Source organism: Streptococcus sp. W151 (genome assembly GCF_053010205.1).
In genome coordinates this window covers 1-115,343 of the sequence record NZ_JBRKNT010000002.1, presented here as the reverse complement: position 1 = coordinate 115,343, position 115,343 = coordinate 1, and the positions used below count along the sequence as shown (strand labels likewise).

Genomic DNA, 115,343 nt, shown 5'->3' with positions numbered 1-115,343 from the left:
CTTTATTTTGTAAATCTTGATACATGGTCAAAACCTCTACATTTTTAGCAACTTGATATAATCCAGCCCCCAGTTCTCCACAGCATCTAAGACAACTTTGAATTTCTGCCCTATTTCGGTTAAGCTGTACTCAACTCGTGGGGGAACTTCCGCATAGACCTTTCGTTGAATAATCTTATCCTTTTCTAATTGACGGAGATGACGTGTCAAAATAGTTTGAGTAATCCCAGGCAATAATCTTTGCAATTCTTTAAATCGTTTAGTACCCGTACTCAACTGATAAATGATTACCAGTGCCCATTTCCCTGTTAAAACCCTCTGCGTTGTCGCAAATGGACAAACACCATACTCACTTACTTTATTTGGCATAAAATATCTTCTTTCTATTTTTTTAAAAAAATTTATCTTTTAGTATCAACAATAGTACTACTTTTGATACCAGCTATCGAAAAAGTGTCTACTTGTTTTTTCGATTGTAACTGTTAAAATTATATCATAAAAAAGAAATGGGGAATAGATATGTCAACAAACTTAGAAATTTTCAATACTTATAACCAAGCTTTAATTGCTGGTGATTTTCCTGGTGTCTTTGAAACGATGGCAGACGATATTGTCTGGCATCAACCTGGTACTCATAGTATATCTGGTACAGTTGTTGGTAAGGACCAACTAGGATCTCACCTAGCTACATTTGCTGAGAAAACTAATGGAAGCTTTAAGGTGATAACAAATTGGGTTTCTGATAATAAGGATTTTGTCGCAGCTAATGTTACTTTTCTTGGAACACGGGCTGATGGTACTGAACTCAATATGAACGGGATTGACCTCTTCCGTATTGAAGACGGGAAAATCAAAGAAGTTTGGCTCTTCTCTTCAGATCAAGCTGAAGAAGATAGCTTTTGGGGATAAGCAAAACAGATTGGAAAAATCCAATCTGTTTTTGCTTATACTCCTAACTCTGCACTGTAGGCAATGATTTGATCCACAGTGTCTGAAAGGAATTGGATCGTATCGCGAAGTGGTTTGTCGGTTGAGATATCTGCTCCGATAATCATGGCTGACTCAAGTGGGGTCTTGCTACCGCCTGATTTAAGGAGATCTAGCCAATCTTTGGCTCCGTTTTCGGAGTCCTTCAAATGTAGGTAACCGGCTGTTGAGATAACTAATCCAGCTGAGTAGGTGTAGCTGTAAAGTCCCATGTAGTAGTGGCTTTGGCGCATCCAGGTCAAAGCTGCATCGTTATCGATTTCAACAGCATCTCCCCAGAACTCGGTCAAGACTTCCTTCATGATGCTGTTGAGCTTGCTAGCGCCGAAGGTTCCACCTTCTTCAATCAGCGTGTAGACCTTGCGTTGGAAGGCTGCTTCTAGCAAGTGGGTGATGAAGTTGTGGAAGTAGGTATCTGTCAAGCGGTGAGCTAGGGCAAAACGTTTTTGACGAGGATCGTCAAACTGGTGTTCCAAGTAGTCGCTAAGGAGGAGTTCATTAAAGGTAGAAGGAGCTTCCACATAGTAGGTCGACATGTGGGCGTTGAAGTAGCTTTGGTTGTTATCTGAAAAGATGAATTGACCAGAGTGTCCAATCTCGTGGATCAGGGTATAAACATCGCTCATCCGTCCTGTCCAGCTCATGAGGACATAAGGATGGACACGGTAAGGATCGGCTGCATAACCACCGGAATCCTTGCCTTCATTGGCCGCAAAGTCGACCCAACGTTCGGTTTGGTAGCGGGCAATTTCGCGAGAATATTCTTCGCCAAGAGGTGCCACGGATTTCATGACCAAATCATAAGCATCATCAATGGTAACATCTGGATTGAGCGCACTGTCCAAGTCCAACTTCCAATCAGCAAAGGTCATTTTTTCAAGGCCGTTGACCTTGGCCACGTGTTTGAGGAATTTTTGAGCGACCGGAGCGAAGTCCTTCATGATCAGGTCAATCTGACGGTCAAACATGGCACGATCCACTTCCTGCTCAGCCAAGAGATAGTCAAAGACAGAGTCGTAGCCACGCATATCTGCGATCAGCTTTTCAGACTTGACTTGGGCTAGATAGGTAGCGGCAGCAGTGTTTTGGTGTTTGCGCAATCCTTCTGAGAAAGAACGAAAGGCTTTTTCACGGATTTCCGCATTCTCATGGTTTTGGTAGAAGTTTTCATAGGTGACAAAGCTATTCCTGTAGACTTTTCCGTCCACTTCAAAATCAGCCATTTCAAAGTCACCTGCCCGCATCTTGGTGTAAATGTCTTGCGGTCCGTAGAAGACTTCACCGAGGTTGGTCAAAGTCTTTTCCACATCAGCTCCCAAGTAGTGAGCTTTTTTGATTTTAGCCTGACGAATGGCAAAAGTGAGGTGAGGGAGTTGACCCAGGCGCTCGAGGACCTCTTCGTCTGCTTCTACCAAAGCATCATCAAAGAAAGAGAGTTCGACGCTGGCCCAAGTTTCGAAATCCATCCCTGCTTGAGCAATTTCCGCAAAGGCTTCATCGCCAAAGTCTGTCGTTTGAGGCATAAAGCTGTAGTTACCAATGTGGCTGAGTTGGATCTGAATTTGTTCAAAGATGGTAAAGGCAGCTTCAAAATCTTCAAAAGTGTGGAGCTTGCCCTTGTAGTTGCGGACAAATTCATTGATTTCTTCGCGTGTTTTTTCAATGGCACGTAAGAAGTCTTCCTGGTCTTGGTAGAGGGCTGTGAGATCCCAGAGTTCGTTCTCAGGAAATTCAGAACGTTTTTTTAATTCCATAGTGTTCTCCTTTTTGATCAAATAACTATACTAAGTATAGCAGAAAAAGAGGTAGAAACATAGAGGGAGAGAGGAAATGCTTGTGTAATAATCTTGAAAAGAGCTGGAAAAATCGACCATTTTTGATATACTAGGATAGATATGAGGAGGTTTTTATGAAAAAGGTTATGATTTCACTACTGGCGGGTGTGTCTGTTCTATCTCTAGTGGCTTGCTCGCCCAAACGCTACGAACGCCAAAGTAAACCAAAGACAGCAACGTCATCAGCTGTTAAAAAAGAAAAGAAGGATACAGGTCAGAAGTATTTTCAAGAGGTTTTGGAGCGGTATGCTAAGTATGATACAGCTCTTAAAAATGGGGATAAAACAGGCCTCTTTGAGGAATTAAGCAAATTACAATCGGGTTCAGAAGAAAATATCTATCTGGATGCCTTGGAACGCTTGGGAACTCCCGTAACTTTCCAATACGCTTTTACAGACTTGAACCAAGATGGTATGGATGAGCTCTTGGTGTCTAATCAATACACTGGAAATAAACAGTATGTTTCTGCTATCTATTATCTCAAGGGTCAAAAAGCTGAATTGCTCCATACAGCTTATACAGCTGCGGTGGGTGGCTATCGCTCAAGTTTAGATGTTTTTGACAATGGGCAAATCGTCTATGCTACTTGGCAATCTGTGAATCCAGAAATGGAATTGAGCCTTTATTCGCTAGGAAAAGGGGAGGCTAAGGAAGAAAAGAAAGCGACCATTCAAATTGGGGGAAATCAAACGGCGGAGCAAGCTCTTGGGATTTCAGCCAAGAAGTTGGATCTCAGTAAGCTAGATTGGAAAAATTTTGATGGTACAGGGGATTCCAAATCAACAGCTAAAGCAGGAAAGCAGAAAACAGCTTCTTTCCAAGTCCAAGTTAACGTAGCGGATCTTCGCATCCGACAAGAACCCTCGACATCCGCTCCATCTGCAGGGATGATCGCAAAAGGAACTCACACCATTACGGAAACCGTAGAGGCAGATGGACATACCTGGGGCAAACTGGAATCTGGACAAGGCTGGATCGCCCTTGAATTCACAACGCGTGTGAGTGGAAATACCGAATCAGCTCCTGCTCCTGCCAATACAAAGACTGGAATGAATTTAGAAGAAATTAAAGCGGGAAATTTCTCAAGTGTAGCAGGAGTATGGAAAAATAAGCACGGAACTAGTATTGAGTTTGATGCGCAAGGAATCGTTAAGGTCGATGGTAGTGCTCTGAATGGTGTTCAATTTTCTGACTTTTACTTCAAAGAAGGCAATTTACACGGGCTTAGTCGGATGCCTGGAGCAACGAACGAAACGCCAATTCTTTTCATTCCTTCAAGAGAAGGTGGAAGTGAATCCATATACTGGAGTAAGAGTGATGTGACGAATGGCAACGACTTGTACTACCGTGTGGACTAAGAAAATAAGGAGACAAACATGAAAAAAATTGGAGCCTATTTACTAGCTACTGTACTATTGCTTTCCCTAGCAGCCTGTGCTCCGAAACGCTATGAGCGTAAGCACAGTCCGGTAGAGTCTTCATCAGTTAAACAGTCATCTGACAAGGCCAAAGAAAAAGAGCAGTCGGAAGAAGCTAAGTCGGATGAAAATGACAAAGAGGCCATTGGGACCTTGTCAAAAGCGGACCAAGCGGATATCTATTCGATCATTGAAAACAGTGCGTCTTTGACCTATTCACTTCAGGTGCAGCCGACTCGTTTGCTGGAGTTGAACAATGACCACAGTGCAGTTGAAGGCTACCCGCAAGACATGTTCATTGATTACTACAATACCTACACGCCGGGAACCTATAATTTACAAGATATCATTGATAAATTGAATGCAGAAGAAACATCGGACTCCATCCGCAGTCTTTCACAAGACAAGCTGATCCAACTAACAAAAGAAAAGAAAGACGGCTGGATCTATTCGACAAAAGACAAGGCCTTCTACGAAATTGTTCCTGGTGGTCGTGGGGGAGCGATGCCACCGATGGAGATTCCTTCACCTGATGAATGGGTGATTAATGAAGATTCGGTTGAAGTGACCACATCGATCCAAGGGACTTCTGAACCATACAGACGCTTTGTCTTGAAACGAAACAATAAGGACTATAAGGGTGGAACGCATAAAACACGCTTTTATGTCGACAGCACTGAATTCGTCAAATCGTAAAAATAAATGGAGACTATACCTAGCTCTAAAATTTTTATATAGAACTTACGGAAGATTCGCAGAAAAAGGCCCTTAAAGCCTTTTTCTTTTGGGCTTGAATATGTTAAAATAAAAGGTATACGTGCTTGGATACAAAGATGAGGATATAACATACAGATGGGTTGTTGAAAACAATGCTATCATGTGTAATTGAATACGCCTACAACTCTGTGGAAAAAGATAAATCCTCCTAGGAGCGGTCGCTCCGTCGTTGGATTTCCTATTTTCCTTTGAGTTGTTTAACGGCTTAGTATCTTGGTAGTTGAACACGGGCTAAATCCCTAGTGAAAAAGATAGATTTCCTTGTGTGCGTGGCACACTGCGTCAATCTCCTATTTTCATACGGGATTCTTCACGCCCTTTGTATCCTGATTTTTGTAGGCAAGTCGTATAATTTTATCAATCCAAAGGGGATTAAAATGACAAAACATGTGTTTCAAACGACTTTTGCGGGTCGTGAGTTAATCGTAGAGACTGGTCAAGTTGCCAAGCAAGCAAATGGCGCGGTTGTCGTGCGTTATGGGGAGTCAACTGTCTTGACGGCAGCTGTCATGTCTAAGAAAATGGCAACTGGGGATTTCTTCCCACTCCAAGTCAACTACGAAGAAAAAATGTATGCGGCTGGGAAGTTTCCTGGTGGCTTTATGAAACGGGAAGGACGTCCTTCAACGGATGCGACTTTGACAGCGCGTTTGATTGACCGTCCAATCCGTCCGATGTTTGCGGAAGGTTTCCGTAACGAAGTGCAAGTGATCAATACGGTTCTTTCTTACGATGAAAACGCATCTGCACCAATGGCAGCCATGTTTGGTTCATCATTGGCCTTGTCTATCTCAGATATTCCATTTGACGGACCAATCGCTGGGGTACAAGTAGGTTATGTCGATGGTGAGATTATCATCAATCCAACGCAAGAACAAGCTGAGCGCTCGCTTCTCGAATTGACAGTAGCAGGTACTAAGCACGCTATCAACATGGTAGAGTCTGGTGCTAAAGAATTGTCAGAAGAAATCATGTTGGAAGCTCTTTTGAAAGGGCATGAAGCTGTCAAAGAATTGATTGCCTTCCAAGAAGAAATCGTTGCAGCAGTCGGTAAAGAAAAAGCAGAAGTTGAATTGCTTCATGTAGATGAGGAATTGCAAGCTGAAATCGTTGCAGCCTACAACAGTGACCTTCAAAAAGCAGTCCAAGTAGAAGAAAAATTGGCTCGTGAAGCTGCAACTCAAGCAGTCAAAGACCAAGTCACAGCAGTTTACGAAGAAAAATATGCAGACCACGAAGAATTTGACCGGATCATGCGGGATGTGGCTGAAATTTTGGAACAAATGGAACACGCAGAAGTGCGCCGTTTGATCACAGAAGACAAGGTTCGTCCTGATGGACGTAAGGTCGATGAAATCCGTCCTTTGGATGCGGTTGTTGACTTCGTGCCTCGCGTGCACGGTTCAGGTCTCTTTACGCGTGGACAAACACAGGCCCTTTCTATCTTGACTTTGGCGCCAATGGGTGAAACGCAAATCATCGATGGCTTGGATCCAGAGTACAAGAAACGCTTTATGCACCACTATAACTTCCCTCAATACTCTGTTGGTGAAACAGGTCGTTACGGTGCGCCTGGTCGCCGTGAGATTGGTCACGGTGCTCTTGGTGAGCGTGCTCTTGCACAAGTCTTGCCAAGCTTGGAAGAATTCCCATATGCGATCCGCTTGGTAGCAGAAGTATTGGAATCAAACGGTTCTTCTTCTCAAGCCTCTATCTGTGCGGGAACGCTTGCCCTTATGGCTGGTGGTGTGCCAATCAAGGCGCCAGTAGCAGGGATTGCTATGGGTCTCATTTCTGATGGAAATAACTATACCGTATTGACAGATATCCAAGGTTTGGAAGATCACTTTGGAGACATGGACTTCAAGGTTGCAGGTACGCGTGACGGGATTACAGCCCTTCAAATGGATATCAAGATCCAAGGGATTACTGCAGAAATCTTGACGGAAGCTCTTGCTCAAGCCAAGAAAGCCCGTTTTGAAATCCTTGATGTGATCGAAGCAACTATTCCAGAAGTGCGTCCAGAATTGGCTCCAACTGCTCCGAAAATTGATACCATCAAGATTGATGTCGACAAGATTAAGATTGTCATCGGTAAGGGTGGAGAAACCATCGATAAGATCATCGCTGAAACAGGCGTTAAGATTGACATCGACGAAGAAGGTAACGTATCTATCTACTCTAGCGACCAAGATGCCATTAACCGTGCCAAAGAGATCATTGCTGGTTTGGTTCGTGAAGCGAAAGTGGATGAAGTCTACCATGCCAAAGTGGTTCGGATCGAGAAATTTGGTGCTTTTGTCAACCTCTTTGACAAGACGGATGCCCTCGTTCATATCTCTGAAATGGCTTGGACGCGCACCAACCGTGTCGAAGACTTGGTAGCCATCGGTGATGAAGTTGATGTGAAGATTATCAAGATTGATGAAAAAGGTCGTGTCGATGCTTCGATGAAGGCTCTTCTTCCTCGTCCGCCAAAACCAGAAAACAGCGAAGAAAACGGTGAAAAGACTCATCGCCATAGCGATCGTCCTCGTCACCACAACAAAGACCACAAACCTAAAAAAGACTTTACCATTACACAAAAAGATTCAGAATAATCATTAGAAAAGGAGGAGCACGGTATGGGATGGTGGCGTGAAACCATCGATATTGTAAAAGAAAATGACCCAGCAGCGCGTACCTCGCTGGAGGTCCTTTTGACCTATCCGGGCGTCAAAGCACTGGCAGCTCACCGTGTTTCCCACTTTTTGTGGAACCATGGCTTTAAGCTCTTGGCGCGGATGCATAGTCAGTTTTGGCGTTTTTGGACCCAGATTGAAATCCATCCAGGTGCGACCATTGCTTCCGGTGTCTTTATAGACCATGGAGCGGGCCTCGTTATCGGGGAGACAGCTATTGTTGAAAAAGGCGTTATGCTCTACCACGGGGTGACCCTTGGGGGAACAGGGAAGGATGTCGGTAAACGCCATCCGACGGTTCGTGAAGGAGCCTTGGTCTCCGCTCATGCTCAGGTCATCGGTCCGATTGAGATTGGGGCCAAGGCCAAAGTAGGAGCGGGAGCGGTCGTGGTCTCCGATGTACCGAGTGATGTGACCGTTGTCGGAGTCCCTGCTAAAATTGTTCGTGTTCACGGTAAGAAGGATGAGCCAATCATTCACCAAGAAGAAGAAAAACGCGAATACTATGTGAATAAGATGGAGCATGCTAAGGAAGCCAGTCATCGGTCTTCGAGCTTGTAAGGAGATTGCTACGTGATTCAAGCAACCAATACATTGAATGACCACCAACTACTGGAAGCAAAGGCCCTTATTGCCATCTGTCAGAAGTATGACGGAACTTTTCGGGATCCTTATCTCTCCAATATGCTCAATTTTGATCCCGATATGCCCGCCTTTTTCCTTTATTATGAAAAAGGTGAACTGGTTGGCCTATTAACGGTTTATGCAGATGACCCAGATGTGGATGTGACGATACTGGTTCACCCCAATCATCGTCGTCAAGGCATTGCGCGGGCTTTGTATAGAAGTTTTGAGAAAGAAACGGCATCTTATCCCATTGAGTCTGTGACTTTTCAGACAGAGCGTGTTTTTCTAGAGCGCCATCCTGAGTTTGTCAACAACTGGGGACTGGTCGAGGATGAAGAGACAGAAACCTGGTTAGGTAAGGATAGAAGACCTTATCCGTTGGCAACTGTTTCCAATCTGGACGTTTTGTTAGCAGATCGTTCGTATCAGGATCAAATTAGTCAGTTGAAATTTCAGGCATTTTCAGAGGAACATGAATCTAAAGAAGTTGTGGATAGATATGTCGCCAAAGCTCTGAAGGATCCAGAAAGTCGCCTATATATTTTATTAAAAAACGGTCAGGTTATTGGAACTTGTACAGTTGATTTATCGAGTAATACGAATTACCTCTATGGTTTAGCAATAGCCGAACTTGAACGTGGAAAAGGTTATGGGAGCTACCTGGCAAAATCCCTTGTCAACCAACTCATTGAGCAAAATGATAAGGCCTTTCAGATTGCCGTGGAAGACAGCAATGTAGGTGCCAAACGTTTGTATGAAAAGATTGGCTTTGTCAAACAGACTCAGGTGGTTTATTTGAAGCCAAAAGAGTAGAAACAGAAAGGAAATGAAGCGTGTTAAAAATTTATGATACCATGTCTCGTGATTTGCGAGAATTTGTCCCCATCGAGGAAGGGAAGGTCCGCATGTATGTCTGTGGGCCAACGGTTTACAACTATATCCACGTTGGGAATGCCCGTTCAACGGTAGCCTTTGACACGATTCGTCGCTACTTTGAGTATCGTGGCTACGAAGTTGCCTATATTTCCAACTTTACCGATGTGGATGATAAGATCATCAACCGTGCCAAGGAAGAAGGTATTACGCCTCAGGAAGTGGCGGATAAGTACATTGCGGCCTTTCGTGAAGATGTGACGGCTTTGGGGGTCAAGCCTGCAACCCGTCACCCTCGTGTGGTTGAGTTTATGGATGACATCATTCGCTTTGTTACCGACTTGATCGAAAAAGGCTATGCCTATGAGAGCCAAGGCGATGTCTATTTCCGTGTGGAAAAATCCCACAACTATGCCAAATTGGCCAATAAAACTTTGGAAGACCTAGAGCTAGGAGCTTCTGGTCGGACAGATGAGGAAACAGCTCGCAAGGAAAATCCAGTCGATTTTGCCCTCTGGAAAGCTGCGAAGCCGGGTGAAGTTTCTTGGGAAAGCCCTTGGGGACCTGGTCGTCCTGGCTGGCACATTGAGTGTTCGGTCATGTCAACTGGGATTTTAGGCGATACCATTGATATTCACGGTGGTGGAGCTGACCTTGAGTTTCCGCACCATACCAATGAAATTGCCCAGTCAGAGGCTAAAACTGGTCAAACCTTTGCCAACTACTGGATGCACAATGGCTTTGTCAATATTGACAATGTCAAGATGTCCAAGTCCTTGGGCAACTTTATCACTGTGCATGATGCCCTCAAGACCATTGATGGCCAAGTGCTTCGCTTCTTCTTTGCAACCCAGCACTACCGCAAGCCGATTAACTTCACAGAAAAAGCGGTGCGCGATGCGGAGACCAACCTCAAGTATTTGAAAAATACCTATGAGCAACCGTTCACAGGAGAAGTGGATTCAGCAGACTTACAAAACTTTGTGGACAAGTTTATTGCGGCCATGGATGAAGATATCAATGCCGCAAACGGAATCACCGTTGTCTTTGAATTGGCCAAATGGATCAACTCAGGTCACTACAACCAAGACGTCAAGGATGCCTTGGCAAAGATGTTAGAAGTCTTTGGAGTGGTCTTTGTTGAAGAAGTTTTGGATGCGGATATTGAAGCCTTGATCGCTGAACGTCAGGAAGCGCGGGCTAAGAAAGATTTTGCGCGAGCAGATGCCATTCGCGATGAATTGGCTGCGCAAGGAATCAAGCTCTTGGATACAAAAGAAGGTGTAAGGTGGACACGTGATTGATGTCAATCTAATCAATGGGATCGCCCTTGCCTTTGAAGGGGATGCGGTCTATTCCATGTATATTCGCAGGCACCTAATTTTTCAAGGGATGACCAAGCCCAATAAGCTTCACCAGACTGCAACCCGCTACGTCTCTGCTAGAGCTCAGGCTAGCTTGATCGAAAGCATGCTGGAGCAAGAAATTCTGACAGAAAAAGAGTTGGAGATCTACAAGCGCGGTCGCAATACCAATAGCCATACCAAGGCCAAAAATGCGGATGTCGTGACTTATCGTATGTCGACAGGCTTTGAAGCCGTTATGGGCTATCTTCATATGACGGGTGAACTTGCTCGTTTAGAAGAATTGATCAACTGGTGCATCCAGCAAGTAGAAGAAGGAAGAAAGCAGTGAAAAATATCAGAGAGTGGTTTCCTCATGCAGAGGTGGCGGATCAAGCCCATCCACCAGCTGGTTATGTAGCGATACCCCTTCAGGCTCATCAATGGCTGCTACTGAAGGAAGAAGAGTTAACCGAGCGAGAAAAACAATTGATTTCCTGGTTGGGTGGTGAAGAAGAGGTTGCCCCCAATCCTTGGTACCAATACCTGATCGATGGAAAGGGAGAAGCCCCTCAGGTCATCAAAAAAATGCAGCTCGTCTATTGCCACCTCTCGCACTCAACAGCGGAAGGGATGGCTTCTTGGTTAGAGATGATGCAGACACTCTTGCCCAACTTCCGAGCAACCTTGCAACTGAGTGGACAAGATTATGTGCTCATTCTGGACCAAGACCAGTCTTTGCCTGTGGCCGATATCTTAAAAGATACCGTCTCTGCTATGGAATATGACTTCAATATTCGTTTATCTATCCTGGTCGGGCAAGTATGGACCGAGTCAAAAGAAGGGAAAGTGGCTCCGGTTATCCGAGCAGAACAGGCAGTTTTTCGAGCTTGGATCCGAGAAGGGCATCAAGGCGTCTATCGCTTTTCTCAACTCTATCTGTGGGGAATCGAGCAGGCAGGCCTGGATCTTACCCCGATCAAAGAAAGCTTGCATCAGTTGATTGAAAGTCAAGATCAATTGCAAGACATCATTGTCTCTCTTTGGGAAAATGGGGCAGTTGTGACCAAGGCGGCCCAGCAACTCTATCTCCATCGCAATTCGCTCCAATACAAGATTGATAAGTGGGAAGAGCTAACGGGTCTCCAGTTGAAAAATCTGACAGATCTGGCTCTTTGCTACCATTTAGTCTTGCAAGATGTCATTTAAACGGAATCAATCGAGAGTTTTGTGCAACTTGCACAAAACTCTTTTTCTTTTTTGTGAGACTTGCCATAGATTTGTAAAACGTTTTCATTTACAATAGAACTATAAAAATCAAAGGAGTACCATCATGGTAGAATTAAATCTTAAAAATATTTACAAAAAATATCCAAACAGCGAACACTACTCAGTTGAAGACTTCAACTTGGACATCAAAGACAAAGAGTTTATCGTTTTCGTAGGTCCTTCAGGATGTGGTAAATCAACGACTCTTCGTATGATCGCTGGTCTTGAAGATATCACAGAAGGTGAATGTTCCATCGATGGTACTGTTGTAAATAACGTAGCGCCTAAAGACCGTGACATCGCCATGGTATTCCAAAACTACGCTCTTTACCCACACATGACTGTGTACGATAACATGGCCTTTGGTTTGAAATTGCGTAAATACAGCAAGGAAGATATCGACAAACGTGTACAAGAAGCAGCTGAAATCCTTGGCTTGAAAGAATTCTTGGATCGTAAACCAGCTGACCTTTCTGGTGGTCAACGTCAACGTGTGGCCATGGGACGTGCCATTGTCCGTGATGCAAAAGTATTCTTGATGGACGAACCTTTGTCAAACTTGGATGCCAAATTGCGTGTATCGATGCGTGCTGAAATCGCGAAAATTCACCGTCGTATCGGAGCTACAACGATCTATGTAACTCACGACCAAACAGAAGCGATGACACTTGCTGACCGTATCGTTATCATGTCAGCTACTAAAAACCCTGCTGGTACTGGTACTATCGGACGTGTTGAACAAATCGGTACTCCTCAAGAAGTATACAAAAACCCAGTGAACAAATTCGTAGCAGGATTCATCGGAAGCCCAGCTATGAACTTCATCAACGTAAAATTGGAAGGTGGACACATCGTTGCTAATGGATTGAATTTGAAAGTTCCAGAAGGTGCTTTGAAAGTTCTTCGTGAAAAAGGCTATGATGGTAAAGAATTGATCTTTGGTATTCGTCCAGAAGACGTGAATACAGAAGCTGCATTCCTTGAAACTTTCCCAGAATCAGTTGTGAAAGCTACGATCTCTGTGTCTGAGTTGCTTGGTTCTGAATCTCACTTGTACTGCCAAGTTGGTGATAACGAATTCATCGCTAAGGTGGATGCGCGTGACTACCTTGGAACTGGTGCAACCATCGAACTTGGATTTGACTTGAACAAAGCTCACTTCTTCGACAAAGAAACTGAAAAAACAGTATACTAATACCTACTGACACTATAGAGACTGAGACGATTTGTCTCGGTCTCTTTCATTTTAAGGAGACAAAATATGGAAAAAGACTGGTGGAAGGGGAAAGTTGCTTATCAGATCTACCCAAAAAGCTTTAAGGATAGCAATGGCGATGGTGTTGGGGATTTGAAAGGCATCACGGAGAAACTCGATTACCTTCAAGACTTAGGGATTGATATTCTCTGGCTATCTCCTGTTTACAAGAGCCCTTTTATTGACCAGGGATATGATATTTCAGACTATTATGCCATTGATCCCCTCTTTGGGACCATGGAAGATATGGAAGAGTTGATTGCAGAAGGTAAGAAGCGGGGCATTTCCATCATTATGGACTTGGTGGTCAACCATTGCTCCAGTCATCACGAGTGGTTCCAAAAGGCTTTAGCGGATCCTGATGGCCCCTATGCGGACTACTTTTACTTCATCGAAAGCGACAAGGAACCCAACAACTGGGAAAGTTACTTTGGGGGCAGTGTCTGGGAACCGGTTCCTGGCACTAACAAATACTATCTGCATTCTTTCCACAAGGATCAGCCAGACCTCAATTGGCAAAATCCTGCCCTTCGCGAAGAAATTTACACCATGATCAACTGGTGGTTGGACAAGGGGATTGCGGGCTTTCGGATCGATGCCATTATCAATATTAAAAAGGATCTAGAATGGCGTTCGCTTCCGTCTGATCGCGAAAATGGCTTGGTCCCAGTACCGGAGTCTCTAGTGAATGCCCAATCGATTGAACCTTTCTTGCAAGAGTTAAAGGAGCGGACCTTTACCAAGTACAATGCCTTCACAGTAGGGGAAGTGTTCAATGAAACCGACGAAGAGTTGCATTTCTTTATCGGAAAAGATGGCGTTTTCTCATCGATCTTTGATTTCAAACAAACCATGCTGGGTCAAGAAGGAAAAGGCTGGTTTGACCATGCTCTTCCAACTGCAGATGAACTCAAGGAAAGTATTTTCCAAGCGCATGAGCGCGCAGATAGTATTGGGGTCCTCTCAACCATCATTGAAAACCATGATGAGCCTCGTGGCGTGTCCCACTATATCGCGGAAGGTCCTGTAAACGACACCAGTAAAAAAGCCCTGGGGACTATTCAGGTTTTGCGCAAGGGAATTCCGTTTATCTATCAAGGCCAAGAAATTGGAATGGAAAACCAAGTCTTTGAATCAGTGGAGGACTTTGATGATATCGCGACCATCAATGGCTACCACGTTGCTAAAGAAGCTGGTTTGAGTGAGGAAGAAGTCTTAGCAGTGATTGCCAACTACAGCCGAGACAATGCGCGGACACCGATGCAGTGGACAAGAGAGCCAGGCCTGGGCTTTAGCGATGGACCAGCCTGGCTGATCAGTCCTAAACCAGATTATTCCATTAATGTGGAAGACCAGGAAAAAGATCCAGATTCTATTTTGAATTATTACCGTCAGCTGACGGCCTTGTATCGCCATCCCCTCTATGGAAATACCATTCGGTTTGGAGATATGATTCCAGCTTATCGGGACCGTGAGAATATCATCGCCTTCGAACGCCGTGGGGACAAGCGCCTCTTGGTAATCAGCAATTTCCAAAATCGCCAGGCCACTTTGGAGTTGCCAGCTCCGATTAAAACGCTCGTTTTAAATAATACTGCTGGGTTGTTCCAAGAAGGAGACCAGGTATTAGAATTGGCCCCTTACCAAAGCATCGTGCTGGAATTGGTGGAATAAGGAGAAACTTTGCATCAGTGTTAGACTTTAATGTAGAATAGTATTTTCATTAAATATTCTGGAGAAATTTATATAAGTTTTCTATACTTTAGAATCAGTCAAGTATAAACTGAAACTTTCCGCCGTGAGAAAAGTGCTTGAAACATTATTGTTTCAAGCACTCGGGAGTTTTGGAACATTAGGTCCAAAACTAAGTCATGGAACTTCGAAGAAGTTCGCTGACGTCCGTACTTACCTAAGGAAAGTTTTGAAAGATATTTTATCTCCAAAAAGAACCTTCGTTTCTGCGAAGGTTCTTTTCATGTCATCCAAGTCTAAAGCTGAATCTTATTCAACTTCTTTCTTTTTCAAGAGGAGGAAGCCTCCGCTAATGGCTAACAAGAAGCTTGAAAGAATGAAGTGCGCCCTTGTGTCTTCTCCAGTTTGTGGCAATTGTGTCTTGGATGGACTTTCTTGGAAGCTTTGTCCCACTTGGTAAGTCAAGGCTTGCACACTTTCTCCATTTTCAGTTGTCGTTTCTTTTTGTGGAAGGAGAACTTTAGGAGTATCCTTCTTGGTCAAGATTGGCTGTGGAGTGGTTGTTTGGTTATGAATTGGAACCACCACTTGGTCTGGTTCTTTAGCTGGAACGTAATCCATCAAGCTAGCCAACTTGCTGCCAAAGATCGCGTTGGTTACCCAGCGGAAGAAGTGGACAGGGTGTTGGCGATTGGTTGGATTTCCGGCATATACAAAGAGTGGTTGGCCCAGAAGTTCTCCAGAGATGGCCATGACCTTATTGGCTAGGACTTCATTTTTTGGCCACCAGCCAGCAATGTAGTAGTCGCTTGAAGCGATGCTCATCAAGGTCTTGAAGTTGCTTGGAACTTTTTCAATCCAGTTTCCTGAGTTGGAGTAGAAGAGGGTATTCTTCTTGTATCCGCTGGTCAATGGATCCTGATCATCGATGATCGCTTTCATCAAGCCTTCGTAGTCGCTACCGCCTTTTAGTTTTTCAGCGTCAAATCCTGCAAGAACTCCCAATTTTTCCAGTTTTTGCATGGCTTCCCCGCCGATGACGAGAGTTGGTTTCTTGCCAAAGATGGAAGCGTCAAAGCGGTTGCTTTCCAAAATAACAACATCCGCTTCTTCTGGAGTATTGACGATTTGGAAACCTAATTTTTCAAGGACTAGACTGGTATGAGCAGGCGCATCAACTCCAGCCCAATTATAGTGGTAGTTTGGAGAGTAGACCTTCATCGGTTTCAAGGTTGGCCCGCTTGGTACCTTGTAGAGGGCATCACCATAGATGGCATAGTTTGGTAGGAGCGAAGCAAAGGTATCGCGGTCAACGATGTAGCCATCATCTGTTAGGTAGACAGATTTTCCTTGGGAAATGGCCTGGTTGATAGCTTTAACAGCACTGGCTGAGGTATTTGCGATCACATAGTAAGGAGCTTTTGGATCGATCTCAGAAGTACGAGTCGCACGGGTAGTGGTGACTTCGCCTAATTTTCCATTGAAAAGACCATCCGCAAAGACAGGTTCGGACTTGAACCCTCTCATATCAGGGAAGTTAACCAGCAACTCTGCGTACATCGCAGCCCAGGCAGATTCGTTGGAGCCCTTATAGAGAATATGGTTGGCATAGCCGCGTTTGGCTTGGGCCATGTCAATGACCAAGTCCCCTTTTTTGTAGCTGCCTGTATCTTCTTTGAGCTCTTTGACGAGAACACCATTGCGTTTGAAGTAGTCGATCATATTGAAAGCTTCTTGGGCATCGTTGTCTTTGTCGAGGCTCATTGGGATGACGTAGTAGTCTGGGAAGAATTTTGGACGACCGTTTTTCACACGTCCAACGATTTCCCCATTTGGGCCGACCAGTTCATTTTCAGCTTTTGGATCTTCCGTTTTATTGAGACCACGCAGGTAGAAGTTGAGCCGCATCTCAAGGAGTTTGTCTGGATCTTGGTTGAGGAAGTCAATGCCGCCGAGGACAGCATTGCGTCCAGCCTTATAGGATTCTTGGTTGGATTCTGGTATTTCAATGGTGTGGCCCAAGATGCCGTGATAGACAGCATAGACACCTGTATAACCTGAGAAGGAATCATCCCAGCCATCTCCCCAATCCAGTTTTGGAATGATGTAGCTGTCGTATTTGGAATTGGCAACTCCAGCCCGTCCCATATGATGGGCATTTTCCAGCATGAGGTTGGACATGAGGTCGTATTCAAAGTTCGGATCATGTGGAGGTGTTGCAGGTTCGATTAAGAATTCTTTTACAAAACCGTGTAAGTCGTAGAGAGCGATCGGATTCCACTTGTTGATCATTTGGATGACGGTGCGGACTTCAGGGTTGGTTTGGTAGCTGGCATCCCGGTTTGGATCGAGCCCGTTTGCTAGGGCCCGCAGGTTGAGAGCATCTCCATCTGGGTTTTCCGTGAAGTCAAACAAGAAGATGAATTTATTGAGCAAGGTTGGAATATCTAGCGTGACAGTTTTAGCATTTCCAGCTTCATCTGTGGTGTTAAAGGTCACCTTTTCCTTGGTCGCAAAGGTATTGAAGAGGCCTGTGATGATGTCGATCCCTGGCTGTTCATCCGCGTGGGTGTTGTGGACTAAGACAGGTAATTTGTAATCCAAGGTCTTGTCCTTCAGTGCAGCCAGCATTTCGCTTGGTTTGGTCAAAGCTGTAGGATTGGTGCTAGACAGGTAGTGATCGATGCTGGCTTGGTCCTTACTCACAATTCCCATCTTCATGTCCCGTCCTTGGGCGCTCTTACCAAGGGTTTCTAACTGCACCAAACGATCGGGTTTCGCTTCTTCCTTGGATTTTTCGATAGCAGCGAGCATCTCTTCATGTGTATGGTAGTCTTGGTAAGGTCGAAAAACAAGAGTTTTATTGATGGTCACACCCAAGTCTGCATTGGTTCCGACCAGCTCATGATTGCCGATGTAGTTGCGGTAAGTCCGGCGGATATTATTTGGGCTCCGAAGACTAAGATCTTCACCAAAGAGATCTTTCACTTCCATATGGAGATCCAAATCATTGCCGTTTGCAGTCTCTGTGATAGTAAGGAATGGATCCTTGCTCAGGGTTCCAGTCTCCATATCCCAGGTTTTCCACTCAGAGAGAGGCTTGTTGTCCAAGGTCCAGTTGATCTTGCCAGCAGCTTGAGCTTTTTCTTGGACTTTGTCATCAATCGTGCTCTTTTCAGAGAGATAAATGGTGCTATCAGCCAATCGTGTCGCTTGGTCAGCGGTCGTTGCAGCACGGTTGGTGCTTGGACTAGCGGCTTGAGCAACTTCTGTAGTAGAAGCCACATCAGAAGTCGCTGCTGCTTCTGCAGAAGTGGCAGGGGCTGCGGTGTCTCCTTTTTCAGCTGTAGCAGGACTGGCAGTCTCAGCTGTCACAGCTTGCTCAGTAGCGGGTGCCGCTTCAAGGACCGTACTTGGTTCTGTTTGAGGCGCTTCTAAGCTATCGGCTGATACTTGACCATGACCGATGACAGAAAGCAAGACAGCAGCTGAGAGGCTGAGCGTCGTAGTGTACAAATGTTTCTTATATGAAGACTTCATATAGAAGACCCTCCTTAAAAAGTTATTTTCCTGTTCCAGTATACCATTTTAGGAAAGCGTTTTCAACAGTTCCCGCAATAAAGAAGCCTTTGCATTTGGCAAGGGCTTCTTTATCTATTCTGTCTCCTGATGAAATTGTTGGTAAAAATCAACCTTGACCTGAATGAAGGTTTCTAAATCTCTTAACAATTGGAGCAAGGTGGCGCGTGTTTCGAATTCTTCCCGGGTCTTGGGAAGAGGCCGTTCGCGGAAGATCGCCAAATACTGAGTAATATCATCTAGAAGATCTTGGGCAGGATTTTCCTGACTTAACTGTTGCGCAGTCTTCTTAAAAAGTTGAGCCAGGATCATACTTTCACTCGCTGCTAACTGACAGCGGTTGACGTTTTCTGCCATATCCCGCAGGATCTCGTTTTGACGCTTGCGCATTTCGAAGTAGTGAATGTGGTAGTTGGTTTGATGAAAAAGGTGGTTGGAATGATCCAGATAGACGAGATTTAAAGCGTCCTTTAGGATACCATCTAACTCCTTGATCAAGCGGGCATCGTTACGACCATCCCCTTTACCAAGTAATTCCGCAAAACGACCAAGAATCTTCTTTAGTTGGTCTTCGACAACATCATGGTAGTGATCGATCGCTACCTGGTTCGAGGGCATATAGAGATTGGCCAGTAAGGCAAAGCTGGTCCCAATTAAAAAGAGGGCAAGTTCATTGAGCAAGAGCCCCCAGGAAGTAGACTGCTCAATCAAGAGATGGGTGACGAGGACCGTACTAGGGGTGATGCCGATCTGCCAACCCAATAGAAAGGCACATGGAACATAGAGAGCGATAAAGACGCCCAGTGCCCAAAGGTTGAATCCAAAAAAGGAAAAAGCGAGACTTCCGATCGCAAGGGCTAGCAAGGTCGACATAAAGCGCTGATAGGCTTGTTTGATGGTACTGCGCCGTGTATCAGAGATGCTCAAGATGGCAATGACGCCAGCTGAGATGGCATAGGTCAAGCCCAGAGCATAAGCAAGGGCAGCTGCCAAACAGGTGGCTAAGGTGAGCTTGATGGTTCGTTGAAAAAGAGGCATGGCTTCCTTTCTATTTTGCTGGTTTCGACGAGATAGATTCCAATTCATTATATCATGAATTGGCCTCATCCTCCTTTCTTATGGTATACTAGTTCTATGGAAAATAACGATATCGTATACGGTGTCCACGCAGTCACCGAGGCATTACAAGCCAATACAGGCAATAAATTATATATTCAAGAAGATCTCCGAGGGAAAAATGTCGATAAGATCAAGGCCTTAGCAGCTGAAAAGAAGGTGTCGATTTCTTGGACGCCAAAGAAAACCCTGCAGGAAATGACAGAAGGAGCTGTTCACCAAGGCTTCGTTCTTCGTGTGGCAGCCTTTGCTTACACAGACTTGGCAGCGATTCTGAAACAGACAGCCCAAGAAGAGAACCCGCTGTTGTTGATTCTCGATGGCTTAACAGATCCGCACAATCTTGGGTCCATCTTGCGGACAGCTGATGCGACCAATGTCTCAGGGGTCATCATTCCTAAGCACCGGGCAGTCGGGGTAACTCCGGTGGTTTCAAAAACTTCTACCGGAGCAGTGGAACATATTCCTATTGCGCGTGTGACCAATCTCAGTCAAACTCTAGACAAATTAAAGGAAGAGGGCTTCTGGATCTTTGGAACCGACATGAACGGCACGCCATCTCATCAGTGGAATACGGCTGGTAAATTAGCCTTGATCATTGGCAATGAAGGAAAAGGGATCTTAACCAATATCAAAAAGCAAGTCGATGAGATGATCACCATTCCCATGAATGGCCATGTTCAAAGCCTCAATGCCAGTGTGGCAGCAGCCATCCTCATGTATGAGGTCTTTCGCAACCGACTATAAACTTAGAAAGGCAATGATATGAAACGAAAAATCTTATTGGTTGACGGCTATAATATGATTGCCTTTTGGCAGGAAACTCGCCAGCTCTTTCAAAAAAGTGAGCTCGATGCGGCGCGCAACATCCTCCTGCAAAAACTGAGCCATTATGCTAGCTTTGAAGGGATCGAAGTCATCTGTGTCTTTGATGCCCAGTACATGCCAGGAGTGCGGCAGACCTATGAAGAGTTCAATGTTCAGGTGGTCTTTACGGGTGAAGATGAGACGGCAGATGATTATATCGAGCGCTTGGCGGCAGAGCTCAATACGCCCCTCCACCAAGTATCGGTAGCGACCAGTGACTTAAATGAACAATGGACTGTCTTTGCTCAAGGAGCCCTTCGGGTATCCGCGAGAGAGTTAGAAAAACGGGTCGCAGTCGTCAAAGGAAACCTCAATCAGGCGCAGCGAGTGGTCAACGATCAAAAACCACCCATGCGACCGCTCGATCACCAAGTATTGCGACAATTACAAGAAATGATGGGAGACAAGTAATGACATTTGCCATTTTAACAGATTCGACCGCAGATTTGGACCAAAACTGGGCCAAGGAACAACAGGTGACCATCCTTGGTTTGACCATTGAGTTAGATGGGACGGTTTACCAGACAGTAGGCGAAGATCAATTGACTAGCCCTGAGCTGTTAGAAGCCATGAAAAATGGGGCCAAACCGACAACTAGTCAGGTCAATGTGGGCCAATTCCAGGAGACCTTTAAGCACTTTGCAAAAGAAGGAAGACCCCTGCTTTATGTGGCTTTTTCATCGGTTTTATCAGGGACCTATCAGAGTGCAGTCATGGCACGAGACCTTGTTTTAGAAGACTACCCGGAAGCAGTGATCGAGATTGTCGATCCTAAGGCTGCGGGAATTGGAGAGGGCTACCTAGTCATGCGGGCAGTAGCTGCGCGTGATGCAGGACACTCATTAGCAGAAGCCAAAGAAGAGATCATGGCGCTGGCTCCAAAACTGCGGACCTATTTCCTCGTCGATGATCTCTACCACCTCATGCGTGGCGGTCGCCTCTCAAAGAGTGCGGCGATCATGGGAAGTCTAGCCAGCATCAAGCCCATTCTCTGGATAGATTCAGAAGGAAAATTAGTCCCTATTAGCAAGGTTCGGGGACGCAAAAAAGCCGTCCGAGAATTATTGGAGCTGATCAAAGCCGATATCGGTGAAAGCACAGCCCTGGTCTCTTATACAAACGATCTAGAAGGAGCCCAAGCGTTGAAGGCAGAAATGCTTGCGCTTGATGGCATTGATGAAGTTCTTGTGATGCCCCTTGGGCCAGTCATTTCTGCCCACGTCGGCCCAAATTCCTTGATCGGATTTGTCATAGGAAAAGAAAATCGCAAATAATTTTCCAAATCGGTTGACTTTTATCTTAGAATTTTGATACAATAGTAGGCGGTATTGTTTACCCCATTTGTAAGGCCCCGGAACCTTTCAAATAACTCGCGGACCGGAACATCCGCCCTGTAAACAAAAACGACATTCATATAGGAGAAATCATGAACAAAACTACATTCATGGCTAAACCAGGCCAAGTAGAACGTAAATGGTACGTTGTTGACGCAACTGATGTACCTCTTGGACGCCTTTCAGCAGTTGTTGCTAGCGTGCTTCGCGGAAAAAACAAACCAACATTCACACCACACACTGATACAGGTGACTTCGTAATCGTTATCAATGCTGAAAAAGTTAAATTGACTGGTAAAAAAGCAACTGATAAGATCTACTACACTCACTCAAACCACCCAGGTGGATTGAAATCAATCTCTGCTGGTGAACTTCGTTCTAAAAATGCAGTACGTTTGATCGAGAAATCAGTTAAAGGTATGCTTCCACACAATACTCTTGGTCGCGCTCAAGGTATGAAATTGAAAGTATTCGTTGGAGCTGAGCACACTCACGCTGCACAACAACCAGAAGTTCTTGATATTTCAGGACTTATCTAAGGAAAGGAACAATAAAGTATGTCACAAGCACAATATGCAGGTACTGGACGTCGTAAAAACGCTGTTGCACGCGTTCGCCTTGTTCCAGGAACTGGTAAAATCACTGTTAACAAAAAAGATGTTGAAGAGTACATCCCACACGCTGACCTTCGTCTTGTAATCAACCAACCATTCGCAGTTACTTCAACTGCAGGTTCATACGACGTTTTCGTTAACGTTGTAGGTGGTGGATACGCTGGTCAAGCAGGAGCTATCCGTCACGGTATCGCTCGTGCCCTTCTTCAAGTAGACCCAGACTTCCGCGATTCATTGAAACGCGCAGGACTTCTTACACGTGACTCACGTAAAGTTGAACGTAAGAAACCAGGTCTTAAGAAAGCTCGTAAAGCTTCACAATTTAGTAAACGTTAATTCGAAAGAATTACTATACTTACAAAGAGCACCTTTCGGGGTGCTCTTTTTTATACTTTCTTACTAAATTGGTGCAATTGACACAGTTGTTGCGACTTTAGTCGCTTACAAATGTGGCTGCAATTTGACGAAGTCAATTGCCTCAAAACGTTAATCAACACGATACTATCAACGTTTACAGACATTCAAGAATTTTCTCTTGGATGTCTTTTTTTTGTTCAAAAAACTAAAGTTCACCCCAAAATTCACCCCAAGTTCACACTATTGCTTTTTGAGACTTCTAAAGGCTATTTCTCCTGATGTTTGATTTACTATTTCAGTAGTATTGACATAAGTCTTTGGCTTGGCTATGAGCAACAGTATAACAATTGTTATTTATCGTCCCACTTACATTTATTATATAAACAAAATGTTTTTAAAATATATATTGAAAATAATGTAATAGTCTGTTAGACTTAAAACAAAAAGTATAGAGAGTTTAAAGAGTCGTTATGAACAATTATTTTGATTTAATATATGATATACAACCTAAAGAAGACGAAAAAATTCTTTATGTTCTTGATACAAATTACTTATCATATGCTATGCAATTAGTAAATTCTTGGAATGATTTTTTTAAAGCAATGGAGAAAGTTCAAGATAGATTATATATCCCATTTGTGGTATATATTGAAATAATTGATAACATAAAAATTCATATTTCCTCAACTGAAAAAAGACTACTAGAGATTAAATCAGCATTTGATGCTATCATTAACTTAAAACAAATATTTGATATTGATAAAAAGGAATTAAACAAATATTTATATAAAAAGGTATTATCTAAAAATAGTAATAACCTAGATTCAGATATTAATTTTAAGTCTGTCGCAAAAGATCAGATAGATTCTATTATCGATAGAATTTGTAATTCTTTATTGAATCAAGTTGATTCTTTAAATAAACAACTAGAAACTCTTGCTAAGGCTGAAAAGATTGATATTTCTAAATATAACATAGAAGAATATAAAAATAGTATCCCTCAACGATTGCAGAAATTAAATAATATTTTTACACGAGAAAATGTTGTTGGTAAAGAATATACCAAGAAAGAGCTAGAAGAGCTAAATTCTATAATAAATGAAAGATTTGAAAACAGTATTCCACCAGGATATAAGGATTCAGTTAAAGATAGTAAGGGTAATCCCTATAGAATATTTGGTTCTCTAATATTTAAAAAATCTCACGGCGATCCTATGTTTTGGCTGGATATTATGAAATTTGTAAAAGATTCTGATTACGATAGGGTAGTGATTGTATCAGATGATACCAAGACAGATTGGAGTGAAAAAAAAGGAGATAGTAAGCTTAGAAAAGAATTAATAATTGAATTTGCAAAAGAGACTGGTAAAAAAGTTTCAAGAAAAAAATGTATAGATTTTGTTGAAGATATTTTAAGTCTAACTGATTCTGAACGGGATAATATCGAAGAAGAAATCACTGATTTTGTTAATTATGAAGGAGTATATGAACCAGGATATGGTTTAATTGAAAATGAGAAAGCATTTGATGATACTATAATTGTAAGAGCTAAACCATCGAACTTTAAAAAAATATTTTTGGAAGAAAAGTGTTGGTATTCCGTATCAATTGATGAGAGTAGAATACCGTATTTAAAATATATTGCTGTATATCAAACATTCCCAAAATCACAGATTACACATTATGCTAAAATCAAGAAGATAATTAGTTCTCCTTATGATAGCGATAAAAAAATGATAATTTTCGAATACGATCCAATATCTCTACCTGAACCAATTCCATTAGGTGATGATAAAAATGCAATGCAAAACAATAGATACACACACTTTTCAAATTTATTTAATTCTCCAAATATCGATGCTATGTTATATTGTGATTTCGAATTCTATAAATCATCTCAAATATTTAACCTTGAAAATAATGATATATTAAAAAATTCTGGATCATTAGAAGAGTGATTAATTTTTATTAAGCAAGTTTTTTCGTAATATTTATGGATTATTCTTTCTACAGTTTATACTTAAATTTCTATTTATTTAGAAATGCCTTAAAGTATTGATATCATAGATTTTTTTATCAAAATATCTAACTTCAATAGATAATTTTGAATTATTTTGCTATCCTAGTATATAATTAAGAAACTAAAAGGAACAATATAAAAAGGGGCGCGTAGCCTCTTTTTCCTTGCATTTTAAAATCCAGATTTTTAATGATAGTAAAAGCTTAAAGAATATTAAATTAAGTCTTGCATTTTCCTCATTTTAGACTCCGATCTTTCAGGGGAATAAGTCTTTTTCGGAAGAAAGTCCTAAATAATCGCTTAAAAATAGGATAAAGAATTGAATAGGTTATATTATAAAATCTATCTCTACCGTAAATATAAATTTTTCGTAAAGTTAAATACAACTTATATAGTAACCGTATATCATCATAAAATATGCACTGAATCGCATAGAGATAATCAATTTTTTGGGTTTAGATACTGTAAAATGTCTTGCATGATACTAAAATAATGAATTAAAAATAGTTGACAACTAGAAGAAAAACGCTTACAATATCATTGTGCTGTGACTTCCATTGTTGGCGAACTAGAGTCGCCCAGAAGGAGGAAAGACCATGAAAATGGATAACAAAACCCTTGCTCGTCTTGAGCTAGCAGCAGAAGTCCTTTTAGCACTAAAAGAAATTGTTATCAAGTATATTGAAATCAATAATAAAAGGCTAGAAGGTTAGCATACAGTTTTACTGTATGCTTTTTGTTTAAAATTTATAGATAAGAATTGAGAGAAAATGATTTTAGATAGATACAAAGCTATTATAAAAAAACACACCAATGATTTTAAAGAACTATTCGAGCGTAAAGTTTTTGAGGGTAATTTTAAAAGATTTGTAAATGATAGGCCTGGATATCGTTCAGATTTTCCTATATTAAATATTGCTTCGGATAATTTTTATATTTATCAAAAATATGAAAGAACACTTCAATCAGATATTCGAAACTATTTAATAAATCCTATTTTAGAGGAATTATTGAATGAGAGAGGTTATGAAATTGAGAGTCAGCTAGAAAGTATGAGAAATTGTATAGATTTCAGAAATTCTGATATAGAGGATTATAATCTTTTTACGTTTCAATTTATTATTGAGAAGGAAAATAGTAGAATTGGTGTTCGATATACTGAATTATATGATTACGATGATGTTGTTAGAGAGTTAATAAAAGATTTTCGAATTGATAAAGTTATTATTTTACATTTTTCAAAGGATGTGAATATTGCATCAAATTTATATTCCAAAATAATAGATATATCTCATTATTCAATTAAAAATTTTTTAGATGAGTTCATCAATGAAAATATATATCAATATTTTTTAACAACTTTAACAAAAGCGATAGATGATATGCAAGAGTTAATCGGTTTTGATGTGATTCCTAGATTAAGTATGTCTAATCTAGCTAAAGTTAGACTTGATTTAAGAGAGAATTTACAAAATGTCAATTTAAAAGCACTAAGTTATAATTCCCCAAAAAAATTTAACAATCTAGAAAAGTGTGATTTAGATATAATTAACTCAAATTTAAAGAAGGGTAAAGCTGAAGTATTATTAGGAAAATCAGATTTCGCTATCTCTTATCTAACTTCTGAGTATTTGTACAAAGTGCTAGTTGATAATTGTAACTTTGATTATACTTCTGTTGTAGCAGGATATCTAAAAACAATTGAACAGTTCCTTTATCAAATTTTATTATCTCAATTAGATATTGATAAAAGAAATCAATGGATCAAAAGAGGGAAAAAGTATATTTATAGGGGGAAAAAAAAGATATATGCTAATAAAGAAGACATAAGAGAGAATCCAAATAATAGTGGTAATTATCAAATTTTGGTTACTAGTCATAATCTTAAATTTATGGATGTTAGTTTAGGTTCGCTAATTTGGTATATAACCGATAATGAAGATTGTTTGGAAATAAGTGAGCAGGGAAGAAATTTGTTAAACAGACTTTTGCTAGATTACAAAGATTCTGTTCGCAATGGGTATTTTCATAAACACAATCTAGAAGATATTGAGGAAGTGAAGCGTATTAGAAATAACACTTTATATCTTCTTTGCTTTTTAATTGGAAGTTTAAAAGATTTTGATATTACTAAATTTGGTTTTTTAGATTTTTCTTATACTCAATTCTATATATCGATTTTTAAATATCCAAAGTGTCTTCCTTTATTAATCCAGGAAACACCAACTAGTCAACCGCAGTTGATGAGAATGGTTTATAATCAAGAGCCCGAAATTTATAATGAGTATGGCCAAATCCAGCAAGATATCTATTTTGCCAAAATAGATAATGCTAAAATTTTGTATGAATCAGTTGATGATGTTCCCAAGAATGATCTAGTGATTTTTAATACTAATAATGTCCCTTATCGTGTAGAATATAATAGTAGTATTATAGTTTCTAGCCCTTTTAATATAATTGAAATTTATAAAAAGAGTGATTAGATTAGGAAATATATTGTATAGTTCTTACAGCTATGTATTGAATTAACTGAAATTTTATTAATTCTATTACGTTTTTCTTTTTTAAGAAAATATATGAATTCTAAAAATTACATTCTGATATAGAAATTTAAACAAAAAGCTATCCTTCTAACTGTAATGAATTACAGTTAGAAGGATAGCTTTTTATTATTTGGTAATATTTAAAATCCAAATCTTTCCATTATCTATTTTTTTTTATTAAATCCATTGAGAACAAATGGGATCAGCGCACCAATTATGGTACCTGCAATAGCAGCAGACTTAGAGGATACAATTAATTTAGAAGCCTGAGAGATTTCATCAAAATCTAGATTTTCTTCTTCGGCTTTAGACAATACTTCTAATAACATTTCAGCACGTTTAGCTCTATCAGAGTCGGTTGACTTTAGTTTTTCAATTTCAAAATCAACCACTGTTCGTATTGCAATGTAATGTAGTTTGGTTAGTTTGCTATTCTTTGTTTCTAAATTACTAATGGTCTGTTTAGTGACTCCAATAAGATCACCTAAATCTGCACTTGTCCAATTTAAGATTTCTCTGATAGACTTTAAATTGTCTTGCAGTATTTGTCTTGTTCTCTCGTTTGAGGGATATTTTTCTTTTTTCATTTCACGGCACCTACAATTCTGTATTTACATTATAACAGAAATTTGGGCTATAAAAAAGCATTGTTTATGTCAAAAATATAATTTAAATAAAAAATAATTGACAAACTAAAATTAATGGACTATAATATCGGTATTCTTAAGAAAGTGAGGAATAAAGTAATGATTAGCTTGTTAAAAATAAAGTGAGTCATATGTTTGTTCTAGATTCTGTGTCAGAAGCATGACCAGAAGTGTTTTGAGGTAGTGTATACCCTGCCGTTCCATTATAGGAGGAAAGTCATAATGAATTTACAAGTAATGCTTAATATTGCGTTGATTATTGGAATGATCTATTTTGTTGTTAGAAGATATATTATTGCATCAAAATTTACAGATTATATGATTAAGAATGGCGGGGAAGAAATTGAATTTATAAAAGAGAACAACTTGAGTTTCTCTGAATGTGTAAAATTGCTTAATAAAAAACATAAAATTGGGATAGTCAATGCATTTTCTGTTGTAAACTGTTTAAGAGAAAAGTAAACACACTAATAAAGGAGAAAATTATTATGGACGCAATTGTTAAGAAATTAGCAGGTTTTGGTTTGCCAGCTGTAGTCTTGTTAATAGCAATGAGTACAACAGGTCTAGCAGGTGCGGCAGCATTAACTACAGCATTGGCTGCTCTTGGACCATTTGGCATGTTGGGTGGAATTGCTTTATTAGGATTTTTAGGTTTAGTTGCAGATTCAATTGCTGGATACGGTTATGAAGAAGTAGCAAAGCGCGTAGTTAAAGAACAATTAAAAACTACGTCTAAATCTGAAATGATTAAAAATATTAGAAAACAACCAATTACAAAAGCAATGAAATTAAAAATTATTGACTTTGTTGAACATATAGATGATTAATTTGAAATAAGAGTTAATATTATGTTAAAATTATACGAGTGTAGAGAGTGTGGCGAACAGTTTACAAAAAATGAAATTGATTGGGAAGGTAGCGATGAGAGGGATGAGGCTTATTACTGTCATGACTGTTCAAGGTTTCTAGAACAATGTGGTATTGACGCAATGGATCCTGATGGTTTTGGGTATGACGAATATGGGAACTGGGATTCGGAACGACTAGGTTTATAAATAGTTATGTTATTTGTTTTTTAAACGATTTAATAATACTACTTAAATATACAACGATCTAGTTATTGCCTTCGAAAAGAGAGGTTGAAATTATGATAGAAGCTTATCTCAAAATTCACAGGAATGTATTACCAGTTTCTGGAACTAAAAAAGAAGTGTTTTCTAAAAGTCTAAAAATTGCAAGTAAATATGGAGATATAATAGCTAGTGATGAATTATTTGGAATTATTTATCTTAAAACAAAGCTAAATTTACGATCTCTACATTTCCCAAAGAAAATTAAACTATCATTTGCTTGCATTGAAGATCAAGATATAACCATAATAAAGTTTGATGATGTCTTTGATGTTACGAATCTGTGGCTTATGGAGGCTTTTGGAAAGGAATTTTCAAAACAATAACAATCTGTTGGCTGTAAAGGTAGGGGCTTTGTAACTATACTGGAATTTCTCTAAAGTTTCAATATCTATTCTTTTCAATTTTATGTGAGTAACAATTCTCTTAAATATTTTTGTGAAATTTTTTCAATTAGTATGAAAATAACACTTTTCAAGCTAGACTAGGAAAAAGCTCGTAAAGCATCACAATTTAGTAAACGTTAATTCGAAAGAATTACTGTACTTACAAAGAGCACCTTTCGGGGTGTTCTTTTTTATGCTTCCATACTAAATTGGTGCAATTGACACAGTTGTTGCGACTTTAGTCGCTTACAAATGTGGCTGCAAGCTGATAAAGTCAGTTGCCTCAAAACGTTAATCAATACGATTATATCAACGTTTACAGACATTCAAGAATTTTCTCTTGGATGTCTTTTTTTGTTTAAAAAACTAAAGTTCACCCCAAAATTCACCTTATTTTCACCTTATTGTTTTAGTGATTTTAAGGCAAATTTACCAACTGCCATAGGAACGACAACAGAAGTAGTTGTGGACTATTTTTGTGAATGTTCAAATTAATCATTAGAAAATTGTTGGCAGTTGAGAGCTCTAAGTAAATCATTTTGATACAATTTATGGTCGCACATAGATAGAATGTCACAAAAGAAAGTGCGGCTCGTTAAAAATTTCATTTTTTCAGAGATCGGTCTCTTTTTACATGATTTACCTATTAATATGAGTAAATGTTAAGGATAAGTGTTCTTTTTATTTTTTGGCGAATGCCGGCCTTTTTGCCACAAATGAATATCAACATCTTTCGAATGGAATAGTTGACAACTGTTTTTAAGAATTATACTATTGAATTGAATAGATAAGGAGTTGATTTGATGCAAGAGACAATGATTGATTACAAACAAAATATTTACCAAGAGCTATCTCGCTTAACAAAGGGGATAGGAAGTGAGAAGCGTCTTGATATTTTAAATATATTATCTCAGGGACCAAAGACAGTTGAGGGAATTGCGCATGCGACGGGGCTCTCTGTTGCCAATACTTCGCGCCACCTTCAGATTTTAAAAGAAAGTCACTTGGTGGTGACGAGTCGAAATGGTAATTTTATCCGTTATAGCTTGGCTTCTGAAAAGGTTGTCCAGTTAGTCCTTCTGTTATTCGCCGTCGGTGAAGAACAGTTAGCAGAAGTCAGAGCGATTGAGTCAGACTATGATGAGGCAGCTGGTGTTCCTCAGATTGAGCTCGCTAATGCAATTGAATTAGCAGCAAAGACAGATGCTCTCCTACTTGATTTAAGGCCTGTTGAGGAGTATGAGGCAGGGCACTTGCCAAAAGCTCTTAATTTACCAATCGATGAGTTTGATCAAAAAAAAGCTCAGCTTCCAAAAGAGAAGACCATCATTGTTTATTGTCGCGGGCGCCAATGTGGTTATGCTAACCTAGCAGCACAGGATTTACAGAATTTGGGCTACAGTATCTATAGTCTCAATCGCAGTTTTGCTGATTGGAAGTGGGGTGCATCCTCTCGTTCAGAACTTGAGAGTGGGGACAAAAATCGGTAATTCGTTAGAATTCGATTTCGTCGTCCCACCTCCGCACAGTTGAGTAGGGCTGTAAAAGCTGATGAAATCAGTCTAGTAGAGCCCACTCAACCACTGCGTCTTGCTCGACAATCCAAAAACAATTGAGAGGCTAGGACTTTTGTCCCAGCCTCTTTTCTTATAACCGGAGACTTGTGAGCAAAATCTTTGCAAAATAGATTTAGTGTGTTATAATTCAATTATTCAATAAAAAAGTTGAATTCTTTTTTACCTAACCTATTCAATAATTTTATTGAATTGCATCTTTGAAATACTTCTTATTTAGTATCTCAAAGAAACTAAGTGATACAAATTGGATTTTTAGAAGGGCTAAGTTAACCTTTTTGAAATTCATTCTTTTATTCTTATGCTATTCAATTATATGATTGAATAGAAGCGATTTATTTTAGATAGGAGTTTTTTATGACGACACAACTAACAACCGAAACATTTGCGAAATCTATCCAAAATGGGGTAAGTTTTATCGATTTTGGGGCGCAGTGGTGCCCACCTTGTCGGATGATGGAGCCGGTAGTGGAAGAACTTTCACAGGACTTTGACGGCAAAGTAACGATTGCTCAGGTGGATGTGGACCAATCACAAGATCTGGCCAATCTCTTTGGCATTCGTTCTATCCCAACAATGGTGATTTTTAAAGATGGCAAACCCGTTGATGCTCTTGTTGGTGTTCATCCTAAACAAACATTGATGGAAAAAATCCAAGCACAGTTATCATGAGGTGATTTATGTATGATGCAATTATTGTAGGTTCAGGACCTGCAGGGTACACAGCTGGCATTTATTTAAGTCGAGCTGGTTTGAAAAATCGATTGATCACAGGCTATTCTGAGGGTGGTCAATTAACCACCACAACCCTCGTAGAAAATTATCCAGGTTTTGAAAACGGGATTGATGGCAATAAATTAGTCCAAACAATGCGCCGCCAAGCAGAACAGTTTGGCACCGAAATGACCTTTGGATTTGTTCAAAAAATTGAAGGCGAATCGTCTCCTTTCAAGGTATATCTGGATAATGGTGAAATCATTGATACCAAGGCCGTTATTGTCGCAACAGGCTCTAGTGCTAAATACCTAGGGATTGAAGGCGAAGAAGAGGCCATCGGAAAAGGTGTCAGCGCTTGTGCGACCTGTGATGCTTTCTTCTATAAAGAGCGTGAAATCCTTGTAGTTGGCGGGGGTGATGTCGCTATGGAAGAAGCCCTCTATTTGACACGCTTTGCATCGAAAGTGACTGTTGTCCACCGCCGCAATGAGTTACGCGCATCTGATATTATGGCCAAACGGGCTAAGGCAAATGATAAAATTCATTGGATGTTAAATTACACGCCTGTCAAAGTTACATCTAATCTGATGGGAATGACTGGTTTGGATGTTCGTAATAATGAAACAGGTGATATTGAGCACATTCAGGCTGACGGTCTCTTTGTGGCCATTGGTCATCAACCAAACACCGCTTTTCTTGATGGAAAATTAGCATTGGATGAAAAAGGCTATATTCAAACACAGGCAGGAACAGCAAAGACCTCTGTTGCAGGTATTTTTGCAGCTGGTGATGTGCAAGATCCAAAATACCAACAAGCCATTACTGCAGCAGGCAGCGGTGCCATTGCTGCCCTAGATACATTGGCCTATATTGATAACCTATGATGAAATCAATCACGTCTAGTATCGAATTAGAAGAACTGTTAGCCGAACATCAAAATCTAGCTCTTCTTGTTTCAGGAAATCAATGCAGTCTATCGTCTCTTGGGCAAAAAGAACTCATAGACATGGCTGAACGAGAGCATTTGGTGCTTTACCAAGCAGATATTTTTCAAGTGCCCCGTCTCATTTCTTTATTTGGCATTCAGCCTACCCTGACGACTTTATTAATCTTTAAAAAGGGTCAATTGGTGGATAAGAAAGAGGTTTAAATGGCAAGACAAGCTTTGATATAAAGGAAAAAGAAGGCCTACCTGGTTCAAGAATACTCACGCTGTTTGGCATGCGGCCGCTCGCATTCGGCCTACAGCAAGTTTAAATTTTGTCGGATTTGTTTACGCCAGCAAGCTTACCAAGGTGTCATTCTTGGGTTGGAAAAAGCTTCTTGGTAGTGGAAAGAAAGAAAGGAAGAAAGAAATATGGAAATTAGTTACTGGTCAGATATTGCCTGTCCATTTTGTTACATTGGTGCTAGTCGGATGAAGCGTGCTATGGCAGCTGTTGGTTTAAACCCGGAAGATTTGACAATGAAAGCTTACCAGCTAAATCCCAATGCGCCTTTAGAAACAAGTGAAACCATGCTCACAGAGTTTGCTTCCAGTCACGGTATGACCACTGAGCAAGCTAAAGCTCAGTTTGCGCACATGGAAAGCATGGGAAATGAAGAAGGGCTTCATATTGATATAGCGGGGATTATCCCAACCAACACCTTTTCAGCTCACCGTCTTATTAAATGGTCGCAGAAGTATTTAGATAAAAAAGATCATCAAAATTTCATTACAGCCTTGTACCATCTTTACTTTGAAGAACATGCCAATATTGCGGATCATTCTGTGTTACTAGATGTTATCAGTGAGTTCGCTCTACCACAAGAAGAGGCAGCGCAGGTACTTGCTGGAGATGCGTTTGCTGACGAGGTCAAACGCGATATCTTAGAAGCACATCAATCAGGCGTTCAAGGTGCACCTTTCTTTGTTCTGAACAATAAGTATGGCATTTCAGGTGCTCAGCCTTATGAATACATGTTAGCAGTATTAAAACAAATTCAAGCAGAGGAAGGAGCACAATAACATGATAGATACCCCTTTTCAACTATTAGACAGCAATTCAGAAGAGACAGGTTTAGTTTGTGGGATTGATGGCTGCAGCATAGCGCCCTCAACACAACCGTTAGAAACTCCCTCTCAGCCATTAGAAAAAAGCAGTCATTAGGAGGACAGAATGGAAAAACAAAGAGTAGAAGCCTTGTCAGATGCTATATTGGCCATTATTGTCACAATTATGGCCTTGGAGTTACAGTTACCTAATGAATTGACCGTAGCAGGACTTAGAAGCATGCTACCCATGCTTTTTATCTACATTACTAGTTTTTTGCAAATCATGGCAGTCTGGCTATATTATCATGAACTCTACAAATTAGTAGATCATGTCAGCTTTCGTTTATTTGGAGCCAATAGTTTTTGGCTTTTAACAGCTAGTTTTGTTCCCTTAGCGACTCGAGGGATTGGACAGCATTCCGCTAATTTTGCCTTTCTCCTGTTTTACCTCATCGTTCTTGCCCTTTGGGATGTAGCTTGGATAATCATGACAGCAATGGTGATCAAGACGAGTCAAAGACCGTTATCAGCTGAAGAAAAAAAGATACCTTATCGGTGGGCACTATTATATGGATTGCAGCTAGTGACCATATTATTAGTTGGTTATCTTTTTCCAAATCTCATTCCTTTTGCCCCGCTACTGATGATTATTAATGTTATCTATGGTTTTTTAAGCAACAAATCTTGAAAAAGACTAAAAATAATGGCTAACTAGCATCGGTTATAAAAACCAGGCTTGAAAATGGCCCGTAAAGTATCACAATTTAGTAAACGTTCTTCGAAAGAATGACGTTACTTGCAAAGAGCACCTTTCGGGGTGTTCTTTTTTGTCAAAATCTTATAGATTGATAATTAAGAATCTTGGTGAAGGGTATCAGGTAAATGAAAAGATCAATCGATAATTCCTTATTTCTCTTTATGTTCGTTTAATATCTACAATGTAAAAAACTCTAGCTATCAGGTAGTTGATAGTTAGAGTTTTTTCTATTCATATGATTTAATGAGATTAAATAAGGCCTCTACTTCTGATGACGGTGTAGCTGATTTGAGATAAGCATAATAAACTGTAAATGTGATCTGATCCTCCGGTATTAGAGGGATTTTTATTAAATCATCATCTTCATCAGAAAGTGCGATATCAGCCAGTAAACTAAGGCCAATCCCTTTCTTTAAAAGTTCTTTAAGAATGACAATATCATCAGTCTTAAAGAATATTTCTGCCTTGTTTTGATGCTTTTGATTAAGCAGTTCAAAAGCTTTCAGGTGAACAAAGTGTTCGTCTAAAAGTATAAAGGGTTGATCTACGAAATCTTCAAAAGCGAGGGAAGGAGCAGTAGCAAGAGGATGGTTCTTAGATAAAACGACATACAGTTCTTTATGAAAGAGTTCATGTGTCTCTATTGAAGGATGATTGAGTGGTTCAATCAAACCGAGTAGACTTGCATCAAGGTCTCCCGTGAGGAGAAGGTTTAATAACTCCACGGAGCCACCGCGGATAGGGCGTACCTTTTTTAAAAAATCGAATTTTTCTTTTTGATTTAAGGCAGCAAAGAGATACTGAATGATAATAGGAGGGAATCCTACAGTAGAGTAATGGGCCAAAGACCGATTTATTTCTTTGTGAGCAGAACTGACCTCAGGTAAGATTAGTTTTGTGTGTTTTAGAAGGATTTCTCCTTGAGTAGTCAGTTTGAAGGATCGGTGTGAGGGATCGTGGTGAATCAACTCACAATTAAAAGCCTCCTCTAAGCGCTTGATGGCATAAGAAATAGATGGTTGGCTGACCTTATGTTGTTTTGCTACTTCCGTATAGGATTGAAGCTGGCAGAGGTCATAAAAATATTGTAAATCTTTTAAATTCATATAGGGCTCACTTTCATTAGTTGGAGAAAGAAAATAAGTAGAAATCACCAGATAAATAAATTTTATCCGTATCCTATGATTTGACTATACGAGTATTCGCCGGTTAAAATCTAAGTGAGTCAGGGATATCAGAGGTTATCTAAGATACTTTCGAAAATGCTTAACATTTTTTCTCGTTTTTCAACAGGGAGCTGTTTAACCTTCATGTTGATTCTTTTGAGAGAAAGATTGTCAGTCTTATCAGAGGTTGATTCAAGGCTATCAAAATTGAAAAATTCCTCTGGGGTCATCTCTAGGGCGTCAATCACTTTTTCAAGACTGTGAATGGTCAGATTCACGTTTTGGTTTTCGAGTTGGTTGATATACTTAAGCCCGAGTCCCGCTTGTTCCGAAAGTTCTTCCTGGCTCATTTTGTTTTGTGTTCGAAAATATTTCACTTTTTGGGAAATATATTGTTGTAAATAGTTTTTAGTTGTCATATAAATAGAATACAAGTTTTGTATGACAAAAAAACATCTCAAAAAGTACAAAGTACTATATAGCGAACCTAGAGGATGCTTATTTTGATTAGGATTGCTAATTTCTATGATTATTTTGCTATACTCGAAACTTTTAGGAAAGAGTAATTGTCGAGGATTTGATGAGTTCAGAAATTTATAAAACAACTTAAAGTATCATCAATAATAGTGTTTTAAGTATAAAAGAGCTTATTAGAAAATTGTTCTCGTAAACTCATTATAACATATGCGTACACGATTGTATTTTATATACAACAAAGTTCTGCAAACGATTCATTTTAATGGTATAATATAAGTAAAAAGGAGGTTGCACTATGACTGCACATGATATTTTAAACAATCCTTTCCTTAATAAAGGAACTGCCTTTACCTTGGAGGAGCGAAAGGAACTTGGACTTATTGGTTTACTGCCACCGTATGTCCAAACAATCGAAGAACAAGCGGCACAAACCTATGCACAAATGCAAACAAAGGTCAATGATCTGGAAAAACGTTTGTTCTTAATGGAAATCTTTAATACAAACCGGACTCTTTTCTATTACCTCTTTGCTCAACATTTGGAAGAATTCAATCCAATTGTATATGACCCAACCATTGCAGATACCATTGAAGGCTATAGTGACCTCTTTGTAGATCCACAATATGCGGGATATCTTGATATCAACCATCCTGAAAATATTGAAGCCACTTTGAAAAATGCTGCTGAGGATCGCGAGATTCGTCTCATTGTTGTAACAGATGCAGAAGGAATCCTTGGAATCGGTGACTGGGGAACAAATGGTGTCGATATTTCTGTTGGGAAATTGATGGTCTATACGGGTGCTGCAGGAATTGATCCTTCTATGGTCCTTCCTTTAGTCATTGATGCAGGGACTAACCGTGAAGAACTTCGTAACAATCCTAATTACTTAGGAAATCGCCACGAACGTGTTCGCGGAGATCGATACTACGACTTCATTGACCAATTTGTTCAAACAGCAGAACGTCTCTTTCCTAAACTCTACCTTCACTGGGAAGATTTCGGTCGCTTGAATGCTGCCAATATTCTTGAAAAATACCGGAAACAAATTCCGACTTTTAATGATGATATTCAAGGTACAGGAATCGTTACCTTAGGTGGTATCTTTGGTTCATTGGATATTAGTGGTGAAAAATTAACCGATCAAGTTTATCTCTGCTATGGTGGTGGTACTGCGGGTGCAGGAATTGCCTCTCGTGTTCTTCGTGAAATGGTGAGTGAAGGTCTTTCCGAAGAAGAAGCTTATAAACGTTTCTTTATGGTTGATAAACAAGGTCTTCTCTTTGATGACATGGATGACCTAACCCCTGAACAAAAACCGTTTGCTAAGAAACGTGCTGACTTTAGTAACGCAGACAAGTTGACTGACCTGCTTGAAGTAGTGAAGACTGTGAAGCCAACCATTCTTGTAGGAACTTCAACTCAACCTAATACCTTCACTAAAGAAATAGTAGAGGCTATGTGTGAAAATACAGAGCGTCCGATGATCTTCCCTTTGTCAAATCCAACCAAACTAGCAGAAGCGAGTGCCAAAGATTTGATTGAATGGTCAGATGGCAAAGCTTTTGTCGCAACAGGAATTCCTGCTGATACGGTTTCTTATAAAGGTGTCGACTATGTGATTGGTCAAGCCAATAATGCCTTGATTTACCCAGGTCTTGGTCTAGGTATGCTGGCTTCTGAAGCAAGTCTTTTGACGGATGAAATGATTGGAGCAGCGGCTCATTCATTGAGTGGTATTGTCAATCCAGGTCAACCAGGAGCTCCTGTCTTGCCACCATTCAAGTATGTAGCAGATGTTTCTATTAAAGTAGCAGAAGCAGTCGCTAAAAAAGCACAAGAGCAAGGTCTTGCGCATGCTAAGGAAACAGATATGGCCAAAGCAGTTCGTGATTTGAAGTGGTATCCAGAGTATAAATAATTCACTGCTGCTGCCTATCCTTCGCTAGCGACAGATTTTTATGGGCTGTGGACGTAAGTAATTTAGAAAGGATACCTATGTCACTCTTTTTAACCTCGATTACGAGTATCATTCCGATTATCGCTATCATTGTTTTGGGGTATATTCTTCAGGTGAAGGGATGGTTTGGAGATGACTTTGGACCTAACCTGTCTCGTTTGATCATGAATGTAGCCTTGCCAGCGTCAATCTTTGTGTCGGTAATGAAATACCTAACACTAGATAAACTAATCAGTCTTTCTGGAGGTCTCCTTTATACATTTGTGGCCTTTATCTTGGGCTATATCGTAGCTTATATTGCAGTTATGGTTTTCAAGGTTCGTCCAGGACGGCGAGGAACCATGATTAATACCTTTGCGAATGCCAACACTATTTTTATTGGTTTACCTTTAAACGTTGCTCTTTTTGGGAATCAGGCTCTTCCTTATTTCTTAATTTACTATATCACCAACACGATTTCCACCTGGACATTGGGCGTGTATTTGATGACGAGTGACAGTAAATCGGGCCAAAGCAAGAAGACAAGTAAATTTGACTGGAAGAAATTGCTACCAGCTCCGCTTGTAGGTTTTCTTGTGGCTCTGCTATTTTTGATTCTTCGAATCTTTATTCCAGATTTCGCAACCAATACCTTAACCTATGTTGGAAATATCGTCACTCCTCTATCTCTGATTTATATTGGTATCGTTCTTGCAAAGGCAGGCTTGAAAACTATTACTTTTGATAAAGATACAATTGTCACTTTAGTTGGACGCTTTATCCTAGCTCCTCTAATCATGCTTCTTGTATTGAAGTTCTTTGCACCAAATATGGCAACAGTAGAATTTAAGACCTTTATGATTCAGTCCGCTACACCAGCTCTAGCTGTTCTCCCTATCCTTGCTAATCAGGGAAAAGGAGATGTGGAATTCTCTACGAATGTGGTGACTCTAAGTACGGTTCTATTTATTGTTGTTATTCCAATATTACAAACTTTGCTAGGATAAGAAGGAAGAGGATAGGATTGAAAGTTTTGCGTTAAGAAATTTCCCTATTTTAGATACATAAATTCTTATTTATTGAAATCAAAATCAGAAGAAACTCTTCGGATGTTTCCTATCAAGCGCTTTTGAGCTGTCCTAAAAGTCAGACTGTTCAAACCAGGCTTGAAAAAGGCTCGTAAAGCATCACAATTTAGTAAACGTTAATTCGTTACTGGAAAGCAGAACACAAACGAAAACACTTTGCAGTTTGCAAGGTGTTTTTTTCTATGAGAACTGGCGGTGCGCAATTAGGATAGCTCTAGCGACTTTAGTCGCATAGAGATATGCTATGCACAGTTGCCCCAAGAAAACAAGCGAAGCGATGTTTGATTGGATGGCAACCACTGCACTCAAAACGTTCATTCGAAAGAATTACTATACTTACAAAGAGCGCCTTTCGGGGTGTTTTTTTGTATTTTCATACTAAATTGCGGCAATTGACACAGTTGTTGTGGCTTTAGCCACGTACAAATACGGCTACATCTTGACAAAGTCAGTTGACTCAAAATCTTAATCAATACGAAACTATCGACGTTTACAGATATTCAAGAGAACTCTCTTGGATGTCTTTTTTGTTTCAAAAATACAAAGTTCACCCCAAAATTCACCTTATACCTTTTGTGATGTTAAGCCTTCATATTGTCACTGTTTAGAGAAATGCTCTAAGCAATTTTGAATCAGAATGAGCAATTTGACTTAAATTATTTACAAAATGACAAAAATCATGATATTTTTGACTAATATCATTGTCAAAAATAAAAAGATATGTTACAATGTAATCAAGTTAAAGAAATAAGAACTTAAATAGGGAGGAACTATGTGTGCAACGTTAATACTATCTTATTTAATAGTAAAGGAGGAAAGATCAAATTCTACCATTTTTAGGCTATCTAAGCCAAGTGGTTGAATTTGATAGACAATGGTAAATATGAAGCTAAAAAATCGTTTAAAAGAGCTTCGCGCTCGTGATGGTTTAAACCAAACCGAGCTTGCAAAGCTAGCAGGTATATCGAGGCAGACTATTAGTTTGCTAGAGCGTGATGAGTATACCCCCTCTATTATTATTGCCTTGAAAATCTCTCAGATATTTCATGAGCCAGTAGAGTCGGTATTTCGCTTAGAGGAGGAAGAATCATGAACAAATATAGAGTAATTTATTATCTTTGTATCATTGCCTTTGTAGCAAATGTTTCGATGATGATCGGGACCTTGCTGGGATGGTTTCACATTTTAGACAGTAATTATTTTTTCTGGAGTAGCTTGATTTTTAGTTTAGTATTTGAGCGGATAGAAAAGAAAGTAAAAGAAAGAGAAAAAGTATAAAAGGAGTAAGATTATGAAAGAGTTTTTGGCAGAATTTCAAGTGGATACCGAACACAAAGAAATTGCAGGGGTTTGTGCGGGTATCGCTAATTATTTCAAGGTAGATCCCCTGATGGTTCGTGCATTAGTTGTTTTGCTTTTTCTATCTTCGATAGAAATTAGTCTTCTCACAGTGATAAGTTATGCTCTTTTAGCTGGCTGGATGGGAAGTGAATCTCTGGAAGAGGTCATCAAAAAATCAGGGTACAAGATCCTATTTTTCTATATAGTTGCCATTCTCCTGAATAGCTTTGGTGATCAAGTGTTAACAGCTAGCTTTGGATTTGGTCATGCTCTGGTTCAAGGGCTACTTGGTTTATTTTAGAAAGAAGATGGAAAATGAAAAAGAAACATTTATTACTATTGTTAGGAAGTTTATTGTTGGGTGGTTTAATTGGAATGTTTGGTGCTGCCTTCACAAATCTTCATTTAAACATTTCTCAAGAGCAAGTACAGTTTGTTTTGACGACCTTCTTTTTCTGTCTGGGAATACTATCGACCATAGTAGCTCTTTATTTTATTATGAATAGTAGGAAAGCTTATGATAGCTACCTAGCAGAAGAAGATGATGAATTAAATGAGCTGGCTTATATCAAGATGTATCGCTCTCTAGATTATGGGACAGTTGCTTACAATGTTTTGCAAGTTAGTATGTTTTTCAGTTTGGTTACCGTGTTACCTAGTCATGATCTTCCGTTATCAGTTTTTCTCTTAGCGGTATTAACCATTCTTGTTGGAAGTTTCTGCGTCAAAACAACGAGCAAAATTCGTAATTACCAGATCTCTATTTTAGCCACACCAAAAGAGGTATTAGACTATCTAGAAACGTATGATGAGGGAGAGAAACAGGCGGAAATGGCAGAGGCTTATTTAATCTTGTTCAAACTCAATCAGCTAATCTTACCATCGGTCTATATCATCTTATTTGCCTTATCCATCATTCTTGGTGAAGTGCAGTTAGTTGGTGTCCTTATAACGGCTCTAATCCATCTCTATATTAATATTGCACAATTAAGAAAAACAAAACGATACTTTAAATAGCGTGGATTTATATGAATGGTGTCGAAAATGGAGGTGAGGATGTTGAAAGGGATGAGTCAATCAACATTTATTCTGTTTCAAGATAAAGCGAAAACATAAAAAACTGAAAAGATCGTAAAGCAGCACCATTTAGTAAACCTTTCTTTAAAAGAAAGACAATCGTTATAAGAGAGTGGGACAGAAATCGGTAATTCGTTAGAATTCGATTTCGTCGTCTCACCTCCGCACAGCTGAGTAGGGCTGTAAAAGCTTATGAAATCAGCGTAGTAGAGCCCACTCAACCACTGCGTCTTGCTTGACAATCCAAAAACAATAAAGAGGCTAGGACTTTTGTCCCAGCCTCTTTTTTCTATACCTAAGATGAATGAAAAACAAAAAACACCCTATCTTCCCTAGTCAAATAGGACTGTAGAAAATAGGGTGGTTTTAGAACTTTAAGGATTATTTATCGTCTTTGTGAAGGATATTCTTCACGCCCTTGATAGCTCCTTCAACAGCTTCTTTTGCATCTTCAGCAACTTCTTTAGCTTTTGATGCAACTTTTTCAGCAACGCCTTCAGCTTCTGTTTTTGTGTCGCCGGTTACTTTGCTGAGACCTTCCTTAACAGAACCTTTAACTTGGTTTAATTTATCTTCTAATGACATAGCGCCACCTCCGTTAAGTAAATAGTTTTTAATCTGAATTGAAGACAGTTCATTTAAAAAATTAAAACTATTTAGTTCAGATCAATATAAGTATATGCTTTCTGAAATGGAAAGTCAAATAATCGTTACGGTATTCTAATAATAGGGATGAGGTCTGAATAATGATCGACTAATAGGTCACGATATTCAGGCTTTCCAGCAAAGATTTGAAACGAAAGAAGCCAAAAAGTTTTCTGTCTCCAATAAAATAAATGGTATAATGGTCGTGAATGGATACATCGTAACGCTATTTTTTGAAAAAGAGAAGAGAAACATGAAAAGAATCCTCAAAACCTACCCCGTTGTCAGTACTTTGTCTTTAACTTGTTTGTTGCTCGGCCTGTTGACTTCCTTTTATGGGGATGCTATGTATGACCTGTTGGCCTTTCATTCGAAGCCGGCCTATGCTTGGCAGTATGTCAGTGGGAACTTGATGCATGGCAGTAAAGGAGCCCCTGTCTGGTTTTTATGGGTCCATTTGATTTTAAATGGGCTCATGATTCTACCTTTTGGCGGACTACTGGAAAGGAAGAGAGGCTCCAGACAAGTCTTGATCGTTTTTGTGACGGCGACAGCTCTCTCTTCCAGCGTTTTTCATCTTTTAACGCAAGGGCAGGACATTCAGGCAACAGGGATCTCTGCTGTAGGCTATGCCTTTGTAACCGGGGGAGTCTTGCTCCTGCCAAATATGTGGAAAGAGTATTCACTCTCCGTAAAACTGTTTTATCTATTCTTAGTTTTTCTATCTGGCCTCATGCTCTTACCGGCTATCACCGGCTGGATCTCGACTTGGCTGCACCTTTCAGGGATTGCCAGTTATCTATTGGTCTTTTTCGGAAGTAAAAGTCTGAAGAAGGCTCCTACCAATGAAGCTGGCTCTTAAGCGAGATTTTCATCTTCCTTCCTTGACTCTTCCCTCACTGCGCCGTATAATACTCTATATCAATGAAAAATCACCTTTTGTCATTGCGCAAAGGGTGATTTTATAACGAAAAAAAGGAGACACAATGGGCTATATCTCTACTATTAAGACGGCTGTTCAGCTCTTTCCTTTCCTGGCCTTTTTGCTGACCTTGCCCTACATGATTTTGAATTATCGAAAATATGGCTCGGTCAATAAATTGCGGGTACTGATTTTCTATTCATTTATGCTTTACTTGATGACGGTCTATCTGCTGGTGATCTTGCCCCTGCCGGATCCGAGTAAGATTCATACCAGCTACTCGGAAATGATCAATCTCCATCCCTTTGCTTTTGTGGTGGATTTTTTCAAGGAGAGTCCCTTTGATCTAGCGCAGACTGGTACTTGGATTCAAGCCCTTAAGCATCCGACTTTTTATGTGCCCGCCTTTAATGTCCTGATGTTGATTCCTTTTGGGATGTATCTACGCTATTATTTCAAGTGTGGTTTTAAGAAGACGATTTTCCTGACGGCCCTCTTTAGTCTTTTTTTGGAGCTGACCCAGTTGTCAGGTCTCTACTTTCTATATCCGGGCCCCTACCGCCTAGCAGATGTCGATGATATCATTCAAAATACCACCGGTGGTGGAGTGGGCTACCTGTTCGGTTGGTTTCTGGTTTGGTTACTGCCAACACGAGATGAAATAGATCAGCATTCTTTCCGAGTGGGGACGAGAGTATCTGGCTTTCGGATTGGACTTGCTTTTTTGATCGACTTTGTGATGGTATCGATTCTCTACGCATTGATTGGGCGTTTAGGGATGATTCCTTATGTAGCGGTTTTGGCTCTTTACTTTAGCTTGCTTCCTTTGTGGCGGGGCAAAACCTTGGGAATGGCTTTGCTGAAATTCCGCCTGCATTTTGAAAAGCAAAAATGGCTTCGCACCATCTGGCGGGGGATCCTAGTAGTTGTCTATTTCTATCTGATTCCTCAGGGATTGTTCTATTTGATTTCGTTCTTGAACAGCGATTTGACAGATAATTCCCTCTTAACCCTATCCATGATTTTATTGCTCTTCTTTGCACTTTTATTGTATTTGATTCTGACTCTTGCCATCGTCTTACTTAATCGTCGTTTTCCGTTTGACCGTTTAGCTGGAGTTGAGTATGAGAGTACGGTGCGCGTGAAGAAAGAGATCTTAAAGGATTGAACTGAATAGTTGATAGAGAGGTTGGATCTAGATCCAGCCTTTTTTTAGACACGCGGAAAATATCCGAACGTTCCCAGTTGAGAAGGGCGATTTTAAGGGGAATGTGCTACAATGGAAGCAAATAGATAGAATGGAGCAGTGAAATGAAAGCAATTATTACAGTCGTTGGAAAAGACCAAAAAGGAATCGTAGCCGGTGTCGCAACGAAAGTGGCAGAATTAGGACTCAATATCGACGATATCTCTCAAACTGTATTGGATGAATACTTTACCATGATGGCGGTCGTATCATCGGATGAGAAAAAGGATTTCACGCAGCTTCGTTCAGAGTTGGAAGAATTCGGTCAGTCTCTTCATGTCAAAATCAATATCCAAAGCGCAGCGATTTTTGATGCCATGCACAATTTGTAAGATAGGGGTTGAGAATTTATGGACATTAGACAGGTAACAGAAACCATTGCCATGATTGAGGAGCAGAACTTCGATGTTCGGACCATCACCATGGGGATTTCCCTTCTAGATTGTATTGATCCAGATATTGATAAGGCGGCAGAAAAGGTCTACCAGAAGATTGTGACAAAGGCCAAGGACTTAGTAGCTGTTGGGGATGAGATTGCGGCAGAACTTGGTATTCCTATTGTCAACAAGCGGGTTTCGGTCACTCCGATTTCCATTATCGGAGCAGCAACCAATGCGACAGATTATGTGCCCTTTGCCAAGGCGTTGGATTGTGCGGCTAAAGAGGTCGGAATTAACTTTATCGGTGGCTTCTCAGCCCTGGTTCAAAAAGGATACCAAAAAGGGGATGAAATCCTCATCAACTCCATTCCTCGAGCTCTTGCAGAGACCGATTTTGTCTGCTCTTCAGTCAATATTGGATCGACCAAGACGGGGATCAATATGACCGCTGTCCGAGATATGGGCCGTATCATTAAAGAAGCTTCCCAAGCAGATCCAATGGGGCCTGGTAAGCTCGTAGTTTTTGCAAATGCAGTAGAAGATAATCCCTTTATGGCGGGTGCCTTCCACGGTGTCGGTGAAGCGGATGTTGTCATCAACGTTGGGGTTTCAGGACCTGGTGTTGTCCAACGGGCCATTGAAAAAGTTCCAGGTGCAAGCTTTGATGTCTTGGCTGAAACAGTTAAGAAGACAGCCTTCAAGATTACTCGTGTCGGGCAACTGGTTGGTCAAATGGCTAGTGAACGTCTCGGTGTTGAGTTTGGAATTGTAGACTTGTCTCTCGCGCCAACACCGGCTGTTGGGGATTCGGTTGCCCGTGTCCTTGAAGCTATGGGGCTTGAAGTAGTCGGAACCCACGGGACTACTGCAGCGCTCGCTCTGCTCAATGACCAAGTGAAAAAAGGCGGCATCATGGCTTGTAACCAAGTCGGTGGGTTGTCAGGTGCCTTCATTCCAGTCTCAGAAGATGAAGGGATGATTGCGGCAGTTCAATCGGGTCATATCAACTTGGAAAAATTGGAAGCCATGACGGCTATCTGTTCCGTCGGTCTGGATATGATTGCCATTCCATCTGATACTCCAGCTACGACCATTGCGGCTATGATTGCCGATGAAGCAGCTATCGGGGTAATCAACCAAAAGACAACAGCGGTTCGCATCATTCCTTATGGAAAAGAAGGCGATATGTTAGAGCTTGGAGGGCTTCTTGGGTCTGCTCCGGTAATGAAGGTCAACAAAGCTTCGTCAGCTGATTTCATTGCCCGTGGTGGTCAAATTCCGGCTCCGGTTCATAGCTTTAAAAACTAAGAGAAATCTAGTATAATAGTAGAAAATAGAAAAGTCTGTGATGATGAAACTCCAGACTTTTTTCTTGCAAAAGGAGACAAGATGGCTAAAACAAGATTATTTGTGATTCGTCATGGGAAAACCATGTTTAATACCATTGGCCGTGCTCAAGGCTGGTCTGATACACCCTTGACAGCAGAAGGAGAAAAAGGCATTGAGGCTCTAGGGATCGGCTTGCGTGAGTCTGGTTTGGACTTTACCCGAGCCTATTCCAGTGATTCAGGTCGTGCCATTCAGACCATGGGGATCATACTTGATCAATTGGGTTTAAAAGAAAAAATTCCTTATCGCTTTGACAAGCGGATTCGCGAGTGGTGTTTCGGAAGCTTTGATGGAGCCTACGGTGGTGAGCTCTTTCATGGTGTCGTGCCGCGCGTGCTGGATGTAGAAGACTATAAGACCTTGACCTTGGAAGACTTGGCCAATGGCATCTGCCAAGTGGACACAGCGAATTGGGCTGAACCTTGGGAAGTTTTGAAAGGCCGAATCATAGAAGGTTTTGAAGCTATTGCCAAAGAAGTAGAAGAAAATGGAGGAGGCAATGCCTTGGTGGTCAGCCATAGTTGGACCATTCAGACCTTGGTCTGCCTAATTGAAGGAAAACCAAATCTCAATCTGCCTCTTTCAAATGGTAGTGTTACCCTTGTAGAATATGAAGATGGCACATTGACGGTTAAGGTGTTTGGAGATAGCAGTTACCGTGAAGTCGGTGAAAGCTTGCAAGAATCCTAGTCCGTCGTAAAAGGCTGACCTTTTGGTCATAGCCTTTTCTTTCTCTCAAAACTTGTAAGAGCTTTCTTACTTTCTTTTTACAAAAAATGATATAATGAAAGAGATACATACGGAGGTAGTACAATGACAAAAACCAGATTATATATTGCTCGTCATGGAAAAACCATGTTTAATACCATTGGGCGAGCACAGGGCTGGTCAGACACTCCGCTGACAGAAGCAGGAGAGCGTGGGATTAGAGAATTAGGGCTTGGCCTTAAGGAAGCAGGTCTTTCTTTTAAAGAGGCTGTTTCGAGTGATTCTGGACGCACCATTCAAACCATGGGGATTATTCTTCAAGAACTCGGTCTGACAGGTCAGATTCCTTATCGCTATGATAAACGCATTCGTGAATGGTGTTTTGGTAGCTTCGACGGTGCCTATGATGGCGAGCTCTTTATGGGGGTTTTACCCCGTGTCTTTAAGGTCGAGGATTTTCATCGGTTGAGCTTGATGGAGTTGGCAGAAGGAATCGTTGAAGTGGATACCACGGGTTGGGCTGAATCCTGGAGCGCCTTGAGTGGCCGAATCTTAGAAGGATTTGAAGCTATTGCAAAAGAGGTAGAAGCAGCTGGTGGTGGCAATGCGATTGTTGTCAGCCACGGCATGACCATTACGACCTTGATTTATCTCATCGATCCGAAAGCTGTTGAAGAATTGGTCTTGGACAACGGAAGTGTAACGGTTTTGGCCTATGAGGATGGCGCCTTTCATATTGAAAAGATTGGAGATATGTCCTATCGTAAGGTTGGAGCAAAACTCTTAGAGGATGGCCATGACAAATAAGTATAGACGCGCAAGAAAAAAACGTAAGAAACGGTGGCCCTACCTATTGAGTTTCTTTCTTCTTGTGGTACTAGGATCAGGAATTGGTGCTTACTTGGCTAAACCAAGCTTGTTTTCAGGGCTTCAGTTTTGGAAGGCAAAAAAAACAGCTGTAACGACTCCCTCTTCTTTTAAGAAAAAGAAAGAAAAATCAGATTTACCAGCTGTTTCGACAAAAGACTGGCAATTGATCTTGGTCAATCGTGACAATGTGAAGCCAGAGTTGAACCCACAATTGACAGATGTGGATGCTATCAAAGTGGATAGTCGGATTGTAGAGCCAACTCGTCAATTTCTAGAGGCGGCTCGAAAAATTGCCCCAGAAGAAACCTTGATATCGGGTTATCGAAGCGTGGCGGAACAAACAGAGCTCTATAATGAGCGTGTTGCGCAATTAGAGGCCAGTGGTCTTTCACACGAAGAAGCTGAAAAGCAGGTGCAGACCCAGGTGCAGGTCCCTGGTGCTAGTGAACACCAGACGGGGCTTGCGATCGATATGAGTGTCGAAGCTGGTCAAAGTGATGAGTTGGGCTTGCAGCTGGCTGCCATCGCACCGCAATATGGCTTTGTCCTTCGCTACCCAGATGGGAAGAGCAACATCACGGGTGTGAATTTTGAGAATTGGCATTTCCGTTATGTTGGCGTAGAAAACGCCCAGTATATGGCCAAACATCAGCTAGTATTGGAAGAATATATTCAACTATTGAAAAAGGCTGGAAAATAGTAGGAGATTCACTTCTCTAGGTCTTCAGAATGATTTTTAGCACTCTTGAAAAAAGAGTGCTAATTTTTTGGATTTTTCTCTTGACTTTCTTTTGGATGGGTGTATAATAGAATCATGGTTTAGCACTTGAGTGTATAGAGTGCTAAATACGAAAGAGAGGTGAGGTCATGGTTACAGAACGTCAAAATGAGATTCTAAATCTTGTCGTCGATATCTTTACCAAGACCCACGAACCAGTCGGTTCAAAAGCACTGCAAGATGTCATTCAATCCAGTAGTGCGACGATCCGAAACGACATGGCTGCCCTCGAAAAACAAGGCTTACTAGAAAAGGCTCACACTTCGAGTGGCCGAATGCCTAGCCGGGCTGGTTTTCAATATTTTGTTCAGAACTCGCTTGATCTAGAGTTGATTGATGAACAAGATGTCTACCAGGTGGTGAAAGCCTTTGATTTCGAAGCCTTTAAGTTAGACGATATCTTGGATGCTACGGCTAAGTTACTAGCCCAGATGACGGGCTACACCGCAGTCATTCAGGATGTGGAACCGACGCGGCAGCGCTTGACTGGTTTTGAGATTGTTCCCTTATCCAACCACGATGCTTTAGCGGTTCTGACCTTGGATGAATCAAAGCCTGTCACTGTACAATTTGCGATTCCAAAGAATTTCTTAACCAGTGATTTGGAAATTTTCCATCAGCTAGTTCAAGAACGTTTCATTGGAAATACAGTCTTGGATATCCATTACCGCCTGCGGACGGAGATCCCACAGATTGTCCAGCGCTATTTTAAGACGACAGACAATGTCTTGGATCTGTTTGATTACGTCTTCTCGCAACTGTTTCAAGAACTGGTCTTTGTAGAAGGAAAGGTTTCATCCTTAACCTACGCCGATCTCCAGACTTATCAGTTCTTAGATAACCCCCAACACGTAGCTCTCGAGTTGCGAGGGGGAATGCCAGAAGACCAAATGACCCAGATCCTGGTTGCAGAATCCCAAGAGAAGGCCTTGAAAAATGTGACGGTAATTAGTCACAAATTCCTAGTTCCTTATCGTGGGATGGCCCTCATGCATGTGATTGGTCCCGTAGAGATGGATTATAGGCGTGTGATTAGCCTGGTCAATGTCATCGGCCGAGTGCTGGTCATGAAGTTAACGGATTACTACCGTTACCTCAACAGCAACCATTATGAAGTAAATTAAGACCAAATGAAAGGGGTGTATGCCTTGACAGAAGATATCAAAAAAGAAGACGTGAAAGAAGAGGAAGTTGCCCAAACAACTGAAGAAGTTGTAGAGGAAACCAACCAACCTTCTGAATTAGAAGAAGCACAAGCGCGTGCCGAGGAATTTGAAAACAAATACCTTCGTGCTCATGCAGAAATGCAAAACATTCAGCGCCGTGCTAACGAAGAACGTCAACAATTACAAAAATACCGTAGCCAAGATTTGGCAAAAGCGATCTTACCATCACTGGACAACCTCGAACGTGCCCTTGCCGTCGAAGGATTGACAGATGATGTGAAGAAGGGCTTGGAAATGGTCCAAGAAAGTTTGGTACATGCTCTGAAAGAAGAAGGAATCGAAGAAATTCCAGCAGATGGAGCCTTTGACCATAACTACCACATGGCCATCCAAACCTTACCTGCAGATGACGAGCATCCAGCAGACACCATCGCACAAGTCTTCCAAAAAGGCTACAAACTCCATGAACGCATCCTACGCCCAGCCATGGTAGTAGTGTTCAACTAGGCGAGAAAACTTAAAAACCTTGTCCGAAACGACACTAAACTATGAAAGAAAGATAAGAAGCAAGCCGGAGGCTTGCAAGGAAGATATTTCCCGCCGTGGTGAAAGTTTCAGTAGCTTGTGCTACTGAAACAGGGGGATTTTTGAGACAATAGGCTCAAAAATAAGTGATGAAATCCCGAAGGGAGTTGCTCACGTCCCCACCACTTAAGGGAAATATCAAAAAAGAAGAAAAAATCAACAAGGAGAAAAACATATGTCTAAAATTATTGGTATTGACTTAGGTACAACAAACTCAGCAGTTGCAGTTCTTGAAGGAACTGAATCAAAAATCATCGCAAACCCAGAAGGAAACCGCACGACTCCATCTGTTGTGTCATTCAAAAACGGTGAAATCATCGTTGGTGACGCTGCAAAACGTCAAGCAGTCACAAACCCAGATACCATCATCTCTATCAAATCTAAGATGGGTACTTCTGAAAAAGTTTCTGCTAACGGTAAAGAATACACCCCACAAGAAATCTCAGCTATGATTCTTCAATACTTGAAGGGCTACGCTGAAGATTACCTTGGTGAAAAAGTAACCAAAGCTGTTATTACAGTTCCGGCTTACTTCAACGATGCACAACGTCAAGCAACTAAAGACGCTGGTAAAATCGCTGGTCTTGAAGTAGAACGTATCGTCAACGAACCAACAGCAGCAGCCCTTGCATATGGTTTGGACAAGACTGATAAAGAAGAAAAAATCTTGGTATTCGACCTTGGTGGTGGTACATTCGACGTATCCATCCTCGAACTCGGAGATGGTGTGTTCGATGTATTGGCAACTGCAGGGGATAACAAACTCGGTGGTGACGACTTTGACCAAAAAATCATCGACCATATGGTTGAAGAATTCAAGAAAGAAAATGGTATCGACTTGTCAACAGACAAGATGGCTCTTCAACGTTTGAAAGACGCAGCTGAAAAAGCGAAGAAAGACCTTTCTGGTGTCACTTCAACTCAAATCAGCTTGCCATTCATCACTGCAGGGGCTGCTGGACCTCTTCACTTGGAAATGACCTTGACTCGTGCGAAATTTGACGATTTGACTCGTGACCTTGTAGAACGTACGAAAACTCCAGTTCGTCAAGCCCTTTCAGATGCAGGTTTGAGCTTGTCAGATATCGACGAAGTCATCCTTGTCGGTGGTTCAACTCGTATTCCTGCCGTTGTAGAAGCTGTTAAAGCTGAAACTGGTAAAGAACCAAACAAATCAGTGAACCCTGATGAAGTAGTTGCCATGGGTGCTGCCATCCAAGGTGGTGTGATCACTGGTGATGTCAAAGACGTTGTCCTTCTTGACGTAACACCATTGTCACTTGGTATTGAAACAATGGGTGGTGTCTTCACAAAACTCATCGACCGCAATACAACGATTCCAACATCTAAATCACAAGTCTTCTCAACTGCAGCAGACAACCAACCAGCCGTTGATATCCACGTTCTTCAAGGGGAACGCCCAATGGCAGCGGACAACAAGACTCTTGGACGTTTCCAATTGACAGATATCCCAGCTGCACCTCGTGGTATTCCACAAATCGAAGTAACATTTGACATCGATAAGAACGGTATCGTATCTGTTAAAGCCAAAGATCTTGGAACTCAAAAAGAACAAACAATCGTTATCCAATCGAACTCAGGTTTGACAGACGAAGAAATCGACCGCATGATGAAAGATGCAGAAGCAAACGCTGAAGCAGATAAGAAACGTAAAGAAGAAGTAGACCTTCGTAACGAAGTAGACCAAGCTATCTTTGCGACTGAAAAGACAATCAAAGAAACTGAAGGCAAAGGCTTCGATGCAGAACGTGATGCTGCACAAGCTGCCCTTGATGATCTTAAGAAAGCTCAAGAAGACAACAACTTGGACGAAATGAAAGCAAAACTTGAAGCCTTGAACGAAAAAGCTCAAGGACTTGCGGTTAAACTTTACGAACAAGCTGCAGCAGCGCAACAAGCCCAAGCAGGAGCAGAAGGCGCACAAGCAACAGGAAACGCAGGCGATGACGTCGTAGACGGAGAGTTTACGGAGAAATAAAATAGTCCAGTGGACTATTTTATCCCGAGCTTGAAAATCGGGGAGCGAGGTAGTTAAGAATGACTAAACACTAAAGTGATTGTCCTTCTACGGTGCTTTGCTTAAATGTTAATAATGATAAGAAGAAATCCAGAGGTTGCAACCCAGCCTCTGTTTTTCGGTAAAATAGAGGATGCTGCGTATGAAAAAAGTACTTTGTATCATTTATCCTAATTTTTCTCTTTATGAGATAACTGCTTTAACGAGTACTTTAGCTCTGTCTTTTGATATTACGATTGATTATGCCGCTTCAGATTATTCGATGGTGGTTTCTGAGGATGGCTTGCCCTGTCAACCAACGAAAGCATTAGATCAAATCCGTATAGAAGAGTATTCTTGCGTGATTTTGCCAGGAATGGTTAACATTGGACCTGCTCTACAGGATGAAAAATTGATTTCGTTTTTGAGGGACCTTGGTGAGCAAGATATCCTAATTGCAGCCATTTCTTCAGCCCCCCTTTTATTGGCCAAAGCAGGTCTATTGAAGGACACTAAATTTACAGGTGGAATTTGGCAAAACTTCTTTGATTATTTTGAATTTCTTCCACGTGAAAATTTCCAACCTAAAGTGGTTGTGCAGGATAAACAAATCATTACGGCGATAGGCTTTGCGCATCAAGAGTTTGCAAGGAAAGTGATTCTAAGTCTAGGGTTGGCAGAGAATACGGACAACTATTTTAAAGAACAGAACGAGTACGCTGAAGAGGAATTGTTATTTACTCTATCAGACCAAGAGTTTGATCAAGTGAAGCAGAGTATAGAAAACACCCTCTAAAGTTTTACATGAAAATTATAGAAAGGAACAAAGAGTGTTCTCAACTGAACACGGGCTACGGACGGTGCCAAAAAGATAGTTTTTTCTAGGACGCAAGCGTCCGTCGTCAAAACTCCTATTTTGGCTGTGTCCGTTTGACGCCCTTTGTATCTTGAATTATGAACAATACTGAATTTTATGACCGTTTGGGCGTTTCAAAGAATGCATCTCAAGATGAGATCAAGAAAGCCTATCGGAAATTATCTAAAAAATATCACCCAGATATCAACAAGGAGCCTGGTGCTGAGGAAAAGTACAAGGAAGTTCAAGAAGCTTATGAGACTTTGAGTGACGAGCAAAAACGGGCTGCTTATGACCAATACGGTGCTACGGGGGCTAATGGTGGCTTCGGTGGCGGAGCAGGTGGATTTGGTGGCTTTGATGGTGCTGGATTTGGTGGCTTTGAAGACATCTTCTCTAGCTTCTTTGGAGGAGGTGCAAGTCGTAATCCAAATGCTCCTCGTCAAGGGGATGACCTCCAATATCGCGTCAATCTCAAGTTTGAAGAAGCGATTTTTGGTGCTGAAAAAGAAGTTAAGTACCATCGTGAAGCAAGCTGTCATACCTGTCATGGTTCAGGAGCTAAGCCAGGGACTAGTCCGGTAACCTGTGGACGCTGTCATGGTTCCGGGGTTATCAATGTAGATACGCAAACTCCTCTTGGAATGATGCGCCGTCAAGTGACCTGTGATGTCTGTCATGGCCGTGGTCAAGAAATCAAAGATCCATGTACGACTTGTCGTGGAACAGGTCATGAAAAACAAGCCCATAGCGTGAATGTCAAGATTCCTGCAGGAGTTGAAACAGGTCAACAAATCCGCTTAGCGGGTCAAGGAGAAGCTGGCTTTAACGGTGGACCTTATGGAGACTTGTATGTGGTTGTCAATGTGGAACCAAGCGATCGCTTCGAACGAGATGGCTCAACCATCTACTACAAGTTAGACTTGAACTTTGTCCAAGCAGCTCTTGGAGATACGGTCCATGTGCCAACCGTTCATGGAGATGTCGATTTGGTGATTCCTGAAGGAACCCAAACCGGTAAAAAATTCCGTCTTCGCGGAAAAGGTGCTCCAAGCTTACGTGGTGGTGCCATGGGAGATCAATATGTGTCTGTCAATGTTGTCACCCCAACTGGTTTAAATGACAAGCAAAAAGAAGCCCTTCAAGCCTTTGCGGAAGCAAGTGATTTGAAGGTCAACCCAAAGAAAAAAGGCTTCTTTGATAAGGTCAAAGATGCTTTAGATGACTTATAAGAATAAACGAGTTTCCTTTTGACTAAGGAGCTCGTTTTATTTTGGATCGAATCCAAGAACTTCCTCTCCTAATTAAAGAATAATGAGAACCCTCATTGAATTTATTAAGATATCGTGCTAAATTTAAGAAAACGATTACAAAGACAATTTAGGAGGTCCTGATGAAATCACATCAACCACGTTATGCTATTCGTAAGTACGCAGTAGGAGCGGCTTCGGTGCTCATAGGATTTTTTGCTAGCGCTCAGGTTGTAGCTGCTGATACACCAACGACTACTGACAGTCCTGCAACGACAGTACCAACTCAGCCAAGCGAGGGTGAGTCGACTACTTCCCTAAACGAGGAAGCTTCTCAGCCAGTAGTAGAAAAACCGACTGCTCCTGCTCCAATCGTCGATCAAAGTCAACCGACACTGCCTGATCGAGAATTGCGGGTGTCAGATCTTGACCGTTTGATTCGCGAAGAGGCAAGTTCTGTCACAGAGTCCGATGTTGCAGCTCAACCAGCGACGGAAACGCCTGCCAAAGATCCTGATCAGGAAGAAAAATTAGCCAAGAAAAAGATTGTTTCGATCGATGCTGGTCGCAAGTACTTCTCACCAGACCAGATCAAGGAAATCATTGATGAAGCTAGTAAGACTGGCTATACAGACTTGCATCTCCTAGTTGGAAATGACGGCTTGCGCTTTGTTTTGAATGACATGTCCTTGAAAGTGGGGGAGACTTCTTATTCTAGCCAAGCCGTGACAGATGCGGTTGAAAAAGGGACGAAGGCTTATTACGATGATCCGAACGGAACAGCCTTGACCCAGGCTCAAATGGATGATATTTTGGCCTACGCCAAATCGAAGAAAGTAGGCGTCATCCCAACCATAAATAGTCCAGGTCACATGGATGCGATTCTGACAGCCATGGAACAATTGGGGATCGAAAACCCTCACTTTAATTATTTTGGTACAAAGAAATCAGCTCGGACCGTTGATTTGGACAACCAAAAAGCCTTAGACTTTACCAAGGCTTTGGTAGACAAGTATGCGGCTTATTTCAGCGGCAAGACCGAAATCTTTAACATCGGTTTGGATGAGTATGCTAATGATGCCACAGATGCCCATGGTTGGCAGGTTCTCCAAGCCAGCAAGCATTGGCCGGGTGAAGGGTACCCAGAAAAAGGCTATGAAAAATTCATCCAATATGCCAATGATCTAGCGGCTATTGTGAAAAAACATAAGATGAAACCAATGGCCTTTAATGACGGAATCTACTACAATGGTGATACTTCCTATGGCACTTTTGACAAGGATATCATTGTATCTTACTGGACAGGTGGTTGGAACGGCTATGATGTCGCTTCTTCAAAACTTTTGTCTGAACTAGGTCATCAGATTCTTAATACCAACGATGCTTGGTATTATGTGATTGGACGGGACAAGGCTGGATCTGGTTGGTACAATCTTGATCAAGGTCTCGAAGGAATTTCCAAGTCAGCAATTGATGTCGTTCAAAAAAATGATGGGGCTAAGGTTCCCTTCATTGGTGGCATGGTAGCTGCCTGGGCAGATACGCCATCTGCAACCTACAAAAAAGACCTTCTATTTAAGCTCATGCATGCCTTCGCGGACAAGAATGCGGACTACTTTGTAGCAGATCCTGAAGTCGTCGAAAAAACTCTTTCAGAAGCTCTAACTGATTTGGACCACTATACACCAGAATCTCTAGTAGCCTTTGCGGCAGCTAAAAAAGCTTTAGAAGGGGTAGGGGCAGACACGACTCGAGCAGAGGCCAAAACCTTGATCGATCATTTCAAAGCAGCTCAAGATGCTTTGGTATACACAGAAAGCTATGCGAAAGAAGTTGCAGCAAAAGAAGCAGCAGAAAAACTTGCCATGAAGAAGGTCATCTCGATTGATGCAGGCCGCAAATACTTCTCGCTGGATCAGTTGAAACGGATCGTCGATAAGGCCAGTGAGCTAGGTTATTCTGACTTGCACCTCCTGGTCGGAAATGATGGTATGCGCTTCGTACTCGATGATATGACTGTGGAAGCCAATGGTAAAACCTATGCTAGTGACGATGTGAAAAAGGCCATTTTAGAAGGTACCAAGGCCTATTACGATGATCCAAATGGGCAAGCCTTGACCCAAGCAGAAATGGATGAGCTCCATGCTTATGCTACTGCTAAAGGAATCGGCTTGATTGCAGCAGTCAATAGTCCTGGACACATGGATGCCTTGTTAGTGGCCATGGAAAAATTGGGTATTGAAAACTCACAAGCTAGCTTTGATACGGTTTCAAAAACAACCATGGATTTGACCAATGAGGCAGCAGTCAACTTTACCAAAGCCTTGATTGGCAAGTACATGGACTACTTCAAAGACAAGTCTAAGATCTTTAACTATGGAACAGATGAATATGCCAACGATGCTACCAGTGCGCAAGGCTGGTACTACCTCAAGTGGTATGACCTCTATGGTAAGTTTGCGGACTATGCCAATAGTCTTGCAGCTATGGCGCGTGAAAAAGGCTTGCAGCCAATGGCCTTTAACGATGGCTTCTATTATGGAGATGAAGATGATGTTGCCTTTGACAAGGATGTCTTGATTTCATACTGGTCTAAAGGATGGTGGGGCTATAACCTCGCGTCACCGCAGTATTTAGCAGATAAGGGGTATAAATTCCTCAATACCAACGGAGACTGGTACTATGTTTTGGGCCACAAGGGAGATCAAAGTTATCCGCTCGAAAAAGCTATCCAAAATACAGAAACCATTCCGTTTGAACAGTTAGCTTCAACTAAATATCCTGATGTCAAGATACCGACATCCGGAAGTATGTTGGGAATCTGGGCTGATGAACCTGCCAATGAATACAAGGAAGAGGAAGTCTTCCAGGTCATGGAAGCTTTTGCCAACCACAACAAGGACTATTTCAAGGCGGATTTCTCTGCTCTTAGAAAAGCAATTGCTACGGTGCCAACAGATCTAGCCATTTACACACCAGAATCTCGAGCAGCACTTGAGAAAGTTTTAGATAGCTTGAATTGGAATATGAGTCGTGCTCATCAAGATCAGGTGGATCAAGAAGTGGCCGCTCTGACCAAAGCCCTTGTGGGGCTCAAGCCAATCACGCAAGTGGGTAGCTTAGCTGAAAATGACGTCAAAGCCCTAGTGGAAGACAAACCAAGTCTTGAAATCGTGGAGAAAGAACTTGATTTTGGCCTTGTGGAACGCACCAAACCAGATCTCGCTAAAGGAGAACACAGAGTGATCCAGGCTGGAGTTAAAGGGCAAGGCTTTGAGTATGTAGAGGTTTCGGCACTTGATCAAAGTCGAAAAGTGATCGCTACAGAAGTTGCAACAGAGCCGGTTGCAGAAATTGTTGAAGTCGGTACCAAAGAGGTTGTGACTCCAGCAAGCCCTTCTGTAGAAGCACCAGTGAAATCAGACTTACTCGTGAACAAAATGCTTCCAGATCATTCAACACATCAAGTGATCTCGAAGGATCAACCAGTAGCATCAGTAAATACCCCGACGCCAATTCCAGCAGCTGTGGAAGAAGCGGTTCGTCCAGAAACAGTAAACTCTGACAAGCAACTTCCAGAAACAGGAGTAGAATCTGCTCTTGGACTCGCTTTACTAGGAGCAATCTTAGGAGCAGCAGGAATGGACTTGAAAAATAAAAAAAGAGACTGAGATCTAGTTGATTTGTAACAGATTGAAGTTAGGAGGCGGGATGTTCATCATTCTGCTTCTTTTTTGCTTGCAAAACTGTACCCGGACAGTTTTCTTTTTTCACTCTTGTATCCCCTTTTATATCCTGCTAAAATAAAACCATGACACGATACAAAGCAACCATTTCATATGACGGGACCTTATTTGCAGGGTTTCAACGCCAACCGCATGCCCGCAGTGTGCAAGAAGAAATCGAGAAGACCTTGACGCGTCTCAATCAAGGAAGCCCTGTCACCGTTCATGGAGCGGGTCGGACGGATGCAGGTGTCCACGCTCTTGGGCAGGTGATTCATTTTGATCTCCCTCAAGCGCGGGACGAGGAGAAGCTTCGCTTTGCCCTTGATACCCAAAGCCCAGAGGATATTGATTTTATCCGGGTGGAGCAAGTAGCAGATGACTTTCACTCACGCTACAAGAAGCACAGCAAAACCTATGAATTCATCGTGGATTATGGTCGTCCCAAGAACCCCATGATGCGCCACTATGCGACCCACTACCCCTATCCTTTGGATGTGGAAAAGATGCAAGTAGCCATCCAAAAGTTGGAGGGAACCCATGATTTCACCGGTTTCACCGCTTCAGGAACCAGTGTGGATGACAAGGTTCGTACAATTACAGAGGCTCGCTTGGTCGAGGATGCGGCAAATCATCGCCTGCTCTTTACCTTTTCGGGCAATGGCTTTCTCTACAAGCAAATCCGCAATATGGTGGGAACCTTGTTGAAGATCGGAAATGATCGGATGCCGATCGAGCAGATCGATCTGATTTTGAAAAAGAAGGACCGCAATCTAGCAGGTCCAACAGCAGCGCCAAATGGCTTATATTTAAAGGAGATACGTTATGAGTAATGAATTAATTCTCGCAATTTCAGGAAATGATATTTTTAGTGGGGGAGGTCTTCACGCAGACCTTGCAACTTATACGACTAACAAACAGCATGGCTTTGTGGCGGTAACTTGTTTAACAGCTATGACCGAGCATGGTTTTGAAGTGATTCCAGTGGATCCAACGACCTTTGCTCAGCAGCTCAACTCTCTCAAAGATGTTCCTTTCTCTGCTATTAAACTCGGTCTCTTGCCAAATGTTGAAGTGGCAGACCTAGCTTTGGACTATGTCAAAGCTCATGCAGATATCCCAGTAGTGCTCGACCCTGTCTTGGTCTGCAAGGAAAGCCATGATGTGGAAGTTTCAGCTCTTCGAGACGAATTGATCAAGTTCTTCCCTTATGTGACCATCATCACACCAAACTTACCAGAAGCTGAGATCTTGACCCAAAGCAAGATTCAATCGCTCGATGATATGAAGGAGGTGGCGCGCAAGCTCCATGGATTGGGTGCGGCGAATGTCGTGGTCAAAGGGGGTAATCGTCTCAATAAAGAAAAGGCCATCGATGTCTTTTATGACGGACAAGATTTTACAATCTTTGAAGAGCCAGTCCTAGAAAAGAACAATACAGGAGCTGGTTGTACCTTTGCGTCTAGCATTTCCAGCCAGTTGGTGAAAGGGAAATCACCGCTTGAAGCTGTTAAAGCCTCTAAAGACTTTGTCTTCCAAGCGATTCAACATTCAGACCAGTATGGAGTAGTACAATATGACATCTAATCGAACTCAACTCATTGCCCGCCTCTCTATCTTATGTGCCTTGACAGTTGTACTTGGCTACTATACCAAACTCCCAACTCCCACAGGGATTGTCACCCTGTTAGATCTTGGAGTGTATTTTACAGCCTTCTATTTTGGACGCAAGGAAGGTGCGATTGTAGGTGGTGTCGGAGCCTTCCTACTCGATCTCCTTTCAGGCTATCCTCAGTGGATGTTCTTTAGCCTTCTCTTTCACGGGGGACAAGGCTATTTCGCTGGCTTCAAGGGGAAAGCCCGTTACCTAGGTTTGCTTCTTGCGACAGTCGTCATGGTAGGCGGTTACGCACTAGCTTCTGCTCTCTTTTTAGGCAATGGCTGGGGAGCTGCTATCTCGGACATTCCAAATAACCTCGCTCAGAATTTTGTCGGAATGGCTTTAGGCTATGTGGTCTATTATGCCTTCCAAAAGAAAGGAAACTAATTCATGGATTTGGAGCAACTGAAGAAGGATACAAAAGAAATCCTGGTAGATGTTTTGGCAAAAAGCCGTCTCCATCAGGGACAGATTCTAGTTCTCGGGATGTCTTCAAGTGAAGTTGCAGGAGGGCAAATTGGAAAGGCCTCGAACATCGACATTGCTGAAGCTATTGTCCAGACCTTGCTAGATGAGTTGAATCCAAGAGGGATTTATCTAGCGGTACAAGGATGTGAGCACCTCAATCGCGCCCTGGTGGTCGAGCGGGAATTGGCAGACAAGAAGGATCTAGAAATTGTCAATGTCCTTCCAAGTCTCCATGCAGGGGGAGCTGGACAACTCGCTGCTTTCAAGTACTTTAAAGATCCTGTCGAAGTGGAATTTATCACAGCCCAAGCGGGCTTAGACATCGGAGATACCTCAGTAGGGATGCACGTCAAACACGTGCAAGTCCCAATTCGCCCTGTCTTACGTGAACTAGGGGAAGCCCATGTCACAGCCCTCGCTAGTCGGCCAAAATTGATCGGTGGTGCCCGTGCTCTCTACCTAGATGATCCTATCCGAAAAACATAAATAGAACTAGCTTTTAGGGGCTAGTTTTTTTGGATGAAAAGAGAGGCAAAAACGTTTTAAAACTTGCAATTTCAAAGTTTTGTGGTAAAATTATAAGGAATGACTATATTATTTTAAGGAGAGACAGAATGTCTGTATCATTTGAAAACAAAGAAACTAACCACGGTGTATTGACTTTCACAATCAGCCAAGAGCAAATCAAACCTGCTTTGGACCGTGTGTTTGAGTCTGTTAAGAAAACCTTGAACGTACCTGGATTCCGTAAAGGTCATATTCCACGTCCAATCTTCAACCAACGTTTTGGTGAAGAAGCTCTTTACCAAGATGCTTTGAACGATCTTCTTCCAGCAGCATACGAAGCAGCTGTTAAAGAAGCTGGAATCGAAGTTGTAGCACAACCTACTTTTGATGTTGTATCTATGGAAAAAGGTCAAGACTGGACATTGACAGCAGCTGTTGTAACAAAACCTGAAGTAAAATTGGGTGCTTACAAAGACCTTGAAGTATCAGTAGAAGTTTCTAAAGAAGTAACAGACGCTGATGTGGATGCTCGTATCGAACGCGAACGCAACAACTTGGCTGAATTAGTTGTTAAAGAAGGTGCTGCAGCAGAAGGTGACACAGTTGTGATCGACTTCGTAGGTTCTATCGACGGTGTTGAATTCGACGGTGGTAAAGGTGACAACTTCTCACTTGGACTTGGTTCAGGTCAATTCATCCCAGGTTTCGAAGACCAATTGGTTGGACACTCTGCTGGTGAAACAGTTGACGTGATCGTAACATTCCCAGAAGACTACCAAGCAGCTGATCTTGCAGGTAAAGAAGCGAAATTCGTGACAACTATCCACGAAGTGAAAGCAAAAGAAGTACCAGCTCTTGACGATGAATTGGCAAAAGACATCGACGAAGAAGTTGAAACTCTTGCTGAATTGAAAGAAAAATACCGCAAAGAATTGGCAGAAGCAAAAGAAGAAGCATACAACGATGCAGTAGAAGCAGCAGCGATCGATCTTGCAGTTGAAAATGCTGAAATCGTTGAACTTCCAGAAGAAATGATCCACGAAGAAGTACACCGTTCTATCAACGAATTCCTTGGAAATATGCAACGTCAAGGAATCTCACCTGAAATGTACTTCCAAATTACTGGAACAACTCAAGATGATCTTCACAAACAATATGAAGCAGAAGCTGAAAGCCGCACGAAGACAAACCTCGTGGTTGAAGCAGTAGCCAAAGCAGAAGGTTTCGAAGCAACTGAAGAAGAAATCAACGCTGAAATCGAACAATTGGCAGCAGATTACAACATGCCAGTTGAACAAGTTCGCAACCTTCTTTCACCAGAAATGTTGAAACATGACATCACAGTGAAGAAAGCCGTGAACGTGATCACAAGCACAGCAAAAGTAAAATAATTGAGAATAAAAAGAAGAGCTATGAGGCTCTTCTTTTTCTGATTTCATGGAGAATCCTGGAATTTTCCTTTGACGAAAGGGGAAATTTATCGTACAATAGAGTGTAACGATAAAATGCGTGATAGATTTAGTGACGAGAAGTTTTCAATCTATCATCGAGGATAGGAAGAGGTTTAAGACCCGATCCTTCTCCATTTAGGAAATGAAACATAAGGAGATTTACCCTTGGAATTAGAAGTATTTGCTGGACAAGAAAAAAGTGAACTTTCTATGATTGAAGTGGCGCGTGCGATTTTGGAATTACGCGGACGTGACCATGAAATGTACTTTAGCGATCTTGTAAATGAAATTCAAAATTACCTTGAAAAATCAAACAGCGAGATCCGTGAAGCTCTTCCATTGTTCTACACAGAATTGAATGTCGATGGAAGCTTTATCCCACTTGGAGATAACAAATGGGGTCTTCGTTCATGGTATGCCATCGATGAAGTTGACGAGGAAATTATCGCTCTTGAAGAAACAGACGAAGATGAAACTCCTAAGAAACGCAAGAAAAAACGTGTCAATGCCTTCATGGATGGAGACGAAGATGCGATCGACTACAACGACGACGATCCAGAAGACGAAGAAGTTTACGAAGCAGATCCAGCTCTTTCATATGATGAAGAAAATCCAGATGATGAAAAGAGTGAAGTCGAAGCTTACGATGCTGAAATCAATGAAATCGTACCAGATGATTTGGGTGAAGAAGTTGAATTGAGCGAAGAAGACGACGAAGAAGAGGATTCTGAAGACGAGGAAGAAGAATAAGTCATATGAAACAAGGAAATTGTTCCTTGTTTTTTTATTGAAGACGAAGTTTTCCCAGAAACTTTCCTTAGGTGAGTACGGACGTCAGCGAACTTCTACGAAGTTCCATGACTAATTATTGAGCCTTAAGTCTCAATAATTCCGAGTGCCTGAAGCTATGAAGTTTCAGGCACTTTTCTCACGGCGGAAAGTTTCAGAATATCCTTTGATTTTTCAAAAGTAGAGGATGGTTTGCAAGTAATTTATTGACTTATATGTCAATAAAAATAGTTTATCTATCTTCTGAAAAAAACCAATTGTTCCTTGTTTCTTTTTATATGCATTGAAAAAAGTGGCGAAATGGAGTATGATAAACGTGTAAGGATTCCCAAATAGGAGGTATTCAGATGGACTTTCATTTAGATCAAAGTTTAGTAGCTCTTGGTATTGATACGGTTGTGGTCGGAATTGCTAGAAATGTGGATCCCCAAGCAGTCCTGCCCCCTTCTTTTCTTGAAAAGAAGCAAGCAGTTGAACAATGGGCGCTCCAGTGTCAGACAGAAGAAGTAGCGGCATCCCCTGTCATCAAAGGCTATACAGACCTCTTGCAAAAAGTAGGGCGTAGCATCAAGAAAAATCCACCAACAGTCCTTGCTCTTATCCGAAACATCCAGCATCGTGGTGCTCTGCCTCAGATCAATAGCATCATCGATATCTATAATGTCGAATCTCTGAAGTCTTTTCTCGCGATCGGAGGACATGACCTAGATAAGATTGAGGGGCCGATTGAATTTACAGTGAGTCAAAGAGAAGATCTCTTCTTCCCCATCCTTTCTAGCGAAAAGCATGTAGCACCGACAGATCCCGTTTATAGAGATCAAAAAGGAGTTCTGGCTTGGTTGGATGTACGCGATAGTGACCATTACAAATTTGAGGAGACTACACAAAACGCCCTCTTTGTCATTCAAGGAAATACTGAGACATCAGTCGAGATGCGTTTAGAAGCACTGGAGCGAATCCATAAGGACCTTGCTCTTTGTATGCCCCAGCTTCAATTTGAGAAATTTCTCGTCACACAAAATGGAGTGGAAAAGTCTCGTAAACAGTGAAAACCATTTTCATAAAATTTTCAATTTGACAAAGTAGACCATTTGCGGTAAGATATTGTTCGGGCACCTCATTTTGAGGTCGGAGCTCCCTAGCGATTAGGGGGCTATTTTTGTTTTTTCTGCAAAGAGGAATGGCCTCTACAACATTAGAAGAAGAGGAAAGCACATGTCAACAAAATATATTTTTGTAACGGGTGGTGTCGTATCATCCATCGGGAAAGGGATTGTCGCAGCAAGTCTTGGTCGCTTGCTTAAAAATCGTGGATTGAAAGTGACGATCCAAAAATTTGACCCTTATATCAATATCGACCCAGGGACGATGAGTCCTTACCAACACGGGGAAGTATTTGTCACAGACGATGGTGCAGAGACAGACTTGGACCTTGGTCACTATGAACGCTTCATCGATATCAACCTGAATAAGTACTCAAATGTGACGACAGGGAAAATTTATAGTGAGGTCCTTCGTAAGGAACGTCGTGGAGAATACTTGGGAGCAACTGTACAGGTCATTCCTCATATCACAGATGCCTTGAAAGAGAAAATCAAACGGGCAGCGACGACGACGGATTCAGATGTCATCATCACAGAAGTCGGGGGAACAGTTGGAGACATTGAGTCCCTTCCATTCCTTGAAGCTCTTCGTCAAATGAAGGCAGATGTCGGTGCTGAAAATGTTATGTATATCCACACCACCCTTCTTCCTTACTTGAAGGCTGCGGGAGAAATGAAAACCAAGCCGACCCAACACTCTGTGAAAGAATTGCGTGGTCTTGGGATTCAACCAAATATGTTGGTCATCCGTACAGAAAAACCAGTTGGTCAAGGAATTAAAAACAAGTTGGCTCAATTCTGTGATGTCGCACCAGAAGCTGTCATTGAGTCACTTGATGTGGAACATTTGTACCAAATCCCATTGAACTTGCAAGCACAAAATATGGACCAAATCGTTTGTGACCATTTGAAATTGAATGTTCCTGCAGCAGATATGACAGAATGGTCTGCAATGGTCGATAAGGTCATGAACCTCAAGAAGCAGGTCAAGATTTCCTTAGTTGGAAAATACGTGGAATTGCAAGATGCCTATATTTCTGTCGTTGAGGCCTTGAAGCACTCAGGTTATGCGAATGATGCTGAAGTTAAGATTAATTGGGTCAATGCCAATGATGTGACAGCCGAAAATGTGGCAGAACTCCTTGGAGATGCTGATGGAATCATCGTCCCAGGTGGTTTTGGTCAACGAGGAACAGAAGGAAAAATTCAAGCCATCAAGTATGCGCGTGAACAGGACGTCCCAATGTTGGGTGTCTGCTTGGGTATGCAGTTAACCTGTATCGAATTTGCCCGTCACGTTTTAGGCTTGGAAGGAGCTAATTCATCCGAATTGGATCCAGAAACCAAGTATCCGATTATCGATATCATGCGGGACCAAATCGATGTGGAAGATATGGGAGGAACGCTCCGTCTCGGTCTTTACCCATCTAAACTCAAACGAGGATCAAAAGCAGCAGCTGCCTATGACAATCAAGAAGTGGTACAACGTCGCCACCGTCACCGTTATGAGTTTAACAATGCTTTCCGTGAACAGTTCGAAGAAGCAGGTTTTGTCTTCTCAGGCGTTTCACCAGACAACCGTTTGGTCGAAATCGTTGAAATCCCAGAAAACAAATTCTTTGTCGCTTGCCAATACCACCCAGAATTGTCAAGCCGTCCAAACCGCCCAGAAGGACTTTACACAGCCTTTATCACAGCGGCAGTTGAAAACCACGATAGCAAATAAAAATCAAGTGAGCAGGTCTTTCGACCTGCTCACTTTTTGTGAAAAAATGACAAACTCTGAAAAAAGTTTGAAAAAAATCTTGACAAAAAAGTCGTTGATTGATATACTAGTAAAGTACTCAATCGCGGGGATGGCGGAATTGGCAGACGCGCAGGACTAAGGATCCTGTGACCGCTTTAGGTCGTGAGGGTTCAAGTCCCTCTCTCCGCATCGGATCAAGATAGCTTCGGCTATCTTTTTTTGTTTTCAAATCTCTTTGTGGTAGAATAGGTGTGAGATGAGGTGAGAACATGAAGAAAAAGGATCTGGTTTTGGCCGATGGCCTCTTTGCACTATTGGGAAGTGCCATTAATTTTTTCGGTCTTATCCTGATTTTAGCGATGGCGATAGGCGCATACAAGGATACTTTTAGATATTTTATTGCCTTAAACATATGGAATGTTTTCATTTTTTTAGTGGCGATTGCTTCTAAGTATCTGCTCAGAGATGAAAAAAGGCTGAAAAGATGGATTCCCAATCTCTTTTTGATAGCGGGCTTTATTCTCTTTCTTGCCTCAATCCTTGCTGTGTGTGAGAATATTCCCTTTCTTGAGGGATTGCTAAACGGACTTCTTGGAAAAATGTTTACCGACAGTCAGTTATTTGCTGCTTATTTCTATTCTCAATGGGTCGCAGGAGGACTCCTTGTGATTTGCGGGATTGGCTTTCTAGTTTCATTAAAAAATTTTAAAGAGAAGGATTGAAAGGGGGCTTGAGCTCCCTTTTTTTGCTTTTTGAAAAGGATGAAAGTCATAGTAGGGAGAGGGTTCCTCCTCATTTATCGTAAGAAAGCGCTTAAAGCCACAGGAAAAACTAGCAATTTCATCTAAAAAGTGATAAAATAAACAATGTAAGTGGGATTAACCCCACAAAAATTTATAGGAGGCCTATAACAAATGGCAATCGTTTCAGCAGAAAAATTTGTCCAAGCAGCTCGTGACAATGGTTATGCAGTTGGTGGATTTAACACAAACAACCTTGAGTGGACTCAAGCTATCTTGCGTGCAGCAGAAGCTAAGAAAGCTCCAGTACTTATCCAAACTTCTATGGGTGCTGCTAAATACATGGGTGGTTACAAAGTATGTAAAGCCCTTATTGAAAACCTTGTAGAATCAATGGGTATCACTGTACCAGTTGCTATTCACCTTGACCATGGTCACTACGAAGATGCTCTTGAATGTATCGAAGCTGGTTACACTTCAATCATGTTTGACGGTTCACACCTTCCAGTTGAAGAAAACCTTAAATTGGCGAAAGATGTCGTTGAAAAAGCTCATGCTAAAGGTATCTCAGTAGAAGCTGAAGTTGGTACTATCGGTGGTGAAGAAGACGGTATCATCGGTGACGGTGAATTGGCACCAATCGAAGACGCTAAAGCAATGGTTGCTACAGGAATCGACTTCTTGGCTGCAGGTATCGGTAACATCCACGGTCCTTACCCAGCAAACTGGAAAGGTCTTCACCTTGACCACTTGCAAAAATTGACTGAAGCTGTTCCAGGATTCCCAATCGTATTGCACGGTGGATCAGGTATCCCTGATGATCAAATCCAAGCAGCTATCAAACTTGGTGTTGCGAAAGTTAACGTGAACACTGAATGCCAAATCGCATTTGCAAATGCTACTCGTCAATTCGTACGTGAATACGATGCAAACGAAGCAGAATACGACAAGAAGAAACTCTTCGACCCACGTAAATTCTTGAAACCAGGTTTCGAAGCAATTACTGCAGCTGTTGAAGAACGTATCGACGTATTCGGTTCAGAAGGCAAAGCTTAATTAAAAACAGGAAAGCAAGGTCCCATGTGGATCTTGTTTTTTTGTTTGGGAAAAGTTGCTTCCGGGATTTAATTTTTGTACAATATGCCTATGAAAAAATTTAAACAGTTTAGCTGGATCATTTTTGTTGTTCTTATCCTTTTTCTAGGAGGTACATTTGTTTTTCATCAATTTAGTTTACGAAATGAAAGTAAGCTTCTCACACCCATTGGTAAACAAGTTACAGTCAATGGACATCGAATGAATGTCTCTATTAAAGGAGAAGGGCCTCAAACAATCGTTTTTCTTTCAGGTGCTGGTATCGCTTCCCCTGTCCTAGACTTTAAGAATCTATCAGGTTCCCTTTCCAAAAAATACAAGGTTGTTGTCGTGGAGCGAGCAGGGTATGGTTTTAGCCAAGATAGTGATCATTCAAGAGATGTGATGGAGGTCCTTTCTGAGACCCGTCAAGCTTTGGCGCAAGCTCATGTTTCAGGTCCTTATGTGATTGTTTCGCATTCAATGGCTAGTTTAGAGAGTCTTGCTTGGCAAGAGAAATATCCAAATGAAGTGAAGGCTTTGATTGGCCTGGATTGGGCCTTACCAGCGAGTTATGAAGATTTAAAGGATAATCAGGCCGTGCTTACTGTGGCTTATTGGAGCAGTAAGATTGGCTTATTACGCTATTTCCCAGAGTCCTTTTATATAAAAAATCCAACTCTGACTGAAACTGAACGACAACAATATAAATTACTAGCATATAAGCAGTTGATGTCACAAGCCATGCTTCATGAATCCCGTTTGGCAAAGGAAAATGCCAAGAAAGTTCCATCTAGCATTAATCCGAAAATTCCAGCCTTACTCCTGGTTTCTAACGGTGAAGGCACGACCTTTAGCCAATCAGAGTGGCAACGTTATGCAGAGAGATTTGCAAGCGACCAGTCTAATGTTCAAGTCGACTATATGGATGCGCCTCACGACCTCTATCATTATCAAAGCGATGCTATTGTTTCTCGTATTAAAGAATTTTTAGAGAATAATTGAGGGCTTAAAAATCCATTGAGACTGATGATAATAATTGAAAGGTAATGACTTATGAATAATTCTTATATTTTACTTAGACATGCTCATTCAAGATTTTCAAGTGATGATTTTAATAGAACTTTGTCAGAAAAAGGATTTTCATCTCTTAATCAGTTAGATTTTTTGAATTCTTTTAATATTGATTATTATTTTTCTAGTCCTTATAAACGAGCATTTGAAACGATTAATAGCTCGCCAATTCAATTTGATAAAATAGTTCTTGATAATCGGTTACGAGAGCGAAAATTATCCTCAAGATTTATTGAAGATACTGAGTTTGAAAAAACAATTCAATATTTATGGCAAAATCCAGATAAATCTCTTATTGGAGGCGAGTCCAATCGAGAAGCATTAAATAGAATTTTAGATTTATTTGAGGACTTGGAAGAAAGGTATTCAGATAAAACCATTTTACTGAGTTCTCATGGAAATTTGCTAGGAATCTTAATCAATCATTTTGATTCAAGTTTTGATTATAAAAAATGGGGACAGATGACTTTTCCAGATTGCTTTCTAGTTGACAAAGATAAGAGTGTGAAAAGAATTATGAAAGTTACATCTAGGTAATCATTTAGTTCAATCTATGTGATTTTATTTTCTGTTATTACAAATAGAATAGAAGGGAAAATAGCCATGATATTCGATCAGTCCTTGCAAGCTTACGTCCATGAAGTAGATGATGTTCTTGTGGCTTGGGAAGAAAAACCAAGTGGAAATTTTGAGATGGAAGATCAGTTGCTTGCAGCTAATTACCATAAAAATAGATCTCGTATTCTTGCTTTTATACTGCCTCATTTACAAGAATTTTACGGGTATTTCACAGGTGAAGAAGCTACTGAAAAGTTGGGCAAACCCATAATCGAGCCAGAAAGACAAACCGTTACTTTCTGCGATCAAACTTTTGATGATATTCATATCTTTTCTTTTGACTATCAGGGGCAGGCATTTGAGAGTCTGGAGAATTTTGCCATTGATGGTTAAGGTCAGTTTTCAGTTTTAAAAAGAAGGAGAGAGACTGATGAGTACTGCTGATTTTGTCTTTATTGAGAGTAAAGACCCCATATTCCTAGATTTACAAGCCTTTTGTACTGCTTTGAGAGAAAAATTCCCAGGTATTTTGATCAGAGAAAGGACGAATCCTGAAAAAGCTTACTCGCTTTCTTGGGATTATCAAAGTCCTCAGCTTACTTTGGAAAGTTCACTGAGTAGCAAGAAAAATGTTTTTGTGATTGATTACTTTGATTCAACGAACAGGTTACAAGATTACGCCTCCTATATCATCTGGCTTCGGAAATGGTTTCCACCTGAAGAGAAGGTTTCCTTTTGTGATGAAGGTTATGAGTATGTGTTTGAACTTCCTAGTGATTTATCCCAAAAGGAGTTGGAAAACTACTTACGAACAAGGTTTGATGAGTGAAGAAGAAGTTCAAAAACGAATAATGATATGGAAAAGTTGAAAAGGAGAATCAGATGCTTACTAAAGATGATATGTTAGTTGCTTTACATGATGCAATTACTGAAGACCAAGAATTTGAGTTGGCAGACGAGATTGTAGATGCCATGGAGGCTTACCCTCAACCCTTTGATTTGGTTGCCCCCGTCTTAGACTTTATTTCCGAGCATCCAGAAGTGGATTTTGGTTCTCCAGGTGACTTGGTGCACTTTGTAGAGAGATTTTATCATCAAGGCTATGAGGATTTATTGATGGAGGTTGTTGGTAAAAGACCTACCCCACATAACATTTGGATGCTTCATCGATGTTTTAATGACAATGATCCAAACCTAGTCCCACAGATTCAGGCTTTGGTTGGAGAACTGAAGAAGGATAAGACCCTTGATTCACAAGTAAGAAGCATGATCGAAGACTTGAATTGGTAGAGGAAGGTGATGCAGCATCACCTTTTTATCTTTTCTTAAGGATAAAAATTTTCGATATAAATTAACACTTGTTTCCCCTTATCGATTACATTATAATAGAATGTAATTAAGACTTTTGTGTAAAAATTATATAGAGGATCCCGTTTTAGGATTCAAGAAATGAAATTTGACCATTAAGTAGTTTGAATTAATGGTTCTTTTCTAAAGGGAGAGATATATGGCAATGATAGAAGTGGAACATCTTCAGAAAAATTTTGTGAAGACAGTTAAGGAGCCGGGGTTAAAGGGAGCCTTGCGCTCCTTTATTCATCCTGAAAAGCAGACCTTTGAAGCGGTTAAGGATTTAACTTTTGAAGTTCCAAAAGGGCAGATTTTAGGATTTATCGGGGCAAATGGTGCTGGAAAGTCGACAACCATCAAAATGCTGACAGGAATTTTGAAGCCCACATCTGGCTTTTGTCGGATTAACGGCAAGATTCCGCAGGATAATCGCCAAGATTATGTCAAGGATATTGGAGTCGTTTTCGGACAACGCACCCAGTTATGGTGGGATTTGGCTCTGCAAGAGACCTACACGGTTTTGAAAGAGATCTATGATGTACCGGACTCGCTTTTCCATAAGCGCATGGACTTTTTGAATGAAGTTTTGGATTTGAAGGAATTTATCAAGGATCCTGTGCGGACTCTTTCACTAGGTCAACGGATGCGGGCGGATATTGCGGCTTCCTTGCTTCACAATCCCAAAGTTCTCTTTTTAGATGAACCGACTATTGGTTTGGATGTGTCGGTCAAGGACAACATTCGTCGGGCCATTACCCAGATTAATCAGGAGGAAGAGACAACTATTCTCTTGACTACTCATGATTTGAGTGATATTGAGCAACTCTGTGATCGGATTTTTATGATTGATAAGGGGCAAGAGATTTTTGATGGAACGGTTAGCCAGCTCAAGGAGACCTTTGGAAAGATGAAGACTCTCTCCTTTGACCTGACGCCAGGTCAAAATCATCTAGTCTCTCATTATGAGGGCTTGCCTGATATGTCCATTGATAGACAAGGAAATACTCTCAATATTGAATTCGATAGTTCCCGCTACCAGTCGGCCGATATTATCAAGCAAACCTTATCTGATTTTGAGGTCCGTGATTTGAAGATGGTAGATACGGATATTGAAGATATTATCCGTCGCTTCTATCGAAAGGAGCTCTAAGATGGTCAAATTGTGGAGACGTTATAAACCCTTTATCAATGCAGGGATTCAGGAATTGATTAGCTATCGAGTCAACTTTATTCTTTATCGGATTGGCGATGTCATGGGTGCTTTTGTAGCTTTTTATCTATGGAAGGCTGTCTTTGATTCCTCCCAGGAGCCTTTGATTCAGGGCTTCAGTATGGCGGATATCACCCTCTACATCATCATGAGTTTTGTGACTAATCTTCTGACTAGGTCGGATTCTTCCTTTATGATTGGTGATGAGGTCAAGGATGGTTCCATTATCATGCGCTTGTTGCGACCAGTGCATTTTGCGGCTTCTTACCTCTTTACGGAGCTTGGTTCCAAGTGGTTGATTTTTATCTCTGTTGGACTGCCATTTTTAAGTGTCATTGTTTTGATGAAAATCTTATCTGGGCAAGGGATTGTAGAAGTGCTGGGACTAACTACCCTTTATCTTTTTAGCTTAACGCTGGCCTATCTGATTAACTTTTTCTTTAATATCTGCTTTGGATTTTCAGCCTTTGTATTTAAAAATCTTTGGGGTTCCAACCTACTTAAGACTTCCATAGTGGCCTTTATGTCTGGGAGTTTGATTCCCTTGGCTTTCTTTCCAAAGGTCATTTCAGATATTCTGTCCTTCTTACCTTTCTCATCCTTAATTTACACTCCGGTCATGATTATTGTTGGGAAATACGATGCTAGTCAGATTCTTCAAGCACTTTTGCTTCAGCTTTTCTGGCTTATAGTGATGGTGGGCTTGTCTCAGTTGATTTGGAAACGAGTCCAGTCATTTATCACCATTCAGGGAGGTTAGTATGAAAAAATATCAACGCATGCATCTGATTTTTATCAGACAGTACATCAAGCAAATCATGGAATACAAGGTGGATTTTGTGGTTGGCGTGTTGGGAGTCTTTTTGACTCAAGGCCTGAACCTCTTGTTTCTCAATGTCATCTTTCAACACATCCCCTCGCTAGAAGGGTGGACCTTTCAAGAGATTGCCTTTATCTATGGATTTTCCTTAATTCCAAAGGGACTAGATCATCTCTTTTTTGACAATCTCTGGGCTTTAGGTCAACGACTAGTTCGAAAAGGGGAGTTTGACAAGTATCTGACTCGTCCTATCAATCCTCTCTTTCACATCCTCGTTGAGACCTTTCAGATTGATGCCTTGGGTGAACTTTTGGTCGGTGGAATTTTACTAGCGACAACGGCGACTAGCATTGCTTGGACTCTTCCAAAATTCCTGATTTTTCTAGTTTGTATTCCTTTTGCGACCTTGATTTATACTTCCTTGAAAATTGCTACAGCCAGCATCGCTTTTTGGACCAAGCAGTCAGGTGCCATGATTTACATTTTCTATATGTTTAATGATTTTGCCAAGTATCCTATTTCTATTTACAATTCGCTCCTTCGTTGGTTAATTAGCTTTATTGTACCTTTCGCCTTTACGGCCTACTATCCTGCCAGCTATTTCTTGCAGGACAAGGATGGACTCTTTAATATTGGTGGTTTGATTCTGATTTCCCTTGTTTTCTTTGTTATTTCCCTCAAACTTTGGGACAGGGGATTGGATGCCTACGAAAGTGCTGGTTCGTAAGAGGTAAAGTAAGACTAAAATCAAGAAAGGAACTTATGATGTTTGTAATTAAAGAAGTCAAGGGTGAAGATCAAAAAATGGCAGTTGTCGCTGAGATTTTAAGGGATTTGCCAGAATAGTTTGGAATACCAGAAAGCACGCAAGCCTACATTGAAGGAGCTAAGGATTTACGAGTTTGGGCTGCTTATCAAGAAAGTGATGTAGTAGGGTTTATAAGTTTATCATATTCGAGTGAAGATTGTGCTGAAATTGACTGTCTAGGCGTGAAAAAATCATTCCAAGGTCAAGGAATTGGAAGGGAATTAATTACGACTATAGAAAGAGAAGCAGTCAAACAAGTGGACTACCTACAGGTCAAAACAGTCGCAGAAGGTTCAAATAAAGATTATGACCGAACAAATGTCTTTTATCGCAGTCTTGGTTTTAAAAAATTAGAGATTTTTCCGCAACTATGGGATCCACAGAATCCATGTCAGATTCTGATTAAAAAGATCAACTAAAAGTGCTTGACATCCGCTATCAGAGTGCTATACTAAGAAGGTAGTCGCCGATTTAGCTCAGTTGGTAGAGCAACGCACTCGTAACGCGTAGGTCACAGGTTCGATCCCTGCAATCGGCATAGAAAAAAACTGCTTTGAAGGAGCGAAACGACGAATGATGGTGAATCACATATTCGTTCGGTCTCGTTCCTTTTTTTTACCGCATAGGCGCCATTTTTGACCACTTAGTCAAAAGTCCTTGTTGCCTTAGGGGCTCTCTGCTATCATAGAATCATCAGAGGAAGAAGTACTTCCGAATATTGAAAATGAGGTATATGATGATGAAAAAACTACTTGGACTTGGATTTATTTTGGCTGCTTTTGTGATTGTCACAATGGGAATGGTTGGTTTTCCAAAGCTCGATGTGAACATCTGGCCCCTATTTCCTGTTCTCTTATTTGCATTCTTTACACTTGAAAATCTCTTGAAAAAAGATTACAAGGCAAGTGTTATCTGCGCCTTGATCGCATTTATGATCGCAAATGCGATTTACGATCTCTTGCCGGTCTCAAATGGTCTAGTTATCACAGCAGGTGTGCTCGCTTGCGTGGGTCTTAGTTTTCTTTTACCGGACAAGGAAAGCAATAAATAAAGGAGGGAGGCTGGGATAAAAGTCCTAGCCTCTCAATTGTCTTTGGATTGTCGAGCAAGACGCAGTGGTTGAGTGGGCTCTACTACGCTGATTTCATCAGCTTTTACAGCCCTACTCAACTGTGCGGAGGTGGGACGACGAAATCGAATTCTAACGAATTACCGATTTCTGTCCCACTCTCTCTTTTACTTCTCAAATACGACCTCTTGATGGGGAAAACGTGCCACTTACTGAAAAGCCCTTGTTTTGTTTTCAACAGCTGTTATAATGGTACTATCAAAACGTTGGGAAAGGAGTTTTATGAAAGTTAGAATCGAATTGGATCCATCAATGGATGAGCCTGAGATCTTGATTCGAGCTCCGCGCTTGACCCCGGAGTTGACCCAGCTGCAAGAGAGAATCCTCGAACAAAAGGTTGCTCCTTTGGCCTTCTACAAGGATCGAAGTGAGTATTTTCTGGATGTGGCATCGATCCTCTTTTTTGAGACGGACGGGGAGAAGATTTTTGGACACACCAAGGACGAGGCCTATGAGGTCAAGCAGAAGCTCTATGAGTTGGAGGAGCTGCTTCCCATCGCCTTTTGTCGGATATCCAAATCCACCATTGTCAACGCCAAGCAGATCTATTCTCTAGAAAAGTCTTTTTCAGGAACCAGCACAGTCAATTTCTACCAGACCCATAAGCAGGTTCATGTATCCAGACGCTACTATCAACTCTTAAAAGAACGACTAAATGAAATGAGGTAATATCATGAGAAAAAAATTAATTGGAGTATTCTTAATCCTTTTAGCAGCCTTAATCCTCTTACAAGGCTATTTTGTAAAATGGGACATCAGCATCTGGACCTTGGCTTGGGTTACCTTGCTTGCCGTCCTGTCCCTCTCTAGTTTCTTAAAACGCCATTTTGGTTGGGGCTTCATCTATGGACTTTTAGCTCTCTTTTGTCTCAATGGGCAATACCATTTCCTTCCGGTGTCCAATTCAGTTGTCATCCTCTCCTCAATTCTCGCTGTGATTGGGCTCAACATTTTGTTTAAACCCTCTAAGAAAACAAAAGCCCGCCTAGCTTCCTATTCTGCTGGGTCCATGAGTAAGTCGGATGGCAATGACATCGATGTCACTTTTTCAACAGTGACAAAGTATCTCAATGACCAACACTTTACTCACGGAAGTGCAGATGTGAGTATGGGAGAAGCTTCGGTTTATTTTGACAATTGCCGCATCGAAGGTCCTTCTGCTCAGTTTGTTGTCGATGTTTCCCTTGGAAGTTTGAGTCTCTATGTACCAAGTGATTGGCGTGTCCATGTTCATGTGGATAATTCCCTCTCGGCGATCCAACATCAGGAAAATCCAAGTGCTCTGACAAGCAAGGATTTCTACATTACGGGCGATGTTTCCTTAGGAAATCTAGAAATTATCTATGTAGGAGGGAATTCGTTTTCTTAAGCCAGAAATGAAAAACTTTGTCCAAAAGCTTGCCAAGAGAGATTTTTTTTGGTAATATAGTACGGTATGTGGTGCTAGCACATCCGTTATATTAGATCTAATAGGAGGAAACACAGAAATGGCTAAAGTATGTTATTTCACAGGTCGTAAGACTGTATCAGGTAACAACCGTTCACACGCTATGAACCAAACAAAACGTGCCGTAAAACCAAACCTTCAAAAAGTAACTGTCCTTATCGATGGTAAACCTAAAAAAGTTTGGGCTTCAGCTCGTGCATTGAAATCTGGTAAAGTAGAACGCGTTTAATAAAGAAAAAAGGCTGGGCATAAAGTGTCCAGCCTTCGCTTTTTGATAGGAATAGTAGCATGACGCAGTGGTTGATTGGAACTACTCATGTTTGAAACATTCGTACTTCCTAATCAACTGTGCGGGGGTGGGAAAATTGAAAAGGTTTGGGGAACCTTTTCAACTTTTTTTATTTTACGGAGTTCTTTCCCACTCCCTTTTCTTTTTCTCTAGAGACAGCTGTCACAGCGGGAGAAGAATAGTCCCTACCCTTTTACAGTTGACCTCTTTTATGGTAAAATAGAATATAAAATACTTTTGAGGTAGAAATTATGACAGTAAAAATCAATACAAAGGACGGTCAAATTGAATTGACTGATGAGGTTATCGCAACTGTTGTAGGCGGTGCTGCTACTGAAATCTTCGGTGTGGTTGGAATGGCCAGCAAAAATGCGATCAAAGATAATTTCCAAGCCCTCCTAGGGAAAGAAAACTTCTCTAAAGGTGTTGTTGTCAAAACAACGGAAGCAGGAACTATCGCAGTTGATGTTTACACTGTTTTGAGCTATGGAACAAAAATTAGCGAAGTCTCAAAAAATATTCAAGAACGTGTGAAATTTAGTTTGGAAAATCAACTTGGAATCACTACGGATACTGTGAATGTCTATATTCAAAATATCAAGATTGTGGGAGAATAATCGTGGCTAATATTACTACAAGTTTATTTCAAGAAATGGTTCAAGCGGGGGCTACGCGCTTAAATAAACAAGCGGAATATGTAAACTCTTTGAACGTCTTTCCTGTACCAGACGGGGACACAGGAACCAATATGGGAATGACCATCGAAAATGGGGCCAAAGAAGTATCGGACCGTTCTGCTTCAACTGTTGGTGAAGCAGCGGGGATCTTCGCTAAAGGATTATTGATGGGGGCGCGTGGGAACTCAGGAGTCATCACTTCTCAATTGTTCCGTGGATTTTCTCAAAGTGTTAAAGACAAAGAAGAATTGGATGGAGCAGCACTTGCAGCAGCCTTCCAGTCTGGTGTAGAAGTCGCTTATAAAGCCGTTATGAAGCCGGTTGAAGGTACCATTTTGACGGTTTCTCGTGGGGCAGCCATCGGTGCCAAGAAAAAAGCAGAATCTACCAATGATGCGGTAGAAGTCATGCGTGCAGCTCTTGAAGGTGCTAAAACAGCTCTTGCGAAGACTCCAGATATGTTGCCGGTCTTGAAAGAAGTTGGTGTGGTAGACTCTGGTGGTCAAGGTTTGGTCTTCATCTATGAAGGATTCTTGTCGGCCTTGACAGGAGAATTCATCGCTTCTGAAGAGTTCCAAGCAACACCTGCAACCATGTCAGAAATGATCAATGCAGAACACCACAAGTCAGTCGCTGGTCATGTCGCAACTGAAGACATCAAGTTTGGTTACTGTACAGAAATCATGGTCGCTTTGAAACAAGGTCCAACTTATGTCAAAGACTTCGATTACGATGAATTCCGTAACTATTTGAACAACCTGGGGGATTCCCTATTGGTGGTGAATGACGATGAGATTGTCAAAGTTCACGTCCATACAGAAGATCCAGGTCTTGTCATGCAAGAAGGTCTTAAATACGGAAGCTTGGTGAAAGTGAAAGTTGACAACATGCGCAACCAACACGAAGCGCAAGTTGAAAAAGAAGAGCGTCAAGCTAAACCAGTTGAAGAAAAAGAATATGCGATCATTGCAGTCGTTGCAGGTGAAGGATTGGCTGATATCTTTAAAGCGCAAGGGGTGGATTACATCATCTCTGGTGGTCAAACCATGAACCCATCAACAGAAGACTTTGTTAAAGCTGTTGAAGAGTTGAATGCGCGCAACATCATTATCTTGCCAAACAACAAAAATATCTTGATGGCCGCTCAATCTGCAGCAGAAGTGATTGATCAACCAGCAGCAGTTGTAGAGACAAAGACCATCCCTCAAGGATTGACCAGTCTTCTTGCCTTTGATGAAAGCAAATCGATCGAAGAAAACTACGAACGCATGAGCGCTTCATTGGGCGATGTTGTGTCTGGTAGCGTGACAACAGCGGTTCGCGATACCACTATTGATGGCCTTGAAATTCATGAAAATGACAATCTTGGAATGGTCGATGGTAAGATCGTCGTTTCAAACCCAGATATGATGGAAACCTTGGAAGAAACATTCGCCCATATGTTGGACGAAGATAGTGAAATTGTGACCATCTATGTCGGTGAAGACGGCAGTGAGGAGTTGGCAAACGAATTAGCTCAAGCCCTTGCTGAGAAGTATGAGGATGTAGAAGTGGAAATCCACCAAGGTGGCCAACCAGTCTACCCATACTTGTTTAGTGTAGAATAATTGAACAGAAGGTTCCTTTCGGAACCTTTTTTTGTAGATAGAAAAAGGAGGAGATTCCCAATGAAATCAGAGTGATTTGGAGAATTTGAGACGGAAGTGAAAGCTCCTCAGAAGCTTTCGTAGTGAAGAAAAGGGGACTTTGCAAAAAGTATCAAATTCATCAGTTTTTTATTCAAAATGAAGAGCTTGAAATGAGGGGGAAATGGTTTGAAAAGTGGAGTTTTTAGACAAGAAAGACGCGATATGTTATACTGATAACAGTATGTGAAAGGAGAGTTATAAAAATGAAGAAATTTTTTGTAACCCTTGGGCTAGCCATTTTGGTATTGACTGGTTGTTCGCAATCCCAAACAAAGAAAACAACACCCGCTAGCTCATCTAGCAGTTCCTCTGTTAAAAAAGAAGTAAAAAATGTAGAAAAAATCACAACCTTAGTTGGAGATATCAAGGGAACAAAACACCGTGATATCATCAAATCAAAGGGAGATAAGGTTGAAAACCTTCGTATCGAAGTGACAGCTGATCTCCCCCAACAACTTGGAACTATCGCAGCAGAGAAGTCACCTGAAGAACTCACAGCAGCCATTCAAGCTTTGTTGGAACAAAATGAAGACTACAAGAAGTTAAAAAACGTTCCTGGTTTTAGCTTGGAATATAGTGTTACACCAGAGAAGAAATTGCTCTCAACCAGTGTGATTGACCTCAACCAAATTGATACCAAGTCTCTAGAAGAAATTTCTTACTTCAAAGATGCTGGTCTCAATGACTTGAAGAATATGAAGGCAGATGCCTTGATCAAGGCCCTGAAGTTGCATGGCATGAAAGAAGAAGGCCAGTAAGAAGAGAAAAAGTCGAGTGAAGTCACTTGGCTTTTTTTAGTGACTTTTGTCATGTCAGCCAGTGACAAAATCATCTAGTGGCCGTTATTTTCTTTTCATATAATAAAGTCAGAAAGTAAGAGGAAAGAAAAATGAAACAATGGTTATTTAAGGTGTTTACGTTAACAGTGGTTGGGATGGTCGTCTATTTGATCTTTTCAAAGGATGATAGCCTCTATTACCATTTCCCTTGGGAATTATTTGCTGGGATTGGCATCATGAGCTGGGCGGTTCAAGAAGGATTGAAAATGCTCAAGGCTGTTAATAAGGAAATGGAGCAATGAAAAAAACGGGAGTGACCTTGGTTGTTTTTGTCATCATTCCGGCTGGCCAAGCTTGGTTGAAAGGAGAGTATCATGAGTGTTATTAGAGTTGAGAACTTGAAAAAAAGCATCAAAGGAAAAGTAATTCTAGAAGATATTTCTTTTGCGGTTGAACGAGGGGATTGTTTGGCCTTGATTGGGCCTAACGGAGCAGGGAAGACGACCTTGATGAATTGCCTCTTAGGGGATAGGAAGGTGACTTCTGGAATCATTGAAGTAGAAGGGAAGGCTCCTGGTCATCCTCGATTAAAGGCTAGTGTCTCTTATCTCCCTCAAGAGAATGCCGTCGTTCAAAAGTTAACTGTTCAGGAACTGATCAACTTCTTTCGCTCCATTTATCCCAATCCCTTAACGGTCAATGAAATCGATGAGCTATTGCGTTTTAGTCTAGAACAAAAGAAACAATTGGCCAGTAAGCTATCTGGTGGGCAAAAACGTCTCCTATCCTTTGTTCTAACCTTGATTGGTCGTCCGAGTCTTTTGTTTTTGGATGAGCCAACGGCTGGAATGGATACGTCTACTCGTCAACGCTTTTGGGAGATTGTCGGGGATTTAAAGGAACAAGGCGTCACTATTGTCTATTCTTCCCATTACATTGAGGAAGTAGAGCATACAGCTGACCGGATCTTGGTCTTGCACCAGGGACGTTTGCTTCGAGATACGACTCCTCTCGCTATGAGAAGTGAAGAGGTAGAAAAATATTTTACCCTGCCTTTGCGATACCAAGCTCTAGTGGCAGGGATGGACGGAATTGGTCAAGTGACTGTCAAACCTGATGCCCTTCAAGTTGTGACAGGCGATGCCAATCGTTTGTGGAGGCAATTGCAAGAAGAAGGCTGTTCGATCCAAGAGATCGAAGTGACCAATCGAAGTTTATTGGATTCTATTTTTGAAAATACAAAGGAAGTAGGTAGAGAAGATGAAACGCATGAAAGCTCTTGGCGTGGTTGAGTGGCATTTGACCAGACGTCAAGCCATTTATTACTTGTTATCCATTGGGATGCCCACGGCTTTTTATCTCTTCTTTTCAGGGATGTACCAGGACACACCAGGGGCACCCGCTCACTTTATGAGGGATTATCTCCTCTCCATGACGGCTTTTTCCATGATGTCTACGGCTCTATTTTCCTTTCCAACAGTTCTTGAAACTGATCGACTCAATAATTGGCAAAAAGTCTTGCGCCATACTCCCGTATCTATGGTAGAATATTATCTAATAAAGGTTGTCGGTCTCTTTGTCGACTTTCTCCTATCCATTGTAGTTGTCTTTACCGTGGGTCATGTAGTGCGTCATGTGAACATGTCTACACAGGATTGGGTCTTAGCGGCCTTCCTTCTCATCCTAGGAAGCCTGGCTTTTGTAGCTATCGGTCTGGTCTTGACCTTGCTTCCTTCTAGTCAATTGATGTCGGTTGCGGGCAATCTCCTCTATATGGGACTGGCTGTCATGGGTGGACTATGGATGCCGATTAGTGTCTTTCCAGAATGGATGCAAGCTATTGGCAAATGCCTGCCAACCTATCAATTGATGGAACTGATCAAGACCTTTTTAAACAAGGGGCAGGTCAATGGCTTTGCTAGTCTCTATTTAGCTTTGTTTACCCTGGTCTTGTTTGCCCTTGTCATCGTCTATCGTCGTCATTCTGAGGTTCGTGCATGATTGAAAAACTCAAACATATTCACCATATGTTTTACGTAGCCCTAATCTTTATGGTCTTTCCCTTTGCTTCTATTATCTTAGGTCAAATTCCCTGGTGGCATTTCATTTTAGCTCTCTTTTTTATGGTGAGCTATCTAGGGATCCTCATTATTGAAAATAGGACACTGACCTGGATTTTTTGGATTTATTTGTTGGCTTACATAGGAGGAAATACCCTATTTATTGGGACAGGCTTTTGTTGGTTTTACTATTATCTAAGCAATATTTTAGTTTATCGTTTTAGAATCCACAATTTTCGCTCGCCCTTTCTTTGGACGGCCTTTGGATCACAACTGATCCTTTTGGGAGCCTTGTTATTTAATAGGGATATGAGAGAAAATGATTGGCTTTTTGTCCTGATCGTCTCTTTGTTTATCGCGATTATGACCTTTAGTATGGTTCGGATGGAGATGGTGGAAGAATTGAAAGCTGACCATGCCAAGCAAAATGCCCAGATCAATCTCTTACTAGCAGAAAACGAGCGCCATCGGATTGGTCGTGATTTGCATGATAGCCTGGGACATACCTTTGCCATGCTGAGTGTCAAGGCAGACTTAGCTGATCAATTCTTAGCATTGGGTCAGGTTGAGAAGGCGCAGGAGCAGGTCCAAGAGATTCAAACCATTAGTCAAGAGTCCATGCACCAAGTCCGAGAGATTGTAGAGAACTTGAAGCAACGAACCTTGGCAAGAGAGTTAGAAACTGTCAAGCAAATGCTGGAAGTGGCTCAGATTCAAGTGGAGATTCAGAATGAACTCGATACGGCTAGTATCTCGCCAATCTTGGAGTCTACTCTAGCCATGGTGTCTCTGGAATTAGCCACCAATATGATCAAACATGCCAAAGCGACGCAAGCCCTTCTCACTTATCGCTCCACCGAAACAGGGGTAGAAATGGTCGCAGAAGACAATGGCATCGGCTTTGATAAGGTCTCCGATAAGGATCTGCACTCGATTCGCGAACGGATTGCCCTGTTAGGGGGAGAACTGGAGATCAGTCATCAATACAAGCCGACCCGGATAGAAATACGGATCCCCTATCAAGAAAGGAAATAAGATGCGCTTATTAGTTGCAGAAGACCAAAGTATGTTGCGCGATGCCCTTTGTCAGCTCTTGCTTTTACAAGAAGATGTAGAAGAAGTCTTGCAGGCTGGAGATGGGCAAGAAGCCATTCACTTACTCGAAACCCATCCAGTTGATATTGCTATCTTAGATATTGAGATGCCCATCAAAACAGGGCTAGAAGTGTTGGAATGGGCCAAACGTCAACGACCCCAGCTCAAGGTTGTCATTGTTACCACTTTTAAGCGGCCGGGTTACTTTGAGCGTGCCCTTAAAGCTGGAGTAGATGCCTATGTCTTAAAAGAACGTCGCATTACAGATTTGATGGCGACTCTTCATGCAGTTTTAGCAGGGCAAAAAGAATATTCACCAGAATTAATGGAAGGAATCTTGACCCATCCCAATCCTCTAAGCCCTCAGGAGCAAGCGGTCCTAAAAGAAGTTGCTAAAGGGGCTTCTAACCAAGAAATTGCCGATCGCTTATTTCTTTCAAACGGAACCATCCGCAATTACATGTCGGCTATTTTGACTAAGTTGGATGCGGAAAATCGGACGGACGCAGCAAGGATTGCCCAAGAAAAGGGTTGGTTATAAGGAAGAAAAGTTTCTAGGATTTCCTAGAGACTTTTTTTGTGATAGACTTAGAAATTCTAGAGAAACTCTCATTATTCGGATTTGGATAGAAAATTCAGAAAATTTACTATTTTTCCTTGAAATATTTCCCAAAAATGGTATGATAGTAGCATGCTCATTTGAGAAACAAAGTACTGGAAAGGAGAGACATGGAGAAAATTACCTTAGAAACTGCGAAAACCGGTTCAGAACTTGTCCTTGAAACCCTGCGTGATTTGGGAATCGATACGATTTTTGGTTATCCTGGTGGAGCCGTGTTGCCTTTATACGATGCTATCTATAGCTTTGAAGGTATCAAGCATATTCTTGGACGACACGAACAAGGGTGCTTGCATGAAGCTGAAGGCTATGCCAAATCGACTGGAAAGCTGGGTGTAGCAGTTGTCACGAGTGGACCGGGGGCTACCAATGCTATTACAGGGATTGCGGATGCCATGAGCGACAGTGTTCCTTTATTGGTCTTTACTGGTCAAGTTAATCGCGCTGGAATCGGGAAAGATGCCTTCCAAGAGGCGGATATTGTGGGAATCACCATGCCGATTACCAAGTACAACTATCAAGTACGTGAGACGGCAGATCTTCCGCGGATTATCACAGAAGCTGTCCATATCGCGACAACAGGTCGTCCAGGACCTGTTGTCATTGACCTTCCAAAAGATGTCTCAGCTTTAGAGACAGATTTCATCTATGAACCAAGCGTGAATCTTCCAAGCTACCAGCCGACCATTGAGCCCAATGAGTTGCAGATTAAAAAGATTTTGAAGCAATTGAGTAAGGCTAAAAAACCAGTGCTCCTCGTTGGTGGTGGTGTCAGCTACGCTGGAGCATCAGAAGAGTTGATTGCTCTAGCTGAGCGCTATCAGATTCCAGTAGTGACTAGTCTCTTAGGTCAAGGAACGATTGCGACCAGTCATCCTCTTTTCCTAGGAATGGGAGGAATGCACGGATCCTTCGCTGCTAACATTGCTATGACAGAGACGGATTTCATGATTAGTGTTGGTTGTCGATTTGATGACCGTTTAACAGGTAATCCAAAAACTTTCGCTAAGAATGCTAAGGTTGCCCACATCGATATTGATCCTGCAGAGATTGGCAAAATCATTGCTGTTGACATTCCAGTTGTCGGCGATGCGAAGAAGGCCTTGCAGCAGTTACTAGCAGAGCCAATGGTTCATAACAATACAGAAAAATGGATCGAAAAGGTAACCCAAGATAAGAACCGGGTTCGTTCTTACGACAAGAAGGAACGGGTTGTACAGCCACAAGCTGTGATCGAGCGCATTGGAGAGTTGACCAAGGGTGACGCTATTGTCGTTACAGACGTTGGACAACACCAAATGTGGGCAGCTCAATACTATCCTTACCAAAATGAGCGCCAATTGGTGACTTCAGGTGGTCTAGGAACGATGGGATTCGGTGTTCCTGCAGCTATCGGAGCAAAAATTGCCAATCCAGATAAAGAAGTTGTTCTCTTTGTCGGAGATGGTGGTTTCCAAATGACCAACCAAGAATTGGCGATCTTAAATATTTATAAGGTTCCCATCAAGGTCGTTATGCTCAACAACCATTCACTTGGGATGGTCCGTCAATGGCAAGAAGCCTTCTATGATGGTCGGACATCAGAGTCAGTCTTTGATAGCCTTCCGGATTTCCAATTGATGGCGCAAGCCTACGGAATCAAGAATTATAAATTTGATAATCCTGAAACCCTAGAGAAGGATTTGGAAGTCATCACAGAAGATGTACCAATGTTCATCGAAGTAGACATTTCTCGGAAAGAGCATGTCTTACCGATGGTACCAGCTGGTAAGAGTAATCATGAGATGTTGGGGGTGAAGTTTAATGCGTAGAATGTTAACAGCCAAACTTCAAAACCGCTCAGGTGTTCTAAACCGCTTCACAGGAGTTCTATCGAGACGTCAAGTCAATATCGAAAGTATCTCTGTTGGCGCAACAGAAAACCCTAACGTATCGCGGATTACCATCATCATTGATGTTGCTTCGCACGATGAAGTGGAGCAAATCATCAAACAGCTCAACCGCCAGGTGGATGTGATCCGTGTTCGGGATATCACAGATAAACCACACTTGGAGCGCGAAGTGATCTTGGTGAAAGTTTCTGCACCTGCTGAGAAGCGGGCAGAGATCTTGGCCATCATCCAACCGTTCCGTGCAACCGTGGTCGACGTAGCTCCAAGCTCGATTACTGTTCAAATGACGGGAAATGCAGAAAAGAGTGAAGCCCTTATTCGGGTTATTCGTCCGTATGGGATTAAAAACATCGCCCGCACCGGTGCAACCGGATTTACTCGAGATTAATTCTCGACTGAAAATTGTTATCCTCGCCTTAAAAAGGCAAATTAAAATAGAAAAGAGATTTTACTTATGGCAGTTCAAATGGAATATGAAAAAGACGTAAAAGTAGCAGCACTTGACGGTAAAAAAATCGCCGTTATCGGTTACGGTTCACAAGGTCATGCGCATGCACAAAACTTGCGTGATACAGGTCACGATGTGATCATCGGTGTGCGCCCAGGGAAGTCATTCGATAAAGCTAAAGAAGATGGTTTTGATACTTACACAGTAGCAGAAGCAACTAAATTGGCTGATGTTATCATGATCTTGGCTCCAGACGAAATCCAACAAGAATTGTACGAAGCAGAAATTGCTCCAAACCTTGAAGCTGGTAATGCTGTTGGTTTCGCACACGGATTTAACATCCACTTCGAATTCATCAAAGTTCCTAAAGATGTTGATGTTTTCATGTGTGCTCCTAAAGGACCAGGTCACTTGGTACGTCGTACATTTGAAGAAGGTTTTGGTGTTCCTGCACTTTACGCAGTATACCAAGATGCTACTGGTAATGCGAAAGATATCGCTATGGACTGGTGTAAAGGTGTTGGTGCGGCACGCGTTGGTCTTCTTGAAACAACCTACAAAGAAGAAACGGAAGAAGATTTGTTCGGAGAACAAGCTGTACTTTGTGGTGGTTTGACTGCCCTTATCGAAGCTGGTTTTGAAGTATTGACTGAAGCCGGTTATGCTCCAGAATTGGCATACTTTGAAGTTCTTCACGAAATGAAATTGATTGTGGACTTGATCTACGAAGGTGGCTTCAAGAAAATGCGTCAATCAATCTCTAACACTGCTGAATACGGTGACTATGTATCAGGCCCACGTGTCATCACTGAGCAAGTGAAAGAAAATATGAAAGCTGTTCTTGCTGACATTCAAAATGGTAACTTCGCTAACGACTTTGTTAACGACTACAAAGCTGGACGTCCAAAATTAACTGCTTACCGTGAACAAGCTGCTAACCTTGAAATTGAAAAAGTTGGTGCTGAATTACGTAAAGCAATGCCGTTCGTTGGTCAAAACGACGATGACGCCTTCAAAATCTACAACTAATTGTCTGTAGAAGACTAAGCAAGTTGGGACACCCTGGCTTGCTTTTTTCATCAAAACACAGCAAACAGAGGTATGAAATGATAACAGCAAAAGATGTGGCTAAGGCCCATAAAATATTAAGAGGGGTCGTTGTTAATACGCCTCTTGAATACGACCACTATTTATCTGAAAAATATGGGGCAAAGATTTATTTGAAAAAAGAAAACGCTCAACGTGTTCGTTCTTTCAAGATTCGTGGAGCGTATTTTGCAATTTCTCAACTCTCAAAAGAAGAGCGTGAGCGTGGGGTAGTGTGTGCTTCTGCGGGAAACCATGCGCAAGGTGTTGCTTATACTTGTAATGAAATGAAGATTCCAGCGACCATCTTCATGCCGATTACGACACCGCAACAAAAGATCGGTCAAGTTCGATTCTTTGGTGGGGATTATGTAACGATTAAATTGGTTGGGGATACCTTTGACGCGTCAGCTAAGGCGGCACAAGAATTTACTCTTTCAGAAAAACGGACCTTTATTGACCCGTTTGATGATCCAAACGTACAGGCTGGTCAAGGAACAGTGGCCTACGAAATCCTTGAAGAAGCTCGAAAAGAATCGATTGCTTTTGATGCAGTCCTTGTTCCTGTAGGAGGTGGTGGCCTCATTTCAGGTGTTTCTACCTATATCAAAGAAACAGAGCCTAGGATTGAGGTCATTGGGGTAGAGGCCGAAGGGGCGCGCTCCATGAAGGCTGCTTTTGAAGCAGGGGGCCCAGTCAAATTACCAGAAATTGATAAATTTGCAGATGGGATTGCCGTGCAAAAAGTAGGACAATTAACCTATGAAGTAACCCGCCAGCATGTGGAAACCCTGGTTGGGGTCGATGAAGGTTTGATTTCAGAGACTTTGATTGATCTTTATTCTAAGCAAGGAATTGTTGCCGAACCAGCGGGAGCTGCTAGTGTGGCATCTTTAGAGATCTTGCGCGAATACATCAAGGGTAAAACGATCTGTTGTATTATCTCAGGTGGGAATAATGATATTAACCGCATGCCTGAAATGGAAGAACGTGCCTTGATCTACGATGGAGTGAAACACTACTTTATCGTAAACTTCCCACAACGTCCAGGAGCCCTTCGCGAGTTTGTAAATGATATCTTAGGGCCAAATGATGATATCACACGTTTTGAATACATCAAGCGCGCTAGTAAGGGAACAGGCCCTGTCTTGATTGGGGTTACTTTAGCCAATAAACATGACTATGCAGGCTTGGTCAACCGTATCGAGCGTTTTGATCCATCTTTCATTAACTTGAACGGAAATGAAACTCTCTATAATATGCTCGTCTGAGGATCATACAGAAACAATCGACCATTTAAGCAATATATTTTTAAGGAATATATTGCTTTTTTATCAATACTTGTGATATGATATGCGTAAATTAAAAGGAGGAACTTTTTATGCCTGGATTTATTATCTTTGTTTTATTCTTGCTACTGGTTGCAGGATTCATTGTGATTAGCTCACTATATGTGGTCAAGCAACAATCCGTTGCTATCATCGAGCGCTTCGGACGTTATCAAAAAATTAGCGATAGTGGCATTCATATGCGAGCGCCTTTTGGTATCGATAAAATTGCAGCACGAGTTCAATTGCGCGTCTTGCAGAGTGAGATCGTGGTTGAAACAAAAACTCAGGATAACGTATTCGTTACCATGAATGTGGCGACGCAATACCGAGTGAACGAAAGCAACGTAAAGGATGCCTACTACAAGTTGATGCGTCCAGAATCACAGATTAAATCATACATTGAAGATGCTTTGCGTTCTTCTGTTCCCAAGTTGACCTTGGATGAATTATTTGAGAAAAAAGATGAAATCGCCCTTGAAGTTCAAAAACAAGTGGCAGAAGAAATGTCAACTTATGGATATATTATTGTAAAAACCTTGATCACCAAAGTTGAGCCAGATGCCGAAGTGAAACAATCCATGAACGAGATTAATGCGGCGCAAAGAAAACGCGTGGCAGCTCAGGAATTGGCAGAAGCAGACAAGATCAAGATCGTTACTGCTGCCGAAGCTGAGGCGGAAAAAGACCGCTTGCACGGGGTCGGTATTGCTGAGCAACGGAAGGCTATTGTCGATGGATTGGCAGACTCTATTAAAGAGTTAAAAGGAGCCAATGTAGACTTGACCGAAGAGCAAATCATGTCTATTCTGTTAACCAATCAGTACTTAGATACCTTAAATAATTTTGCAGATAAGGAAGGGAATAATACGATTTTCCTACCAGCTAACCCAGATGGCGTCGAAAACATTCGTACACAAATATTATCAGCCTTGAAAGCAAAGTAAACTTTTTTTCATTTTTTAAAAAAGGTTCGTATTTTCAGCGATTTTAGTTGACAAAATGTGCAAAAAAATTTATATTAGTATTGGAAATAATAATATAGGAGAAAGATCATGGCTAAATCGAACTTTGAAAAAGTAGAATCAGTTGTTGGATGGGTACGCGATAAGAAAATTACGGGATATCGTATCAGTAAAGAAACAAATGCCCGTGAAATGTCTATCATTGCCTTGGCTCAAGGACGTGCAAAAGTGAAGAACATCTCGTTTGAAACTGCACTCGGATTGATTGATTTTTATGACAAAAATCATCAAAAATTCGAAGATTAATTTGTTGTTCCAATTAAAAACCAGAGAGGCTTCCTTTCTGGTTTTTTCTATGCCTTAAAAGAAGAGGAGGTACAAAAAACAGCTTGCTTCCATACTGGTAAGCAAACTGTTTCAAGAGATTAGTGTAAGAAGCGTTGAAGGAATTCCTTGGTCCGTTCTTCTTTGGGATTACTAAAGATTTCTTTTGGATCTCCCTGCTCAGCAATGACCCCCTTGTCCATGAAGATGACACGGCTAGAGACATCGCGGGCAAATTCCATTTCGTGGGTTACGACGATCATGGTCAAACCTTCTTTAGCGAGGTCCTGCATGATCTTCAAAACTTCCCCAACCATTTCAGGGTCCAGGGCGGAAGTTGGTTCATCAAAGAGGATGGCATCAGGATCCATGGAAAGGGCACGCGCGATAGCGACCCGTTGCTTTTGGCCTCCTGAAAGTTGTTTCGGACGGGCAGCCCAATATTGAGATCCCATACCGACTTTTTCAAGGTTTTCTTTGGCAACTTTTTCTGCGGTTTCACGATCACGCTTGAGGACGGTTGTTTGTGCAACGATCGTATTTTCCAAGACATTTAAATTTTCAAAGAGATTAAAGCTTTGGAACACCATTCCCAATTTCTCGCGGTAGTGGGTAAGATCATACTCAGGATCAAGAACATTTTGCCCACGATAGAGAATCTCTCCATCAGTAGGAGTCTCTAGAAGATTGATGGAGCGAAGAAAGGTTGATTTTCCGCTACCTGAGCTCCCGATGATGGAGATCACCTCTCCTTTTTCAACTGTGAGCGAAATATCTTTCAAAACCTCATTTTGACCATAAGATTTTTTTAAATGTTGAATTTCAAGAATTTTTTCTGACATTATTTCACCTCATTGACTTGCATTTGATTTGCACCTGTAGTATAAGTTTCAGAATCTAAGCGACGTTCGATGTAGCGAAGGATTCGTGTGATGGTAAAGGTGAGAACGAAGTAAATCACAGCAATCACCGTAAAGGTTTGGAAAGTTTGGTAATTTTGTGATGCAACGGTTTTACCAGTAAAGTATAGCTCAACCACAGAGATAACGTTCAAGACAGAGGTATCTTTAATGTTAATGACGAATTCATTCCCTGTCGCTGGCAAGATATTGCGGACAACTTGTGGAAGTACGACCTTGCGCATGGTTTGTCCATGGGTCATTCCCAGTGCAGTAGCTGCTTCAAATTGCCCCTTATCAACAGCATAAATCCCACCACGAACAATTTCACTCATGTAGGCACCTGTGTTGATAGATACGATGACGATGGCAGCGAGGGTCCGGTCGATTGAAATTCCAAATGCTTGAGCTGTTCCGTAGTAAATAACCATAGATTGTACAATCATAGGTGTCCCGCGGAAGATTTCAATATAGACGTTCAAGAACCAACCAAAGGCGGTTTGGCATCCAGCAAGGACTTTATTTTTTGCTTTTGGAGCTGTCCGGTAAACGCCAATCAACAACCCAATGATTAAACCAAAGACAGTACCTGTGATAGAGATGAGCAGGGTCATTCCAGTTCCGCGAAGGAATTGAGGACCATCGGATTTAATGATGGCAAAGACTTGTTCAAAGAACGATGGTTGTTTTTCCTTTTTGTTCTCTGTAGTCGCCAGTTGCAATTGAATCATTTGATCCATGAGCTTGGTTTGATCATCCGTCGAAAGTTTTGCGATGGTAGCATTGACTTGTGCCATGCGGTTGTCACCTTTTCGCATTCCAACAGCAGTAGAAGCATCTTCTTCTCCAACTTGGAAACCTTTTGTTAGGCGGATCATCTTAAATTTCTTGTTAGCAGCTTCAGCAGCAAGTGCTTCTGGTCGTTCAGAAACATAGCCATCGATGACACCAGCTTCTAAAGCTTGACGCATTTGGGTAAAGTCTCCCATAGCTGTTTGTTGGCTAACGCCTTTTAATTGGGGAATCAAGGTGTAGAGGTATACTCCTTGTTGAGAAGTGATCTTGGCATCCTTGAAATCGTCTAGTGTTTTAGCTTTTGCGTAGTTGCCATCCTTGTTTACGACGAGAACAGGCTCACTGTTATAGTAACTAGTTGAAAAAGCGATGGCTTTTTTACGTTCAGCAGTAGGGGTCATCCCAGCGATGATCATATCGATTTTACCAGAAGTTAGGGCTGGTAAGAGTCCATCCCATTCTGTTTTAACCACCAAAGGTTTTTTTCCTAAATCTGCTGCAATTTTTTTAGCAACTTGGACGTCATACCCATTGGCATATTGGTTGGTACCATCAATCTTAACGGCTCCATTAGAGTCATCGTTTTGTGTCCAGTTAAAGGGAGCGTAGGCCGCTTCCATTCCGATTCGTAAATAGTCATCTGCATGAGCAACCTGTGTGATGCCTAGGCAAATGAAAAGCCCTGTTAAGAGCGCGAATAATGTTTTTTTCATTTTTTCTCCTCTTCCTTATTTTAACTCTTCCTATTGTACGGTAAAATAGGTTGCATTTCAAGCATGCTCCTCTTTTTATTTAAAAAATGCTATAATAATACAAAGGAGCGTGATCAAATGAAAAAGTATTTGTATGTTTTTTTCGCCTTTCTGGCCTGCCTTTTTGTTAGTCAGAACGTCCATGCATCTAGCCCCTCTTATGATGTATTGTACTATGGTGGAACCTTGACCTTGGACAACTGGGACGACGCCACCTATGAGGAGGAGTTGGTCTATTATTTCAAAGATTCTTACAGAGGGCAGTATGTTAGTCTAGGAACGGCGGGGAATATGCCACAAGGCTTTGCAATTGAGATGCCGCCAAAGGTTGAGGTGGAAGGCCGTGATCTTCAAAGAGAACCTGAGATTACGAATCTAGGTGATGGCTACCGAGTGAAAATTTATAACAGTGGTGTGGCGACAGATACAGTCAAAATTAAAGTCACATGGAAATTAAAAAATCTTCTTTACTCACACAAGGATATCTTGCAGTTGAACTGGAAACCAATTACTGATGGTGATCAGAAGGTGGATGAAGTTCAATTTCGTGTTATTCCTAAGTTCGCACCAGCCAATGCCCAATCGGAACTGTACATCCATACAGCCTTTATGGGACCAGATGTGACTGTAAAAAAAGAAGATGGAATCTATTCTGCTACTTTCTATAACTTAGGTAAGGGAAAAGCGGTGGAGTTGTATGGATACTGGTTGAAGTCAGACTTATCTACTTTGTATGATTCTGGTCGAAATACAGGATTGACCAAATTGGATGAATTTCATAAGAACCAAGCCAAAATTGAACAAGAAAAATACTGGACACGCATGTTTTGGAAATGGATCTTGCCAGCCTTAATTATTGCACTCTGGCTTCTTTCTCTCTTGGGTCGCAATCGGTTCAAAAAAATGATTTGGCCTGGTGTTACCTATCCGACCGATACTCGTCTTTATGAGATTCCACAGGACATTGCACCTCTAATTATGAGTTCGGTTGTTTATTCAGCTGAATTAGACGAGGCCTCCCCGACCAATAAAGAGAAGGCGACTCCTCCGGTATTTACATTTGAAAAAATGCTTCAAGCCACTTTGCTGGATTTGATGGATCGTGGAGTGATAGTCTACGAGCAACAAGGAAATGAAGTTGTTTTGACCAGGAATTCTCATGGACATGTGGATGATTTTGAACGCTCTTTTATGAATATGGCTTTTGGGGATCAGGTTTCCTGTACCGTTAAAGATCTCTTTAAGAATTATGAATTTAGTGATGACGTATACAAACATGCCAAAAAAGCAGATCAAGATGCTATTCGTTCGCTAGGAAGTAGGGCTCAGGGTCGCTTTGATGCTGCTGTCAACCAGGTAGCCAAAGATGTTCATCGCAAGGTGGAAGATCTCCATTTGCCAAGCTACTATCGCCCTTTAGAGGCAACTGAAGAAGCGCAAGCTAGACGAAGCCTCTTCTTTGGTTGGGCTGCTTGGTTTATCGCCCTTGGAGCAGAAATCTTTGCCATCTTTGGGATGGGTTGGTTCTCTGTTCCTTGTTTGATAGAGATCCTCATACTTTGGTTTATGCCAGTGCGCTTCAATGGTGTCTTTAAAGCCTGCCTACGAGATGGTGTTGTCAATCTTGCGGGTGCTGAGCAACGCTATTACTGGGATAGTTTTGGTCGGATGTTGAAAGAGATTGCCCACCTCAACGATGCAGAGTTGCAGTCTCTGGTCCTATGGAATCGCTTATTGGTCTATGCGGCCTTGTATGGTGTAGCCGATCAGGTCACAAAGGTCATGAAACTTCGGAATATTCAGTTAGAAAATCAAGCCTTAAACGCCTTCGTTTACACTCCGTTCTATCATGATGTGACCCACTCAAGTCATGCCATGTCTACTTATGGATCGACAGCATCGACAGCTAGTCATTTCACAGTTTCTTCTGGTAGTGGAGGGGGCTTCTCTGGCGGAGGAGGCGGAGGAGGCTTTGGTGCCTTCTAAGCAGTACTAAGAATGGTATTGGTCGCTCTTTCCCTTCTAGTATGGAAGGCCTGGTCCAGTCCATAGATTTATGATATAATAGAGCAAATGTAAGTTTAGGAGAAAAAGATGTTTCTGATCGAATTAATCAAGGCGATCCTTTTTGGGATTGTCGAGGGGATTACAGAATGGCTACCGATCTCAAGTACAGGTCACTTGATTCTACTACAGGATTTTGTGCAGTTTAAAAACCAAGATCCAGCCTTTATGGAGATGTTCAATGTTGTGATCCAATTGGGTGCGATCCTAGCGGTTGTGGTAATTTATTTTGATAAATTATACCCCTTCAAACCTGGTAAATCTCCACTAGAAGTACGTCGGACCTGGCAATTATGGGCAAAAGTTGCAGTTGCAACCCTCCCTCTTGTCTTTGTTTTTAAATTAGATGATTGGTTTGAGGCGCATTTCCACAATTCGATTTCCGTTGCAATTATGTTGATCACCTACGGGATTGCCTTTATCTATTTGGAAAGACGGGAACAAGTCGAACCTGCAGTGACGGAGTTGCATAAGCTATCTTATCGAACAGCTCTTTATATCGGACTTTTCCAAGTCTTATCTCTATTTCCAGGTACAAGCCGTTCAGGCGCTACGATTGTAGGGGGCTTGATCAATGGTGTTAGCCGTCCAGTGGTGACAGAGTTTACCTTTTATCTGGGTATCCCGGCTATGTTTGGGGCTAGCCTCTTAAAGGTTGGGAAATTCGCTCTTGGCGGGCATTCACTTGCACTAGGGCAACTCTTTATTCTACTGGTAGCGATGGGAGTGGCCTTCGTGGTCAGCATGTACGCCATCCGCTTCTTGACAGATTATGTGAAAAATCATGATTTCACCGTCTTTGGGAAATACCGTATTGTTCTTGGTTCCATCTTGTTATTGTATGGCCTCTTCCGTGTTATTTTCTAAGAGAAGGGTTGAACTCGATCAAATTGTTTATTGAGGTTGGAGACTTTTGTCCCGACCTCTTTTCTATGCATCCTTTTTTTGAATTCTATCCATTTTTTTAGTATAATAGTAAGACTAGAAGTATGAGGTTATGCTATGAAGATGAAGCAAATTAGTGATTCAACAATTAAGATCACGATCCAACTAGAAGACTTAGAAGAACGCGGAATGGAAATTGCTGATTTCCTTGTCCCACAAGAAAAAACAGAAGAATTTTTCTATGCCATTTTGGATGAGCTCGAAATGCCAGAAAGCTTCCTGGATAGCGGGATGCTGAGCTTTCGTGTGACACCAAAACCGGATAAATTGGATGTTTTTGTTACCAAATCAAAAATTGATCAACAATTGGATTTTGAGGATTTGTCAGATCTTCCTGATATGGAAGAGTTGTCGCGCATGACGCCAGATGAATTTATCAAAACCTTGGAAAAAACAATCTCTGATAAGACAAAAGGGGATGCAGAAGCTATTCACCATTTGGAACAAGAAGAGTTACGTGACAATCAAGAACAAGATCCTACATCTGAAGCACCAGTAAGTCAGTATATTTATTACATTTTGCGTTTTTCAAATATCCAGCAAACAGTTGCCTTTTCAAAAATGGTCAGTTTTCCAGTGGATACCTCTGAATTATACAAAATGGGATCCGATTATTATTTAACCGTCTTGATCGATACAGAGGATCAACCAACTCAATATCCGACCTGGTTACTGGCCATCATTCGGGAGTATGCAGATGATTCAGAAGTGACACGAGCCGTTCTGCAGGAACACGGCCACTTACTAATGGTGTCTGGTGCGATTGAGAATTTGAAGAAAGTTGCTAGCTTATGATGTCCTTTTCCTTGCAATTTGTTCTGGTGCTGATTGGGACTTTTATGATTGCCTTGGTATTGACGCCCTTGGTTCGCTTATTCTCCTTTAAGATTGATGCAGTGGATTATCCGAATGCGCGTCGGATCAATACCAAGCCCATGCCAAGCGCGGGTGGACTGTCTATTGTGATCGCTTTTTCAATTGCGACTCTCGTCTTTATTCCTATGCTGACATCCACCACTGCCCCAATCAAAAGTTACCTATCCTATACCTTGCCGGTCGTAGGAGCGGGATGGATTATTGCTCTCACAGGCTTGATTGATGATGTAAAAGAGTTGTCAGCCAAGAAAAAGATGATCGGTATCCTGCTTGCAGCGAGTCTAGTCTGGTTTTTGACAGATTTTCGGCTGAATGATTTCAAGATTCCATTTGGTGGTCCCTTACTTCATTTTGAACCGTGGCTTTCTTATCTTTTGACAGTGATTTGGATTGTTGCCATTACCAATGCAGTCAATCTGATTGATGGATTGGATGGCTTGGTGAGTGGGGTCTCTATTATCTCCCTAGTGACAATGGGGATTGTGTCCTATTTCTTTCTACCAGTACCCAACCTCTTTCTGACCATGACCATTTTTGTCTTGGTTGCGTCCATTGCTGGTTTCTTTCCCTTTAACTACCATCCGGCCATTCTCTATTTGGGAGATACCGGTGCTCTGTTTATCGGTTTTATGATTTCTGTCTTGTCCCTGCAAGGTTTGAAAAATGCAACAGCAGTTGCAGTAGTCACCCCTATGATTATCCTTGGAGTGCCGATTACAGATACCTTTTTGGCGATTATCCGTCGGACCCTTTCTGGTCAAAAATTTTACAAGCCGGATCGCAATCACTTGCACCACCGCTTGCTTTCCTTGGGCTTGACGCATCGGGGAACTGTACTTGTGATCTATGGAATTTCGATGATCTTCTCCCTGATTTCTCTCTTGCTCAATATCTCTACTCGCATTGGGGGCGTCTTACTTGTGATCGGGCTCTTGTTTGGAGTAGAGCTGTTAGCAGAATTGATTGGGGTTCTGGGGCCTAGTCATAGTCCGCTATTAAATGTCCTTCGTTATATTGGCAATTCCTCCTACCGTGAGGAAGTTCGTCAAAAACGAAAAGAAAAAACTAAATAAGAATAGTTCTAATCAAAAGAAAAGCCATTTAGGCTTTTTTTTGATATACTTGAAAGGTAAAAAAATACTTTGTGATGAAGGAATCTTTGCTTTGAGAACCTTCCATACTTCAAAGTAAAAAGAAAGGGAATGCAATGTCGACATTAGAAATCAAAGACCTTCACGTTGAAATTGAAGGCAAAGAAATTTTAAAAGGTGTGAACCTAACCCTCAAAACTGGTGAGATCGCAGCCATCATGGGACCAAATGGAACAGGGAAATCTACTTTGTCAGCTGCCATTATGGGAAACCCAAATTATGAAGTGACCAAAGGGGAGATTCTGTTTGATGGTGTCAACATCTTGGAATTGGAAGTTGACGAACGTGCACGGATGGGCTTGTTTCTTGCTATGCAGTACCCTTCAGAAATCCCAGGAATTACCAATGCAGAATTTTTACGTGCAGCCATGAATGCTGGTAAAGAAGAGGACGAGAAGATCTCTATTCGTGATTTCATCAAAAAATTGGATGAAAAGATGGAACTGCTCAATATGAAAGAAGAAATGGCAGAACGCTACCTCAATGAAGGATTCTCTGGTGGTGAGAAAAAACGGAATGAAATCCTTCAATTATTGATGTTGGAGCCAACATTTGCTCTTTTGGACGAAATTGATTCTGGTTTGGATATTGATGCTCTTAAGGTCGTATCTAAAGGGGTTAATGCGATGCGGGGTGAAGGTTTTGGAGCAATGATCATCACCCACTACCAACGTTTGTTGAACTATATTACTCCTGACGTAGTTCATGTGATGATGGAAGGTCGTGTCGTGCTTTCAGGTGGACCAGAATTGGCTGCACGCTTGGAACGGGAAGGATACGCCCAACTTGCAGAAGAACTCGGTTACGACTATAAAGAAGAACTATAACTTGTGGACAAGTAGCCTTATTTGTCAGAAAATCAAACAGATAGTATCTTTATTAGGAGAAAAAAATGAGTATTGAAAATATTACCCTCTTTTCGGAACTGCATGCTGAACCAAGTTGGTTGCAAGAGTTACGAAAAAAAGCTTTTGACAAGATCGATCAGTTGGAATTACCAGCGATTGAACGCGTCAAATTCCACCGTTGGAATCTTGGGGACGGGACGATCACAGAAAGCGAGGCTTCTGCCAATGTTCCGGATTTTACAGCCCTTGATTCAAATTTAAAATTGGTCCAAGTTGGAACTCAGACTGTTTTTGAACAGGTGCCACAAGTCTTGGCAGACCAAGGGGTCCTCTTCATAGATTTCCATTCTGCCTTAGAAGAAATTCCGCAGGTGGTGGAAGACTACTTTATGTCTTCGGTCAAATACGATGATGACAAACTAGCAGCTTACCACACAGCATATTTTAATAGTGGGGCTGTCCTCTATATTCCGGATAACGTCGAAATTTCAGAACCAATCGAAGGCATTTTCTATCAGGATAGTGATAGTGATGTACCTTTTAACAAACACATTTTGATTATTGCCGGCAAAAATAGCAAGTTCAGCTATTTGGAACGCTTGGAATCAAAAGGTGATGGCACAGCAAAAGCAACTGCTAATGTGACGGTTGAAGTGATCGCCCGCTCAGGTGCTCAAGTGAAATTTGCGGCGATTGACCGCCTGGGTGAAAATGTCACAGCCTACATCAGTCGCCGTGGGAAACTAGGACAGGATGCCAGCATTGATTGGGCCATCGGTGTCATGAATGAAGGCAATGTTGTTGCAGACTTTGACAGTGACTTGGTTGGAAATGGAAGTCACGCTGATTTGAAGGTCGTTGCCTTATCAAGTGGTCGTCAGGTGCAAGGGATTGACACGCGCGTGACCAACTTTGGTTGTAAATCAATCGGAAATATCCTGCAACACGGTGTCATTCTTGAAAAAGGAACCTTGACCTTCAATGGAATCGGTCATATTATCAAGGGTGCTAAAGGAGCAGATGCCCAGCAAGAAAGCCGTGTCTTGATGTTATCGGATCAAGCGCGTTCAGATGCTAACCCAATCCTCTTGATTGATGAAAATGACGTTACAGCAGGTCATGCAGCATCGATCGGTCAAGTGGATCCAGAAGATATGTATTACCTCATGAGTCGTGGTCTGGATCAACACACGGCAGAACGCTTAGTAGTGCGTGGTTTCTTGGGATCTGTTATTGTTGAAATTCCAGTTAAAGAAGTACGTGATGAAATGATTGCTACCATCGAAGAAAAGTTATCTCAACGCTAAGGAGAAACAATGCTAGATAAAAATACGATTGCTCAAGATTTTCCCATTCTCGATCAACTAGTCCACGATGAGCCTTTGGTTTATCTAGATAATGCAGCGACGACGCAAAAACCTAAAAGTGTTCTCGAAGCAGTCAATCACTATTATTTACAAGATAATGCCAATGTCCACCGTGGAGTTCATACCTTGGCTGAACGAGCGACAGCAGCTTATGAGGCAGCGCGTGAGAAAGTCAGAAAATTCATCAATGCTTCATCAACCAAGGAAGTGCTCTTTACAAGAGGGACAACGACGGGACTCAACTGGGTAGCGCGCTATGCAGAAGAAGTCCTAAAAGAAGGGGACGAAGTCCTGATTTCCATCATGGAACATCACTCCAACATCATCCCTTGGCAGCAAGCCTGCAAGAAAACAGGAGCAAAACTGGTCTATGTCTATCTAAAAGATGGCTTACTGGATATGCAGGACTTAAAGAGCAAGCTTAGTGAGAAGACAAAATTTGTCTCCATCACCCATGCTTCCAATGTCTTAGGGGTGGTCAATCCGATCAAGGAAATTGCTCAATTAGCTCACGAAGTTGGAGCGATGATGGTCGTAGATGGGGCTCAATCAACCCCTCATATGGCTATTGATGTACAAGACTTAGATGCGGATTTCTTTGCTTTTTCTGGCCATAAGATGGCTGCACCAACAGGGATTGGTGTCCTCTATGGAAAGGAAGAAATCTTAGAGCAAATGTCTCCGATCGAGTTTGGGGGCGAGATGATTGACTTTGTCTACGAGCAATCTGCTTCTTGGAAGGAATTGCCTTGGAAATTTGAAGCTGGAACACCTAATATGGCTGGTGCAATTGGTCTTGGTGCAGCGATCGATTACTTAGAGGGGTTGGGAATGGATCAAATAGAAGCGCATGAGCATGAATTGATTGCCTATGTGTTTCCAAAATTACAGGCTATCGAAGGCTTGAAGATCTATGGTTCCCAAGACTTAGCCCAACGTTCTGGTGTGATTTCTTTTAATCTTGGAGACCTCCATCCGCATGATTTGGCAACAGCTCTAGATTACGAAGGGATTGCCGTTCGTGCAGGTCACCACTGTGCACAACCCTTGCTTCAATATTTACAAGTTCCGGCAACAACGAGAGCAAGTTTTTATCTCTACAACACCAAAGCGGACTGTGATAAATTAATTGAGGCATTGGTAAAAGCAAAGGAGTTTTTCAATGGCACTTTCTAAATTAGATTCGCTGTACATGGCGGTCGTAGCTGACCATTCAAAACACCCCCACCACCAAGGACAGATTGAAGATGTTGATCAGATCCAACTCAACAATCCAACTTGTGGAGATGTGATCCAGTTAAGTGTAAAATTTGATGAAAATGATAGGGTCCAAGATATTGCCTTTGTCAATTCAGGCTGTACCATTTCAACAGCTTCGGCTAGTATGATGACAGATGCTGTAATAGGAAAAACAAAAGAGGAAGTTGAAGAATTAGCACAGGTCTTTTCAGAAATGGTCCAAGGTCAATCAGATCCTCGTCAAGAGGAACTGGGTGACGCAGCCTTCTTATCTGGAGTCTCTAAATTCCCACAACGGATTAAATGTGCGACCCTCTCCTGGAATGCTCTTAAAAAAGCGATCGAACGTAGCAAATAATTAGAAGAAGAAACAGAGAAAGAAAGGAAATTATGACTGAAGAAAGAGTCGAACCGAAACCAATTGATCTCGGTGAATATAAATTTGGATTTCACGATGACGTTCAACCTATTCTCTCTACAGGAAAAGGCTTGAACGAAGCAGTTATTCGTGAATTATCTGCAGCAAAAAATGAACCAGAATGGATGTTAGAATTCCGTTTGAAATCTTTTGAAACCTTCAAAAAGATGCCTATGCAAACCTGGGGTGCAGATCTATCAGAGATTGACTTTGATGATTTGATCTATTATCAAAAACCTTCAGATAAACCTGCCCGTTCATGGGATGAAGTTCCAGAGAAAATCAAGGAAACCTTTGAGCGTATCGGGATTCCTGAAGCGGAACGTGCTTACTTAGCAGGGGCTTCTGCCCAGTATGAATCAGAAGTGGTTTATCACAATATGAAAGAAGAGTTTGAAAAGTTGGGGATTATCTTTACCGATACGGATTCTGCCCTAAAAGAATATCCAGACCTTTTCAAACAGTATTTTGCGAAGTTAGTACCACCAACGGACAACAAATTGGCTGCCCTCAACTCAGCAGTCTGGTCTGGTGGGACCTTCATTTATGTACCAAAAGGCGTAAAAGTAGACGTCCCCCTTCAAACATACTTCCGTATCAACAACGAAAATACTGGTCAGTTTGAACGTACCTTGATTATCGTGGACGAGGGAGCAAGTGTTCACTATGTAGAAGGATGTACAGCACCGACCTACTCAAGCAATAGCCTCCATGCAGCGATTGTCGAGATCTTTGCCTTGGATGGTGCTTACATGCGCTATACGACCATCCAAAACTGGTCTGACAATGTCTACAACTTGGTAACCAAGCGGGCCAAGGCTCAAAAAGATGCCACAGTTGAGTGGATCGACGGAAACCTAGGTGCCAAGACAACTATGAAGTACCCATCTGTTTATCTAGATGGAGAAGGAGCGCGTGGTACCATGTTGTCCATTGCCTTTGCGAATGCAGGGCAACACCAAGATACAGGTGCCAAGATGATCCACAACGCCCCTCATACTAGTTCATCTATCGTATCGAAATCTATTGCGAAAGGTGGCGGAAAGGTAGACTACCGTGGACAAGTAACCTTTAACAAAAATTCCAAGAAATCAGTTTCTCACATCGAGTGTGACACCATTATTATGGATGATTTATCTGCATCAGATACAATTCCATTTAATGAAATCCACAACTCACAAGTTGCTTTGGAGCACGAAGCTAAGGTTTCAAAAATCTCAGAAGAGCAACTTTATTATTTGATGAGTCGTGGACTGTCTGAATCAGAAGCGACAGAAATGATTGTCATGGGATTTGTAGAGCCCTTTACGAAAGAACTTCCAATGGAATATGCCGTTGAGTTAAACCGACTCATTAGCTACGAAATGGAAGGCTCTGTAGGGTAATTCATTTTTGTCAATCAAAAAACACAATGGACTTGATTCCATTGTGTTTTTTTATTTATAGCTTTTCGTTGACATAACGAACAAATTCATTCCACCAAACCTTTAAGAAAAAGCTTTTCTCAATGGTTCTTCCCGCTACCATATCGACCGTTGGCTCCTGATCTTCTAGATAGCCTCGCCCGATTTTATCTGGATCAGTATAGTGTAATTTTCCAAGAGTGGTTCCTGATTTGACAGGTGCCTTGAATGATTCTTGAGTGCTCTTGAATTGAATTTTTGGTTCTGCTTGACTGCCTTGTTTTTCGACGATATAGAAGTCTTTTTTTGCAACAGCTAAAACAGTCTCAGACTTCCCATCCATAACACTTGCCTTACTTTTCCCGTAAGGATCTCCTTCTTTGACGACAATGGAAGAAACAAAGGTTCTTACCACGTAGTTCATCAGAGAAGAAGTAGCCACAAAGCGTGCATATGGATCACCGTCAACGGCCTCTACTCCTAGGACAACAGTAATCATATGGATGCCATTTTGCGTCGTCGATGCAGCAAAGGTGATACCTCCTTTGGTAGAGTTGCTGACCCGAAGGCCGTCGACTCCAGACCGGTAATTCGGCATGCCTTCTAGCATCAGGTTGGGGTTTTCAATCTGCGTGTTTGAAAAAAGAGCAGTGGGTTTTGAAGTATATTTGGTCACTTCAGGAAAATCCTGGAGTAAGTGCTTGGCAATAACAGCAATATCATAAGCACTCAATTGATTTTCGTCTTCTTTTCCATCAGGATCTCCGCTGATGGTTTGTGCATTTAATCCGGTAGCATTGATTAAATGAGGAGATTGAATGCCCCATTCAGCAAGTTTCTTCTTCATTTTTTCAACGAAACTTTTCTCAGAGCCACCCACTTTCTCAGCTAAGGCCAAGGCAGCAGTGCTAGAATTTCCAACTAAAAGAGCAGTCAATAACTGTTCAACCGTATATTGGTTCGCCTCCATAGGAAGAGTACCAGCACCTTCGATATCATTTAAGGACAAAGCTTTCTCAGACAGCATGATAGGATCTTTCAGAGAAAGTTTTTTTTCATGAATGGCTTCGAAAATCAGATAAGTGGTTAAGAGTGTAGACAGTCCCCCTACATCTCGTTTTTTCTCCGAGTCCTTTTCGTAGAGAATTTTACCTGTATCAGCTTCAACAGCAATGGCACTTTGGACAGGAAGATTTAGCTCCTCTGCCAGAACGATTCGATAAGGCAGACAGCATAACAGCAGCATGAAGGTTAAAAAAGAAAGAAAGAATTTTTTCACAGTTGTTTCCTCGTTACTTAGTCTTCTCTATTGTATCATACAAATGATTAATGGAAAATCGTAAAATCATCAATTAGACTAAAAAGTCAGTCATAGCAAGGTTTTTGGATAGTGATAAAGCGAATATTCAGAAAATTTAGTTTACTTTTTTTTCTACTTGTGATATAATCTTAAACAAATCTAAAAAAACTATTGGAGAATTCCTATGAAAAAAGGTAAAGTATTCGCAGTTGCCGGAGTAACACTCCTTGCAGCTGGATTGTTAGCTGCATGTTCAGGATCAAACACAAGTAAATCAGGTTCTGGTTCAAACGAAGACAAAAACTATGGTTATGTCTACACTACTGACCCAACAACTTTGGACTATACTGTGTCTTCTAAATCTGCCACTCAAGATCTCACTACAAACATCGTAGACGGTTTGATGGAAAATGACAAGTATGGAAATCTTGTGCCATCACTTGCAGAAGATTGGTCTGTTTCAAAAGACGGTTTGACTTATACCTACAAGATTCGTAAAGGGGTTAAATGGTACGATGCAGACGGTGAAGAACGCGGTGAAGTGACGGCCAAAGACTTCGTGACTGGTTTGAAACACGCTGCTGATAAAAAATCAGAAGAACTTCCATTAGTTCAAGGCTCAATCAAAGGCTTGGATGATTATGTGCAAGGAAAAACTACAGACTTCAGCCAAGTTGGTGTTAAAGCTGTAGACGATTATACACTTCAGTACACATTGAACAAACCTGAAACTTTCTGGAATTCTAAAACGACTAACGGAATCTTGTTCCCAATTAGCACAGACTTCTTGAAGAGTAAAGGCGATGATTTTGGTCAACCAAACGATGTGAAATCAGTCCTTGCAAACGGACCTTTCCTTCTTAAATCTATTACATCAAAATCATCCGTTGTATTTGAAAAGAATGACAACTACTGGGATAAGAAAAACGTTCACGTCAAGGAAGTGAAACTTACTTATTACGATGGATCAGATCAAGATTCATTGGCACGTGGTTTCTCTGATGGAGCTTATACAGCTGCTCGTCTTTTCCCATCAAGCTCAAACTTTGCAACAGTAGAGAAAAAATACAAAGACAATATCTACAACACACCAGCTGGTTCAGGTGTAGCAATCCTTGGTTTCAATATCGATCGCCAATCATACAAACACACTGCTAAGAAATCAGATGCTGAAAAATCTTCTACTAAGAAAGCAATCTTGAACAAAGATTTCCGTCAAGCCATCACTTTTGCCTTGAACCGTGAAAACTACTCAGCACAAGTCAATGGTAAAGAATTTGCTAAACCAGCTATCCGTAATACATATGTTGCACCTGCATTCGTACAAGTAGATGGAAAAGACTTCGGAAATGTAGTTGCAGATAAGTTGACTACTTATGGAGACCAGTGGAAGGGTATCAACCTTGCAGATGGTCAAGACGGTCTTTACAACAAAGATAAAGCTAAAGCACAACTTGAAAAAGCAAAAGCTGAACTTCAAAAAGACGGCGTTCAATTCCCAATTCATATTGACGTTCCTGTTATTCAAAATGCAACAAGTATAGTTACACGTATGCAGTCATTGAAACAAACAGTGGAAGAAACTCTTGGTAAAGACAACGTAGTTGTTGATCTTCAAATGATGGACCAAGATGAAGTATTGAACCTTACTTTGAACGTGCCATCAGCAGCAGATGCAGATTGGGATCTTCAAGGTATGGTCGGTTGGAACCCAGACTATCAAGATCCATCAACTTACCTTGATACTCTCCAACCATCTTCTGAAGACCAAACAAAAGTCTACCTTGGTTTTGCAGGTGGTGTAGATAACCCATCAGCTAAAGCTGTAGGTTTGGATGAGTTTGCAAAACTTCTCGACGATGCAAATAACGAAACTCAAGATGTTGTGAAACGTTATGAAAAATATGCAGCAGCTCAAGCTTGGTTGACAGATAGCGCAATTGTAGTACCTACAATGTCATCATCAGGTGCAGCAACTGTCATCTCTAAAGTGGTACCATTCTCTGGTGCTTCAGCTCAAGCTGGTAACAAAGGATCAGCATACTTCAAATATGTAGAAGTTCAAGATGAACCAGTTACTAAGAAACAATACGAACAAGCACGTGAAAAATGGCAAAAAGAAAAAGTTGAGTCAAACAAAAAAGCTCAACAAGATCTTGAAAAACACGTTAAATAATTAAATTATTGCTTTTCATTAGAACTTTCTCTTCTAGGGGAGAAAGTTCTTTTGGACATTAAAGGAATGAAATATGAAAAAATATGTTTTTATGCGTATTTTGCGTTCGTTAGTGTCGATCTTTCTTGTCACGACATTAACCTACATGATTATCTATACGCTAACACCGAGAAATCTCATCTTTAAAAATGACCCCAACTACAATAAAGTAGCGAAGACAAAAGATTCGAAGATCAACTACGAAAATACGGTCTACGATCGCATGGGTTATTTGGAATACATGGATTCAAAGAGCTTGCAACAAAAAGCAAGTAAAGAAGATTCTTCTGTAACAGTTGATGCGACGACTGCTAATGAAAAGATCTATAAGGAATACATTAACAAATTAGGTCATGGTTGGCAGTTGAAACGTTTCCCAGAAAGTAAGTCTTTCTATGCGGTGCGTGAAATTCCGGTTTTTGAACGTGTCATCAGCTTCTATGCGAATTTGATTCAATTTGATCATCCAGGTTGGGTGAAAGATGCCTCAAACCCAAATCTCAAACGCTATATCCGTATTGAAAATGATCCATCTATTGGTTGGTCAGTTGTAGGTTCTGGAACGAAACACAAATACCTCTTGTACTTTAATGGTCAATTCCCATATGTACACCAAAACTTTGTAACCTTAAACCTTGGAAATTCATATCCAACTTATTCTAATACCCCAGTTCTTCAAGTTATCACACAAGGACAAGGAACAACTAAGAAGAGTGAAGTGAACTTCCCAACAGGTAAAAAGACATCTTCAATCGATATCTACTCACGTACTTACAAATCACCAAGTAAGGCAGATTCACAAGATATCAGTCGATTTGGTAAAGGGGATGCTTATACAGCAACTTTGAGCAATTACGAGAATCCATCCATGATTGCATCTTCTTCAATCATTGGTTTGATTGGTATTGCGATTGCTTACTTGATTGCGATCCCATTAGGATCTTACATGGCTCTGTTCAAGAACTCATGGTTTGATAGCATCTCGACAGCTGTTTTGACATTTATGATGTCTCTTCCAACTATTGCCCTTGTTTACATTGTGCGTCTAACAGGTTCTTTCTTTGGACTTCCAGACTCATTTCCAGTTCTTGGAGCACAGGATTGGCGTTCATATGTATTGCCTTCTCTGATTCTTGGTTTGTTGAGTGCGCCATTTATCGCAGTTTGGATTCGTCGTTACATGATCGATATCCACTCGCAAGATTTTGTTCGTTTTGCTCGTTCAAAAGGATTGTCAGAGCGTGAGATCTCAAGAAAACACATCTTCAAAAATGCAATGGTCCCATTGGTGTCTGGTATTCCAGGTGCTATTATTGGAGTTATCTCAGGTGCGACACTTACTGAAACAGTCTTCGCTTTCCCAGGTATGGGTAAAATGTTGATTGACTCTATTAAAGCATCAAACAACACCATGGTCATCGGACTTGTCTTCATTTTCACATCGCTTGGTATCTTTGCGGCCATGTTAGGTGATATCTTGATGACAGTACTTGACCCACGGATTAAATTAACGAATACGAAAGGAGGCAAATAATGGCTACAATCGATAAAAATAAATTTCAGTTTGTAAAACGCGATGACTTTGCCTCTGAAGTAATCGATGCTCCAGCGTATTCATACTGGAAATCTGTATTCAGACAATTCTTGAAAAAAAGAACCACTATCATTATGCTTGCTATTTTGATTGGAATTCTCTTGATGAGTTTTGTCTATCCTATGTTTTCAAATTTTGATTACAACGACGTAAGTAAGGTAAATGACTTTTCAGCACGTTTGAATCCACCAAGTGGAAAAGCACTATTTGGTACAGATAATAACGGTAAATCCCTCTTTGATGGAGTTTGGTTTGGTGCTCGGAATTCAATTATCATTTCCTTCATTGCAACGGTTATTAACGTGGTAGTCGGAGTTATCGTTGGTGGAATTTGGGGGATTTCAAAATCCATCGACCGTATCATGATGGAAGTTTATAACGTTATTTCTAACATTCCATTTATGTTGATCGTTATCGTCTTGACTTACTCAATGGGATCTGGTTTCTGGAACTTGATTCTTGCCATGTCCTTAACCGGATGGATCGGAATTGCCTATACCATTCGTGTCCAAATCATGCGTTACCGTGATTTGGAGTACAACCTTGCCAGTCGAACATTAGGAACACCAACTTTGAAAATTGTTACGAAAAACATTTTGCCTCAGTTGGTATCTGTAATCGTGACACAAACATCACAATTACTTCCAAGCTTTATTTCTTACGAAGCCTTCCTTTCATTCTTCGGGCTTGGTCTTCCAATCACCGTTCCAAGTTTGGGACGTTTGATTTCTGACTATTCTCAAAACGTAACTACAAATGCCTACCTATTCTGGATTCCGCTTACTGTTTTGATTTTAGTATCCTTGTCATTCTTTATCGTCGGACAAAACTTGGCCGATGCCAGCGACCCACGTACACATAGATAGGAGGAGTAGATATGACATCAAATAACAATATTATTTTATCTGCTCAAGATATCGTAGTGGAATTTGACGTGCGCGATCGCGTACTGACAGCTATTCGTGGCGTATCGCTTGAGCTAGTAGAAGGTGAAGTTCTTGCCTTGGTTGGTGAGTCAGGTTCAGGGAAATCAGTTTTGACAAAAACATTCACGGGAATGTTAGAAGATAATGGCCGTATTGCTCAAGGTTCGATTAAGTACCGTGGCCAAGAATTGACGGATTTGGCATCCAATAAAGATTGGGAAAATATTCGTGGTTCTAAAATCGCTACAATTTTCCAAGACCCAATGACAAGTTTGGACCCAATCAATACAATTGGTTCACAAATTACTGAAGTCATTATCAAACACCAAGGGAAAACAGCTAAAGAAGCTAGAGAAATGGCTTTGGACTATATGGAGAAAGTTGGAATTCCGGATGCTGAACGTCGTTTTGACGAATATCCCTTCCAATATTCAGGTGGGATGCGCCAACGGATCGTTATTGCGATTGCCTTGGCCTGCCGTCCAGATATCTTGATCTGTGACGAACCTACAACGGCCCTTGACGTAACTATTCAAGCGCAAATCATTGATTTGTTGAAATCCCTTCAAAAAGAATACCAATTTACAGTTATCTTTATCACCCACGACTTAGGTGTGGTTGCAAGTATTGCTGATAAAGTAGCCGTTATGTATGCTGGAGAAATCGTTGAGTTTGGTAAAGTAGAAGAAATTTTCTATGATCCAAAACATCCATACACATGGAGTTTGCTTTCAAGCTTGCCTCAATTGTCAACCTCAGATGGTGATCTTTATTCTATTCCAGGGACTCCACCATCATTGTATGCTCCAATCAAAGGAGATGCCTTTGCTCTTCGTTCAGACTATGCGATGCAAATTGATTTTGAAGAAGAAGCACCCGCCTTTAAAGTTACAGATACTCACTGGGCTAAGACCTGGTTGCTCCATCCAGATGCACCAACAGTTCATAAACCAGAAGTAATCGATAACCTTCACGAAAAGATTGGCTCAAAAATGGGCTTCACTCACATTACAGAATAGGAGGAAGGAAATGACTGAAAAATTAGTTGAAATTAAAGATTTAGAAATTTCCTTCGGTGAAGGAAGTAAAAAATTCGTTGCTGTGAAAAACGCTAACTTCTTCATTAATAAGGGAGAAACATTCTCTCTTGTTGGTGAATCAGGAAGTGGGAAGACAACAATTGGACGTGCTATCATTGGTTTGAATGATACAAGTGCTGGAGAAATTATTTATGACGGTCGCAAAATCAACGGAAGAAACTCTCACAGTGAAAAATCAGAGTTGATCCGTAAAATTCAAATGATCTTCCAAGACCCAGCAGCAAGTTTGAATGAACGTGCAACAGTTGATTATATTATCTCTGAAGGTTTGATCAATCACCATTTGTTTAACAGTGAAGAAGAACGTCAGGAAAAAGTAAAAAATATTATGCATGAAGTTGGGCTTCTTGCAGAACATTTGACACGTTACCCTCACGAATTCTCAGGTGGACAACGTCAACGGATCGGTATTGCACGTGCACTTGTCATGGAACCAGAATTTGTCATTGCGGATGAACCAATCTCGGCCCTTGACGTTTCGGTTCGTGCGCAGGTTTTGAACCTTTTGAAAAAATTCCAAAGAGAATTAGGTTTGACCTACCTCTTTATCGCCCATGACTTATCAGTTGTGCGCTTCATTTCTGACCGTATTGCAGTTATCTATAAAGGGGTTATTGTAGAAGTAGCAGAAACTGAAGAGCTATTTAACCACCCAATCCATCCATACACGCAATCACTTCTTTCAGCAGTCCCAATTCCAGATCCAATTCTAGAACGTAAAAAAGTTCTTAAAATCTATGATCCAGAACAACATGATTACTCTGAAGATAAACCACAAATGGTTGAAATTAAACCAGGTCATTATGTTTGGGCTAATAAAGCTGAGGAAAACAAATACAGACAAGAATATAAATAGAGAGGATTACCTCTCTATTTTCTTTATTTCAAAAAAACTTTCAAAAAAATAAAATTTTTTGAAAAAAAGTGTTGACAGTAAGTCCAGGTCATGATATACTAATATAGTTGTCGCGAGAGAGCGACAAAGACCTTTGAAAACTGAACAAGACGAACCAATGTGCAGGGCACTATAACGGAAGTTATAGTAACTGAACAATAAAAAACAATAAATCTGTCAGTGACAGAATGAGTTTAAGACAAACAATTATTTTAATGAGAGTTTGATCCTGGCTCAGGATGAACGCTGGCGGCGTGCCTAATACATGCAAGTAGAACGCTGAAGCTTGGTGCTTGCACCGAGCGGATGAGTTGCGAACGGGTGAGTAACGCGTAGGTAACCTGCCTGGTAGCGGGGGATAACTATTGGAAACGATAGCTAATACCGCATAACAGTAGATGTTGCATGACATCTGCTTGAAAGGGGCAAATGCTTCACTACCAGATGGACCTGCGTTGTATTAGCTAGTTGGTGAGGTAACGGCTCACCAAGGCGACGATACATAGCCGACCTGAGAGGGTGATCGGCCACACTGGGACTGAGACACGGCCCAGACTCCTACGGGAGGCAGCAGTAGGGAATCTTCGGCAATGGACGGAAGTCTGACCGAGCAACGCCGCGTGAGTGAAGAAGGTTTTCGGATCGTAAAGCTCTGTTGTAAGAGAAGAACGAGTGTGAGAGTGGAAAGTTCACACTGTGACGGTAACTTACCAGAAAGGGACGGCTAACTACGTGCCAGCAGCCGCGGTAATACGTAGGTCCCGAGCGTTATCCGGATTTATTGGGCGTAAAGCGAGCGCAGGCGGTTAGATAAGTCTGAAGTTAAAGGCTGTGGCTTAACCATAGTACGCTTTGGAAACTGTTTAACTTGAGTGCAGAAGGGGAGAGTGGAATTCCATGTGTAGCGGTGAAATGCGTAGATATATGGAGGAACACCGGTGGCGAAAGCGGCTCTCTGGTCTGTAACTGACGCTGAGGCTCGAAAGCGTGGGGAGCAAACAGGATTAGATACCCTGGTAGTCCACGCCGTAAACGATGAGTGCTAGGTGTTGGGTCCTTTCCGGGACTCAGTGCCGCAGCTAACGCATTAAGCACTCCGCCTGGGGAGTACGACCGCAAGGTTGAAACTCAAAGGAATTGACGGGGGCCCGCACAAGCGGTGGAGCATGTGGTTTAATTCGAAGCAACGCGAAGAACCTTACCAGGTCTTGACATCCCTCTGACCGCTCTAGAGATAGAGCTTTCCTTCGGGACAGAGGTGACAGGTGGTGCATGGTTGTCGTCAGCTCGTGTCGTGAGATGTTGGGTTAAGTCCCGCAACGAGCGCAACCCCTATTGTTAGTTGCCATCATTCAGTTGGGCACTCTAGCGAGACTGCCGGTAATAAACCGGAGGAAGGTGGGGATGACGTCAAATCATCATGCCCCTTATGACCTGGGCTACACACGTGCTACAATGGCTGGTACAACGAGTCGCGAGTCGGTGACGGCAAGCTAATCTCTTAAAGCCAGTCTCAGTTCGGATTGTAGGCTGCAACTCGCCTACATGAAGTCGGAATCGCTAGTAATCGCGGATCAGCACGCCGCGGTGAATACGTTCCCGGGCCTTGTACACACCGCCCGTCACACCACGAGAGTTTGTAACACCCGAAGTCGGTGAGGTAACCATTTGGAGCCAGCCGCCTAAGGTGGGATAGATGATTGGGGTGAAGTCGTAACAAGGTAGCCGTATCGGAAGGTGCGGCTGGATCACCTCCTTTCTAAGGAAAAGGAAACCTGTACGTTGGTCTTGTTTAGTTTTGAGAGGTCTTGTGGGGCCTTAGCTCAGCTGGGAGAGCGCCTGCTTTGCACGCAGGAGGTCAGCGGTTCGATCCCGCTAGGCTCCATTAACACTTTAGTAGTGTTAAGTTTGAACATTGAAAATTGAATATCTATATCAAATAGTAACAAGAAAATAAACCGAAACGCTGTAAATATTTAAAGAGTTTAGGTCGCAAGACCAAAAATAAGGTTAAGTTAATAAGGGCGCACGGTGGATGCCTTGGCACTAGAAGCCGAAGAAGGACGTGACAAACGACGAAATGCTTTGGGGAGCTGTAAGTAAGCGACGATCCAGAGATGTCCGAATGGGGGAACCCACTAGCTAATGGCTAGTACTCCTATCTGTTAAGGATAGGTAGAGGAAGACGCAGTGAACTGAAACATCTAAGTAGCTGCAGGAAGAGAAAGCAAAAGCGATTGCCTGAGTAGCGGCGAGCGAAACGGCAGGAGGGCAAACCGAAGAGTTTACTCTTCGGGGTTGTAGGACTGCAATGTGGACTTAAAGAGTATAGAAGAATGACATGGGAAGGTCAGCCAAAGAGAGTAAGAGCCTCGTATTCGAAATAGTCTTTATACCTAGCAGTATCCTGAGTACGGCGGGACACGAGAAATCCCGTCGGAATCTGGGAGGACCATCTCCCAACCCTAAATACTCTCTAGTGACCGATAGTGAACCAGTACCGTGAGGGAAAGGTGAAAAGCACCCCGGGAGGGGAGTGAAATAGAACCTGAAACCGTGTGCCTACAACAAGTTCGAGCCCGTTAATGGGTGAGAGCGTGCCTTTTGTAGAATGAACCGGCGAGTTACGATATGATGCGAGGTTAAGTTGAAGAGACGGAGCCGCAGGGAAACCGAGTCTGAATAGGGCGCATTAGTATTATGTCGTAGACCCGAAACCATGTGACCTACCCATGAGCAGGTTGAAGGTGAGGTAAAACTCACTGGAGGACCGAACCAGGGCACGTTGAAAAGTGCTTGGATGACTTGTGGGTAGCGGAGAAATTCCAAACGAACTTGGAGATAGCTGGTTCTCTCCGAAATAGCTTTAGGGCTAGCGTCGACATTAGAGATTCTTGGAGGTAGAGCACTGTTTGGGTGAGGGGTCCATCCCGGATTACCAATCTCAGATAAACTCCGAATGCCAATGAATTATGGTCGGCAGTCAGACTGCGAGTGCTAAGATCCGTAGTCGAAAGGGAAACAGCCCAGACCACCAGCTAAGGTCCCAAAATAATTGTTAAGTGGAAAAGGATGTGGGGTTGCACAGACAACTAGGATGTTAGCTTAGAAGCAGCTATTCATTCAAAGAGTGCGTAATAGCTCACTAGTCGAGTGACCCTGCGCCGAAAATGTACCGGGGCTAAAACAATTTACCGAAGCTGTGGATACCTTTATAGGTATGGTAGGAGAGCGTTCTATGTGTGGAGAAGGTGTACCGTGAGGAGCGCTGGAACGCATAGAAGTGAGAATGCCGGTATGAGTAGCGAAAGACAGGTGAGAATCCTGTCCACCGTAAGACTAAGGTTTCCAGGGGAAGGCTCGTCCGCCCTGGGTTAGTCGGGACCTAAGGAGAGACCGAAAGGTGTATCCGATGGACAACAGGTTGATATTCCTGTACTAGAGTATGTAGTGAAGGAGGGACGCAGTAGGCTAACTAAAGCGTGCGACTGGAAGTGCACGTCTAAGCAGTGAGGTGTGAATTGAGTTAAATGCTTAGTTCTATAACATTGAGCTGTGATGGGGAGCGAAGTTTAGTAGCGAAGTTAGTGACGTCACACTGCCAAGAAAAGCTTCTAGCGTTTAAACATACTCTACCCGTACCGCAAACCGACACAGGTAGTCGAGGCGAGTAGCCTCAGGTGAGCGAGAGAACTCTCGTTAAGGAACTCGGCAAAATGACCCCGTAACTTCGGGAGAAGGGGTGCTGACTTTATGTCAGCCGCAGTGAATAGGCCCAAGCAACTGTTTATCAAAAACACAGCTCTCTGCTAAATCGTAAGATGATGTATAGGGGGTGACGCCTGCCCGGTGCTGGAAGGTTAAGAGGAGTGCTTAGCGTAAGCGAAGGTATGAATTGAAGCCCCAGTAAACGGCGGCCGTAACTATAACGGTCCTAAGGTAGCGAAATTCCTTGTCGGGTAAGTTCCGACCCGCACGAAAGGCGTAATGATTTGGGCACTGTCTCAACGAGAGACTCGGTGAAATTTTAGTACCTGTGAAGATGCAGGTTACCCGCGACAGGACGGAAAGACCCCATGGAGCTTTACTGCAGTTTGATATTGAGTGTCTGTGCCACATGTACAGGATAGGTAGGAGCCATAGAGATCGGGACGCCAGTTTCGATGGAGGCGTTGTTGGGATACTACCCTTGTGTTATGGCCACTCTAACCCGGTAGGTTAATCATCTACGGAGACAGTGTCTGACGGGCAGTTTGACTGGGGCGGTCGCCTCCTAAAAGGTAACGGAGGCGCCCAAAGGTTCCCTCAGAATGGTTGGAAATCATTCGCAGAGTGTAAAGGTATAAGGGAGCTTGACTGCGAGAGCTACAACTCGAGCAGGGACGAAAGTCGGGCTTAGTGATCCGGTGGTTCCGTATGGAAGGGCCATCGCTCAACGGATAAAAGCTACCCTGGGGATAACAGGCTTATCTCCCCCAAGAGTTCACATCGACGGGGAGGTTTGGCACCTCGATGTCGGCTCGTCGCATCCTGGGGCTGTAGTCGGTCCCAAGGGTTGGGCTGTTCGCCCATTAAAGCGGCACGCGAGCTGGGTTCAGAACGTCGTGAGACAGTTCGGTCCCTATCCGTCGCGGGCGTAGGAAATTTGAGAGGATCTGCTCCTAGTACGAGAGGACCAGAGTGGACTTACCGCTGGTGTACCAGTTGTCTCGCCAGAGGCATCGCTGGGTAGCTATGTAGGGAAGGGATAAACGCTGAAAGCATCTAAGTGTGAAACCCACCTCAAGATGAGATTTCCCATGATTTTATATCAGTAAGAGCCCTGAGAGAAGATCAGGTAGATAGGTTAGGAGTGGAAGTTGTGTGAGCAATGGAGCGGACTAATACTAATAGCTCGAGGACTTATCCAAAGAGTCAGAAGATATTGACAACGTGAGTTTAACTTGTTAGAATATAGATATTCAATTTTGAATGTTTAAACATTCAGAGTTAAGTGACGATAGCCTAGGAGATACACCTGTACCCATGCCGAACACAGCAGTTAAGCCCTAGAACGCCGGAAGTAGTTGGGGGTTGCCCCCTGTGAGATAAGGTAGTCGCTTAGCAAGAGATTGAGCCTAGTTAATTCTAGGCTCATTTGGGAGTTTAGCTCAGCTAAGGAGAACGTAAGTTCGACTTTGTCGAAACTGACAAGAGTCAGTGCACGACAGGGAACCAGTGAGCTAGACGACCATATGGGAGTTTAGCTCAGCTGGGAGAGCATCTGCCTTACAAGCAGAGGGTCAGCGGTTCGATCCCGTTAACTCCCAT

Annotated in this window: 110 protein-coding genes, 4 tRNA genes, 3 rRNA genes and 1 pseudogene (1 of these 118 running past the window's edge); 106 read left to right on the top strand and 12 right to left on the bottom strand. The window is 41.7% G+C overall.

Going from position 1 to position 115,343, the window contains the following annotated elements; genetic code table 11:
- A protein-coding gene (locus ACVC7Q_RS05350) for a DUF2785 domain-containing protein (RefSeq protein WP_447265106.1) crosses the window boundary here: on the bottom strand, positions 1-25 show its 5' end (the start). Its footprint begins 767 nt before the window's first position; only the first 25 of its 792 coding nucleotides appear in the window; it begins with the start codon at positions 23-25; its stop codon lies beyond the left edge, outside the window.
- Between the two features lie 11 nt (positions 26-36).
- Positions 37-369, bottom strand: coding sequence for a winged helix-turn-helix transcriptional regulator (locus ACVC7Q_RS05345; RefSeq protein WP_061455766.1), 333 nt, complete (start codon positions 367-369; stop codon positions 37-39).
- A 150-nt stretch (positions 370-519) separates the two neighbouring features.
- Here ACVC7Q_RS05345 and ACVC7Q_RS05340 point away from each other — a divergent pair, with 150 nt between their 5' ends.
- Complete coding sequence (locus tag ACVC7Q_RS05340; protein ID WP_049487783.1) at positions 520-909, top strand: nuclear transport factor 2 family protein; 390 nt, start codon at positions 520-522, stop codon at positions 907-909.
- A gap of 35 nt (positions 910-944) precedes the next feature.
- Here ACVC7Q_RS05340 and pepF read toward each other — a convergent pair whose 3' ends face one another.
- On the bottom strand, positions 945-2,741 hold the full coding sequence (gene pepF, locus ACVC7Q_RS05335) for an oligoendopeptidase F (protein WP_447265105.1): 1,797 nt from the start codon (positions 2,739-2,741) through the stop codon (positions 945-947).
- Between the two features lie 155 nt (positions 2,742-2,896).
- Here pepF and ACVC7Q_RS05330 point away from each other — a divergent pair, with 155 nt between their 5' ends.
- From ACVC7Q_RS05330 to ACVC7Q_RS05285, 10 genes are all read left to right on the top strand, one after another.
- Positions 2,897-4,180, top strand: a complete 1,284-nt coding sequence (locus tag ACVC7Q_RS05330; RefSeq protein WP_447265104.1) for a DUF6287 domain-containing protein — start codon at positions 2,897-2,899, stop codon at positions 4,178-4,180.
- 18 nt (positions 4,181-4,198) lie between these two features.
- The gene (locus tag ACVC7Q_RS05325) at positions 4,199-4,936 is read left to right on the top strand and encodes a hypothetical protein (RefSeq protein WP_447265103.1); all 738 of its coding nucleotides are present in this window, start codon (positions 4,199-4,201) and stop codon (positions 4,934-4,936) included.
- Positions 4,937-5,394: 458 nt separating this feature from the next.
- The gene (gene pnp / locus ACVC7Q_RS05320) at positions 5,395-7,617 is read left to right on the top strand and encodes a polyribonucleotide nucleotidyltransferase (RefSeq protein WP_447265102.1); all 2,223 of its coding nucleotides are present in this window, start codon (positions 5,395-5,397) and stop codon (positions 7,615-7,617) included.
- A 24-nt stretch (positions 7,618-7,641) separates the two neighbouring features.
- Positions 7,642-8,259 carry a serine O-acetyltransferase gene (gene cysE, locus ACVC7Q_RS05315; protein ID WP_061604741.1) on the top strand — a complete coding sequence of 206 codons (618 nt, stop codon included), beginning with the start codon at positions 7,642-7,644 and terminating at the stop codon, positions 8,257-8,259.
- Between the two features lie 12 nt (positions 8,260-8,271).
- Positions 8,272-9,138 (top strand): GNAT family N-acetyltransferase, encoded by an 867-nt coding sequence (locus ACVC7Q_RS05310; RefSeq protein WP_447265101.1) that lies wholly within the window; start codon positions 8,272-8,274, stop codon positions 9,136-9,138.
- Between the two features lie 20 nt (positions 9,139-9,158).
- The gene (cysS, locus tag ACVC7Q_RS05305) at positions 9,159-10,502 is read left to right on the top strand and encodes a cysteine--tRNA ligase (protein WP_447265100.1); all 1,344 of its coding nucleotides are present in this window, start codon (positions 9,159-9,161) and stop codon (positions 10,500-10,502) included.
- Complete coding sequence (locus ACVC7Q_RS05300; RefSeq protein ID WP_003010060.1) at positions 10,495-10,893, top strand: Mini-ribonuclease 3; 399 nt, start codon at positions 10,495-10,497, stop codon at positions 10,891-10,893. Before cysS ends, ACVC7Q_RS05300 begins: the two co-directional genes overlap by 8 nt.
- A complete protein-coding gene (locus ACVC7Q_RS05295; RefSeq protein ID WP_447265099.1) occupies positions 10,890-11,750 on the top strand; it encodes a helix-turn-helix domain-containing protein in 861 nt (286 codons plus the stop codon). The genes ACVC7Q_RS05300 and ACVC7Q_RS05295 overlap by 4 nt, the downstream gene beginning before the upstream one ends.
- A gap of 124 nt (positions 11,751-11,874) precedes the next feature.
- On the top strand, positions 11,875-13,005 hold the full coding sequence (locus ACVC7Q_RS05290) for an ABC transporter ATP-binding protein (protein ID WP_023919456.1): 1,131 nt from the start codon (positions 11,875-11,877) through the stop codon (positions 13,003-13,005).
- A gap of 66 nt (positions 13,006-13,071) precedes the next feature.
- Positions 13,072-14,739, top strand: a complete 1,668-nt coding sequence (locus tag ACVC7Q_RS05285; RefSeq protein ID WP_447265098.1) for an alpha-glucosidase — start codon at positions 13,072-13,074, stop codon at positions 14,737-14,739.
- Between the two features lie 327 nt (positions 14,740-15,066).
- Here the strand turns inward: ACVC7Q_RS05285 and ACVC7Q_RS05280 are convergent, their stop codons facing one another.
- A complete protein-coding gene (locus tag ACVC7Q_RS05280) occupies positions 15,067-18,297 on the bottom strand; it encodes an LPXTG-anchored zinc carboxypeptidase (RefSeq protein WP_447265097.1) in 3,231 nt (1,076 codons plus the stop codon).
- Between the two features lie 114 nt (positions 18,298-18,411).
- The gene (locus ACVC7Q_RS05275) at positions 18,412-19,374 is read right to left on the bottom strand and encodes an aromatic acid exporter family protein (protein ID WP_447265217.1); all 963 of its coding nucleotides are present in this window, start codon (positions 19,372-19,374) and stop codon (positions 18,412-18,414) included.
- 96 nt (positions 19,375-19,470) lie between these two features.
- Between ACVC7Q_RS05275 and rlmB the strand changes: the two genes are divergently transcribed.
- The 7 genes from rlmB (at position 19,471) to ACVC7Q_RS05240 (ending at position 27,127) form a co-directional block, all read left to right on the top strand.
- The gene (gene rlmB / locus ACVC7Q_RS05270; protein WP_447265096.1) at positions 19,471-20,199 is read left to right on the top strand and encodes a 23S rRNA (guanosine(2251)-2'-O)-methyltransferase RlmB; all 729 of its coding nucleotides are present in this window, start codon (positions 19,471-19,473) and stop codon (positions 20,197-20,199) included.
- Positions 20,200-20,217: 18 nt separating this feature from the next.
- Positions 20,218-20,730, top strand: coding sequence for an NYN domain-containing protein (locus ACVC7Q_RS05265; RefSeq protein WP_014712893.1), 513 nt, complete (start codon positions 20,218-20,220; stop codon positions 20,728-20,730).
- Positions 20,730-21,593, top strand: coding sequence for a DegV family protein (locus tag ACVC7Q_RS05260; RefSeq protein ID WP_447265095.1), 864 nt, complete (start codon positions 20,730-20,732; stop codon positions 21,591-21,593). Before ACVC7Q_RS05265 ends, ACVC7Q_RS05260 begins: the two co-directional genes overlap by 1 nt.
- Before the next feature lie 152 nt (positions 21,594-21,745).
- Positions 21,746-22,192: a 50S ribosomal protein L13 gene (gene rplM / locus ACVC7Q_RS05255; RefSeq protein ID WP_002876943.1), complete on the top strand. Its 447-nt coding sequence runs from the start codon at positions 21,746-21,748 to the stop codon at positions 22,190-22,192.
- An 18-nt stretch (positions 22,193-22,210) separates the two neighbouring features.
- A complete protein-coding gene (gene rpsI, locus ACVC7Q_RS05250; protein ID WP_002893764.1) occupies positions 22,211-22,603 on the top strand; it encodes a 30S ribosomal protein S9 in 393 nt (130 codons plus the stop codon).
- Between the two features lie 491 nt (positions 22,604-23,094).
- Positions 23,095-24,582, top strand: a complete 1,488-nt coding sequence (locus tag ACVC7Q_RS05245) for a PIN-like domain-containing protein (RefSeq protein WP_447265094.1) — start codon at positions 23,095-23,097, stop codon at positions 24,580-24,582.
- Between the two features lie 832 nt (positions 24,583-25,414).
- Positions 25,415-27,127 carry a hypothetical protein gene (locus tag ACVC7Q_RS05240; RefSeq protein WP_447265093.1) on the top strand — a complete coding sequence of 571 codons (1,713 nt, stop codon included), beginning with the start codon at positions 25,415-25,417 and terminating at the stop codon, positions 27,125-27,127.
- Positions 27,128-27,351: 224 nt separating this feature from the next.
- On the opposite strand, the gene ACVC7Q_RS05235 is transcribed toward ACVC7Q_RS05240, so the two are convergent.
- The gene (locus ACVC7Q_RS05235; protein WP_447265092.1) at positions 27,352-27,774 is read right to left on the bottom strand and encodes a helix-turn-helix transcriptional regulator; all 423 of its coding nucleotides are present in this window, start codon (positions 27,772-27,774) and stop codon (positions 27,352-27,354) included.
- Positions 27,775-28,056: 282 nt separating this feature from the next.
- On the opposite strand from ACVC7Q_RS05235, the gene ACVC7Q_RS05230 reads away from it, so the two are divergent.
- The 11 genes from ACVC7Q_RS05230 to ACVC7Q_RS05180 all read left to right on the top strand — a co-directional run bounded on the left by ACVC7Q_RS05230 (position 28,057) and on the right by ACVC7Q_RS05180 (position 34,367).
- Entirely contained in the window at positions 28,057-28,296 is a 240-nt protein-coding gene (locus ACVC7Q_RS05230; protein ID WP_447265091.1) for a hypothetical protein, read from the top strand.
- A gap of 26 nt (positions 28,297-28,322) precedes the next feature.
- On the top strand, positions 28,323-28,664 hold the full coding sequence (locus tag ACVC7Q_RS05225; RefSeq protein WP_447265090.1) for a hypothetical protein: 342 nt from the start codon (positions 28,323-28,325) through the stop codon (positions 28,662-28,664).
- Positions 28,665-28,685: 21 nt separating this feature from the next.
- Positions 28,686-28,892 carry a hypothetical protein gene (locus ACVC7Q_RS05220; RefSeq protein WP_447265089.1) on the top strand — a complete coding sequence of 69 codons (207 nt, stop codon included), beginning with the start codon at positions 28,686-28,688 and terminating at the stop codon, positions 28,890-28,892.
- Positions 28,893-28,984: 92 nt separating this feature from the next.
- On the top strand, positions 28,985-29,293 hold the full coding sequence (locus ACVC7Q_RS05215; protein ID WP_447265088.1) for a hypothetical protein: 309 nt from the start codon (positions 28,985-28,987) through the stop codon (positions 29,291-29,293).
- A gap of 863 nt (positions 29,294-30,156) precedes the next feature.
- On the top strand, positions 30,157-30,843 hold the full coding sequence (locus tag ACVC7Q_RS05210; RefSeq protein WP_447265087.1) for an ArsR/SmtB family transcription factor: 687 nt from the start codon (positions 30,157-30,159) through the stop codon (positions 30,841-30,843).
- Between the two features lie 441 nt (positions 30,844-31,284).
- Positions 31,285-31,599: a thioredoxin gene (gene trxA, locus ACVC7Q_RS05205; protein ID WP_062005158.1), complete on the top strand. Its 315-nt coding sequence runs from the start codon at positions 31,285-31,287 to the stop codon at positions 31,597-31,599.
- Between the two features lie 8 nt (positions 31,600-31,607).
- On the top strand, positions 31,608-32,528 hold the full coding sequence (trxB, locus tag ACVC7Q_RS05200; RefSeq protein ID WP_447265086.1) for a thioredoxin-disulfide reductase: 921 nt from the start codon (positions 31,608-31,610) through the stop codon (positions 32,526-32,528).
- Complete coding sequence (locus ACVC7Q_RS05195; protein ID WP_447265085.1) at positions 32,525-32,794, top strand: hypothetical protein; 270 nt, start codon at positions 32,525-32,527, stop codon at positions 32,792-32,794. The genes trxB and ACVC7Q_RS05195 overlap by 4 nt, the downstream gene beginning before the upstream one ends.
- Positions 32,795-32,836: 42 nt before the next feature.
- Positions 32,837-32,974 (top strand): type Z 30S ribosomal protein S14, encoded by a 138-nt coding sequence (rpsN, locus tag ACVC7Q_RS05190; protein WP_447265216.1) that lies wholly within the window; start codon positions 32,837-32,839, stop codon positions 32,972-32,974.
- Positions 32,975-33,001: 27 nt separating this feature from the next.
- Positions 33,002-33,652: a DsbA family oxidoreductase gene (locus ACVC7Q_RS05185; RefSeq protein WP_447265084.1), complete on the top strand. Its 651-nt coding sequence runs from the start codon at positions 33,002-33,004 to the stop codon at positions 33,650-33,652.
- Between the two features lie 151 nt (positions 33,653-33,803).
- The gene (locus tag ACVC7Q_RS05180; protein WP_447265083.1) at positions 33,804-34,367 is read left to right on the top strand and encodes a TMEM175 family protein; all 564 of its coding nucleotides are present in this window, start codon (positions 33,804-33,806) and stop codon (positions 34,365-34,367) included.
- Positions 34,368-34,663: 296 nt separating this feature from the next.
- On the opposite strand, the gene ACVC7Q_RS05175 is transcribed toward ACVC7Q_RS05180, so the two are convergent.
- Positions 34,664-35,542, bottom strand: a complete 879-nt coding sequence (locus ACVC7Q_RS05175) for a LysR family transcriptional regulator (protein ID WP_447265082.1) — start codon at positions 35,540-35,542, stop codon at positions 34,664-34,666.
- Between the two features lie 128 nt (positions 35,543-35,670).
- The gene (locus tag ACVC7Q_RS05170) at positions 35,671-36,021 is read right to left on the bottom strand and encodes a helix-turn-helix domain-containing protein (RefSeq protein WP_061597224.1); all 351 of its coding nucleotides are present in this window, start codon (positions 36,019-36,021) and stop codon (positions 35,671-35,673) included.
- 353 nt (positions 36,022-36,374) lie between these two features.
- Here ACVC7Q_RS05170 and ACVC7Q_RS05165 point away from each other — a divergent pair, with 353 nt between their 5' ends.
- From ACVC7Q_RS05165 to ACVC7Q_RS05140, 6 genes are all read left to right on the top strand, one after another.
- Positions 36,375-38,000, top strand: a complete 1,626-nt coding sequence (locus ACVC7Q_RS05165; RefSeq protein WP_447265081.1) for a malolactic enzyme — start codon at positions 36,375-36,377, stop codon at positions 37,998-38,000.
- Between the two features lie 77 nt (positions 38,001-38,077).
- Positions 38,078-39,025, top strand: coding sequence for an AEC family transporter (locus ACVC7Q_RS05160; protein WP_447265080.1), 948 nt, complete (start codon positions 38,078-38,080; stop codon positions 39,023-39,025).
- A gap of 964 nt (positions 39,026-39,989) precedes the next feature.
- Positions 39,990-40,199 carry a helix-turn-helix transcriptional regulator gene (locus ACVC7Q_RS05155; RefSeq protein WP_031576108.1) on the top strand — a complete coding sequence of 70 codons (210 nt, stop codon included), beginning with the start codon at positions 39,990-39,992 and terminating at the stop codon, positions 40,197-40,199.
- On the top strand, positions 40,196-40,384 hold the full coding sequence (locus ACVC7Q_RS05150) for a hypothetical protein (protein ID WP_013904663.1): 189 nt from the start codon (positions 40,196-40,198) through the stop codon (positions 40,382-40,384). Before ACVC7Q_RS05155 ends, ACVC7Q_RS05150 begins: the two co-directional genes overlap by 4 nt.
- Positions 40,385-40,397: 13 nt before the next feature.
- Entirely contained in the window at positions 40,398-40,748 is a 351-nt protein-coding gene (locus ACVC7Q_RS05145) for a PspC domain-containing protein (protein WP_129299764.1), read from the top strand.
- 14 nt (positions 40,749-40,762) lie between these two features.
- Complete coding sequence (locus ACVC7Q_RS05140; RefSeq protein WP_447265079.1) at positions 40,763-41,464, top strand: DUF3169 family protein; 702 nt, start codon at positions 40,763-40,765, stop codon at positions 41,462-41,464.
- Between the two features lie 441 nt (positions 41,465-41,905).
- Here the strand turns inward: ACVC7Q_RS05140 and ACVC7Q_RS05135 are convergent, their stop codons facing one another.
- Entirely contained in the window at positions 41,906-42,109 is a 204-nt protein-coding gene (locus ACVC7Q_RS05135) for a CsbD family protein (RefSeq protein WP_447265078.1), read from the bottom strand.
- Positions 42,110-42,422: 313 nt separating this feature from the next.
- Between ACVC7Q_RS05135 and ACVC7Q_RS05130 the strand changes: the two genes are divergently transcribed.
- The 52 genes and pseudogenes from ACVC7Q_RS05130 (at position 42,423) to ACVC7Q_RS04875 (ending at position 89,228) form a co-directional block, all read left to right on the top strand.
- On the top strand, positions 42,423-43,031 hold the full coding sequence (locus ACVC7Q_RS05130) for a rhomboid family intramembrane serine protease (RefSeq protein ID WP_447265077.1): 609 nt from the start codon (positions 42,423-42,425) through the stop codon (positions 43,029-43,031).
- 124 nt (positions 43,032-43,155) lie between these two features.
- Positions 43,156-44,259, top strand: coding sequence for a VanZ family protein (locus ACVC7Q_RS05125; protein WP_447265076.1), 1,104 nt, complete (start codon positions 43,156-43,158; stop codon positions 44,257-44,259).
- A 143-nt stretch (positions 44,260-44,402) separates the two neighbouring features.
- Positions 44,403-44,669: an ACT domain-containing protein gene (locus ACVC7Q_RS05120; RefSeq protein ID WP_003004214.1), complete on the top strand. Its 267-nt coding sequence runs from the start codon at positions 44,403-44,405 to the stop codon at positions 44,667-44,669.
- A gap of 18 nt (positions 44,670-44,687) precedes the next feature.
- The gene (locus ACVC7Q_RS05115; protein WP_447265075.1) at positions 44,688-46,025 is read left to right on the top strand and encodes a PFL family protein; all 1,338 of its coding nucleotides are present in this window, start codon (positions 44,688-44,690) and stop codon (positions 46,023-46,025) included.
- Positions 46,026-46,106: 81 nt separating this feature from the next.
- Entirely contained in the window at positions 46,107-46,796 is a 690-nt protein-coding gene (locus ACVC7Q_RS05110) for a histidine phosphatase family protein (protein ID WP_447265074.1), read from the top strand.
- Positions 46,797-46,919: 123 nt separating this feature from the next.
- Positions 46,920-47,621 (top strand): histidine phosphatase family protein, encoded by a 702-nt coding sequence (locus tag ACVC7Q_RS05105; RefSeq protein ID WP_447265073.1) that lies wholly within the window; start codon positions 46,920-46,922, stop codon positions 47,619-47,621.
- Entirely contained in the window at positions 47,605-48,384 is a 780-nt protein-coding gene (locus ACVC7Q_RS05100; protein WP_447265072.1) for a M15 family metallopeptidase, read from the top strand. The genes ACVC7Q_RS05105 and ACVC7Q_RS05100 overlap by 17 nt, the downstream gene beginning before the upstream one ends.
- A gap of 167 nt (positions 48,385-48,551) precedes the next feature.
- Entirely contained in the window at positions 48,552-49,586 is a 1,035-nt protein-coding gene (gene hrcA, locus ACVC7Q_RS05095; RefSeq protein WP_003004578.1) for a heat-inducible transcriptional repressor HrcA, read from the top strand.
- 24 nt (positions 49,587-49,610) lie between these two features.
- Positions 49,611-50,135, top strand: a complete 525-nt coding sequence (grpE, locus tag ACVC7Q_RS05090; protein ID WP_447265215.1) for a nucleotide exchange factor GrpE — start codon at positions 49,611-49,613, stop codon at positions 50,133-50,135.
- 253 nt (positions 50,136-50,388) lie between these two features.
- Positions 50,389-52,212 (top strand): molecular chaperone DnaK, encoded by a 1,824-nt coding sequence (gene dnaK, locus ACVC7Q_RS05085; protein ID WP_447265071.1) that lies wholly within the window; start codon positions 50,389-50,391, stop codon positions 52,210-52,212.
- A gap of 181 nt (positions 52,213-52,393) precedes the next feature.
- Positions 52,394-53,026, top strand: coding sequence for a DJ-1/PfpI family protein (locus ACVC7Q_RS05080; RefSeq protein ID WP_447265070.1), 633 nt, complete (start codon positions 52,394-52,396; stop codon positions 53,024-53,026).
- A gap of 158 nt (positions 53,027-53,184) precedes the next feature.
- Positions 53,185-54,318, top strand: a complete 1,134-nt coding sequence (gene dnaJ / locus ACVC7Q_RS05075; protein ID WP_447265069.1) for a molecular chaperone DnaJ — start codon at positions 53,185-53,187, stop codon at positions 54,316-54,318.
- Positions 54,319-54,479: 161 nt separating this feature from the next.
- Positions 54,480-58,007: a family 20 glycosylhydrolase gene (locus ACVC7Q_RS05070; RefSeq protein WP_447265068.1), complete on the top strand. Its 3,528-nt coding sequence runs from the start codon at positions 54,480-54,482 to the stop codon at positions 58,005-58,007.
- Between the two features lie 140 nt (positions 58,008-58,147).
- Positions 58,148-58,894, top strand: a complete 747-nt coding sequence (gene truA / locus ACVC7Q_RS05065) for a tRNA pseudouridine(38-40) synthase TruA (RefSeq protein ID WP_447265067.1) — start codon at positions 58,148-58,150, stop codon at positions 58,892-58,894.
- Positions 58,887-59,648 (top strand): bifunctional hydroxymethylpyrimidine kinase/phosphomethylpyrimidine kinase, encoded by a 762-nt coding sequence (locus ACVC7Q_RS05060; protein ID WP_447265066.1) that lies wholly within the window; start codon positions 58,887-58,889, stop codon positions 59,646-59,648. Before truA ends, ACVC7Q_RS05060 begins: the two co-directional genes overlap by 8 nt.
- Positions 59,638-60,108: an ECF transporter S component gene (locus ACVC7Q_RS05055; RefSeq protein ID WP_447265065.1), complete on the top strand. Its 471-nt coding sequence runs from the start codon at positions 59,638-59,640 to the stop codon at positions 60,106-60,108. The genes ACVC7Q_RS05060 and ACVC7Q_RS05055 overlap by 11 nt, the downstream gene beginning before the upstream one ends.
- Before the next feature lie 3 nt (positions 60,109-60,111).
- Positions 60,112-60,675: a TIGR01440 family protein gene (locus ACVC7Q_RS05050; protein ID WP_447265064.1), complete on the top strand. Its 564-nt coding sequence runs from the start codon at positions 60,112-60,114 to the stop codon at positions 60,673-60,675.
- 128 nt (positions 60,676-60,803) lie between these two features.
- The gene (gene tig / locus ACVC7Q_RS05045; protein WP_021154454.1) at positions 60,804-62,087 is read left to right on the top strand and encodes a trigger factor; all 1,284 of its coding nucleotides are present in this window, start codon (positions 60,804-60,806) and stop codon (positions 62,085-62,087) included.
- Between the two features lie 225 nt (positions 62,088-62,312).
- Positions 62,313-62,897 carry a DNA-directed RNA polymerase subunit delta gene (gene rpoE / locus ACVC7Q_RS05040; protein ID WP_003010182.1) on the top strand — a complete coding sequence of 195 codons (585 nt, stop codon included), beginning with the start codon at positions 62,313-62,315 and terminating at the stop codon, positions 62,895-62,897.
- Between the two features lie 386 nt (positions 62,898-63,283).
- The gene (locus ACVC7Q_RS05035; protein WP_447265063.1) at positions 63,284-63,985 is read left to right on the top strand and encodes a B3/B4 domain-containing protein; all 702 of its coding nucleotides are present in this window, start codon (positions 63,284-63,286) and stop codon (positions 63,983-63,985) included.
- A gap of 166 nt (positions 63,986-64,151) precedes the next feature.
- Positions 64,152-65,765 (top strand): CTP synthase, encoded by a 1,614-nt coding sequence (locus ACVC7Q_RS05030; protein ID WP_447265062.1) that lies wholly within the window; start codon positions 64,152-64,154, stop codon positions 65,763-65,765.
- A gap of 124 nt (positions 65,766-65,889) precedes the next feature.
- Positions 65,890-65,975 (top strand) — tRNA-Leu (locus ACVC7Q_RS05025).
- Between the two features lie 80 nt (positions 65,976-66,055).
- Positions 66,056-66,508, top strand: coding sequence for a hypothetical protein (locus ACVC7Q_RS05020; protein WP_447265061.1), 453 nt, complete (start codon positions 66,056-66,058; stop codon positions 66,506-66,508).
- Positions 66,509-66,700: 192 nt separating this feature from the next.
- Complete coding sequence (locus ACVC7Q_RS05015) at positions 66,701-67,582, top strand: class II fructose-bisphosphate aldolase (RefSeq protein WP_070665161.1); 882 nt, start codon at positions 66,701-66,703, stop codon at positions 67,580-67,582.
- 84 nt (positions 67,583-67,666) lie between these two features.
- The gene (locus ACVC7Q_RS05010) at positions 67,667-68,605 is read left to right on the top strand and encodes an alpha/beta fold hydrolase (RefSeq protein WP_447265214.1); all 939 of its coding nucleotides are present in this window, start codon (positions 67,667-67,669) and stop codon (positions 68,603-68,605) included.
- Between the two features lie 51 nt (positions 68,606-68,656).
- Positions 68,657-69,211, top strand: coding sequence for a histidine phosphatase family protein (locus ACVC7Q_RS05005; RefSeq protein ID WP_024055415.1), 555 nt, complete (start codon positions 68,657-68,659; stop codon positions 69,209-69,211).
- 66 nt (positions 69,212-69,277) lie between these two features.
- A complete protein-coding gene (locus tag ACVC7Q_RS05000) occupies positions 69,278-69,625 on the top strand; it encodes a hypothetical protein (RefSeq protein WP_447265060.1) in 348 nt (115 codons plus the stop codon).
- A 37-nt stretch (positions 69,626-69,662) separates the two neighbouring features.
- The gene (locus tag ACVC7Q_RS04995; protein WP_021154464.1) at positions 69,663-70,061 is read left to right on the top strand and encodes a hypothetical protein; all 399 of its coding nucleotides are present in this window, start codon (positions 69,663-69,665) and stop codon (positions 70,059-70,061) included.
- A 53-nt stretch (positions 70,062-70,114) separates the two neighbouring features.
- Positions 70,115-70,522 carry a hypothetical protein gene (locus ACVC7Q_RS04990; RefSeq protein ID WP_447265059.1) on the top strand — a complete coding sequence of 136 codons (408 nt, stop codon included), beginning with the start codon at positions 70,115-70,117 and terminating at the stop codon, positions 70,520-70,522.
- A 217-nt stretch (positions 70,523-70,739) separates the two neighbouring features.
- Positions 70,740-71,732, top strand: coding sequence for an ABC transporter ATP-binding protein (locus ACVC7Q_RS04985; protein ID WP_037602142.1), 993 nt, complete (start codon positions 70,740-70,742; stop codon positions 71,730-71,732).
- A 1-nt stretch (position 71,733) separates the two neighbouring features.
- Positions 71,734-72,552 carry an ABC transporter permease gene (locus ACVC7Q_RS04980; RefSeq protein WP_003017344.1) on the top strand — a complete coding sequence of 273 codons (819 nt, stop codon included), beginning with the start codon at positions 71,734-71,736 and terminating at the stop codon, positions 72,550-72,552.
- Between the two features lies 1 nt (position 72,553).
- Positions 72,554-73,339 (top strand): ABC transporter permease, encoded by a 786-nt coding sequence (locus ACVC7Q_RS04975; protein WP_003017328.1) that lies wholly within the window; start codon positions 72,554-72,556, stop codon positions 73,337-73,339.
- Positions 73,340-73,377: 38 nt separating this feature from the next.
- A pseudogene (locus ACVC7Q_RS04970) lies at positions 73,378-73,839 on the top strand (GNAT family N-acetyltransferase).
- 46 nt (positions 73,840-73,885) lie between these two features.
- Positions 73,886-73,958, top strand: a tRNA-Thr gene (locus ACVC7Q_RS04965).
- Between the two features lie 201 nt (positions 73,959-74,159).
- A complete protein-coding gene (locus ACVC7Q_RS04960; RefSeq protein WP_447265213.1) occupies positions 74,160-74,471 on the top strand; it encodes a LiaF transmembrane domain-containing protein in 312 nt (103 codons plus the stop codon).
- A gap of 300 nt (positions 74,472-74,771) precedes the next feature.
- Positions 74,772-75,218 (top strand): LytTR family DNA-binding domain-containing protein, encoded by a 447-nt coding sequence (locus tag ACVC7Q_RS04955; RefSeq protein WP_003004160.1) that lies wholly within the window; start codon positions 74,772-74,774, stop codon positions 75,216-75,218.
- 4 nt (positions 75,219-75,222) lie between these two features.
- Positions 75,223-75,918, top strand: a complete 696-nt coding sequence (locus tag ACVC7Q_RS04950; protein ID WP_447265058.1) for a LiaF transmembrane domain-containing protein — start codon at positions 75,223-75,225, stop codon at positions 75,916-75,918.
- Between the two features lie 118 nt (positions 75,919-76,036).
- Positions 76,037-76,225 (top strand): 50S ribosomal protein L28, encoded by a 189-nt coding sequence (gene rpmB, locus ACVC7Q_RS04945; RefSeq protein ID WP_001140948.1) that lies wholly within the window; start codon positions 76,037-76,039, stop codon positions 76,223-76,225.
- 311 nt (positions 76,226-76,536) lie between these two features.
- Positions 76,537-76,902, top strand: a complete 366-nt coding sequence (locus ACVC7Q_RS04940) for an Asp23/Gls24 family envelope stress response protein (protein WP_003004393.1) — start codon at positions 76,537-76,539, stop codon at positions 76,900-76,902.
- A gap of 2 nt (positions 76,903-76,904) precedes the next feature.
- Complete coding sequence (locus ACVC7Q_RS04935; RefSeq protein WP_003010215.1) at positions 76,905-78,569, top strand: DAK2 domain-containing protein; 1,665 nt, start codon at positions 76,905-76,907, stop codon at positions 78,567-78,569.
- 284 nt (positions 78,570-78,853) lie between these two features.
- Positions 78,854-79,408: an SP0191 family lipoprotein gene (locus tag ACVC7Q_RS04930; protein WP_447265057.1), complete on the top strand. Its 555-nt coding sequence runs from the start codon at positions 78,854-78,856 to the stop codon at positions 79,406-79,408.
- A gap of 131 nt (positions 79,409-79,539) precedes the next feature.
- The gene (locus tag ACVC7Q_RS04925; RefSeq protein WP_447265056.1) at positions 79,540-79,731 is read left to right on the top strand and encodes a hypothetical protein; all 192 of its coding nucleotides are present in this window, start codon (positions 79,540-79,542) and stop codon (positions 79,729-79,731) included.
- A gap of 72 nt (positions 79,732-79,803) precedes the next feature.
- Entirely contained in the window at positions 79,804-80,721 is a 918-nt protein-coding gene (locus ACVC7Q_RS04920) for an ABC transporter ATP-binding protein (protein ID WP_447265055.1), read from the top strand.
- Complete coding sequence (locus ACVC7Q_RS04915) at positions 80,690-81,430, top strand: ABC transporter permease (protein WP_447265054.1); 741 nt, start codon at positions 80,690-80,692, stop codon at positions 81,428-81,430. Before ACVC7Q_RS04920 ends, ACVC7Q_RS04915 begins: the two co-directional genes overlap by 32 nt.
- Before the next feature lie 368 nt (positions 81,431-81,798).
- Positions 81,799-82,524, top strand: coding sequence for a sensor histidine kinase (locus ACVC7Q_RS04910; protein ID WP_447265053.1), 726 nt, complete (start codon positions 81,799-81,801; stop codon positions 82,522-82,524).
- A 1-nt stretch (position 82,525) separates the two neighbouring features.
- Entirely contained in the window at positions 82,526-83,125 is a 600-nt protein-coding gene (locus tag ACVC7Q_RS04905; protein WP_447265052.1) for a response regulator transcription factor, read from the top strand.
- 188 nt (positions 83,126-83,313) lie between these two features.
- Positions 83,314-85,014: an acetolactate synthase large subunit gene (locus tag ACVC7Q_RS04900; protein ID WP_447265051.1), complete on the top strand. Its 1,701-nt coding sequence runs from the start codon at positions 83,314-83,316 to the stop codon at positions 85,012-85,014.
- Positions 85,007-85,483, top strand: coding sequence for an acetolactate synthase small subunit (gene ilvN / locus ACVC7Q_RS04895; RefSeq protein ID WP_003010242.1), 477 nt, complete (start codon positions 85,007-85,009; stop codon positions 85,481-85,483). The genes ACVC7Q_RS04900 and ilvN overlap by 8 nt, the downstream gene beginning before the upstream one ends.
- Before the next feature lie 66 nt (positions 85,484-85,549).
- Positions 85,550-86,572, top strand: coding sequence for a ketol-acid reductoisomerase (gene ilvC, locus ACVC7Q_RS04890; protein ID WP_049515823.1), 1,023 nt, complete (start codon positions 85,550-85,552; stop codon positions 86,570-86,572).
- 77 nt (positions 86,573-86,649) lie between these two features.
- The gene (gene ilvA / locus ACVC7Q_RS04885) at positions 86,650-87,900 is read left to right on the top strand and encodes a threonine ammonia-lyase IlvA (protein WP_447265050.1); all 1,251 of its coding nucleotides are present in this window, start codon (positions 86,650-86,652) and stop codon (positions 87,898-87,900) included.
- Between the two features lie 110 nt (positions 87,901-88,010).
- Positions 88,011-88,904, top strand: coding sequence for an SPFH domain-containing protein (locus ACVC7Q_RS04880; RefSeq protein WP_049475093.1), 894 nt, complete (start codon positions 88,011-88,013; stop codon positions 88,902-88,904).
- 108 nt (positions 88,905-89,012) lie between these two features.
- On the top strand, positions 89,013-89,228 hold the full coding sequence (locus ACVC7Q_RS04875; protein ID WP_003004771.1) for a capsule biosynthesis transcriptional regulator: 216 nt from the start codon (positions 89,013-89,015) through the stop codon (positions 89,226-89,228).
- Between the two features lie 119 nt (positions 89,229-89,347).
- On the opposite strand, the gene ACVC7Q_RS04870 is transcribed toward ACVC7Q_RS04875, so the two are convergent.
- The gene (locus ACVC7Q_RS04870) at positions 89,348-90,088 is read right to left on the bottom strand and encodes an amino acid ABC transporter ATP-binding protein (protein ID WP_049483536.1); all 741 of its coding nucleotides are present in this window, start codon (positions 90,086-90,088) and stop codon (positions 89,348-89,350) included.
- Positions 90,088-91,653, bottom strand: coding sequence for an ABC transporter substrate-binding protein/permease (locus tag ACVC7Q_RS04865; RefSeq protein ID WP_447265049.1), 1,566 nt, complete (start codon positions 91,651-91,653; stop codon positions 90,088-90,090). The genes ACVC7Q_RS04870 and ACVC7Q_RS04865 overlap by 1 nt, the downstream gene beginning before the upstream one ends.
- 117 nt (positions 91,654-91,770) lie before the next feature.
- On the opposite strand from ACVC7Q_RS04865, the gene ACVC7Q_RS04860 reads away from it, so the two are divergent.
- The 9 genes from ACVC7Q_RS04860 to sufB all read left to right on the top strand — a co-directional run bounded on the left by ACVC7Q_RS04860 (position 91,771) and on the right by sufB (position 101,985).
- The gene (locus ACVC7Q_RS04860; protein WP_447265048.1) at positions 91,771-93,678 is read left to right on the top strand and encodes a DUF2207 family protein; all 1,908 of its coding nucleotides are present in this window, start codon (positions 91,771-91,773) and stop codon (positions 93,676-93,678) included.
- A gap of 108 nt (positions 93,679-93,786) precedes the next feature.
- A complete protein-coding gene (locus tag ACVC7Q_RS04855; RefSeq protein WP_447265047.1) occupies positions 93,787-94,623 on the top strand; it encodes an undecaprenyl-diphosphate phosphatase in 837 nt (278 codons plus the stop codon).
- 135 nt (positions 94,624-94,758) lie between these two features.
- Entirely contained in the window at positions 94,759-95,496 is a 738-nt protein-coding gene (gene mecA, locus ACVC7Q_RS04850) for an adaptor protein MecA (RefSeq protein WP_447265046.1), read from the top strand.
- A complete protein-coding gene (locus tag ACVC7Q_RS04845; RefSeq protein WP_447265045.1) occupies positions 95,493-96,650 on the top strand; it encodes a glycosyltransferase family 4 protein in 1,158 nt (385 codons plus the stop codon). Before mecA ends, ACVC7Q_RS04845 begins: the two co-directional genes overlap by 4 nt.
- Positions 96,651-96,784: 134 nt before the next feature.
- Complete coding sequence (sufC, locus tag ACVC7Q_RS04840) at positions 96,785-97,555, top strand: Fe-S cluster assembly ATPase SufC (protein ID WP_003004238.1); 771 nt, start codon at positions 96,785-96,787, stop codon at positions 97,553-97,555.
- A 65-nt stretch (positions 97,556-97,620) separates the two neighbouring features.
- A complete protein-coding gene (gene sufD / locus ACVC7Q_RS04835) occupies positions 97,621-98,883 on the top strand; it encodes a Fe-S cluster assembly protein SufD (protein WP_447265044.1) in 1,263 nt (420 codons plus the stop codon).
- Between the two features lie 9 nt (positions 98,884-98,892).
- On the top strand, positions 98,893-100,119 hold the full coding sequence (locus ACVC7Q_RS04830) for a cysteine desulfurase (RefSeq protein WP_447265043.1): 1,227 nt from the start codon (positions 98,893-98,895) through the stop codon (positions 100,117-100,119).
- On the top strand, positions 100,106-100,540 hold the full coding sequence (gene sufU, locus ACVC7Q_RS04825) for a Fe-S cluster assembly sulfur transfer protein SufU (protein WP_447265042.1): 435 nt from the start codon (positions 100,106-100,108) through the stop codon (positions 100,538-100,540). Before ACVC7Q_RS04830 ends, sufU begins: the two co-directional genes overlap by 14 nt.
- Before the next feature lie 32 nt (positions 100,541-100,572).
- Complete coding sequence (sufB, locus tag ACVC7Q_RS04820; protein ID WP_447265041.1) at positions 100,573-101,985, top strand: Fe-S cluster assembly protein SufB; 1,413 nt, start codon at positions 100,573-100,575, stop codon at positions 101,983-101,985.
- A 55-nt stretch (positions 101,986-102,040) separates the two neighbouring features.
- Here the strand turns inward: sufB and ACVC7Q_RS04815 are convergent, their stop codons facing one another.
- Positions 102,041-103,282 (bottom strand): serine hydrolase, encoded by a 1,242-nt coding sequence (locus ACVC7Q_RS04815; protein WP_447265040.1) that lies wholly within the window; start codon positions 103,280-103,282, stop codon positions 102,041-102,043.
- Positions 103,283-103,487: 205 nt separating this feature from the next.
- Between ACVC7Q_RS04815 and ACVC7Q_RS04810 the strand changes: the two genes are divergently transcribed.
- The 10 genes from ACVC7Q_RS04810 to ACVC7Q_RS04765 all read left to right on the top strand — a co-directional run bounded on the left by ACVC7Q_RS04810 (position 103,488) and on the right by ACVC7Q_RS04765 (position 115,342).
- On the top strand, positions 103,488-105,479 hold the full coding sequence (locus tag ACVC7Q_RS04810; RefSeq protein ID WP_447265039.1) for a peptide ABC transporter substrate-binding protein: 1,992 nt from the start codon (positions 103,488-103,490) through the stop codon (positions 105,477-105,479).
- Between the two features lie 73 nt (positions 105,480-105,552).
- Positions 105,553-107,052: an ABC transporter permease gene (locus ACVC7Q_RS04805; protein WP_254733173.1), complete on the top strand. Its 1,500-nt coding sequence runs from the start codon at positions 105,553-105,555 to the stop codon at positions 107,050-107,052.
- A complete protein-coding gene (gene oppC / locus ACVC7Q_RS04800; RefSeq protein ID WP_049475082.1) occupies positions 107,052-107,978 on the top strand; it encodes an oligopeptide ABC transporter permease OppC in 927 nt (308 codons plus the stop codon). Before ACVC7Q_RS04805 ends, oppC begins: the two co-directional genes overlap by 1 nt.
- A gap of 11 nt (positions 107,979-107,989) precedes the next feature.
- Entirely contained in the window at positions 107,990-109,057 is a 1,068-nt protein-coding gene (locus ACVC7Q_RS04795; protein WP_021154495.1) for an ABC transporter ATP-binding protein, read from the top strand.
- Between the two features lie 10 nt (positions 109,058-109,067).
- On the top strand, positions 109,068-109,994 hold the full coding sequence (locus tag ACVC7Q_RS04790; protein ID WP_021154496.1) for an ATP-binding cassette domain-containing protein: 927 nt from the start codon (positions 109,068-109,070) through the stop codon (positions 109,992-109,994).
- Positions 109,995-110,244: 250 nt separating this feature from the next.
- Positions 110,245-111,792 (top strand): 16S ribosomal RNA (locus ACVC7Q_RS04785).
- 53 nt (positions 111,793-111,845) lie between these two features.
- A tRNA-Ala gene (locus ACVC7Q_RS04780) sits at positions 111,846-111,918 on the top strand.
- A gap of 123 nt (positions 111,919-112,041) precedes the next feature.
- Positions 112,042-114,943, top strand: a 23S ribosomal RNA gene (locus tag ACVC7Q_RS04775).
- Between the two features lie 79 nt (positions 114,944-115,022).
- Positions 115,023-115,138 (top strand): 5S ribosomal RNA (gene rrf, locus ACVC7Q_RS04770).
- The 16S, 23S and 5S rRNA genes sit together here with 2 tRNA genes alongside, the layout of an rRNA operon.
- A gap of 131 nt (positions 115,139-115,269) precedes the next feature.
- A tRNA-Val gene (locus tag ACVC7Q_RS04765) sits at positions 115,270-115,342 on the top strand.
- Position 115,343 lies beyond the last annotated feature (1 nt).

Excerpts from the sequence above, each read along its gene's own strand:
- ACVC7Q_RS05345 (WP_061455766.1), bottom strand. The coding sequence starts at position 369 with ATGCCAAATAAAGTAAGTGAGTATGGTGTTTGTCCATTTGCGACAACG.
- ACVC7Q_RS05340 (WP_049487783.1), top strand. The coding sequence starts at position 520 with ATGTCAACAAACTTAGAAATTTTCAATACTTATAACCAAGCTTTAATT.
- pepF (WP_447265105.1), bottom strand. The coding sequence starts at position 2,741 with ATGGAATTAAAAAAACGTTCTGAATTTCCTGAGAACGAACTCTGGGAT.
- ACVC7Q_RS05330 (WP_447265104.1), top strand. The coding sequence starts at position 2,897 with ATGAAAAAGGTTATGATTTCACTACTGGCGGGTGTGTCTGTTCTATCT.
- ACVC7Q_RS05325 (WP_447265103.1), top strand. The coding sequence starts at position 4,199 with ATGAAAAAAATTGGAGCCTATTTACTAGCTACTGTACTATTGCTTTCC.
- pnp (WP_447265102.1), top strand. The coding sequence starts at position 5,395 with ATGACAAAACATGTGTTTCAAACGACTTTTGCGGGTCGTGAGTTAATC.
- cysE (WP_061604741.1), top strand. The coding sequence starts at position 7,642 with ATGGGATGGTGGCGTGAAACCATCGATATTGTAAAAGAAAATGACCCA.
- ACVC7Q_RS05290 (WP_023919456.1), top strand. The coding sequence starts at position 11,875 with ATGGTAGAATTAAATCTTAAAAATATTTACAAAAAATATCCAAACAGC.
- ACVC7Q_RS05285 (WP_447265098.1), top strand. The coding sequence starts at position 13,072 with ATGGAAAAAGACTGGTGGAAGGGGAAAGTTGCTTATCAGATCTACCCA.
- ACVC7Q_RS05280 (WP_447265097.1), bottom strand. The coding sequence starts at position 18,297 with ATGAAGTCTTCATATAAGAAACATTTGTACACTACGACGCTCAGCCTC.
- ACVC7Q_RS05275 (WP_447265217.1), bottom strand. The coding sequence starts at position 19,374 with ATGCCTCTTTTTCAACGAACCATCAAGCTCACCTTAGCCACCTGTTTG.
- rlmB (WP_447265096.1), top strand. The coding sequence starts at position 19,471 with ATGGAAAATAACGATATCGTATACGGTGTCCACGCAGTCACCGAGGCA.
- ACVC7Q_RS05265 (WP_014712893.1), top strand. The coding sequence starts at position 20,218 with ATGAAACGAAAAATCTTATTGGTTGACGGCTATAATATGATTGCCTTT.
- ACVC7Q_RS05260 (WP_447265095.1), top strand. The coding sequence starts at position 20,730 with ATGACATTTGCCATTTTAACAGATTCGACCGCAGATTTGGACCAAAAC.
- rplM (WP_002876943.1), top strand. The coding sequence starts at position 21,746 with ATGAACAAAACTACATTCATGGCTAAACCAGGCCAAGTAGAACGTAAA.
- rpsI (WP_002893764.1), top strand. The coding sequence starts at position 22,211 with ATGTCACAAGCACAATATGCAGGTACTGGACGTCGTAAAAACGCTGTT.
- ACVC7Q_RS05245 (WP_447265094.1), top strand. The coding sequence starts at position 23,095 with ATGAACAATTATTTTGATTTAATATATGATATACAACCTAAAGAAGAC.
- ACVC7Q_RS05240 (WP_447265093.1), top strand. The coding sequence starts at position 25,415 with ATGATTTTAGATAGATACAAAGCTATTATAAAAAAACACACCAATGAT.
- ACVC7Q_RS05235 (WP_447265092.1), bottom strand. The coding sequence starts at position 27,774 with ATGAAAAAAGAAAAATATCCCTCAAACGAGAGAACAAGACAAATACTG.
- ACVC7Q_RS05230 (WP_447265091.1), top strand. The coding sequence starts at position 28,057 with ATGAATTTACAAGTAATGCTTAATATTGCGTTGATTATTGGAATGATC.
- ACVC7Q_RS05225 (WP_447265090.1), top strand. The coding sequence starts at position 28,323 with ATGGACGCAATTGTTAAGAAATTAGCAGGTTTTGGTTTGCCAGCTGTA.
- ACVC7Q_RS05220 (WP_447265089.1), top strand. The coding sequence starts at position 28,686 with ATGTTAAAATTATACGAGTGTAGAGAGTGTGGCGAACAGTTTACAAAA.
- ACVC7Q_RS05215 (WP_447265088.1), top strand. The coding sequence starts at position 28,985 with ATGATAGAAGCTTATCTCAAAATTCACAGGAATGTATTACCAGTTTCT.
- ACVC7Q_RS05210 (WP_447265087.1), top strand. The coding sequence starts at position 30,157 with ATGCAAGAGACAATGATTGATTACAAACAAAATATTTACCAAGAGCTA.
- trxA (WP_062005158.1), top strand. The coding sequence starts at position 31,285 with ATGACGACACAACTAACAACCGAAACATTTGCGAAATCTATCCAAAAT.
- trxB (WP_447265086.1), top strand. The coding sequence starts at position 31,608 with ATGTATGATGCAATTATTGTAGGTTCAGGACCTGCAGGGTACACAGCT.
- ACVC7Q_RS05195 (WP_447265085.1), top strand. The coding sequence starts at position 32,525 with ATGATGAAATCAATCACGTCTAGTATCGAATTAGAAGAACTGTTAGCC.
- ACVC7Q_RS05185 (WP_447265084.1), top strand. The coding sequence starts at position 33,002 with ATGGAAATTAGTTACTGGTCAGATATTGCCTGTCCATTTTGTTACATT.
- ACVC7Q_RS05180 (WP_447265083.1), top strand. The coding sequence starts at position 33,804 with ATGGAAAAACAAAGAGTAGAAGCCTTGTCAGATGCTATATTGGCCATT.
- ACVC7Q_RS05175 (WP_447265082.1), bottom strand. The coding sequence starts at position 35,542 with ATGAATTTAAAAGATTTACAATATTTTTATGACCTCTGCCAGCTTCAA.
- ACVC7Q_RS05170 (WP_061597224.1), bottom strand. The coding sequence starts at position 36,021 with ATGACAACTAAAAACTATTTACAACAATATATTTCCCAAAAAGTGAAA.
- ACVC7Q_RS05165 (WP_447265081.1), top strand. The coding sequence starts at position 36,375 with ATGACTGCACATGATATTTTAAACAATCCTTTCCTTAATAAAGGAACT.
- ACVC7Q_RS05160 (WP_447265080.1), top strand. The coding sequence starts at position 38,078 with ATGTCACTCTTTTTAACCTCGATTACGAGTATCATTCCGATTATCGCT.
- ACVC7Q_RS05155 (WP_031576108.1), top strand. The coding sequence starts at position 39,990 with ATGAAGCTAAAAAATCGTTTAAAAGAGCTTCGCGCTCGTGATGGTTTA.
- ACVC7Q_RS05150 (WP_013904663.1), top strand. The coding sequence starts at position 40,196 with ATGAACAAATATAGAGTAATTTATTATCTTTGTATCATTGCCTTTGTA.
- ACVC7Q_RS05145 (WP_129299764.1), top strand. The coding sequence starts at position 40,398 with ATGAAAGAGTTTTTGGCAGAATTTCAAGTGGATACCGAACACAAAGAA.
- ACVC7Q_RS05140 (WP_447265079.1), top strand. The coding sequence starts at position 40,763 with ATGAAAAAGAAACATTTATTACTATTGTTAGGAAGTTTATTGTTGGGT.
- ACVC7Q_RS05135 (WP_447265078.1), bottom strand. The coding sequence starts at position 42,109 with ATGTCATTAGAAGATAAATTAAACCAAGTTAAAGGTTCTGTTAAGGAA.
- ACVC7Q_RS05130 (WP_447265077.1), top strand. The coding sequence starts at position 42,423 with ATGAAAAGAATCCTCAAAACCTACCCCGTTGTCAGTACTTTGTCTTTA.
- ACVC7Q_RS05125 (WP_447265076.1), top strand. The coding sequence starts at position 43,156 with ATGGGCTATATCTCTACTATTAAGACGGCTGTTCAGCTCTTTCCTTTC.
- ACVC7Q_RS05120 (WP_003004214.1), top strand. The coding sequence starts at position 44,403 with ATGAAAGCAATTATTACAGTCGTTGGAAAAGACCAAAAAGGAATCGTA.
- ACVC7Q_RS05115 (WP_447265075.1), top strand. The coding sequence starts at position 44,688 with ATGGACATTAGACAGGTAACAGAAACCATTGCCATGATTGAGGAGCAG.
- ACVC7Q_RS05110 (WP_447265074.1), top strand. The coding sequence starts at position 46,107 with ATGGCTAAAACAAGATTATTTGTGATTCGTCATGGGAAAACCATGTTT.
- ACVC7Q_RS05105 (WP_447265073.1), top strand. The coding sequence starts at position 46,920 with ATGACAAAAACCAGATTATATATTGCTCGTCATGGAAAAACCATGTTT.
- ACVC7Q_RS05100 (WP_447265072.1), top strand. The coding sequence starts at position 47,605 with ATGGCCATGACAAATAAGTATAGACGCGCAAGAAAAAAACGTAAGAAA.
- hrcA (WP_003004578.1), top strand. The coding sequence starts at position 48,552 with ATGGTTACAGAACGTCAAAATGAGATTCTAAATCTTGTCGTCGATATC.
- dnaK (WP_447265071.1), top strand. The coding sequence starts at position 50,389 with ATGTCTAAAATTATTGGTATTGACTTAGGTACAACAAACTCAGCAGTT.
- ACVC7Q_RS05080 (WP_447265070.1), top strand. The coding sequence starts at position 52,394 with ATGAAAAAAGTACTTTGTATCATTTATCCTAATTTTTCTCTTTATGAG.
- dnaJ (WP_447265069.1), top strand. The coding sequence starts at position 53,185 with ATGAACAATACTGAATTTTATGACCGTTTGGGCGTTTCAAAGAATGCA.
- ACVC7Q_RS05070 (WP_447265068.1), top strand. The coding sequence starts at position 54,480 with ATGAAATCACATCAACCACGTTATGCTATTCGTAAGTACGCAGTAGGA.
- truA (WP_447265067.1), top strand. The coding sequence starts at position 58,148 with ATGACACGATACAAAGCAACCATTTCATATGACGGGACCTTATTTGCA.
- ACVC7Q_RS05060 (WP_447265066.1), top strand. The coding sequence starts at position 58,887 with ATGAGTAATGAATTAATTCTCGCAATTTCAGGAAATGATATTTTTAGT.
- ACVC7Q_RS05055 (WP_447265065.1), top strand. The coding sequence starts at position 59,638 with ATGACATCTAATCGAACTCAACTCATTGCCCGCCTCTCTATCTTATGT.
- ACVC7Q_RS05050 (WP_447265064.1), top strand. The coding sequence starts at position 60,112 with ATGGATTTGGAGCAACTGAAGAAGGATACAAAAGAAATCCTGGTAGAT.
- tig (WP_021154454.1), top strand. The coding sequence starts at position 60,804 with ATGTCTGTATCATTTGAAAACAAAGAAACTAACCACGGTGTATTGACT.
- ACVC7Q_RS05035 (WP_447265063.1), top strand. The coding sequence starts at position 63,284 with ATGGACTTTCATTTAGATCAAAGTTTAGTAGCTCTTGGTATTGATACG.
- ACVC7Q_RS05030 (WP_447265062.1), top strand. The coding sequence starts at position 64,152 with ATGTCAACAAAATATATTTTTGTAACGGGTGGTGTCGTATCATCCATC.
- ACVC7Q_RS05020 (WP_447265061.1), top strand. The coding sequence starts at position 66,056 with ATGAAGAAAAAGGATCTGGTTTTGGCCGATGGCCTCTTTGCACTATTG.
- ACVC7Q_RS05015 (WP_070665161.1), top strand. The coding sequence starts at position 66,701 with ATGGCAATCGTTTCAGCAGAAAAATTTGTCCAAGCAGCTCGTGACAAT.
- ACVC7Q_RS05010 (WP_447265214.1), top strand. The coding sequence starts at position 67,667 with ATGCCTATGAAAAAATTTAAACAGTTTAGCTGGATCATTTTTGTTGTT.
- ACVC7Q_RS05005 (WP_024055415.1), top strand. The coding sequence starts at position 68,657 with ATGAATAATTCTTATATTTTACTTAGACATGCTCATTCAAGATTTTCA.
- ACVC7Q_RS05000 (WP_447265060.1), top strand. The coding sequence starts at position 69,278 with ATGATATTCGATCAGTCCTTGCAAGCTTACGTCCATGAAGTAGATGAT.
- ACVC7Q_RS04995 (WP_021154464.1), top strand. The coding sequence starts at position 69,663 with ATGAGTACTGCTGATTTTGTCTTTATTGAGAGTAAAGACCCCATATTC.
- ACVC7Q_RS04990 (WP_447265059.1), top strand. The coding sequence starts at position 70,115 with ATGCTTACTAAAGATGATATGTTAGTTGCTTTACATGATGCAATTACT.
- ACVC7Q_RS04985 (WP_037602142.1), top strand. The coding sequence starts at position 70,740 with ATGGCAATGATAGAAGTGGAACATCTTCAGAAAAATTTTGTGAAGACA.
- ACVC7Q_RS04980 (WP_003017344.1), top strand. The coding sequence starts at position 71,734 with ATGGTCAAATTGTGGAGACGTTATAAACCCTTTATCAATGCAGGGATT.
- ACVC7Q_RS04975 (WP_003017328.1), top strand. The coding sequence starts at position 72,554 with ATGAAAAAATATCAACGCATGCATCTGATTTTTATCAGACAGTACATC.
- ACVC7Q_RS04960 (WP_447265213.1), top strand. The coding sequence starts at position 74,160 with ATGAAAAAACTACTTGGACTTGGATTTATTTTGGCTGCTTTTGTGATT.
- ACVC7Q_RS04955 (WP_003004160.1), top strand. The coding sequence starts at position 74,772 with ATGAAAGTTAGAATCGAATTGGATCCATCAATGGATGAGCCTGAGATC.
- ACVC7Q_RS04950 (WP_447265058.1), top strand. The coding sequence starts at position 75,223 with ATGAGAAAAAAATTAATTGGAGTATTCTTAATCCTTTTAGCAGCCTTA.
- rpmB (WP_001140948.1), top strand. The coding sequence starts at position 76,037 with ATGGCTAAAGTATGTTATTTCACAGGTCGTAAGACTGTATCAGGTAAC.
- ACVC7Q_RS04940 (WP_003004393.1), top strand. The coding sequence starts at position 76,537 with ATGACAGTAAAAATCAATACAAAGGACGGTCAAATTGAATTGACTGAT.
- ACVC7Q_RS04930 (WP_447265057.1), top strand. The coding sequence starts at position 78,854 with ATGAAGAAATTTTTTGTAACCCTTGGGCTAGCCATTTTGGTATTGACT.
- ACVC7Q_RS04925 (WP_447265056.1), top strand. The coding sequence starts at position 79,540 with ATGAAACAATGGTTATTTAAGGTGTTTACGTTAACAGTGGTTGGGATG.
- ACVC7Q_RS04920 (WP_447265055.1), top strand. The coding sequence starts at position 79,804 with ATGAGTGTTATTAGAGTTGAGAACTTGAAAAAAAGCATCAAAGGAAAA.
- ACVC7Q_RS04915 (WP_447265054.1), top strand. The coding sequence starts at position 80,690 with ATGAAACGCATGAAAGCTCTTGGCGTGGTTGAGTGGCATTTGACCAGA.
- ACVC7Q_RS04910 (WP_447265053.1), top strand. The coding sequence starts at position 81,799 with ATGAGAGAAAATGATTGGCTTTTTGTCCTGATCGTCTCTTTGTTTATC.
- ACVC7Q_RS04905 (WP_447265052.1), top strand. The coding sequence starts at position 82,526 with ATGCGCTTATTAGTTGCAGAAGACCAAAGTATGTTGCGCGATGCCCTT.
- ACVC7Q_RS04900 (WP_447265051.1), top strand. The coding sequence starts at position 83,314 with ATGGAGAAAATTACCTTAGAAACTGCGAAAACCGGTTCAGAACTTGTC.
- ilvN (WP_003010242.1), top strand. The coding sequence starts at position 85,007 with ATGCGTAGAATGTTAACAGCCAAACTTCAAAACCGCTCAGGTGTTCTA.
- ilvC (WP_049515823.1), top strand. The coding sequence starts at position 85,550 with ATGGCAGTTCAAATGGAATATGAAAAAGACGTAAAAGTAGCAGCACTT.
- ilvA (WP_447265050.1), top strand. The coding sequence starts at position 86,650 with ATGATAACAGCAAAAGATGTGGCTAAGGCCCATAAAATATTAAGAGGG.
- ACVC7Q_RS04880 (WP_049475093.1), top strand. The coding sequence starts at position 88,011 with ATGCCTGGATTTATTATCTTTGTTTTATTCTTGCTACTGGTTGCAGGA.
- ACVC7Q_RS04875 (WP_003004771.1), top strand. The coding sequence starts at position 89,013 with ATGGCTAAATCGAACTTTGAAAAAGTAGAATCAGTTGTTGGATGGGTA.
- ACVC7Q_RS04870 (WP_049483536.1), bottom strand. The coding sequence starts at position 90,088 with ATGTCAGAAAAAATTCTTGAAATTCAACATTTAAAAAAATCTTATGGT.
- ACVC7Q_RS04865 (WP_447265049.1), bottom strand. The coding sequence starts at position 91,653 with ATGAAAAAAACATTATTCGCGCTCTTAACAGGGCTTTTCATTTGCCTA.
- ACVC7Q_RS04860 (WP_447265048.1), top strand. The coding sequence starts at position 91,771 with ATGAAAAAGTATTTGTATGTTTTTTTCGCCTTTCTGGCCTGCCTTTTT.
- ACVC7Q_RS04855 (WP_447265047.1), top strand. The coding sequence starts at position 93,787 with ATGTTTCTGATCGAATTAATCAAGGCGATCCTTTTTGGGATTGTCGAG.
- mecA (WP_447265046.1), top strand. The coding sequence starts at position 94,759 with ATGAAGATGAAGCAAATTAGTGATTCAACAATTAAGATCACGATCCAA.
- ACVC7Q_RS04845 (WP_447265045.1), top strand. The coding sequence starts at position 95,493 with ATGATGTCCTTTTCCTTGCAATTTGTTCTGGTGCTGATTGGGACTTTT.
- sufC (WP_003004238.1), top strand. The coding sequence starts at position 96,785 with ATGTCGACATTAGAAATCAAAGACCTTCACGTTGAAATTGAAGGCAAA.
- sufD (WP_447265044.1), top strand. The coding sequence starts at position 97,621 with ATGAGTATTGAAAATATTACCCTCTTTTCGGAACTGCATGCTGAACCA.
- ACVC7Q_RS04830 (WP_447265043.1), top strand. The coding sequence starts at position 98,893 with ATGCTAGATAAAAATACGATTGCTCAAGATTTTCCCATTCTCGATCAA.
- sufU (WP_447265042.1), top strand. The coding sequence starts at position 100,106 with ATGGCACTTTCTAAATTAGATTCGCTGTACATGGCGGTCGTAGCTGAC.
- sufB (WP_447265041.1), top strand. The coding sequence starts at position 100,573 with ATGACTGAAGAAAGAGTCGAACCGAAACCAATTGATCTCGGTGAATAT.
- ACVC7Q_RS04810 (WP_447265039.1), top strand. The coding sequence starts at position 103,488 with ATGAAAAAAGGTAAAGTATTCGCAGTTGCCGGAGTAACACTCCTTGCA.
- ACVC7Q_RS04805 (WP_254733173.1), top strand. The coding sequence starts at position 105,553 with ATGAAAAAATATGTTTTTATGCGTATTTTGCGTTCGTTAGTGTCGATC.
- oppC (WP_049475082.1), top strand. The coding sequence starts at position 107,052 with ATGGCTACAATCGATAAAAATAAATTTCAGTTTGTAAAACGCGATGAC.
- ACVC7Q_RS04795 (WP_021154495.1), top strand. The coding sequence starts at position 107,990 with ATGACATCAAATAACAATATTATTTTATCTGCTCAAGATATCGTAGTG.
- ACVC7Q_RS04790 (WP_021154496.1), top strand. The coding sequence starts at position 109,068 with ATGACTGAAAAATTAGTTGAAATTAAAGATTTAGAAATTTCCTTCGGT.